A 91,551-nucleotide genomic window follows, 5' to 3' on the forward strand; every position below is an offset into this window, starting at 1 on the left:
CGGGGCAGAGAGTGACGCTTCTATCGCAGCAAAGAACCAGCACTGCTTAAGATACGCAAGCTGTTAAGAAAAGGTCTTGACTTGGAGAATAAAATATTGTTTAGAAATCAGGCCGCCGAGAATGCGAGGCCTAGCAAAGCGGTTATTTTGGCTATTGGTAGCCAAAATAACCGGTTTCCAGTGGACGTTTGGAGTCAGGTCCCAGGTCGCTGGGTACCAGACGTTGTGGTTGGTTAAAAAATGATCTAGATTTTTTTGCTATATATACCGACTGTGCTTAGCGTTTTTCGGGTGGTTGTCTCGCATGCTGAGTACTTGCCACCGAGCGTGGAGGCTGTCGGGAACTATCGGTAGAGGAGCACGGCGAGTAGTGGAATCACGGCTTTATACCATGATAACCCTGTCTGAAGGTGACCCGTCAGGTGATCCTAGGATGGGGTCTAGTTTAGTTTAAAGCCTACCGGCGGCTGCTATCGAAACAGCGGATGCCTTGTGCAATCGGCTTGGAGTAGGCCTTGCAGAGGTAGCTGGCGGCGTAAAACACCTGGGCGAAGGTCGCTGCGTCATCTCGGTGCAGACAGTATACGTAGGGCTGCCCTGTCAGCTTGTTCGTGGCGACATGGACCAGCCCTCTCATGCCATCGAGCGGCCAGCCGATCGCCCAGCTCCAGGCACGGACGCAGCGGTGATAGAGGTTGTCCAGCTCGTACCCTCCGTCGTGTGAGGGGGAGAAGCTGCCCAGCGAGCAAAAGGCGTCGTAGTTGAGCAGCAGCATCAGGTGGTAGTGGGGCTTCGGGCTGGCGTCCTGCTCTCGGGCCCACAGGTAGCGCAGTTCCGTGGTGTACTTGGTGCCGGCCGCGTCGAGCTCTTTGCGTAGGGCGTAGAAGAAATCGTTGAGGCACGCGTTATTAGTGTGCACCGGTCCCACCGGCATGGCCTGCGGAAAACGCAGGTCGAGGCGAAACGCCAAGGTGCGGTTCTGCTGAAAGGTCGTGTGCTGGAGTACCCGCAGGGTGGTCTCCAAGTAGTTCTCAATCAGTGGGCCCAGCGCATGTTGCTGCACGGGTAGTCCTCGGAACCAGTGATCGTAGTAGAAGCGCTGCTTGGGATTGTCGGGATTACGCTTAGGACGTCTCGTGATCATGGGTTTTTCCTTGGGCGTTATTCAGGACACACACGCACACTGACCTCTCCGCCTTGAAGCGGTGGGCAGTGGGTGAAGTCATTAATGAGGTATGGGCCTGTTGTCGATTGTCCCTTGGATCGGGTCAACTTCGCGAACAAGGGTGTTAGCGCTCGTAAGCAGCGCCGTGTTTGCTGGTTAATAGGGTGCCTGGGAATCGCCTCTTAATAGGGCGATCCTCTTTGATGGCTGAGCGTGCAGGTGTCATTCGCTATCAAGTGGGTATGGATATGGTTTACCTGTGTGAGTGGTCGGAGGCTATGGATGCCTCCTCCCTTGGTGCACCGCCTTTTATTCCTTATTGGTTTATTAAGCATTTTTTTATTCTTTAATTGCATATTACTATTACCGTCATATCACCTATTGAGGCTGGCACTCTATTGCCCGTAGCCATGTTGCTTTTGTGGATATATGAGTTTTTGAGCTGGAAAAAGTTATTCCATTTTTATCAGTGATCTACATGGCGAGCTTGTAAGGCTCGCATTGGCTCAGAGCATGACGTTCACCAGTAGAGTTTATTTCAGACCTATATCACTCCTGTGAGCTGAGTCCTCCCCGGGCTTGACCTAACAGCACAGGAGACCTGACATGCCCCCACCCTGCTCGCGCTGTGCCTCGCAGCGCGTCATCAATCTCGAGACTGCTCGCAAGCTGGGCACCGCTGCCGGTGCCCTGGTCGGCTCTGTGAAGGGCGCCTACACCTCGCTTTACGCCCCTGGTGGGCTGATCACCGTCTCGGCACGCTTCCCCTTGAGCCGCATCGCCTCCGCGGTGGTGGCGGCAACCTCAGGCGGTGTCGCTGGTGCGGCTGCCGCTCATCAGCTGGTGCAGCACCTCTTCCCGCCCGGTGAGGGAACGCCCTGGCTCTGCCTGGGCTGTGGCTACGCTTTCCGAGTTCTCGACTGACCCTTACCCCTTCCCGCCGGCAATCTACCGGCTTTTTTTCATCAAGGAGCAATACCCATGGCACATCTGATCGAGCAAATGGCCTACGTTGGCGACACCCCCTGGCACGGACTGGGGCAGCAGCTGTCGCGTCATCAACCCCTGGAGGTCTGGCGGCAGCAGGCTGGGATGGACTGGCACATCGAGGAATCCCCGGTGCGCTTCATCGCCGATGGCGCCGGCCATCTGGGCAGCATCCACTCCTTCCCGGAGCAGAAGGTGCTCTACCGTTCCGATACCCGGGCACCGCTGTCGGTGGTCTCTCAGCGCTACAAGGTGGTCCAGCCGGAGGAGGTGCTGGAGTTCTACCGGGATCTGACCGAGTACGCCGGCTATGAGCTGGAGACCGCCGGGGTGCTCAAGGGCGGGCGCAAGTTCTGGGCGCTGGCCCGCAGTGGCCTGGGAACGGCGCTGAAGGGGCAGGATCAGGTCAATGCCTACCTGCTGCTGGCGACCTCCTGCGACGGGTCGCTGGCCACGGTAGCCACGCCCACCTCGGTGCGGGTGGTGTGCAACAACACCCTGACCATCGCGGTGGACGGCATGAGCCAGGGGGTGAAGGTGCCGCACAGCACGGAGTTCAATCCGCAGCGGGTCAAGCAGCAGTTGGGCATTTCGGTCTCGCAGTGGGACGACTTCATGTATCGCATGAAGACCCTGGCCGAGCGCAAGGTTAGCCAGGAGGAAGTGAAGACCTACTTCCAGGCGGTGATCTGCAACGCCGAGGAACCGCTTGACGATCCTTCCAAGCTGCCCAACGTCCGCGCCCTCAATCGCGTGCAGAAGCTCTACCACGGCGAGGGGCGGGGGTCGCAGCTGTGCACGGCCCAGGGCACCGCCTGGGGGCTGCTGAACGCCATCACCGAGTACGTCGATCACGAAAAGCGGGCCCGCAGTAATGACTACCGCATGGACTCGGCCTGGTTCGGCCAGGGGGCGAGCCTCAAAGACAAGGCACTCGACTCCGCCATGGCCCTGGTGACCTGAATCTCATCAGAGATGACGTACCCTTTGCGGTCCCGTCCACCAAGCTCACTTATCCCTTTCACGGCATAGCGCCCGACCCCACCAGGTCGGGCGTTTTCGATTCTGGAGGTCTCATGCCACTTCCTCTCTCACTGGAGGCCTGCCGGGCGCTGACGCAGCTGGCGCGTCAACTGCTCGGTGCTGGCCAAAAACAAGCCCAGACCCACGTGATGGCCCAAGGCCAGGTGTTTCGCGTGGTCGTGTCACTGGAGCCGGTCCCTGCCGATCAGCTCCAGGACGTCTTCAAGCACTATCAGTAAAGGAGGTCACATGACCACACCCAGCCAAACCCCACGCAGCAAGGCCAACGGCCGGGCTCCGGCTACCCGCCAGGCTGCGGTCACCGAGGCTGTATCGGTGCCGGCGTCGCCGCTTCAGGAGAGCACCGCGATCATTCAGGTGATCGAGCGTGCCGCCCTCAATCCCGAGGTCGACATCGACAAGATGGAGCGCCTGCTGCAGATGCAGGAGCGCGTACTCGACCGCCAAGCACTGATGGCTTACAGCGCCGCCATGGCGGCCATGCAGACGGAGCTGCCGAGCATCGCCGAGCGTGGCCAGGGCAATAACGGCGCCTACGCCACCCTAGAGGATATCGTCGACACCGTCCGGCCGATCATGAAGCAGCACGGCTTCGCGGTGAGCTTCCGTATCCAGACCCAGGAGCGCGGTATCCAGGTGACCGGCGTGCTGATGCACAAGGACGGCCACCGTGAGGAGACCAGCATGCTGCTGCCGGCCGATACCAGCGGCAGCAAGAATGCCGTGCAGGCCTTCGGCTCCTCGACCAGCTATGGCAAACGCTACGTGCTGTGCGCGCTACTCAACATCACCACCCGCGGGCAGGACGACAACGGTCATGGTGCGGCGCCTCCGATAAAGGTGGTCACGCCGTTCCAGGCGAGTCAGCTCCAACATCTCCTCGCCGCCTGCCCCGTGACCACCCAGGAGTGGTTCATCGGCAAGTACGGCGATGTGGCGCAGGTGCCACGCAGCGACTTCGACAAGCTGCGTGCCTCCTTGCACAAACGCGCCGTGCCTCAGCGTCAACGCCACTGACCCACCCCAGAGCCTATTCATCCCAACCACCATCACCCAATCCATGACGCCAGCATATACCGGCGAGGGAGTGCCCTCGCCGGTATGCCGTGGTGTCTCGAAGGAGGTTCGTCATGCAGATCCTCACATTGGAACAGGGCACGCCCGAGTGGCATGCCGCCCGTCTCGGCATCGTCACCATGTCCGAGCTGAAGACCCTGCTGGTCAAGGGTAAGGGACCGGGAGGCTTCGGAGCCGGTGCCTTCAGCTACATGCATCAGCTGATCGGTGAGCGCATCACCGGGGAGCCTTCGGATGTCTTCCAGGGCAACGTCCACACCCAGCGAGGCCACGAACTGGAGCCAGTGGCCCGCGAGCTCTATCACGAGGCCACCGGCCTGCCTCGTCTGGAGCAGGTCGGCATCATCTTGAACCACGGCGTGGGCTACTCGCCGGACTGCCTGGTGGACAGCCACGGCCTGGTGGAGATCAAGACCAAGCTCCCCAAGTACCAGATCGAGCTGCTACTGGCTGATGAGCTGCCTCAAGAGCACGTGGCGCAGTGCCAGGGCGGCCTGTGGGTCAGCGAGCGGGAGTGGATCGATTTTGTAAGCTACTGGCCCGGCATGCCGCTGTTCATCAAGCGCGCCTACCGGGATGAGGTGCTGATCCGCAGCATCGCCGAGCGCGTCGAGGCGTTCTACGAGGAGCTGGAAAGTCGTATGGCCATGATCATGGCGGCCTGAAAAATACGCGAAGTGTGACAGTCTTTCCCTCTCAGTCAGCCGTTGAACGCTAAGTGAGCATAGTTCCTACCAGTGTGTTCTAAAACGACGGTCTAACGCTCGCTTGTAAGTATTCGACGCTAAGTTGCTGAGCCTATCTCGGTAATTACATTTATCTAATGAGTTTCATTGCTGGCCCGCTGGGCCAGCAATGGGGTAAAACGAAATATTTTTTTTGTAAATTGGTATAAAAACAAAAGATCTACCACTATAGATAAAATAAATTCGTTGTTACAAGCTCTGCTGATCATCATAAGAGAGAGTTAATACAGAAATTGTCATTTTTTCACGATGTCTAAAGCTTTTTTTGCTCGCTCTTTATGACTACCTTCACCAACCTTGTCAAGATTTTCAAAATCCCCTCGTAACGCCTTAAGTGCGTATCGCTCGTGATCAATTTCAGCCGATGTTCGAATGCCGCGATTGCGGAATATAACGACAGGTGGGCACCATCCTTGAATCGCATGCTGAAGAAGGAACCCAGACACTGCGAAGGGTAGAGCCAGCCAGCGTTTATTAACCAATACGCCAAGACTGATCCCAACGAGGCTAATAGTAGCAGCGTTTGCCTCGAGCGTTCGCTCTATATCCCACTCGTGGTCTAGTTCACTAAGCCGTTGATCAATCTCATTGGGGTTTTCGGAATAATAAACGATGCTTTGCATCGTCTTTTTCTGAATTTCATAATTAGCTTGCTTAGATGTATTGTTTTCAACGCGTGAAGTGGTAGATGGAAGCATAAATCCTCCTGTGGATTACTTTGGCTAATTTAAGGTTTCGCCTCAACGCCTGGAATCGGAGATGTTGGTCTTGGAAATTCACCGTGCAAAGCGTCTACGCCTGACTGTGGCTTAGCTAACGGCACAAGGTCTTGCCGTGCTCTACGCCGCTCTGCGGTATCGATATTCATATCCTCATCACGTTCCTCGATTAACCCTGGGTTCGCCTCGCCGTCGCGGTTGAACGACCATGCTAAAGATGGCTCTCCGAGAGGTAAGGAAGCTTCTGCACTGTTGGTTTGCGCAGTATCCCAAGTATGCCATGTCTTTCCATAGCTATTTATCTTGCTTTTCATAAGCTCATGTTCAGCTGCCTGGGGTAGATTAGGAGCCACCAGCTGGCCGGAGAGGATTTCGCCGTTATGGGGATGCCAATACTGTTTTTCTTCCTCTGGAAGTCTCTCGAAAAGTTCTTCAGAGATAATGTATTCAATCCCGTTTAGCTTTGCGTCGCCAGAATTTCCATCGTAGAGTGCGCATTGCAAAAAATCTTCATTTACCTGAACGCAAAAGTGGTGAGCTTCAAACTGATGCACTGGCTCCTGTTTCAACGGATGGAAACCTACCAGATAAATTTCAAGCCGCGATGGTGGCTCATCCGTCTGCATTGCACTCGCCCCAGCTTCTAATAGTCGAGCCTTCGCACCCACTGATTCGCCAGGTGCCTCTACGTTCGAGCGGGCCTCACCCTTGCCGGTACAGCCGACCAGCGTAAGCATAGACACGCCTAACGCTGAATATTGAAGCTTTCTAAAATTGATCATATACTCACCAATTTTTTGGTTATATTAAAATTCCTTCTGGTTAGCGTAGTAAATCCTTCCTGCTCTTGTGTAAAAAAGGGAAATGAAAAGATTCAATGAGTTTTTTTTCGGTAAATTCTAGGGGTATAGCAAGCCGGCATGCTTAGTTGGCTGCACACCTAATTTTATTCCTGCCTAGGTAAGCTTTGATAGATGCCTGCCCAGCGTTTCTCTATTTCCTCATATAGGTTGGGTTTGTATTCGATTCTTCTTTCGATTGGATATAATAGATTTATGTTTCTGTCGCTTGCCGTTAATAGGTCTAGGAGCTGAATATAGTCTACGGACGCTTCCTTTTCCTTTGTTACTTCCGCTAGTCGAGTTAGTGAGCTGAGCAATGCGTCTATACCTTTTCTGTCATAAGACAAAGTTGAAAATGACTGCACGTATAACCGATCATTCTCCCAAGCGACTTTGAAATTTTCATCTATTACATTGACTTGCGTTCCATTGGGGATTTTTTCAAAAAGTGCTTCGATATCCTCCGCATGCATGCGGATACAGCCACGACTTGCGCGCATGCCGATACCATCTGGACGATTGGTACCATGTATGAGATATCCCGGTAAATCGAGCAATATCGCATGGCTTCCGAGCGGGTTATCGGGGCCAGGGGGAACCACAGAAGGCGGAGGATCACCTCGTTGAGCAGCTTCTTCTCGCATTGAGCGTGGCGGATACCAGGCTGGGTTTTCAAGTCGCATAGTCGTCTGGGTAATTCCTAGCGGAGTATTGAAACCATCTCGTCCGATGCCGATCGGGTAGGTCTCGACCCAGCGCGTAGCTTCATTTTGGGTTGGCGGATAGTAGTAAAGCCGAAGTTCGGCGAGATTAATGACGATGCCTTCCTGCGGAGCATTGGGTAGGATATGCCTCGCGGGAATAATGATTTCTGCTCCTTCGCCAGGTGTCCAAAGGCTAGTGTCTGGATTTGCTGCGCGTATTTCTTCGTACCCCACACCGTGCTCTCGGGCTATGTCTAACAAAGTTATATCTTCTGTAAGAGTAACCGAATATTCCTCGCCAATGATTTGGGTCTCTTTCGCTATCTGATATTTATTGGAAGATGGCTCGCTATCATTTGCAAAAGAAACGTTGACTATCGCTAACGTTGTCAGTGTAGGGCACAATACTGCAATAGATTTTGAAAAATTATAAACACGGCGTGTGTTACGAGAGAGTAAGGACCTCATGAAGATTCCTAGAGAATAGAAAGACGCTGAGTATTCCATACGGTCCTTCCTATAGGCAAGAAAAATCGGCATGCAGGATAATTTTTTACCGATAATGTTGCGTTAATCCTAGGCTGTCATAATGGCAAAAAATGCTACAGGAGTTCACCGATGAGTAGCGAAATTCGCACAAAACTAGAGCGGCTCTGTTATTTTTTTCTGGTTCTTACGTTGTCTGCATTATTACCAATGGCAAGCGCATCCGAAGAGGGCTTTCTTCATGTGGATGACGCGTTTCAGCTAAGTATCGCTCAAGAGGGAGAGCAGATATTATTGCGCTGGGATATTGCCGATTCTTATTACCTGTATCGACACCGACTCAGCATCGAAGGAAAGCCCTCCTCAATTGTGGTGTCCGAGTTGCCGGCGGGAGAAAGCATTAATGACGAGTTCTTTGGCGATTCACAAGTTTATTACGAAAGCGTGGAAGTTCGCGTCGATCCTCAAGAGGCTGAAGAACTAGAACTGAGTTGGCAAGGGTGCGCCAAGGCGGGTCTATGCTACCCGCCACAACAACGCGTTGTAGCGGTAGGCGACTTGATGCAAAACGGCAGCTTGCCTTCGTCTTCTTTACCCAGCCGCGCGAGCACTACTGATAGAGATGAAACAGCCGAACCTGACGCGACATCCGCTATGGCCGAGGATCAACGTCTCGCTGCTTCCTTGGCAGCCGGTAATACTCTATGGATCCTGACAGCTTTCTTTGGCATGGGGCTACTGCTGACGTTCACGCCTTGCGTGCTGCCTATGGTGCCTATCCTGTCTAGTCTTATCGTCGGTGGGGGGCATCATGCCGGGCGTGGGTTGCTTTTATCTTTGGCTTTCGTACTCCCCATGGCGTTGACTTATTCCCTTCTCGGCGTGGCCGCTGCCTTAGCGGGTGCCAACCTACAGATACTTTTCCAGCATCCCGTTTTCATCAGCGTATTCGCTGTACTCTTCGTCCTCTTGGCAATGGCCATGTTTGGTTTTTTTGAAATGCAGCTTCCTGCCGTTGTGCGTCACCGGCTGGATCGATTGCAGCAGCGGCAGCAAGGGGGGCGAATGATGGGGGCGGCCATCATGGGTACGTTGTCCGCTTTGCTCGTTGGCCCATGCATGACCGCACCGCTTGCCGGGGCGCTATTGTATATCGCTGAAAACGGAAATGCGCTGCAGGGCGGGACCGCGCTGCTTTCGCTAGGGCTTGGGATGGGGACGCCCTTATTACTGGTTGGGCTGGTAGGTCCACGCCTGTTGCCCAAACCTGGCCTATGGATGGTACGAGTGAAAGCGCTGTTCGGATTCGTCCTGCTGGGTATGGCGATATGGTTCGCCGAACGGATCCTGCCAGCTTGGGTTGTCGTTGGGCTATGGGGTGCTCTGGCTATCATCATTGCCATGTCGCTTTGGCAAGTAGCTGCTACGACACAGCCAGCGGCAACATCGCTGGCGGCACGCAGCTCGGCATTAATCATCGGTATATGGGGAGCCGCATGGGTACTCGGCGCAGCGGGAGGTAGTGAAAGCCTCCGACAGCCTCTGGGCTTTCTACAGCAATCCCGGTTGGGCGATTCTACCTCCGAGACATCATTATCATTCGAAGAGATCGATACCCTCGAACGGCTTCAGGCTGCTATTCACCAAGCCAGCGCCGAAAATAGATGGACCATGGTGGATTTTACTGCTGATTGGTGCGTTTCCTGCGATGTGATTGAAGAAGAAGTGTTTCAGGACCCCAACGTTCAGCAGGTCTTGGCTGGAGTCACTCGTCTACAACCCGACGTTACGGAGAATTCGGCGAAAGATCGAGAAATCATGCAAGCCTTTGGCATTTTGGGCCCACCAACGATCATGTTTTTCGGTCCCGACGGGCAAGAGCGCCGTGCTAACCGAGTTATAGGTGAACTAAGCGCTGAAGACTTTCTTGAAAACTTGAAAAGCGCAGGGCTGACTCCCTCTATTAAAAGTGCTGCTGAAGGACGAGATGCATGAATTCAATCAATCAAAGTCTTGCTATTGGTCCAGTGGGCATGAGCTTAAACCTATTATTGCTTTTTCTTGCTGTCGCAATTGCCCTCCTAGTGGGCGGAATTATGGGACGGCGTCATCGAACTGCGATCGGTGATCAGTTGATTAACGTGCTGTTGATCGCCTTAATCGTTGCGCGAATTGTGTTCGTAGTGCGTTACTTCGAGCATTACAGTAGTCCTCTCGGCATGTTGGATATTCGCGATGGCGGGTTCGATATCCTGGGTGGACTTATTGCCGGCCTTGGCTATGTGGCGTGGCGGCTCTGGCGTTCTCCTAACCTCCGTACACCTTTACTTGGTGCTTTAACGGCAGGGGGTATTACTTGGATGCTAACGGTGGGCAGCCTTATGCTCCTCGAGGAAAAAGCTCGCCCGTTACCAAAAACGCCATTATGGACCATCGAGGGCAACCCTACTGTACTTGACGAGTTCGCCAAGCGCGAAGGCACGCCCATGGTGATTAATCTCTGGGCCACCTGGTGCCCCCCTTGTCGTCGCGAAATGCCAGTTTTGGAGGCTGCGCAGCAGGAAGAAGACGATATTGCCTTCGTTTTCGTCAATCAGGGTGAGGACAAGCAGCTTATTGAACAATTCCTGATTGCGGAATCGCTGGAGCTGGAGAACGTCATGCTCGATCCCAGCACCGCCCTCGGTGAAGAAACTGGTTCCATGGCCATGCCGACGACCTTTTTCTACGACGCCCAGGGGCAACTCGTCGATACCCATCTTGGCGAATTGTCATCAGCCACACTCAAGCGCGGACTGGAAAAGCTGCGCTGAGAAACATTACTTTAGGAGTATTGCATGTCGCTACGACTTAGTTCTTCTGTTCTAGCATTGGCGTTCGTTGGGGCTATCCCCATAGCGGTGGCAGAAGAATGGCCTGACCCCATCCAGGCCATCGCCAACCAGGGCTTGACTATACATGGTGACTTTGAAGCGCCCAGTGGCCTCACCGGGTATGCCGCAAGCTATCAGGGACAGGAGATTGCCGTATACCTGACCGAAGATGGCAAGCATGCCATCGTTGGGAATCTTGTCGATGCGGAAGGCAACAATCTGTCCCGAGAACCGCTGAGCGCAATGGTCCGTGGCCCTCAGGATGCGGAAATCTGGTCCGACCTCGAGGAGAGCCATTGGGTACTCGACGGGGATCCAGATGCGCCACGCGTCGTCTATACGATCACCGATCCCAACTGCCCCTACTGTAAACAGCTGTGGCAAGAAACTCGCCCCTGGGTAGAGGCGGGCGAAGTCCAGTTGCGACACATTCTGGTGGGCATCTTGCTCGAGGACAGTCCACAAAAAGCCTTGGCTATCCTTGAGTCCAATGATCCGGCCAGGGCGCTGCATGAGCACAACCAGGGCGACACTCCACCAGCAAAAGAACGCTTTTCCCCTGAGACAGAGCAGACCCTGTACGAAAACCACCAGTTAATGCAAGGGCTGGGGCTGCAAGCTACGCCCAGCACCTTCTACCAAGTCGAGGCAGGGATAGAAGTCATACAAGGCTTGCCGAATGATGAGCGCCTGCAAGAAATCATGGGCGGCCCCGCTCCCTGACAGGACAACAGCGTTTCCAGCTTCCCGCAGATTGCCGTAGCTATGTGGGAAGCTTGCAAAAAGGACTGTAAGCCTTCGCTACGACTTACGTCGTTTGGTAACACGGTCTTTTTGTTTATTCGGAAATGGTCTAACCTTTTATCATATTGATCTAACGGAGCGAGGCGTTATGCACATCCATGCGGAATCGCCAGGGACGCCCAAGGTCGCTGGCTTCTTTGACCCACGCACGTTCAGCGTTCAGTACGTGGTGAGCGACCCTGCCACCAGACGCTGTGCCATCATCGATCCGGTACTCGACTTCGATGAGAAATCGGGTGCTACCGCCACCTTCCATGCCGATGAGCTCTTGGCTTATGTCGATCGGCATGGGCTTGAAGTTGAGTGGATCCTCGACACGCACCCCCACGCCGATCATTTCTCAGCGGCCCGGTACCTGAAGGAAAAAACCGGGGCGCCTACTGCGATTGGCGTCTATGTCAAGGGTGTCCAGGCCTTATGGAAAGACCTATACAACTGGCCGGACTTTCCGGATGACGGACGCCAGTGGGACCACCTGTTTACCGAGGGCGACACCTTCCGTGTGGGCGAGGTAGAAGGCCGGATCATGTTCTCGCCCGGCCATACCAAGGCGTCGATCACCTATGTCATCGGCGATGCGGCTTTCGTACATGACACGCTGTTTCAGCCGGATGGCGGCACGGCCCGTGCCGATTTCCCCGGGGGCAATGCCCACAAGCTATGGGATTCCATCCAGGCCATCTTGGCACTGCCGGACAACACTCGGCTGTTTACCGGTCATGACTACATGCCCGGCGATCGCGAGCCGGAGTGGGAAAGCACGGTGCGTACCCAGCGTGAAGCCAACATTCATCTCCAAGGCTGTCCGACCGCAGATAGCTTTATTGCCATGCGCAACGAGCGTGATGCCAAGCTGCCCATGCCGAAACTGATTCTGCACGCCTTGCAGGTCAATATTCGGGGCGGTGCCCTGCCAGAGCCAGAGGAGAACGGGCGTCGCTACCTGAAGATTCCCCTCGATGCTTTACCGGGGGCCGCCTGGGGTGAGGCGCGCTCCTGAAGTGACAAGGAGGTAACCCATGGACATCAAGCCGCTCGATAATCGTCTTTACGTGACGGCACAACCTCGATTCGACGAACTCGAACAGCTCGCCGAGCAAGGCTTTCGTACGATCGTCTCCAACCGTCCTCGCGGCGAGAGCGATGACCAGCCGGACTTTGACGCCATGAAAACTAAAGCAGAGTCATTGGGCATGGCCTGGCACGAGATCCCCGTCAAGCCCGGTGAGTACGCACAGGCGGATATCGATGCCTTTGCCGATGTGTTGCATACTTCAAAGGCACCCGTGCTCGGCTTCTGCCGTACCGGCAAGCGCGTCTCTCATTTGTGGGCGTTATCGCTTGCCCCGCGGCGTCCAGTTTCCGAGCTTATCGCATCGGCCAATGCGGCTGGCTATGATCTGGAGCCCTTGCGCGGCAGACTTGAACAACAAGCCAAACAGGCAAAGGGCGATTCTGCGTCGTGAGCGTGCCATGGCTCGCCTGAAACGTTATCTGCCCATACTCCAATGGTTGCCCGGCTATGGGCGCGATACGCTGGCCAACGATTTGTTAGCAGCGGTGATTGTGACCGTCATGCTGATCCCACAGTCGCTGGCATACGCCATGCTGGCGGGTCTCCCCCCCGAGGTGGGGCTGTATGCCAGCATCGCTCCGCTGTTCGCTTATGCACTCTTCGGGACCAGCCGCACCCTAGCCGTAGGGCCGGTGGCTGTGGTTTCACTGATGACAGCGGCGGCTATCGGTCGTGTCGCCCCGCAGGGGTCGCCGGAATACTTGGGAGCTGCGCTGGTACTGGCGCTGATGTCTGGCCTTATTCTTACCCTTATGGGTGTGGCGCGGCTGGGCTTTCTGGCTAACTTTCTCAGCCATCCGGTCATTTCCGGATTCATTACTGCATCTGGGTTGATCATTGCTGCCAGCCAACTGAAACATTTGCTGGGTATCGAGGCGTCGGGCCACAATCTGATCGAAGTATCGGGCGGCCTGGTCGAAAGCTTACGACTGACCCACTGGCCTACGCTGCTCATCGGTATTGGTGCCCTGGCATTTCTCTATGCTTCGCGTCGCTGGATGGAGCCGGGGTTACGCCGTCTGGGGCTGCCAGCGGGCAGTGCCGATATGGTGGTGCGCGCCGCGCCGATTCTCGCCGTGGCGGTCACCACACTAGCGTCTTGGGGCCTGGAGCTTGGCGAACGTGGCGTGGCGGTCGTGGGTGAGGTTCCGGCGGGCCTGCCACCGCTGAACCTGCCGAGTCTCGATATGACGCTGTGGCGCGAGCTGTTCGTGGCGGCACTGCTGATCAGTGTGGTTGGCTTCGTCGAATCGGTGTCGGTGGGCCAGACACTGGCCGCCAAGCGGCGCCAGCGCATCGACCCAGATCAGGAACTGGTGGGGCTCGGGGCGTCAAACATCTCGGCCTCGTTTACCGGTGGCATGCCGGTCACCGGCGGCTTCGCCCGCTCGGTGGTCAACTTCGACGCTGGTGCCGAAACCCCCGCCGCCGGGGCTTTTACCGCGGTAGGGATCGCCATCGCCGCTCTGCTTCTTACACCATTGATCGCTTATCTACCCATTGCCACCTTGGCGGCGACCATCATCGTGGCGGTACTGTCACTGGTCGATTTTTCCGCCATACGTCGTACCTGGGCCTATTCACGCTCTGATGCGACGGCCATGCTCATGACCATGATCGTCACCCTGGGACAAGGTGTGGAGAGCGGCATCCTGGCCGGTGTGGGGCTATCCCTGGCCCTGCATCTCTACAACACCAGCCGCCCTCATAGCGCGGTGGTGGGCCGGCTACCAGGTACCGAACACTTTCGCAACGTGAAGCGTCATCGAGTCGAGACGGATTCGCGTCTGGCCATCCTTAGGGTCGATGAAAGCCTCTACTTCGCCAACTCGCGCTACCTTGAGGATTTGGTCATGTCGTTGGCGTCACGCGAGCCGGGGCTTGCCCACATCGTGCTGGCGTGCCAGGCGGTCAACACGATCGATGCTTCGGCGCTCGAGAGTCTTGAGGCGATCAACACCCGCTTGCGGGATGCAGGGGTCAAGCTACACCTGGCCGAGGTCAAAGGACCGGTGATGGATCGCCTGAAGCATACTGACTTCTGCCGCGAGCTGACCGGGCGTGTGTTTCTCAGTACCTTCGATGCCTGGCGTTATTTGCGCGGCGAATCGCAACACCTTGGACAACCCTGCGGTGGGACGGAGTTGGCCAACGCAGGAAATCCGGACTGATTGAAGCTTAAAATGTAGGGAGGTTACGCGTGGACTGGACATCAAATTTGCAGGGTCTGTTTGGCGGCATACTCATCGGCATTTCTGCCACTTGGTTGATGGCTACCCTAGGGCGTGTAACAGGAATCAGTGGCATTGCCGGTACGTTAGTGACAGCGCGCCCCAAGGGCGACAGCGCCTGGCGGGCCGCGTTCTTGGCTGGCCTGGTTACCAGTCCTATCCTACTCGTTCTGGCTGGGGGCGACCTAGGAAACGTTGTGAATGAGCCAAACGAAATTATCGGCGATCCTGCCGGTGGTGTGCTGTCGATGTTAATTGCAGGTTTACTGGTCGGCGTCGGGACGGGGCTCGGCAGTGGTTGTACCAGTGGCCATGGTGTATGCGGCTTGGCACGCTTATCGCCGCGCTCAATGGCGGCTACCGGCACGTTCCTGCTTAGCGCTGTGGTGACGGTTTATGTCGCTCGCCACATCGTGGGAGGTGGGGCATGAAAGCTCTGATGGGCTATCTTGCAGGTCTCATGTTCGGCCTGGGACTCGCCATCTCGGGCATGACCGATCCGGCACGTGTCCTAGGTTTCCTGGATATCGCCGGCGAATGGGATCCTACGTTGATCTTCGTGCTGGGCGGGGCCGTTGTCACTACCTTCATCGGCTATCGGCTAGTGCTTCGTCGGAGCAGCCCCCTTTTCGGCGACGCGTTTCAGTTACCCACAAAGCGTGAACTCGATGGTCGTCTGCTCGGTGGCGCCACGCTATTCGGCATCGGCTGGGGGCTTTCGGGCTACTGTCCGGGACCTGCCATCGCCTCGATTGCAGGGCTGACAGCCCCTCTCGCCGCCATGCTCTTGGCAATGATTGGTGGCTGGTGGCTTGCCAGACGCGTCTAGCTGATTACCACCGCTCTCCGTACAGGATCAATCATGCACGTGCTACTTATCGAGGATGATACCCTCGTCGCGTCCGGCATTCAGGCAGGTCTCGAAGCTTATGACTTTGTGGTAGATGCCTTCGCCACGCTGGCTGAGGCTCGCATGGCCATGAAAGATGTCGCTAGCGACATCGCGATACTTGACCTCAGCTTGCCCGATGGCGACGGGTTAACTTTGCTCAAGACATGGCGAGCTGAAAAGCGCAATATCCCCGTACTCATTCTGACGGCTCGAGATGCCGTTCCGGATCGTGTGGCAGGGTTAACGGCTGGTGCGGACGATTATCTGACCAAGCCGTTTGATCTCGACGAACTCGTTGCGCGGTTGCACGCCCTGTTGCGCCGGTCGTCGGGACGCTCCAGTTCCTTGATTGAGCACGGTTCCTTAAGCCTGGATCCACTTTCGCGGTGCGTCACGGTCGCAGATGAAGTTATTCCTTTATCGCGTCGGGAATTGATGTTGCTAGAGACATTTCTTCAATCACCTCGCAGCGTGTTAACGGCTGACCAGATCAAGGATCGCCTGTACGGCATGAGCGATGAACTCGAGAGCAATGCGCTGAACGTTCATATCCATAACTTGCGCCGTAAATTAGGCAGTGGAGTCGTCGAAACGGTACGTGGGCTTGGGTATCGCCTGGGCAAGCCAGACGCCATTGATCCACCAAGGTGAGCTGAAGCGAAAAACGATGAGCTTACGCACTCGCCTACTTCTCACCCTTGGGCTGACGTTAACCCTGCTTTGGGGACTTGCAGCCACCTGGCTGTTGCGCGACCTACATACCCAAGTGGAGTTGACGCTGGATAAGCGTCTCGCCCAATCGGCACGCATGGTGGCCGGCCTGATGGAACAATTACCCCCAGAAGTGTGGGGTCGCATCGATCATGACGCGTTGACGATACCTCCAATTGAAGGCTTAGCGTGTCAGATTCACTCACCACGCGGTGAAGTCATTGCCCGCTCTCACGCCGAAATGGACGATATTCTCGCCCCTGGCGAGCAGGGTTACACCTACCGCAAGGAAGCCGGAACGACGTGGAGAGTATATACCTACGAACGAAACGGCATGATCATTACCACCGCTGACCGCATGGATGAGCGCGACATTCTTCTACGCGATGTCATTAAGGTAGCGGTAGTCCCGTTTCTCACAGCCTTAGTGGGCAGTATGGGAGCGCTATGGCTGGGCGTGCTGCGCGGCCTGAAACCACTTGGCCGTTTGCGTAATACGTTGGCCAGGCGTCATCCTGAGGCACTGACAACCGTAAGCTTGGAGGGAGCGCCTAGCGAACTACGGCCTTTGATCCTGACACTCAACAGTCTTTTGCTCAGAGTCCATAAGGCTATGGTGCGTGAGCAGCGTTTCACCAGTGACGCGGCCCATGAACTCCGCACGCCCTTAACGGCCATCAAGACGCATCTTCAAGTCGCCAGGCGGGTCGAAGGAGAAGCGGCTGAGCGCGCCTTGAGCTATGCCGAGGAAGGGGTGGCTCGCATGGTACGCATCTTGGAGCAGCTCCTGTTGTTGGCACGTGTCGAGGGGCGGACTGCGTTTGAGGACGGTGAAGCTTGCACCTTGGAGGATGTCATTTCGTTGGCGATACAGGATGCTGCAACGCATGCTGAGACGAATCGAATCGATTTCAGCCCCGTCTTTTCTTCCGCCGAACTGGAAATGCCTCGAGAGTTGGCGGTTGCTGCACTGCGTAACCTTATCGATAACGCCTTGCGCCACGGCGATTTAACCGAGCCAGTCAAAGTGACCGTAGAACTGCAGACACACCCATCCAGGTCATGGGCCACCCTAAAGGTGAGCAACTACGGCGCAGTGTTGAATGACGAGACGCTGGCAAACCTGACCGAGCGTTTTTGGCGCTCTAGCCGTGATGGTGGAAGTGGTCTGGGGCTAGCGATTGTCGCTGCCATTGCCGAGCGTTTTGAGGGAGCTCTGCATTTTAAAAGGCCCGTTCGGGGAGGTTTAGAGGCGAGCCTGATCTTGCCGGTGCGCCCACTTTCGGTAACCGTCCGGTAAATACACCTCAGCGTATCCGTCCGGTAAACACACGTTCCGCGGAAGGCCCTGGCCAGCCACATTAGGTGCCCATCTATTAATAAGTGGGCACCTATCATGACCACCCCAAGCACCGATCGTGAGATTCGCCGACGTCGACGCTAAGCTCCCGAGTTCAAGGCCAAGATCGTGGCAGCTTGCCTGCAGGACGATGTTTCGACTGCCCAGGTCGCACTGCAGCATGGACTCAACGCCAACCTTGTCCAGACCTGAATCCGCAAGGCCAAGCGCCAGAACCAGTTACCAGCCGTGCCTGGCGTCGTGCCCCTGCCGGTGCCGCCAGTAGCGAGCGACCTGCCAGCGGTAAACGGCTGGCGATTACCCCTTGCGTCTGATCACTCGCGAGAGAGTGGTGCCTGAGCGCTTACTTTTGAAAGGCTACCATAAGTCGATCCTAGTCCCTTAATTCGTAAGCGGCCGGCCATCACCCTTTGCGAGTGATCAGTCGACCGGATTCCAGTGCTGCGGCAGGAGTTCGTGGATCTGGCTGGCTTTATGCGTCGGCAGCCGAGCCAGCACATCTTTCAGATAGGCATGCGGTTCATGGCCGTTCAGCTTGGCGGACTGGATCAGGCTCATGATGTTGGCGGCGCGCTGGCCGCTGCGCAGTGAGCCGGCAAATAGCCAGTTGCTGCGCCCCAACGCCCAAGGGCGAATCAGGTTCTCGACCCGATTATTGTCAATGGGCAACCCGCCGTCGTCGAGGTAGCGCGTGAGTGCCGCCCAGCTTTTCAGGCTGTAGTCCAGCGCCTTGGCCGTCGCCGAGCCGTTGGGCACCTTTTCTCGGTGAGCCAACATCCATCGGTGTAGCACGTCGGCGATAGGCCTCGCCCGGGTGTCGCGTAGCCGTTGGCGTTCTTCACCGCTCAGCGGCTGGGCGTCGCGCTCCACCTGGTAGAGTTGGCCGATGAGCTCGATGGCCTGCTCGGCAATCTGGCTCTTGCCGGCCACGTGCAGGTCGACGAATTCGCGCCGGGCATGGGCCATGCAGCCGATCTCAGTGACGCCATTGGCGAAGCTCTGCTTGTAGCCGCCGTAATCATCACAGATCAGCTTGCCTTGCCAGTCGCCGAGGAAGTCGCGGGCATGCTGGCCGCCGCGTCCGGGCGCGAAGTCGTAGATCACCGTCTTCAGTTCGGCGTAGGGTGTGGTGGCATAGGCCCAAAGGTAGGCCGTGTGGGTCTTTTACTTGCCCGGATCCAGCATCGGCACTGGCGTTTCATCGGCATGCAGTATCGGTTCGGTGAGCAGGGTCTCGCGCAGGGCATCGATCAGCGGCTGCAATCGCACCCCGCAGATGCCGATCCATTCCGCCAGGGTGGAGCGCGGTATCTCCACGCCAGCGCGGGCAAAGATATGTGCCTGGCGGTAGAGCGGCTGATGGTCGGCATACTTGGCGATCATTACCTGAGCCAGTAATCCCGAGGCGGGGATGCCTTTGTCGATCACCTGGGCCGGCATCGGTGCCTGAGTCAGCGTCTCGCAGTGATCGCAGACCCACTTGCCGCGGATATGACGCTCGACGGTAAACACGCCCGGCGTGTAGTCGAGTTTTTCGCTGATCTCTTCTCCGATGCGGCGCCGCTGGCAGCCGCACGCGCAATGCTCGCTCTCGGGTTCGTGCCGGATCTCGACGCGCGGCAGATTGTCGGGCAAGGGCTGACGTTTGGGCTTTTGCTTGGTGACGGGCGGCGTCGCCGGGGTCGCGAGTGCTGCCAGCTCGGCCTCGATGGCAGCAATGCCGGCATCCACCACCTCGTCCAGCAGACTGATCTGCAAGACGTTGAGCTGTTCGCTGCGCTTGCCGAAGGCATGGCGCTTGAGCAGCGCCAGTTCGTAGGTCAGCTTCTGGTTGACCTGCTCGCTGTGACGCAGCGCCTGATCCTTTTCCTCGACCTGCGCCATCAGCATTGCCGCCAAGTGGCGGAGCTGATCGGGTGAGAGCTGAGACAGGTTGGACGACATATTCATCCGGCGATGATGCCAGTCCGCCGGCCGCAAGGGGATGTGCGGATCATCGAATGGCCAGGGCTCGCCTTGCCGAGGCATTCGCCGCGAGGCTTACAGCACCGAAATGGCCCCTGCCGGGCCGATGCGCTGCCAGGGCAGGCCCTGGACCAGTGCCGTCACTTGCTCAGATGACAGCTCCACCCGGTCGCCGTGCCAGTTGCCGGCCCAGTGGAACTTGCCTTGGTTGAGGCGGCGAGCACACAGCCAGACCCCCAGACCATCGTGGATCAGCACTTTCATGCGGTTGCCGCGCCGGTTGGCGAACAGGCAGGCGCAGTGCGGCCGGGCGGTGCCGAATACCTTCACCACCCGGGCCAGCGCCGTGTCGGGGCCGGCGCGCATGTCCAACGGCTCGGTGGCCAGCCAGATCTCGTCGATACGGATCACGACAGCCAATCCCGAAGCAGCGCCCGACAACCCTGCGCATTGGACACCGGCCACTCGATGGCCACTGTGCCTTTGGCACTTGGTAGTAACAGCCGAATATGCTCGGCTTCCCGATGCCGGGCCGTCGCCGACGTTACGGTGCTTGCCATCGGCACCGGGACAAATGCCGGGGTATCACTCACCGGCTCCGACCGCCGAGCCTCACGGATCCACTTATGGACCAGATTGGCGTTCAGGGCATGCTCCAACGCGATGCCAGCCACTGAGGCGCCGGGGTGCTGGCACGCTTCGACGATCCTGGCCTTGAACTCGGCTGTAAAGCGGCGGCGCTTTCGAGGTGCCTCCAGTACGCTTAACTCACTCAGGGTAGGTGCCCACTAAGCAATAGGTGGACACCTACCGTCATCGAAGTCGGGGCTCAGCGGAAGGTGTGTTCACCGGCCGCATACCTTAATTCTCACTTAACGTCAGGCTGATAGCTTATTCCGTCAACGACTTAATCGCAGATTGATTGCTTCATCGGCCCCGCTGTCTCATGTGAAGGCTCAGGAGGAATTTTCGTGCCGCGTACGCGGCGCGGCGCACTTGTTATTCTTGAGTGCGCAGTATGCCGTGCCTGTTACGGGGGCCTACACCAATGATGTATGGAGTAAGCCAACAACATGATAAATATAGGGCTGCTACTCGCGCTCAGCTTCCTCGCCTCCTTATGCGCGCTCGGATTTCTTATTTGGGCAATCGCCAATCGCCAGTTCACACTCAGCCAGGGCGATGCAACAAGCATTTTCGAACCTGGTGAGGTGGGTGTGCCAGACGATTCAACCGCATTCCCGGGACAGAAAGAAGCTACGGCCCACCGCTTCGACGCTATCCGCGCCAAGATCGATGAGCCGGGCCGCAAGGTGGTGACGTTGATGGTAATGGTCGCGGCGTTGTCGCTGTTGGTCGGCTCGGCCTTCGGCCTGATCGCCTCGCTCAAGCTGCACCTGCCCGACCTACTGGTGGAGTCGGCGGCCATGACTTTTGGCCGGGTGCGCACCATGCACCTGAATCTTGTCGCTTTTGGCTGGTTATCGGTGGCCGGTATCGCTGTGGCATTGTGGGTGCTACCACGTATCTTTCACACTCCGTTGCGCCGTCCTGGTCTGGCCTACTTCGGTGCCTGCGTGTGGACAATAGGAACGGTGCTGGGCGTGATCGCCATCGGCAGCGGTTGGACCGAGGGCTTGGAGTGGCTCGAGATTCCTTGGCAGATCAGCCTACTGTTGGCTTTCGGGGGCGGTTGTATGGCCTTCTCACTACTCAATACTGCGCTGCGCCGTGAGTCGCATCACATCTATGTCACTGGCTGGTATCTGTTGGCCGGTCTATGCTGGTTCCCTATTCTATTCTTCATTGCCAAAATCCCTGGTCTGCACTCGGGCGTCCAACAGGCCACCATGAATTGGTGGTTTGCCCATAACGTGTTGGGCCTTTGGTTGACACCGTTGGGCGTGGGCGCTGCCTATTATTTAATTCCCAAGATCATCGGCAAGCCTGTGTACTCTTACAGCCTATCGCTGCTGGGTTTTTGGGGGCTGGCGCTCTTCTATAGCCAGGTGGGCATACATCACTTGATCGGCGGTCCGGTCCCCACTTGGGTAGTGACGCTCTCGGTTGTTCACAGCGTGATGATGTTCATCCCTGTGATTGCCGTAGCTATCAACCAGCACGGCACAGTGCTGCGCAACATGTGGGCGTTCAAACAGTCGATAGCGCTGCGTTTCGTTTCAATCGGAGCGCTGATGTATACCCTGGCCTCCTTCCAAGGTTCCATTGAGGCATTGCGCTCAGTTAACTCGGTCACACACTTCACCCACTACACCGTCGGCCATGCTCATTTAGGGGCATACGGCTTTACGACTATGGTTATGTTCGGCGCCTTCTATTACATGCTGCCATTACTAACCAAGCGCGAATGGCCATGGCCGCGGCTATTGAGCCTGCATTTCTGGCTAGTGGTGGGCGGCTTCGCGGTGTACTTTTTCGCCGTTTCCATCGGCGGTTGGCTGCAGGGGTTGGGGTTGCTGGAAGTGGGGCGTCCCTTTGGGGACATTACCCGCATGCTCATGCCGTACCTGGAAGCCCGCTCGCTCGGCGGCGCCTTGATGACGCTGGGTCACTTTGTTTTCGTCATCCATATCGTCGCTTTGCTGCTAGGAAAGGGCATGGTCACCGACACGGAGCAGAAAGCTGCGGTTCATGATACGGCCGTTGCAGCCCAGCAAGCTGCTATCGTGGAGAGGGTATGACATGAATCGCGTTCTCCCTCTCAGTGTTGGTGCCGTCGCCATCCTGGCGTCTGCGACGTTGATGTTGGTCATCGTGCCGGGCATTCAGATCCATCAACAGCAAGCGTCTGAAGAGCTCGAACCTTACACGGAGCAAGAACTGGCCGGGCGGGAGCAGTACATCAGCCTGGGCTGCGTGTATTGCCACACTCAGCAGCCGCGCTCACCCGAACAAACACTGGCCGACGCCGCTCAGGGTTGGGGGCGTGCCTCGGTCGCGGCTGACTACGTCTACGACAAGCCGCATCAGCTGGGCACCATGCGCACCGGACCGGACCTGCTCAACGTTGGCGCTCGCCTCCCCAGCATCGAGTGGCATCTGACTCACCTCTACCAGCCACGTGCGATTTTCGACTGGAGCATCATGCCGGCTTATCCCTTCTTGTTTGAACTCAAGGAGGAGGCTGTTGCAGATGACGTCGTTGTGAAACTGCCTTCTGAGTATCGCCCAGAGGGCAAGGTCGTTGTGGCTACCCAGGAGGCACTGGATCTCTCAGCTTATCTGATCAGCCTTAAACGCACCTATCCAGTGGAAGGTGCACTCAGCGGCATGCGCGACCAGGGTTACTCGTCGACGGAGGCCAAGTAATGAAACGGCGCGATACTTCCGACAACCATGTTTCTCGTGTCGACCCGCAGTTTGATCCCTGGGAGCCGAACCGGCCGATACCGCTGTTTGTCATCGCCTTGGTCATTGCTCTGGCCATCTGGGGAGCACTCACTTACCTCAGCGAGGTGGGCCAACACGAAGCCACTGGCCCAGCTACAGTCCAGCAGGGCGAGCCCTCCGCTTCGCCGGGAGCTGTTGCTGCAACTGGGTTGGATAACGCGCGGCCTGAAATTCTGGACCTGGCGTTTACCGGTAAGGACAACATGTGGAGCTGTGCATCCTGCCACGGTAAATCCGGCGAAGGCAGCTCCTCAACGCCAAGGTTGTCCGGCCAGCTTGGCGACTATCTTTATAAGCAACTATTGGACTTCCGCAGCGGTGCCCGCGCAAACGCGCATATGAAGCTTGTAGCGCAGGCGTTGACGCAGGAGGAGATGCGGGAGCTTGCCGATTACTACGCGCAGATCCGTCTACCTTCGCAAGTGCGGCCGCAGTTGGGAGGTGATCTGGAGCGTGGGCGTCAGCTGGTACAAAGCGGCGACTGGAAACGGGACGTGCCGGCCTGCCTACAGTGCCATGGCGATAGTGGCCAGGGCGTGCAGCCTCATTTTCCATCTCTAGCTGGGCAACAGCCTGAGTACCTGTTCACTCAGCTAGCCCAGTGGCATACCGGCGTGCGAGGAAACTCACCTCAGCGGCTGATGGATCGGATCTCCCAAGCCATGACTCCTGAGGATATGCGGGATGTGGCTGATTACCTAGCAACTTTGCCCTTGGTTGAGCCGGCACAGGCGCGGTGAGTCGTGTCAGGCAATACGGAGTAACCCGATGAGTAAGACCGTGAATGACCCGCAGCGCTCTCCACGCTCTATCATTATTGGCCTGAGGCGGATGCTCAAGGCGGCCGCCCTCGGCTTAATTCTGTTCGCCTTCGGCACCTTGTTGTATCAGAGTGGTTTGGTGGAAAAGGCCTACAACGCATTAGGGAAGCAGTCGGATACAGCGCAGGGATCCTCCACACGCGATGCAATGGAAAGTCGCCAAGCAATGCAGGCGGAGCGGGAGGCATGGCTGGCGAATGTGACCGCCGAGCCGCCGCAGGTGCCCACAGGGCCGGACGGCTATTTTGTCCCGCCCGAGGAGGATGAGCTCCCTGAGGGCCCCTTCGGTGAGTCAGTCCGCCGCGGCCACGACATCTTCGTGAATACTCCCCGATATGCTGCTCAGTACTCCGGCAATAGCCAATCTTGCGTAAATTGCCACTTGGACGCCGGACGTAAGGAAAATTCGGCCCCACTGTGGGGGGCGTACACAAAGTACCCAATGTATCGTGGCAAGAACGGGATGGTTAATACTTATCAGGAACGCATCAAGGGCTGCTTTACTTTCTCTATGAATGCCCAGGCTTCCGCAGCGGGAGGGCCGCCCCCTCTCGGCGACCAAGTCTACCTAGACCTCGAAGCTTACGCATATTGGCTTGCGAGTGGTGCGCCCACCGGCCAGACGCTGCCGGGCGCCGGCTACCCCAATGTCGCCAAGACCGAACTCGGCTACGATTACGAGCGCGGCGCCGATGTGTTTGTAGAAAATTGTGCTCTTTGCCATGGCGAGGATGGGCAAGGGCGGCATGAAGACGATGGCAGCGTGCGGTTTCCGCCGCTGTGGGGGCCGGAAGCCTACAACTGGGGCGCCGGTATGGCTCGCATCGATACAGCGGCATCATTTATCAAGTACAACATGCCATTGGGCCAAGGCCAGACGCTGACCGATCAGGAAGCTTGGGATGTGGCTGCTTACATAAACAGTTTCGAGAGACCCAAGGATCCACGCCAGACAGGTACGCTGGAGGAAGCGCGGCAGACTTACCACGAGAATGAACAGAGCTACTACGGTAAGGAAGTACGCGGCAGCATCTTAGGTCTTGGTGTCAGCCGCGAGCAGACGGCCGCACAAGGGGGCTGAACCCATGTCATCCATGGCAGCTAATGCTCGCGAGCTGGACCTGGAAAGCGCGCGGCGCGCTCGGCGGCTGGTGGTTTCCATCGAAGGCATGTGGTGCGCCGGCTGTGCTATGGCGGTCGAGCGGGTGATCGCCCGCATCCCCGGGGTGAGTTTTGCTAGCACCAGCTTCGCAGGCGGTAGCGCGCTGGTGCGTTGGGACAACGAGGAGTTTGACCCGGCACTTATCATCGAGCGTGTGGCTAAGCTCGGCTACCGGGTCGCGCCGCTGATCGAGGCCGACGAGATGGAGCGGCGCATCGACATGCAGGCCCGGGCGGTCTGGCTGCGCCTGTCGGTTGCGCTGTTCTTCGGCATGTGGAGCATGCTCGGCACGCTGATTCTCTACCTGGAGCCGATGGTGGCTGTCTCTATCACCGGCTACTGGCTCGGCCTGGGTGCGGTGGTAGCGGCCGTGCCGGTGATCACTTACGCGGCTTGGCCATTTTATCGCATGGGCTGGCGCACCCTGCGCGCCGGCCTGCCGGGTATGGATGCGCTGATCTCCCTAGGCGTGCTTGCGGCGAGCGCGCTCTCGTTCTGGCAGTTGCTGCAGGGACGGGCGGAAGTCTACATCGACACTGCCACCATGCTGGTCACCTTCCTGCTTATCGGACGCCTCATCGAATTATATGCCCGCCGTCGTAGTTCCGCTGCGGTCAACGCCCTGCGCCAAGCGGTACCGGAGACCGCAGCACTACTGCGTGCCGACGGGAGGAGCGAGGAAGTGCGGGTCAGTGAGATCCGGCCCGGTGATCTGGTAATGGTGCGGGCGGGCGAGCGCATCGGCGTTGATGGCCGCGTGGTCGAAGGTGATAGTGACATCGATCGCGCTCTGGTGAGCGGCGAGGCGCTGCCGGTGGCGGTGAGCCCCGGCGCGAAGATAGAGGCCGGCTGCGTCAATCTCTCCAGCAAGTTATTGATCGAGGTCGGTGCTTCCTACGGCGAGCGCTTCATCGACCGCATTGGCCTGCGCATGCTCGAGCTCTCGGGAGCCAAGAGCCAGGTTGCCATATTGGCGGAGCGCTTCGCCCGCTGGCTGGTGCCGGTAGCGCTGAGCATATCCGCGCTGGCTTTCGTATATGGATACTTTGCGAGCGGCTCCTACGACGAGGCAGCGCTGCGGGCGCTTTCCGTGCTGGTGGCCGCCTGTCCCTGCGCCGTAGGGCTGGCCTTGCCGCTGGCTTATGCCACTTCCACTCAGTTCGCCGCGCATCAGGGCATGTTGTTCCGCGATCCGGGGTCGATGGAGGCGCTGGCCGGGGCACGAAGCGTCTTGTTCGACAAGACCGGAACCCTCACTAGCGGCGAGCTGGAGCTGGTCGAGGTAGTCGGCAGCGAGCGACGGCAATTGCTTCTTTGGGCGGCACAAGCCGAAGCTGGAATCGCCCATCCCATCGCTCGCGCCATCGAGGTGGCGGCGCGGCGCGAAGGGGTATCGAGCGAGCGTGGCAAGGGTGAACCGCGGCGCTTCGGTCAGGGATCGAGCTGGCATGACTTGGACAGTGGTGTCACGACGCGGGTGGGCGCCGCCGCTTGGCTGGCTGGGCAGGGGATAGTGGTTCCGTCCCTGGTGCAACCGCTGCCCGCGGGTGCGACACGGGTAGAAATAGCCCGTGATGCTCAATGGGTGGGAGCACTGATTCTGCGCGACCGTCTGCTCCCAGATGCGATCATGGCCGTGTCGACGCTAGAGCGGGAGGGATTGACGGTCAACCTGGTCACCGGCGATCGCCACGAGACGGCCGTAGCTGTGGCCGCAGCGGTCGGGCTGGCCCCGGCCCAAGTGCGGGCAGGTTGCTTGCCGGAGGACAAGGTAACGGCGCTTGAAACCGCTACGGAACCCGCAATATTCGTCGGTGATGGTTTCAATGACTCCCTGGCGCTGGCGGCAGCTGATTGCGGTATTGCGGTCCAAGGCGCGGCGGCACCGGCGCTGGCCAGTGCCGGCGTGGTCATTACCCAAGGCGGGCTAGCGGGAGTAGTAGGCGCCTGGCGACAATCCCGTCGCACACTGCGCGTTGTACGCCAGAACCTAGGTTTATCGGTAGTTTACAATGTAGGCGTGTTGGGCTTCGCCGCCAGCGGTGCGATTCCGCCGTCAGCAGCAGCAGTGGCCATGCTCTTGAGCAGCCTGAGCGTAGTGGCAAATTCGGCGCGACTGGCGCGACCTGTACATTGAGTGAAAGCTGGCATGCTAAAGATTACCAGAGACGGCTGGTTGCGGACTGCGTGCATCAAGCGTGAGCAATGTATGCCATAGGTACGCTTAAGATATTATCCGTAAAAGAACTTTTACATTTTGCAGGTGCGGCCCACAATGAAATGGCCCACATAATTCCTTAGTATAAGGGAAGCGCAGTTCCGGTGTTAGAGATCGTCCAAGGTAGACTGCCGCAACGTGGTCGCAGTTTGGTCGCAGATAGTAGCGAATCCCCGTGTTGTGTGTAACCAGTGTAAAACTTCAAGCTATTGATTTAACGACAAAAGCCCGTAGCAAGCGCGGCCTGTATTTGGCAAAAAACGGATTCGAAATCCGCCGCACTCATATACTTGTCGGTTCATATCCGACCGCGAGCTCTCCCATCAGGGCACGGCCAGAACAATACATGCTGGTTCCCCTGCCGACAGAGAAGGCCAGCCAGCTCGAAGAGCTTCTGCCTCAGTAATGGAGAATCGGACGGCTATTTATCTGCCAGGGGAGATGGATTTGCCTACTACTGGTTTACGAATCGGTACGCGGCTAAGGTGGTTATTTTTCGTGGCTAGTTTTTGCAGTAGTTTACACAATGTTTTCTTTTCATTTTCACTTAGTGGAAAAAGCAATTCTTCTTGAGCGTTCGCCACGGCAGGTTCGGCGGAACGACGAAGACGCCTGCCTTCTTCAGTCAGAGAAACCTGCTTAGAGCGCAAATCCGCTTGACTGCGTTGCCGGGTCAATAAGCCGCGTTCCTCTAGCTTTTTAACTACAACGGCTACTGTGTTACGGTCTAGGGCGGTGTGGCTTCCCAAAGTAATTTGGTCAACTGGACCCAGCTCTTCCAATGCGGCTAGTGTAACATATTGTAGCTGGGTCAGGTTATGTTCCTCGCATTGGCGTAAGAAAATTGCCACGCTTATTTGATGGCAACGCCTCAGCAGGTTTCCTGGCATTGTGTTGGCTTGTGATAAGGGATGGCTAGCCATGGCATTTTTTCTCTATGTTGGACATATTCCGTGGCCAATGCGACACGGTTTACGTGATGTAATATATCTTGATAGAAATGGAAAAAATTGCATAGTGGTATGCGAAAATTGACGGCTTAGAGTTATTCTACATCGATCATGAAACGTTCAAAAAATGTAGCTAGTTCGTCATGAGCCTGCAGGGGCAAGACATGAGCAATATGCTGGTCAGGCCTCACGATCACCAGACAGCCGCTCTCCCGGTCGACTCCGCGCAAGTCGAAAATGTCTTGTTCGTACTTAAGATCGGGGCAGAACACCTTTTCATAATCATGGAGGCCGTAGCGTCCCTTGCGAGGCCAGAGCATCTGAGGGAAGGCATCCAGAGAGAGCTCGCGGAATCCCTGTTGGCAAATGGCGCGCAGGTCGAACACCGAGTCGATGTCGTCGCATGCAGGTGTGAACCTACGCACCGGTGAGTCGGGTGATTCACTCAAAAACTGGCACAGCCGACTGAGGCCTGACTCCGGCGCGGTGGGGTCGCTGGCCGCCGCGAATGCGAACAGTCGCCAGCGACCATCTGCTGTCACTGTGTGACCTAGATGCATGGGCTTGGCATCCGCCAGCCGCACAACAGGTGCAGAATGGAAACGAGTGCCAATTTCAAGACCGCTTGCTAGGTGCTGGTGGGTCGGTTCGGCGGAGATCAGTGAAGGTGAGTACTGAATGGCTGTGCCGGCGGTGAAGCGCCCCTGTTTGATGAAGTATTTTTGAAACTCTTTGGGGTCCACACCGTCACCCTTGTCCTCTGGAGAGCCCTTGGGTGGGGCACTGAACATCTTGGCGAATTCTCGATCGAAGTCGATCAGCTCCTTGGCCACGGTCTGGCGCTCGGTGGTATAGGTGTGCAAGATCTCCGGTGTGCATTTTCCTTGTAGCACCGAAGCCAGTTTCCACCCTAGATTGAAGGTGTCGCGCATGGAGACGTTCATGCCCTGGCCCGCTTTTGGACTATGGGTGTGACAGGCGTCTCCAGCGATAAAGACATGCGGGAATCGCTTGTCAGCTTCCTCGGCAGGCACATCGTCGAACTTGTCGCAGAGGCGCTGACCGATCTCGTATACTGACCACCAAGCGATTTCCTTCACGTCTAAGGTATAAGGGTGCAGGATGCGCTGCGCCGCGGCCACCAGCTGGTCGGTGGTGATGTTGCGGCTGGCGACGCGCTCGTATTCATTGAGTTTATCTAATTCGATGTAAAAACGCGTCAGGTAGCCGCCTTCCCGCGGTATGATCAGGACGTTTCCTGCATTGGCGGAGTGTATCGCCGCCTTCATGCGGATGTCTGGGAAGTCGGTGACTGCCAGCACATCCATCACGCCCCAGGCCTGGTTGGCGGAATCGCCCTGCAGGGAGCGTCCCAGGGACTTGCGCACCGCGCTGCGTGCGCCGTCGCAGCCCACCACATAACGAGCCCTCACGTTTTCCACCTCGCCCTCATGAGCAGGGTCGATCCGCTCTAGTGTAACAGTTATCGGGTAGTCCTCAGCGTGTAGGGTGGCCGCCTCCGATTTGATGGGGTCGATCGACACATCAATTACGCGGCGGGAGTAGTCGGGTTCCAACTGGGTAGGAGATTTACGCATCAGCTCCAGATAGAAGTCGTGTACCCGGGCCTGGTTGAGTACTGTGTGAGGGAATTCGGAGAGACCGTCCTCGGTGTCCTGGGTACGGCCATGGCGCATGATGTTCTTGCGGTTTGCCTCATCCGGCTTCCAGAATACTGTCTCGTTGATCCAGCAGGCTTCATTGAGAACCTTATCGACGAAGCCGAAGGCATTAAACATCTCCATGGTGCGGCAGGCGATGCCATCGGCCTGGCCGAGCTTCAGCGGGCCGTCCTTTTGCTCGACGATGCGCGTCCTGATATCGGGGAACGCCGATAGTTGGGCCGCCAAGGTCAGACCAGCCGGACCGCAGCCGACGATCAGCACATCGACTTCATCGGGCAGGGTGTAGGTATTTTTAAGCTCACCGGCAGGCGCGTGGACGGTCGGGTCGCCAGTCTGGACTCCGTTGAGATGAAATTGCATAGAGGCCTCGACGGGTTTCGGAAAAATTAATCACTATTGTGCTTAATACATTATAACTTTGTCCGCTATTCGCAATACGACTTTTTGCTACTACCAGCTCAGCGGACCGCCCTGCTAGGCATCAGGGCTAGCCCAGGCATATTCGACCTTCGTCGATTTTGCTATCGCTCTTCGTCATCAAGATTGGAGTGCCGGATGGCGATCCGACAGGTATACGTCTGTTGTGAAAGGGCATTGAGGACTTTCGCAATACAGAGGGGGGCACCAAGGTATTGGGGGGATGTGCCCTCATCGGCCGTCGCTGGTGCTGGGGCGTAACGAGGAGTGCGGCCTGCGCTGCCTGTACCATGGTTGAAAGATGGTCGTCGAGGGCAATGTCCTCAAGATGGCCTCCGAGCCGACGTAATCGAAGCTGAACGAGCAGTGGCAAGCAAAAGATCTATCCGGCCTTAATAAGGCGTCGGGTGTCGTGTGGGTGCTTCATGGGCCGAACCGAGGAAAAGCCGGAGTTCACGTCCTCCGGTGTCGCTGGCGTCATAGTTATCGAGTTCTTGGCCACTGCAACAAAAGGCTAGGTCCACTAAACGCCATGGAGTCGGTCAAGCACGGGCCTCATTACGTGCATACAGCGATGCCACCGCTGGCCAAAGGCTGGTCTCATCCTTCGGATGTTCAACTTCGCGAGCAATATCCGCTCGCTTGGCAACTGCTGCGTCGTCGACGAGGCGAGTCTGACCAAAGTGACAGATTAACTCACTGCGGTCGCTTATCGCGAGGGCTTGGCGATCGGTGCGCCTGTCGAGTATGGCGAGAAGGCTTACGTGCATCAGATCCCAGGCGGCGTGATCTTCAACCTGCGGTACTAGCTGCAGAAAGTCGGCATGAAACATTGCCTGGCTGAAACCTCGGGGAGTGGCCCGCATTCGTGCCGAGTTTGGTTAACCGATCAAGGTTACTCCCCTGTCATAGTTCGTTGAGAGATGACAGCTCTGTCATGTGAGTCTAATAATTTTCCCTTCACCTCATAGCGCCATTAAATCGTGCAGCCGTGCTCCGAAAGGTTGGCTTAGGCAAGCGATGTGCAGCTTGGCGGAGGCGGGGCACGTCAGTTTTTAGAGTGCCGATACACCCAGTATGCGACTTTAGTCTGTTTGACATGGCCGCTTGAGGCGCTATGGTTAGACATTGAAGTTAGATATCTAAGTATATCGGCGAGAGCTGTTCGTGTAGCTCCCTAACCCTTGGAGACCGTGCTTATGCTGACACAAGAAGAGAACGACTTGCTGTGCCGTGTTGAAGGTCATGCCCCTATGGGGCAAATCATGCGTCGTCACTGGCTGCCCGCTTGCCTATCCGAGGAAGTCGAGGAGCCAGACGGTGATCCGATACGGGTTCGACTGCTCGGTGAGGATCTGGTGGCCTTTCGCGATACCGAAGGGCGCGTGGGAGTACTAGACGAGATGTGCCCTCATCGGCGTGCGTCGCTGGTGCTAGGGCGTAACGAGGAGTGCGGTCTGCGCTGCCTGTATCATGGCTGGAAGATGGACGTCGAGGGCAATGTCCTCGAGATGGCGTCCGAGCCGCCGGAATCGAAGCTGACCGAGAAGGTCAAGCACAAGGCGTACCCCACCCACGAGGCGGCCGGTTTTGTTTGGGTTTACATGGGGCCACCCGAGGAGCAGCCGGAGTTTATGCCGCCTGTGTTTCAGCCGACGCCGGAAACCAAGGTATCCATCTCCAAAGTGATTGTCGATTGCAATTGGGCCCAGATCCTCGAGGGCGCCATCGACTCGGCACACTCCTCGAGCCTGCATTCCACCGACATGGTGCCGGCCCGTAAGGATGGCGCCGAGGCGACCGACAAGCTCTGGCTGCGTCCATCCACGGACAAGGCACCGCGTCTTCAGGTGCAGCCCACGCCGTTCGGTTTTCGCTATGCCGCGATACGTCGTCCGATCAAAGATGCAAAGACGCATGATTACGTGCGCACCACATTGTTCATCGCGCCCTACACCGTGCAGATTCCACCGAACAACCTCTACGATATCGCGATCCTGCACGTGCCCATCGACGACACGCATACTGCGTTCCACTTCATCGCCTGGGGCGACGCGAGCACTACGCCTGATACCGAGTCCTGGCGTAAGTTCCTCGGCACGCAGATCGGCATCGATGTGGACAAGCATTATCGAAAGTTCCGCACCCGTGAAAACAACTATTGGCAGGATCGCCGAATCATGCAACTTGGTACAAGTTTCACCGGGATCAAGGGCATTCCCAACCAGGACATTGCGATGTGGGAAACCATGGGGCCGATTGCCGATCGTACGCACGATCGTCTCGGTGCGAGTGACTTGGCGATAGTCGAATTCCGTCGCCAGATGGTGCAGGCCGCCAAGACTATACAGCAAGGAGGGCCAGCTATTGGCACCAAGGAGCCGCGGATTCCGCATTACAAGCTCCAGTCCTTCCAGGGCATCGTCCCTAAAGAAGAGGATTGGCGTCAATTGGGTACCGCTCCGGAAGAGGCAGAGCTGTATGACAGCGAGCCGCACCACTCCTGACGATAGGAAATCGATACGCTGAGCCAAGGAGCAACCCATTCATGTTGCTGAGCATCCCGACTCACAGATAACAAAGCAGGAGCCCTGATGAACAAATTGGAACTTTCGGTTGCCGTCGGCAATTACGACCGCGTGAGGCCATTGATCGATGGAGAGGTGCAGATCGATGGCGTGGATCCTGTGTTCCTGCTGCATGACCCGGAGGAGATCTTCTTTCGCGCCTTCCGGCATGCCGATTTCGATATCACGGAACTCTCGCTGAGTAGCTACACTGTGAAAACAGCGGAGGGTAATTGTCCCTATATCGGGGTGCCGGTCTTTCCCTCTCGCGCCTTTCGGCATACCTCCATTTACATTCGGACCGATCGCAGCATCGAATCGCCAGCTGACCTGCGGGGTAAGCGTATTGGTGTTCCCGAATATCAATTGACCGCCAATGTCTGGGCCCGCTTGTTCCTCGAGGAGGACCATAGCCTCCAGCCCCGAGATGTGACTTGGTTGCGTGGCGGTTACGAGGAACCAGGCCGGGTCGAGAAGATCAACCTCAATCTCCCCGAAGGAGTCCGAGTGGAAAACATTCCGGAAGGGGAAACGCTATCCGGCATGCTGGCCTCCGGCGAGTTGGATGCAGTAATGGGGCCGCGAGCTCCGTCCTGTTTCATGCAGGGGCATCCCCATGTGGGTTACCTCTACCGTGATCCTCAAATGGCAGCCTCGGACTGGTATCGGCGAACCGGTATCTTCCCCATCATGCATCTGCTGGGCATTCGCAAGACGCTTGTAGAGCGCCATCCCTGGCTACCGTTCTCCGTTTACAAGGCTTTCGAGCAATCCAAGGCTAAGGCACTGGCGAAGCTCAGTGACACCTCGGCAACCAAGGTGACACTTCCATTCGTCGAGGACCAGCTTCAGGCCGCCCGGCGTCTGATGGGTGAGGATTTCTGGTCCTATGGCTTTGCTCCCAACCGACAAACCCTGGAGCGATTTCTCGAGCAACACCATGCGGAAGGGCTGTCCCGACGGCTCGTGAAGCCGGAGGAACTGTTCCATCCCGCTACGCTGGAAAGCTTCAAGATCTGACTACCCTTGGGAAGGATGTATGTATCTGTCGCACAGCGACACCTTTACAACAACAAACGAAGCCCCGCAGAACCAATGACGACGCCAGTACAAAAGGTGAATAAATGAAAATCTCAATCAAGAAGTCCGTGATGACCATGGCCCTTGTCGTTCCTGGATTGATGATGAATGTCGCATCGGCCCAAGAGTACAATCTTACGGTGGCCGGCGCTTCGCCAGGAGGGCTGTGGTCACTGCTCGGCGCCGGCCTGGACAGTGCCCTGAAAGCAGAATATCCCGGTTCGACCGTGACCTATCAGACCTCAGGGGGCGGCATCGCCAATGTGGCTGTGTTGCAACGCGGTGATGCTAGCTTGGGAATTGTAGAGGATGCCGTGCTGCAGCTGGCTCGCGATGGGGAAGACCCTTTCCGCGAAGCTGTCAATGATGATATCCGGGTACTCTCTTATCTCTACACTTGGGCGCCGATGCAGGCCGTAATAAGGGAAGAGTTTGCCGAAAAGCATGGTATCTCAAGCTTTGAGGATATTGCCAAGGTTAAGCCGCCGATCACCATTGCCATTAATAAACGCGGTAATATTGCATCGAGTGTTGCTGAAGCCATGTTGGAGGCCATCGGCGCAGGACCCGATGAAATCAAGAGCTGGGGAGGCGACATCATCTATGCCGCTTCCAGCGAGCAGTCTGGCCTGATTCAGGACCGTCGCATCGACATGTTCCTGAACAGTCTGTTCGTGGGACAGAGTTCGATCATGCAGGCGGCGTCTAGTGTCGATGTGAAACTGTTGCCCTTGTCCGAGGACATTATACAGGAGGTCGCGGAGAAGACGGGAACCAACGCCTTCACGATTCCTGGGGGAGCCTACGACTGGGCGCCGGACGAAACGCCAACCGTGTCAATCAGCGCTACCCTGGCTGTGCGGAGCGATATGGACGAAGCTATGGCCTATAACCTCACCAAGTCGCTTTACGAAAACTATGTAAAGATCTCCGGCGTTCATCCAGCTATGGAAAGCTTGACTCCGGAAATCATGGCGGATGTCGAGGTTGTGCCCTACCACGATGGCGCCGAGCGTTACCTTAAGGAAGTCGGCCTCCGCTAATCGGGAAAAGAGCATTTCTGCTCAGAGGTTTGTCAATGAATCAGTTCTTCTCGATTGTAATGGGTACCGGCGCCAAGCGAACTCTCACGGGCAAGCTGGGAATGGCAGTGCATGGATGCGCTGCCCTCGTGGCGCTGGCTGTCATCTATACGACGACGATCGTGTATGTGGATCTATATGCCATGATGGTCGTTTTCCTTTCCGCCATGCTGGCCTTACTGTTCCTTAACGTGAGCGCTGGGCCAAAGGGGCGTCAGGACCGCCCCAGCGTGTTCGACTGGTGTCTTGTCGTGGCGAGTCTCGTCGTTGGTCTCTATTTTCTCGTGGAAAGTCAGCGGATCGTTGAGCGCATCACCTTGCTGTTCCCACTTGAGACATTTGACTTGCTGGCCGCCAGCGTGCTCCTAGTACTGACCATCGAGGCGACGAGACGTACGGTCGGCTTTGGCCTGACTAGCGTCGTCCTGGTCTTTGTCGTCTATAACCTATGGGGGCACGACTTACCGGGAGCACTTGGTTTCCGGGAGGTCAGCTACAATCACTTTCTCGATATCATGATGTTTACCTCGGACGGTCTGTTCGGGGTGCCACTTCGCGTCGCGGCGACCTATGCCTTCCTGTTTGTGATGTTCGGAACTTTCCTGTCCAAGGCGGGGGGGGCCGAGTTCTTCTATAATCTGGCATCCGCTGTTGCTGGCCGTAGAACCGGGGGGCCGGCCAAGATTGCCGTCATTTCCTCGGCACTTTACGGTACCATGTCGGGGAGCCCAACCTCGGACGTCGTCACGACGGGCTCCGTTACTATCCCGATCATGCAGCGCCTCGGATATAGTAAGCCACTATCGGGTAGCGTAGAAGTGGCTGCTTCTACCGGTGGAAGTCTGCTGCCCCCGGTCATGGGGTCCGCAGCTTTCATCATGGCGGAGTATACGGGCATCGAGTATCGCGATATCGCCATTGCCGGTATCATTCCCGCTCTGCTCTATTTCCTGTGCGTATACGCGCAGGTGCATCTCCGCTCCCAGAAGCTGGGACTGAGTGGATTGTCAAAGGAGGAAACCCCACCGCTGAAGGGGACTCTCAAGAACGGCGGCCTGTTCATCCTCCCGCTGGTCGCGTTGTCGGTGGCTCTGTTGATGGGGTATTCCCCGACATTTGTCGCGGCGCTTGCTACTGCGGTGGTGTTGATCGTCTCGGCGGTCCGTAGTTCGACCCGGATGGGACCTAAGGCAATTTGGGATGCCTTGGCCGTCACTACGCTACGCATGGTCTCCGTCGTGGCGGCCTGCGCAGCGGCGGGGCTGGTGATCGGAGGGATCTCCATGACGGGCCTGGGCGGCAAGTTTGCCGATCTCGTCTACCTGCTGGCTGGAGATACTGCCTTTCTGGCACTGATCATCTCCGCCATACTAGCGATCATCCTGGGCATGGGCATGCCGACTCCCTCGGCCTTCATCCTGGCGGCCGTGCTAGTGGGACCCACCTTGCTGGGCTTGGACTTCAGCGTCCTCCAGACCAACATGTTTATCCTTTACTTCGCCGTGCTCTCGGCCATGACCCCCCCGGTGGCGGTGGCCGCCTTCGCCGCTTCGGCCATCGCAGACGCCAAGCCCCTAGAGATTGCCACCGGGGCCGTGAGGTTGGCCATTACGGCTTTCATCGTGCCCTTTGCCTTCGTGTATGGTGAGGGACTGCTGATGGTTGGTGATTGGACAGAGATTGCTATGAGCTGTATCACCGCAGTAATCGGTGTACTACTGCTGAGTATCGCAGTGGAAGGGTACTGGCGCGGGCAGTTTAGTACAATGCCGAGGCTTGGCTTCGGGCTGGCAGGGTTGCTGTTCATTGCCCCGAGTTGGTGGGCGGTGGCACTGGCTTTGGTGTGTCTCAGCTTGGCAATAGCCGCCACGCCTCATTTGCGCTTGCAAAGTAAAGGCGCAAGCATGAGTTGAATTATTTTACTTCATAGCTTCATGGAGGCAGGGTAGCAAGGTGTTCCCTGTCTCTGTTTTTTCCTGGTTTCTGCGAGGTCAAGGTGGCCAGTTCGCAATCCATACCTATCTTGCTTTCTCTGGCTTCATCACTGATGTTCGCTAGCACATTTGTTCTCATCAAGATGGCTGGTCAAGCATCATCATCTCTAGTTGCCCTATGGGTTACCCTCACTACAAACGTGGGCTTTCTCTGGGCATGGAGTATGTTCAGGGAGAATGGTAGTGTCTCGCCTTCAGGGGAGTGGCAGTATTTTGTGCTCGCTGGTATTTTTGCGCCTTTGCTTGGGCGGCTGTTTCAGTTCCAGGGCATGGCCAAGTTGGGCGCTAATATCACCACGCCTATTACTTTGACACATCCGATTTTTACGGTGCTGCTGGCAGTCATTTTTTTGGGTGAAAGTCTTGGTGGCGGGGCTCTTTTCGGCGTTTTTCTGGTGCTGGCTGGAAGTATACTTCTTGGCTTGCAGAGCGGACAGGGATCGACGGAATGTGCTGGCGCTCCGAAGCAATTTCTGTTGTTGCCATTGGCAGCATCACTGGCTTACGGTGTGTCAGTTGTATTTAGAAAGGTAGGCATCGATATGGGGTCGGACGCAGTCACTGCAGCAGCGGTAACGACCTCAACTTCCTGGTTGCTATTCGCTCTATATCTGGTGGCTTACAGGCCTTCAGGTGTATTCAGGTGTAAGTCCCAAGAGCTTATGAAATTTGTAGCCGCAGGCGTGTTTTCGAGCCTTGGTCCTGTGTTTCTATATATGGCACTACAAGTGGGTAGGGTTTCCGTTGTAGCCCCCTTGGCATCGACGACCCCTTTTTTTGTGTTGCTTGTTACAGGGCTATTCATGCGAAACGATGAGGTCTTCAATAGATGGGTTGTTCTCGGCACCATTTTTACCGTTTTGGGTGTTGCTCTGATTGTGTCATTTGGGATATCTTAAAAAACCAATTTCATAGGTGGATGTAATTCATGTATAGGGTGGGAAAGAAAAGTCTTAAAGTTGACATGCAAAGGAATGTTGCTTTTGCATTGAGTGAGGATATTGGAAGCGGTGATATCACATCTGAATTAGTGCCAGGTGATTGCATTGGCAAGGCTGTAGTTACAGCAAAGGAAAAAGCTGTGGTTTGTGGTGCTGGCTGGGTTGAAGAGGTTTTCTTTCAAATTGATCCTAAGGTAAAAGTTGACTGGTGCGTCACGGATGGTGATCGGGTAGAGGTTGGTCAAGAGATTTGTCATATTGCTGGAAATGCAAGATCACTTTTGACAGGGGAAAGAACGGCACTCAATTACCTGCAGACTCTCTCGGGTACTGCAACTCGTAGCCGTTTCTTTTGCAAATTGATTGAAGGGACTTCTGCTAAGCTTCTAGATACCAGGAAGACGCTACCAGGATTACGTTTGGCTCAGAAATATGCGGTATGTTGCGGAGGCTGCCATAGTCATCGCATGGGCTTGTACGATGCATTTCTTATCAAGGAGAATCATATTTCAGCTTGTGGGGGTATCGCGATGGCGATAGAACAAGCGAAGCGTCTGGCGCCCGAGAGGCCTATCGAAGTGGAAGTCGAAGACCTAGAGGAATTCAAGCAAGCACTTGAGGCGAGGCCCGACACTATCATGTTGGACAACTTCTGTGTTGAGGATATACGCACGGCAGTCAGTTTAGCAGCAGGAGGCGTGACGCTCGAGGCCTCAGGAGGCGTGACCGAGGCCACCTTGATCGAAATCGCAAGGACAGGGGTCGATTACATCTCCCTTGGCACCCTTACCAAGGACCTCAAGGCGATCGATCTGTCGATGCGTCTATCGATGTGAAAGGGCGAGAGGCCAACAGGACTGCCGACGTCACTCGAATATCAAGCATGGTGTCGGCAGTTGGGGATATTTTCGATGTACCAAGGCCTCAAACTCTTCCAAGGTGGGTTTGCGCCTGGCGTGCTCGCATTTTCCATAGTTGCCAGGGCCTTTCCACCTGCCCCTCGGTCGCCTCCCTGGCTGCGTTGGCCTCCTCGGGTGTCAGATATTCGATGGGGCCAAGTCGCAGTGCATCAGCTTGAAGCCGTGCATTCACCTCAACATAGATGGCTCGATAGACTGCTTGCTTCAAGGTTGGCCCGGTGACCGTTGCGCCATGCCCGCGCATCAGCACGACATTGTCGTTTCCTAGGGAGTCGGCAAGTGAAGCCCCCAGCGCACGATCCCGGATCAGCAGGTCAGTCGCCGTGCCAGCCTTATCCCGGATCTCGAAGATTGGCGCACCTGCACCCAGAAAGCCGCTCATGTGGCACATTGGCCGCAAGGGAGTCGACTTGACAGCGCTGAAGGGGACGACGGAAGGCGAGTGACTATGCACAACCGCCATGACATCCGGTCGTGCACGGTAGATCTCTCCATGAATGAAGCGCTCAAGATAGACAGGTCGGTCGTCGGCATCGATAGGGGCACCATCAAGATCGAATGTCAGAATATCGTCCAACGTGACGAGCCCGGGGGCCATGTTGCGCGCCAGCATAAACCGTTCGGTATTTTCTGGGTGTCGGATACTGACATGTCCGAAGGCATCGAGTACGCCTTCATTGAAGAGGATATGATTGGCATCCACCAAGTCCCCCAATAGTTCTTCTTTTGTTTGTGAGGTCGTGACGGAGGTCGGATTATTGGTATTCATAGCTATTCCATAGGGTGGTGAGTCGGTGATGGTGGTCAGGAACTATTTGTTATCCTCGGCCAAGTTGCTAATAATCTTGAGCAAGGTGCGCCGTGTCACTCGGAGGTCTTCACATTCGACACCCTGCACGGCAATATCATTGACTTCCTCAGCTAGGGGAATCAGGAATTTCTTAAGATTACGCCCTTTTTCCGTAAGATAGATATGAATGTTCTTGCGGTTACCATTGAGTTGTCGACGTACGATCAGCCCTTTGGCCTCCATTGCTTTCAGGGCGGTAAAGGTCGTGGGCTCCATCAGTCCAGCCTGTTCACTGAGCTCGCGTTGCGTCAATCCTTCCGTTACCCAGAGGATGCGTAGGAACGACCAGTGACCGAAGCTTACCGAGTGCTCCGTCAAGCGTATTTGTAGGCTCTTTGTCAGAACTCGGCCAGCATCGCGTATCAAGTGTGCCAGGCGATCGTCCGGCACATCCTCTTGCCAATGACGAAGAACCGTTTGCGTTTCCCGATTGTCGGTATGGGGCATTGTGATGTTCTCCAAGAAAGCAATACTGCCCTACTCCAACACATCATTATAACACACCACTTCAGTCATGCCTGCTGGTAAGATAGTGTGATTTCATGGCCATCTCGTGCGGATTCCAGCAGTGCCAAACAGACTTCCATCGTGGCCATGCCCCATTCACCGGTGTGAATGGGGTCGCGGTCATGGCGTATGGCGCCTATCAGTTCATCTAGGACTTCACGTCTCGGGATCTTCGGTGACGGTATAGTTTCCAGATAGCGTCGAGTATGGGCATAGACCTGTACCCCTTGCGGTACGGGGCGAAGGTCGGCGCCATCGCAGGAAACGAGGATGAAGCCGAAATGATTGTGTGCCGAGTCTTGTGTTTGGCTATTGGCCAGGGACAGGCCGGCGCCATAGGTGCGGGTATTCTTGAGAGCGGCCTCCTCTTCAGGACCGTGAATCTTCGCCAGCTTCGCCCTGGCGGTGCCGTACTGGCCGGGATCTCGGGCCTGGCCTAGTTCGCCTGACCATCCGCAGAATTCATCGCTATCGAAATGCGCGAATCCGCTGTAGGTCATGTTGGCAAAGACACCATTGTTGAAGGTGAGTAGCGCACTATAGGCGCCTTCCGTGGGACGTGCTGGATCCCAGCTTCCTGTGGCGGCCCGTACGCTTTTGACGTGCCCCCCGCCGAGCAGGCGCACGATATCGACCTGATGAGCAGCTTGGCTGAATACAACACCGCCACCCTGCGAGGTATCCAGCTCTTCCAGACGGCGGGGACGGTAGAGAAAGTCGGTGTAATTAAGTGCGCTGATCATGCGCACCGCGCCGAAGTCTTTGCTGTCTATCATCTCGCGAGTTCGAAGATAGGGCGCATCAAAGCTATGACTGTGCCCGACGACCAGCCAGCATCCGGCACGACGCATGGCATCGATCATGTTCTGGCAATCCTCAATGGAGAGAGCCATTGGCTTCTCGACCAGGACATGCTTGCCATGTGCCGCCGCCAGTTCGACATGCTCGCGATGAAATTGGTGAGGAGTGGCGACATAAACCGCTTCAACATCGGGGTCGGCGCACAGGTCGGCGACCTCGGCATAGGTTCTCGCGCTAAAATCGGTTCTAAACTGCCGGCGAGCCTCCTCTCGTGGATCGGCCGCAGCCACTAAGCGAATACCTGGATGGGCCGCGAGGGTAGGCAAGAGCAGCATGAAGCCACGCCCTAGACCGGCAACGCCGAGTTTCAAGCGAGGTACTGGCATCTGAGCACTCCGTGGTGATGCAATGGATTATTCCGCTAGATCGATTACCAGTTCCTTCGAATAGGCGCGCGAGACACAAACCATGATGTGATCCTGTCGCTCGGCTTCTGACAAAACCAGGTCACGGTGCTCCGCCTCACCTTCCAACAGCCGTGTTCGACAGGAGCCGCAGGTACCACTCTCGCAGGAATAGGGCACATGATGTCCGTTTACTCTCAACGCCTCGAGGATCGATACGCCTGCCGGTACCGGAATCGCCTCTCCGGTCTTGTGGAGGCGTACGGTGAAAGGTGTATCCTCTGCTGTGCTGGCCGACTGGCTCCCGCCGAAGTCCTCGAAGTGCACACTGGAGGGAGTCCAGTGTCCGGTCATGTCGCGAACCGCTTCCATTAGTCCCCGAGGCCCACAACAGTAGATGTGGGCCCCCTTTGGCTGCTCGAGGATCGGCCACAGGTCATAGGAATTGTCGGGATCGCCATGGTCATGATGGATCACCACCTTGCCTCGATACTCGGGGGCGCTGAGCTCCTCGAGAAATGCGGTTTGAGACGGCTCACGCGTTAAGTAATAGAGCTTGAAGGGTTTGCCCCCCGTTGCCTGCAGATGATGAACCATCGAGAGAATCGGTGTGATGCCGATTCCGCCGGCGATAAATATGTAGCGAGCAGGGTTGCCTGTCAGTTCGAAGTCGTTGTGCGGCGCCGATACCTTTAGGCGATCGCCTACCTGGGAATCGTCAATCAGGCTCCTCGACCCGCCGCTGCCATCCTCCTCGCGCTTGACCGCAATGACATACCGATCTTGCTCGCCGGGATCGTTACACAGAGAGTAATGTCTCACTTGCCCGCGGGGAGTCTCGACGCACACATGAGCGCCGGGTGTGAATTCTGGTAGCTCATTGCCATCGGGATCAATGAGTTCAATGCGGTAGATGCCATCTGCGATCGTGTCCAGTGCGGTGACGAGCAGTTCGATCATGGGAAGTTCATCGGAGGGGCTAGCCATAGGATACCCACCTTTCTTGTCGAGTGACTGAATATACTTCTATATCTAAGTATTTTTCCGATAGTAATGCAAGGCAAGATGATGCGACTTTAGTCGCATGGGTTGGATGGCGCCTGCTACGTTCGGCATGCTGCCAACCTCCTAAATATATTGGTCACAAAGGTGTAGAGGCGAGGAGGCAGAGTCCTCTGGTTATGGGCTACCTATCAAATGCAAACAAAATAGATTGAAGGACCGAAACCCACGAATGAGAATGGAATTCTGTCAAACTGACAGAAAAGGAACACTTCGGGCTTGGGTCTCGCCGATTTCTCATTGTAGAAAAAATGACTTAAGTCAAAAAAAAGTTCAAATGTCACCCTGTAATGGTTAGATATAAAAGGATTGTGTGTTACGTTTTTTATGGAAACATCTACGCGGAGTGAAATGCATGATGAACATCTCTATCGAATATTTGGTGGCTGGGATGCATAGGGTTTCGGATTTTTTCTATAAACACTCATTGCCGAAAGTAGTTCTTGATATGCAGGGTGGGTCTACCGAAGCCTATCGGAAAATGATTCAAGATGCCGGCTTCAGTTTTGAAGCTAATTTTGAGCGAGAGATCGTGAGGCAACTTAATAATGGGGGCCGCTTGGGTATGATGCCCGCCGAAATGCTTTTTCCGGTGATGATGAGCCGGTTTGGGGTGGCGATAAAGGACTTTATTGACACCGATCCATCCCAGCTTGAAGCCTTGGAGGCAGCTTGCAACCACTGTCCTGTAGTTGGTGATTGCTGGAAGGCCATGCGCTCAGGAGCCTCGGCGGCGGAGGCACGAAATTTTTGCGCTAGCGCAGATATTTTTGAAAGTTATAGTAATGATAAAGTGAATATATAGTCAAAGAGGCGTGTGCATGAAGAGAGTACCTGACCTTCCCCCTGGTTTAGGTCTGCTACCAATGTGAGAAACCGCTGCTTCATACGCACTGCTCAGCGTACGCTATCGGTGGCAAGTAGCCCAGCGAGCTGTGCGGTCTGACATGGTTGTAGTGGATTCTCCATTGTGTGATTTCGTGTCGTGCATCCGCCAGGCTCAAGAACCAGTGCTGATTGAGACAGCCGTCTCGGAACATGCCGTTGAAGCTCTCGATGAACGCATTCTGCGTCGGCTTGCCCGGCTGGATGAACGCCAGCGTCACCTTCCGCTCGCGCGCCCAGAAGAACATTGCCTTGCTGGTCAACTCCGGCCCGTTATCGCAGACAATCGAGGCAGGCAGTGAGCGCCGCTGCGCAATCTCGTCCAGGAACCGGGCCAGCCGGCGGCCGGAAATGGACGTGTCTGTCAGTTGCCCGACACACTCTCGGCTGAAGTCGTCCACGATGTTCAGCACACGAAAGCGACGCCCCGAGGCCAACTGGTCCGACACGAAGTCCATCGACCAGCGCTGGTTGGGCCGGTCCGGCAGTGGCATCGGTGTCCTTGGCCGGATCAGCCGCTTGCGCCGCCGGGTCCGAACTTGAAGGCCATGCTCGCAGTACAGCCGGTAGGTCCGCTTGCGATTGATCACCAAGCCTTCCTGACGCAACAGTGCATGCAGCAGCAAGTAGCCGTAGCGGGGATAGCAGGTCGCCAAGGCTTGCAGGCGTGCCCGAAGCGGCTCATCGTCACGCGGTATGGCCTGGTATCGAGCCACTGATCTGGCCAGGCCCAGCAATCGGCAGGCACCTCGCTGGCTGAGCCAGCCGCCTGCCACCAGGTGCTTCACCGCACGCCGCTTCGCTTCGGGCGTCACCACTTTCCCGAGACGATCTCCTTCAGCGCGGCATTGTCGAGGGCACTTTCCGCCATCAGCTTCTTCAGCCGGGTCGCAAATCGTAGCGAATCCACGTGTTGTCTGTAACCTGTGTAAAATTTCAACCTATTGTTTATCGACAAAAGCCCGTGGCAAGCGCGGCCTGTGGTTGTCGAAATAAGATTTCAAAATCCGCGGTGCCCTAGCTACAGCACTTCCAGTGCGCGTCAGTATGGAACCGGTGCCTTGCTAGGCCAAACCCAGAGATAAAAGGAAAGGGCCCTAAGGGGTTAATGGAATGGTTGGAACAAGGGGAAGGGGCTTACCCCGAAATGAGAACATGGATTGAGAGTGGAGCCCCAAAGGGCAGAAAGGGAAAGGGCTGCTCCAGTTTCTCGACTCTCTGTCGCTTCTCTCAGCTCTAACCGTTGAGTTCAGAGCGCTCGGCACGGCGCGCACTCTGGTCCCTCTTGGCCTCTTTAGCGCATCCGGATGATCTCTTGCGGGTTTTTCGATCACGCCTCAGGATAGTGGGCTGACATACTCATCGCACCGAGCCGTACCAGACCGACAGGACGCCCCATGAGCCACACCCCCCCACTGTTACGCGAGCTGATCCTCAGTAACGTGCCTGATGATGGCAGCTCCATCGGCAACGCCAGCCTGTTCAATACCTTGATGGAGCAGGCGGGGGAGATTCCCAAGGAAGCCTACGAGCAGACAAGGGATGACCTGGTGGACAAGGGCCTACTTGGCAAAGGCAAGGGGCGTGGCGGCTCAGTATTCCTCCGTGTGCCGCCACAGGGAGCGGCAGGCACTCTCACGACTATGGGTGAGAAAGACGTGGATGCTGATGAGGAAGCACCGGATCTCACCCTTCAGATGCAGGAGGCGCCTACGGATCTGCTGACGAACCAGCAGCAGGCCAAGCCCAAGGACCCAGCCAAGCCGCGTCAAAAAAGGCCCGACCAGGCGCAGGTGCTCTCCTACCGCTATGACGAGAAGCGCAAGAACAACCCCCACGTAGGCATGGTGGATACCGCCAGCGATGGGGTGGAGGAGAAGACTACTTGGGCCTATGACCCGCACCTTGATCCCGAGCTGCAGTTCGATGCCTCCGCCAACCGTGCCCAGGTCGAGGCGCTGATCGACGACGCCCTGGCCTCCGGTGACCAGGTGCAGATGAAGGCCGCGCTCGAAGAGCTCAAGCGGCTGCAGTCGCCCTACCTGCAGTGGACCGGCAAGGCCGAGCGCACCAGCTTCGAAGTGGATACCGTCTCCCTGCATGTTCACGAGCGCATCGACCCCGCCACCATCCTCGGCGAGGTGCAGCAACGTATGAAAGCGGGCAAGAAGGGTGGCAGCGCCTTCCAGCCCGATATGTTCCATGCACCCTTCGAGAACCTGCCGCTGCGCGAGGCCATCGACTTTTACAAGCACGAGCGCGACTGGGCCAACCGCCTGATCGCCGGCGACTCGCTGCTGGTGATGAACTCGATGCTGCAAAAGGAAGGCATGGCCGGGCAGGTACAGATGATCTACATCGACCCACCCTACGGCATCAAGTACGGCTCCAACTTCCAGCCGTTCACGAACAAGCGGGACGTGAAGGATCGCAAGGACGAGGACCTGACCCAGGAACCGGAGATGATCAAGGCCTTCCGGGATACCTGGGAGCTGGGCATCCACTCCTATCTCACCTATCTACGTGATCGACTGCTGTTGGCCAGGGAGCTACTTTGCGATAGCGGTTCGGTCTTTGTGCAGATCTCCGATGAGAACCTGCATCATGTAAGAGAAATCTGTGACGAAATTTTTGGGAGTGATAATTTTTGCTCAGTCATTAATTTCAAAAAGACGTCTGCTGTTAGTAGTCCAAATGCGAAGGTTAATATCCTTGGCACCGTCACTGATTATTTGGTTTGGTATGCGAAAGATATTGGCAGCGTAAAATACAATCAGCTTTATTTTGAGAAGAACCAAAGTAGTGACACGTCGGGTGTCTATCAGTGGGGCGAAGATGGTTTTGGCGTGAGGAGACGTTTATCACCGGAAGAAAGGAGTGGTGATAACCACAAGGTTTTCAGGGTTGACAACATCACCTCTTCAGGATGGAGTGATAACTTATCAAAGCCAATTGCTTTCAAGGGGGCAATGCTTGTCACTGCTGAAAATAGGCACTGGGCCACTCACCCTGAAGGAATGCGAAAGCTCGGCTTGGCTAACAGGTTGTCTATTGCAGGGCGGAGCCTTGGTTATATAAGGTACATGCTTGATTTTCCTGTTTATCCAATTGTGAATGCTTGGTCAGACACGGGGACAGGGAGCTTTACTGATGACAAAACATATGTAGTCCAGACAGGTGTAAAAACACTTGAACGCTGCCTTCTAATGACCACCGATCCAGGCGACCTGGTACTGGATCCCACATGCGGCTCCGGCACCACCGCCTATGTCGCTGAGAAATGGGGCCGGCGCTGGGTCACCTGTGATACTTCCCGGGTGGCAGTCACCCTGGCCAAGCAGCGCCTGATGACCGCCAGCTACGACTACTACGAGCTGAAGTATCCCAAGGAGGGGTTGGGCGGTGGTTTTATCTACAGAACGGTGCCGCACATTACATTGAAGTCGATCGCCAACAACTCCGAGATCGATAAACTCTATGAACAGTATCATCCTGCCATCGAAGAGGCATTGGGCTGGCTTAACCGCGAGCTGCAACAACACTTTGCACCGCCTTTCACCGTGACTGAGGGCGGCCGCAAGGGCGACAAGGTCGATTTCACAGCGCCGGATCGCAAGACAGTAACCCTACCCAGTGGTGAGGAGGTGGCCGCGAATGCCTTGCTCGAATGGGAAGTTCCCTTCGACTGGCCCGAAGACTGGCCTGGTGAGGCCATACATGCCTTCGAAGACTTCCATAAGCAGCGCATCCGAATGCAGCAGCGCATGGACGAAAGTATCGCCAACCATGCTGGCCAAGAGGTGCTCTACGACCAGCCCGAGGTGAGCCGCGACAAGCTGCGCATCACCGGCCCCTTTACCGTGGAGGCCGTACCCTTCGCCACTGTGTTGGGCCTGGATGAAGCCCAACAGCCCAAGGTGGCCGACGTCGCCGTGGCTCGCTCCGGGGCTACCTCACGCCATGCCCAGTGGCGCGAGGAACTGCTCAAGGCAGGCATCCGCGGCAAGGGGGGCCAGCATCTCAAGTTGATGGATCTGGAGACCCTACCTGGCGCCAAGTATCTGCATGCTGTGGGTACGGTGGCCGAGACGGGAGAACGAGTTGCCGTCAGCTTCGGCCCCGAATACGCTGCCCTGGAGCAGCGCCAGGTGGAGATCGCCAAAAAAGAGGCCGGCGACCTCTTCCCGCTGCCCAAGCTGCTGGTGTTCTGTGCCTTCACGTTCGACCCGGAGGCCGCCAAGGATATCGACAGCATCAAGGGCATCCAGGCACTCAAGGTGCAGATGAACACCGATCTCCTCACCGAAGACCTCAAGAAGAACGCACGCAGCAACGAATCCTTCTGGCTAATGGGCCAGCCGGATGTCGAGGTTCATGAGCTGAAGGACGGCAAGTTGCAGGTCGAGGTGCACGGCTTCGACTACTTCGATACCAAGAGCGGCGAGCTCAAGTCCGGTGGCAAGCGCGACATCGCCGTATGGGAGCTGGATACCGATTACGACGACCGCTCCCTCTATCCACGCCAGGTGTTCTTCCCTATGGCCGGCAAGAAAGACGGCTGGTACAAGCTCAAGAAGGATATCCGCGCCGAACTCAACGAGGAGCTGCTGGACAAGTATCACGGCACCAAGTCGCTTCCCTTCGAGCTCGGCGACAACCGCTGCATCGCGGTGAAGATTGTCGATAACCGCGGCATCGAATCGCTGAAAGTCGTTCGGCTGGACTGACCCCATGACACAGCACACCAGCCTCTTCGAGGTGCTGGCTCGCCATGAGGGGGTCGATATCGAATACAAGGCGGCCCGGGGCGGGCTGCCCAAGAGCCTGTGGGAGACCTACAGCGCCTTCGCCAACACCGCGGGGGGAACGATCTACCTCGGGGTGAAGGAGGGCGACGAGGGTCCAACCACAGCCGGTCTCAGCGAAGCTGATGTGGACAAGCTGCACGGTGAGTTCTGGGTCACGCTCAACAACCCCCAGAAAGTCAGCGCGAACATCCTCCAGGAGCACCACGTCAGCGTCGAGACCTACCAGGGCGACGCCATCCTGGTGATCGAGGTGCCCCGCGCCACGCGCAGCGAGCGGCCAGTCTATATCGGCGTCGACCCCTTCAAGGGCACCTATCGCCGCAATCACGAGGGAGACTTCCGGTGCAACGAGGCAGAAGTGCAGCGCATGTTTGTCGATCGCCTCGAACAGCAGCCGGCTGACAGCCGCATCCTCTCACACTTCAGCTTCGATGATCTCGATCCTGCTTCGCTCCAGCAGTACCGCAACCGGGTGGTCTCGCGGGTGCCCGATCACCCCTGGCTGACGGAGAACGACCTCGGTCTGCTGAGCAAGCTGGGCGGGTGGCGCAGGGATCGCCGCAGCGGGGAGGAGGGGCTGACCCTGGCCGGGCTGCTGATGTTCGGCAAGACCGAAGCCATTCAGGACACCGCTGCCCTGCCGGGCTTCCAGCTCGACTACCGTGAGCGCCTGGCCGAAGACGACGACACTCGCTGGAGCGACCGCATCCACATCGATGGAACCTGGGTTGCCAACCTCTTCCAGTTCTACCAGCGTATCGCCCAGAAGCTCGGCTATGACCCGGCCCTCAAGGTCCCCTTCCGGCCGGATCGCCGCGCCCAGAGCGATGCTCACGAAGCGCTGAAGGAGGCTTTGGTCAACGCTCTGATCCATGCCGACCATTCCGGCCAAGGGGGCATCGTCGGCGAGCGCTTCAAGGACCGCTTCGAATTCTCCAACCCCGGCACCCTGCTGCTCTCCCAGGAGCAGTTGATGACGGGGGGCGTCAGCGAGTGCCGTAACAAGTCGCTGCAGCTGATGTTCCAGCTACTGGGCGTGGGCGACAAGGCGGGCTCCGGCCTCGACAAGATACGGCGCAGCTGGCACGCCCACCTGTGGCAGCCGCCCAGTCTGAAGGAAACCCTGCGCCCTGATCGGGTCATCCTCACCCTGCCGCTTATCAACGTGATGCCCGAGGACGTTATGGTACGCCTGCAGCAACGCTTCGGGCAGACCTTCCAAGAGCTCTCTCCCGACGAGGCGCAGACATTGGTCATCGCCGCCCTGGAACAGCAGATCACCAACCGTCGCCTGCAGGAGATGCTGACCCTGCATCGGGTCGATATCACCCAGATGCTCAGCGGCTTGGTGGAGAAGGGCATGCTGGTGCCTCATGGGCGTAGCCGCGGTGCCTATTACACCCTGCCGGCGTCGCTCGCCGCGCCCACTGACCTGAGGGAGGAGAGCAGCCCCCCACAAGCCGACACTATGTTCCCTCATAGTGAGCGGAGCTCCCCCCACAAGGGTGTTATCCTCCCGCATAGCGAAGTGAGCTCTCCCCGCAGCGGTGCCGGTGAGCACGTACCGGGGTGGGATGCACTACAGTGCATCGCAGCCCCGGTCGCTGCTGCCAAACGCACTCAGCCGGAGACGATGCAGGCGACGCTACTCAAACTCTGCCAAGGCCGCTTCCTCACGCTGCGTCAGCTTTCCGACCTGCTCCAGCGCTCGCCCAAGAACATCGGTGAGCGGCATGTGGCCGCGCTGGTGAAGGCGGGCAAGCTCGAGCTGCGCTACCCCAATGTGCCGAACCACCGGCAGCAGGGCTATCGCACGGTAGAAGGAGTTACCGAATGACGACCCAATCACTGATCATCAACTCGCCCTACGATGCCCCCTCGGCCTACTGGGAGCGCGACGGCAAGCAGATGACCCTCAAGCAGGGGCGTCGCCCGGCGGCCTACGAGATCTTCGATACCCGCAACAACACCCAGCGAACCGAGCCCTTGGAGCAGGTCAACCGCATCCGTCAGCGCGTCGATGAGTGGCGGGCGGATGGCTACCCCGGCGTCACCAGCGTCACCCGCCAGCTACTCGAGCACTGGCACGCCCGGGGCGATTGGGATCCCGACGCCTGTCGCTGGGAAGGTGGGCCCCGCCAGTACCCGTTCTACTTCTGCCAGCTCGAAGCCATCGAGACCCTGATTTGGTGGCTGGAAGCCCAGGAACAGTACCGCCAGGGCATCTTCCTCAGCGGCGATGGCGGCCCTTGGGAACGTATCTGCAACAAGATGGCGACCGGTTCCGGCAAGACGTCGGTAATGTCGCTGATGATCACATGGCAAACCCTGAACGCCATCCACTACCCTAAGGATCGCCGCTACTCTAAGGCGGTGCTGATCGTCACCCCAGGCCTCACGGTGAAGAGTCGCCTGCAGGTGCTCAAGCCAGGCCACCCCCAGAACGTCTATGACGAGTTTAACCTCTGCCCCAACGAGGCCATGCGACAGCAGCTCAACCGCGTCGAGCTCGTCATCGAGAACTGGCATACCCTGATGCCGCTAAAAGAGCCGACCCGCTCCGTGGTCAAGAAGGGCAAGGAGAGCGACGAGGCCTTCACCCGCCGGATCCTGGGGGTGCTGGCTAATGAACGCGACTTGATCGTGATCAACGACGAGGCCCACCACGCCTACCGCAAACCGGCCGAGGCCAAGATCAGCAAGAAGCAGGCCGAGGAGTTGGGTATCGACCTGGACGAGGCCACTCGCTGGATCGAGGGGTTGGACCGCATCCACAAGACCCGTCGCATTCGGCGCTGCTTCGATCTCTCCGCTACGCCCTTCGCCCCCACCGGCAAGAGCAACACCGAGTCCGGTCTGTTCGAGTGGATCGTCTCAGACTTCGGCCTCAACGACGCCATCGAGGCCGGGCTGGTCAAGACCCCACGGGTGGTGGTGCGCGACGACGCCTTGGCCAACGCCAAGACCTACGCCAGCAAGCTCTATCACCTTTACCGCGAGGATGAGGTAAAGGAGAATCTGAATCGCAGGGCCGAACCTACGGCACCCTTGCCTGATCTAGTACAGAAGGCTTATGCCCTGCTGGCCTACGACTGGAAAGAAACCAAGCAGCAGTGGGAGGAGGCTGGCCACACTATCCCCCCGGTGATGCTCACTGTCTGTAACCGCACCGAAACCGCGGCGCGAATCGAGCACTTCTTCAACGGTGGCGATTGCCTGATCCATGAGACCCAAGCCCCGGATGCCACCCTGCGGGTGGACTCCAAGGTACTCGAGAAGGCCGAGCAGGGGGAAACCAGCAACAGCAAGGACAAGCAGTACGCTGCCCGGCTGGAGGCCCTGATCGAAGCCGCCGGACTACCGGCCGACAAAGAGGCCGACCTGCTAGCCATGAAACAGGAGGAGCAACTGCGTGCCCTGGTCGATACTGTCGGCAAGCGCGGCCAGCCAGGGCAATACCTGCAGAACGTCATCTCGGTGGCCATGCTCTCCGAGGGCTGGGACGCAGCCAACGTCACCCACATCATGGGGCTACGCGCTTTCACCAGTCAGCTGCTGTGCGAACAGGTAATTGGCCGCGGCCTGCGTCGCGTCTCCCATGATATGGACGCCGATCGCAAGTTTCTCCCCGAGTATGTCAATGTCTTCGGGGTGCCACTCTCCATTTTTCAAGACGCCAGCGAAGGCGGCGAGGCACCGCCGCCGCCGAAGCCCAGCGTGCGCATCGAGGTGGAGCCCGGTCGCAACCACCTGGAAATCCGCTGGCCCAACGTCGACCGCATCGACACCGTGCTCAAGCCGGAGCTGGTGATTGACTGGAAGAGTGTGCCGACGCTGACCCTCGACCCGACCCAGACTCCGCTCAATGCGGATATTGCTCCCTCGCTGACCGGCTCTCCCAACCTGGCTATGGCCACCGATATCGATCTGGAGCGAGCGGTGGACGATTTCCGGCTGCAGAATCTGATCTTCCGGGCGGCCCGCAAGCTCTACCTGCAGAACCAGGCAGCCTTCGGAGGCCACAAACAGTACCTCGCCGTTCAGTTGATACGGCTGGTCGAACAGTTTCTGGGGAGCCGAAAGCTGGATATCCCCAGCTTGTGGCATCAGGACCCGGTCAGGCGCCGCCTGCTCTTCGCCCTGAACATGGACACTGTGGTTCACCACGTGAATCGCCACGTCAGCGAACAGAACGTAGAGCGTCAGGAGCTGATCTTCGACGAGCACCAGCCCATCGGCGCCACGTCCTACATGCGCTCTTGGCTCACCACCAAGCCCTGCGCCCCGACCAAGCGCTCCCAGATCAGTCACGTCGTCTACGACAGCACTTGGGAGAAGATGGTCGCTGACATCTGCGAGGAGCATCCAGAGATTACTGCCTGGGCCAAGAACGACCACCTCGGCTTCAGGGTGCGTTACCTGTGGCGGGGCTCATCGCGTAATTTCTTACCCGATTACCTAATCCGACTCGCCAATGGCAAGACCTTAGTGCTTGAGGTGAAGGGCCAGGACAGCCAGCAAAATGCTGAGAAGCGTTCCGCCATGGAGACCTGGGTAAAGGCTGTCAACGACCAGGGCGGTTTCGGCCAGTGGTCCTACGATACTGTCTTCGAACCCTCCCAAACCAGGGATGTCATCGAGCAGCATTGCTGAAAAGTAGAAAGCCGGCTGTAGAAATAAGTCGGCTGCCATTTAAGTATTTAATTAAAATTAATTGCGTGGCCGGGCCGGTAAACTAGGCAGAAACCGGCCCGGTGACGATGCGGGTTAAATTAATTAATAACGCTCTACTTTGGTGGTTACTACGCACACTGACGGACCTTGAGGGAGTGACGTTTTGATGTATTCATAGCTCCATCCCCTCAAGGTATAGAGCCTCCGAGAATCCCAGTACGGTTCACGGCTTGAGATAGTTTTTTCAGTCGAGGAGGGCTCGCAGCTACCCGACAGTTGACGTCTCTCGCCGCATTCGCCGGTTGAACGATACCGCATCGGTCCAGCCGCACATATGGCAAGCCACCACACGAACACTTCCGGTCTCCGGAACTCGGAACGTCTGCCACTGCTGATCGCGACTTAGCTCAGCATTGCCGCAGCTGCAGCACAGAGTGTGTGAACCGAGCGTTGAAAAGCGGTAGTGGATTGAGCGGTGAGCCATGTCCGTGGCCTTCTAACTGGGTCAGATGGGTACCGCAAATTTGGGCTTCACACCGCCCGCTTCCAGCATCTCTTTCGTCAATCTTTTGATGGCCCAGGAGCGCGCCTCGCGCCATGCCTGCTCTTCTGCCAAATCAGGGGCAAGTGGCGGCAACGTATGGGTGGATAGTGTGCCTTGCTTGTCGTGCCAGCGGGCTATGACCAGCCAATGCCGACTACTGCTATCTCTCAATAGCGTAAGTTCCACGTCGATGCCGGCTTCCGTGAAGGTCTCCTGCCTCATCGCTCCATTCTCCGGTTGCTTCTGAGATACAAAAGCTTACTCGGGTTCGTGGCTCGGCACTGTAAGCCCACGCTCATAGTTACGTGAGAGATTGCTTACAAAGGTTGCAGTGATTGACCATAGAGACTTCGAGTTGGGGCCCTTAACCTGCGGCTTGCTATGACTCCTCTTCATGGCAACTTGAAGCGAGGAAGTAGGATGCCACGGATGGCTTCGCTTACACTCGCTTCATGTGTGGACGATTCTCTCAGTTCAGCGCTTACCCTCGGCTCGCCAAGCGGCTACGCGTCGCGATGGAGGCCGGCGCTCCGGCGCCGCGCTACAACATCCCGCCGGGCACCTGGATCAGCGGGTTTCGGAAGGTGGCGCATGATGCCCCGCCCGAGCAGCTCGAGCTGTGGTGGGGCTACCGCCCAAAGTGGGCGAAGGGCAAGGCGGCGCAGCCAATCAATGCCCGGGCCGAAACGGTTGCCACCAGTGGCTACTTCAAGCATGCCTTCGCCCGCGCTCGTTGCATTGTGCCCGCCGATGGCTGGTTCGAGTGGCTGGCTACCGAGACCGGCAAGCAACCGCACTACATTACCCGCTGCGATCGCGAGCCGATCGCGTTCGCCGGCATCTACGCCGAGAGGGTGGATGGCTCGCTGGGCTGTGCGATCCTGACCGAGCCTGCCCGGGGTACCGCTGCCGAGGTGCATGACCGTATGCCGCTGATCCTCGATGACGCGAGCCTTGGGCCATGGCTCGATCCCGACCTGACGGATCGGGAGACGATTCGCCATGTAGTGCGTCACCTGGATGCGTCGCTGATCGAACATTGGGCGGTGAGCCGGGAGGTGAACCGGCCCGGTAATGATGGGGAAGCTGGACTGATCAATCCGGCCTAGTGAGTTGTCGAGATTTCTACAAAAAGAAGCGAACTCTTACAGAATTTCATAACGTGGATTAACACGGTTTTCACTCAGGGCTACTACCTTGGTGAGTAACGGGCTAGGGAGAGCCCTACAGGGAAGGCCGAGCGACGGAACACTCTGAACCATGGATGTTTGGGCAGGAAGCCCGAAGTTGGATGGATAAGGATGCGTTGATCGGAAGCCCGGCCCCCCTTGGCCGGGCTTTTTTTTCGGCAGGCTGAGTTGGCGAAATGGCCCCCTACGGCAGGTTTCTTTATCCCGAAGCGAGAGACGCTATGGTTACGCGTTCTCTAGTTCTCTATGGGTTCGCCAAAATATCGCGTCTCATCGCGCCTGCCCTGGCGGCTGCCAGGGCTCTTTATTTGGCTCGAGCGATCGGCAGCTCGTCCCATCTTGTTGAATACCGCTGGGTCAGATTCGCGCAACGCAGATGCCATGCCGCCCCAGGGCTCGGGGTGCCCAATTTAACAGTCCCGCGGCCCATCCGGCTGTTCAGTTCATCCATCACGCCCATCAGCTTCGCGCTGCGCTGCCTGTCGGCATCGCTCTGGGGCGTATCCAGCAGTGATAGCTGCTGCCGGCTGGCGTCGACGAGGTCGAGCAACATTACACCGCCTTTTTGGTAGAGGTAACCCTTACGGTAGATCCGCTGTAGTGCGTGGCCGGCGGCGTGGAGAATCTCTCGACTATCATCAGTGGGTCGCGACAGCTCAACCACAGCGCTGGGCGTATACTGCGGCAGATCCTGCCTGAACGGGTTGGTCTTGAGGAACACCAGCACGGCGCGGGCCAGGCTGCCCTGGCTGCGTAGCTTCTCGGCGCCGCGCTGGCCGTGCTGTCGCATGGCTTCGCGGATCTCGCCTATGTCGTCGGTCAGCTTGCCGAAGCTGCGGCTGGTCATGATGCGCTGCCGGGGCTCATGAAAGTCGTTCATCTCGATGCAGGAGATACCGCGCAGCTCCAGAGCGGTGCGCTCCAAGGTGACCGAGAAACTCCGTCGGATCCGTTTCGGGTCGGCCTGGGCGAGGTCCCAGCCGGTGCGGATGCCGATAACGGCAAGGCGCTCCACCAGCCGCTGGCCAACGCCCCAGAGATCGCCTAGCTCGAAGCGCTGGAGTAGCGCTTTGGTTTCGGCGGTACCGGCCTGGAGCACACACACGCCGCGATAGGCAGGGATCTTTTTTGCTGCTCTGTTCGCAAATTTGGCGAGTGTTCGGGTTGGTGCAACACCGACGCAGACCGGAATGCCGGTGTACTGACGGACGCGGTCATGGAGCTGCCGGGCATGCTCGAGCATCTGGTCGGAGGTAAAGCCACCGAAGCGGACGAACATTTCGTCGATGGAGTAGGGTTCGACGCCGGGGGAGAACTCCTCGAGCACCGACTGTACTCGGGCGGACATGTCGCCGTAGAGCTCGTAGTTGCTCGAGAGGAGGTGGATCTGTCCGCGGCGAACCTGATGCTGTAGCTCGAATGCCGGCGTGCCCATTGTGATGCCTAGGGCCTTCAGCTCAGTGGAGAGCGCAATAACACATCCATCGTTATTCGACATCACCCCAACAGGGCGGCCCCTCAGCCGCGGCTGGAATGCCCTTTCGCAGCTGACGTAAAAACTGTTGCAATCCACCAAGCCGATCATACGGCGTACTCATGAATGACCGACCTGACAACGCCCCACACCTGGCAATCCAGATCGACGAGCGGGATGGGGGCATAACGTGGATTGCCGGAACAGAGGCAGGGCACGTCGCCGCGCAGCTCATAGCGCTTCACCGTGATCTCGCCGTCGACCATTGCGACGATGATGTGGCCGGGCCTCGGGTCGATGGAACGATCGACCACCAGAGTATCGCCCTCATTGATGCCCAGCTTGACCATGCTGTCGCCTGTCACCGTGAGGAAGAACGTGGCGGAGGGGCGCTTCACGAGCCTCTCGTTGAGATCGAGCACGCGCCCCTCGTAGTCCTGCGCCGGTGAGGGGAAGCCCGAGAGCCCTGCACGACCGAGGACAAGGGGGTAAGGAAGCGCGAGCGATGGTGGCTCGGGATGAGCCGGAATGAGGTTTGCCAGTGTCATGTTGAGTCCCTTTGCGCAGCTGTCTTTTTATACAGTATTCTCGATATCATCGCTTCCAGGCAACAGGCAAACGCTAATGAAAATTAGCCGCTGGGCAACCTTCAGAGAAAAGTGAGACGGGGCAGGGGGATGCGAATGAACTATCTAAGTCCGCTATGCGCGGGGGGCACGAGCAATTGAAGGATACGGTCTGAGGCAGTTTCCGCCGAGCTGCTACTTGGTGGAGGTGAGCGAAGAGACCGGGGTGAATAGGCCGATCAAGGAGGGGATGTGCTGATAGTGGACGAAGCGAAGCTAGTGAACCATGCCACCTGGTGGTAGCCGGGCTGGACGGCGAGCAGCGACCGTTCCACACGCACCGTATCGGTGGAGCGTACCAGCTGCTGCCGATGGCAGGGCCATGGAATTCAGTAATCGCACGAGAGAGCGATCTGCGCAGGGTGATGGTCAGCCAGGCGCGGCGATACGCTTATGAAGAGAAAATGTCTTACAGCCAAGTGAGACATTTGCCATATCGCTACCACTGAGCGATTGGTAGGTTGAGCGTGACGCCTCGTGATGCGATCGATTCGCCGCGGTCGCCAAGGATGAAGAGAGGTGTCATACAAAAGCCTCGTTCAGGATGAGCGGGGCTTTTCTACGGGCTACTATAGCTCGCTTACGGAACCGAACTCCGGCACATAGCCGCATTCGCCATAAGCCGGCCTTGATACCGGTTCTTCCTGTATCGGGGCAGAGAGTTTGTTTGCTCTGCCTCCCCGGCACGTGAAAAAGAAACCTTCGTTTTCTTTGCGGACTTTCAAGACAATGGACAGCACATGTGAGGCTCAGCGTTCGTAGGCAGCCTACTAAGTCATCTTTGGCAGAGTTTTCATACTGACCAAGCCAGCACCTCCGTGGCAGTCTGGTGCGGTCAGGAGATGAAGGACAAGGAAAGGTACGTCACGGAAGTCGTATCAGTCACCCCAACGGGATGGGCCCGGCCGCATGGCCGGGTCTCCTTTTGGAATGCAAGACATGTAGTGCAATCCAGCCTTGTCCGGACAGAGTGCCCCCGATCGGCTTAGCGTCATGCTTTGATGAGCCGCACACCGTAGTCTGCTGGATTGACTACGCCTTCGAGCTTTCCGATTTGAGAGAAGTCGCCTGCACTCAAGACATAATCGATATTCGTGTCTTTGAACGATAGATTCTTGACGACGTTTACCTTGATAGGCATTCCTTTGGCATCGATATCCATGATCCAGGCTAGGAAGCCACCCGAGAACTTCGCCAGACTGCCGATCGGATAGAGGCCGTAGTGTTGGATGTACTCGACGAGTACCGTCTTGTCGTAAGCGCCGGCAGCGTCATTCACCCAGCGGTAGGCATCGAGCGGTGATCGAGGAGGAATCCCGTTGCGTTCATGGGTGAGTTTATTCACCGCCTTGAGTACCGAAGCCAGCTTCGCCACTTCTGAAAGCTGATCACCTCGTCTGCCAGCTGGGTAGCCGGATCCATCGAGCCGTTCGTTGGCATTTTCAAACACATCGCGACAGGTCGGGCTCGGCATCCAGCCAAGTGTTTGTAATTTCTTCCGGAGCGCCCCCACATGACCTTTCAAAATTTCTTTCTGGTGGGGCTTCATGTGCACCTTGAGCGATGGAAGCTCTTGGCTGACCAATAGCGGTTTGCCCATGGTATGTAGCAGAGCGCCCAAGACAGCTTCACGTACCTGGGGCGAGTGGGGGTCACGTAGCAGCAACATGTCGGCTAATTGTCCGGCAACCTGAACGGCATGACGCACCCAGTCCGGCTCGTCGCGCAGAAATGCCAGCGCGTAGAGGAACCCCTTGCGGTCCTGGCCTACCAGGTACAGCAACGTGTCTGCACAATCATACAGCGCCTCTTCTGGTAAAAAGTCACGCGTTTTCATGTACATAAGCCCAACCTGAAGCTGATGAGCCACTTCCATGACACCGCGCTGCATGGGGGTTTGATGAGCGCGCTTCTGGCGCTCCTGCTCTTCGCGCTGCAGGATTTTTGTCTCCTTGGCTCCAGGAATGAACAGTGGGGAGTGGCTGGACACCTTGTCGTTGACGCCTGATCGATAGGCAGCCTCGCGCTCCGCTTCCGACACGTAATGGAACAGGGCTTCCGTCTGAGTCGCTGACAGGTTGATGAATTGTAGACCCACGGCGGCGTAGCCATGGTTACCAAATGGGCGCATATGGCGAACGCTGGCTTCGGCGAAGAAACTCTCTCCGTTGGGGAACTCCAAGGTGACCCCGGGTACGATCTGTTCCACGCTAATAGCGATGCTATCGGCAAGCGCGATATCCACCATGCAGCCCCCGACGGAGAGGTTCCGCAACCGTCCCGGGATGCTGAGCTCATGGAGATACACCTCAACGCTAACGCGCGCCTGCATCCCCAAGATAAAGGGGATGCGAACCGCCCCGCGACTCTCCTTCACGAAGACCGACTCCGGCAGCTGACACTCCAGGCGATAGGTCGTGCTATCCGTCTTCAGGACTTTCACCGGCACGTTGCTGAGAGTGAACACCTCGCGCTCGCTGATCTCAGGGACCTTGAGCGCTTCGATATCAAAGCTCAAGCAGCCATCGCTGATATAGTGGTCCATGTCGGCGCCGCCGTACTCCGCCTCCAGCACCAGGTGGCCTGCCTCCAGATCCAGCTCCGTGACCTCCGCTGGCAGGGCATAGCGCGCATATTTCGAATACACCGATAGCTCATGCCGGTGTTGAAGCAATGACCGAACCACGTGAGCGGAGGGGTTTCCAGAGCGAGGAGTAACCATGGTGTTTCCTGCTGTCGTCAGGGGGAGTGTCAGTAAATTCCGTTTAAATAATCTTAAAGTGTAGACAAATTCGGGAGAATCTCCTTCTTGCGTGGCATGAGTCCTTAGCTCTACACCCTGGAGTGCTAGGAAGAAGGATGGTCAACTTCTCAGCCATCCGACCTAGAGCCACTTGGTAGACCGGGCTGTGCAAGGTAAAGTGTACTTAACTAGCTGACAAAATTCTTTAGGAACGCTGATGCTTGTCAACCGTGTCGGCCTACTTTGCCTCCTGATGCTAGCGGCCGGCCTGTTCCTTGTTGGGCTCCTCCCCCAGAGCGCGCTGGGAAACCTGCACCCCGACCGGAGCGAAGATATCGTCTTCGCGGGCTCTGCCACTTATGCGCCCTTCCAATGGCTCGACGCCCAAGGGCAGGCCAAGGGGTTTGTTATCGACCTGCAGGACGCCATGGCACAGCGGGGTGGGGTAGCGGCGGAGCATCGGCTGACGGCATGGGAGCTGGCCTTGCAGGCTGTCGAGAGCGGTGAAGCCGACGCGGTCGCTCTCTTCGCTTCGGAGCGCCGTAGCCAGCAGTATGATTTTTCAAATCCATTTTACCATCAGTTCCACAGCATATTTTCTCATACCGAGGGGGTGCGCTTCAGCAACCTGGATGCCCTGAGAGGGAAAACTGTCGCTGTCACAACGGCTGGCTATGCACAGGAGCAACTGGCAGAAGAGCATCCCGATATCCGTCTGCAGCCGGTGAAGAGCGAGCGGGCCTGCATCCTGGCGGTACATACCAGGGAAGCCGATGCCTGTATAGAGTCTACGCTCAGCGCCAAACGCCTTGCCGCCGATTACGATGTGGGGAGTACCAGTTCGCCTTTCTGGCCGCGCCCCTACGTCTTCGCCGTGCGCAAGGGCAACAGCGATCTTCTGGAGTGGCTGAACTTTCAACTCGCGGCCACGCAGTCCGACGGTACCTATTTCGCCATTTATCAGAAGTGGCTCCCCGAGCTGGAGTGGCGTAAACCGACCATAGCCGATCATCTGAATACCTTGGCCTGGATCATCGCGCCGATACTGCTGTTGGCCCTGCTCGGACTGATTGGCGCCTGGGTCCTGAAGCGTCAGGTGGCCCGGAAAACTCGTCAGTTGACCGCGGAGTTGCGGTCCCGCCGCCGCCTGGAGAAACAGCTGCGTGACCAAGCGGAGTATGATGCAGCGACCGGCCTGCCCAGCCGGCAAGCCTTTATCGACGACCTGGAACGTAGGCTAAGTGGAGCACCCGACTGGTCGCCTACCTTGGTCTTCCTGCGGCTGCAGAGCCTGGATTCGGTCACTAGCACCTTTGGCCGCATCGGTCACGAGAAACTGATCAAGGACTTTGGTTACCATGTGGAGCACTTGGGCTTCCCTCTGGTATCCCATCTCGGCACAGGCACCTTTGCTCTCACCACTCCGCAGGAGCTATCCCCGGAAGAAACCATGACTCGACTGACTACCTCCTTCTATATCGAAGGGCTCTATGTCGATCCGGGGGTCGTAATGGGCATCAGCATCGGACGTGCCGACAATGATGACAAGGACTCCGCCTCCACTCACGCCGAAGAGCTGCTACGCCGCGCAGTCACGGCCTTTGCCTCGGCACACGCCAAGGGCAACACTTGGTGTGTTTATACGCCTCAGTTACAGCCCGATCCTCGAGATCTGATCCTGCTGCACGATTTTCGCCAGCATGGCACCCGCGACATGCGTCTGGTCTATCAGCCAAAGCTGGATCTAGCCAGCGGCCGCATTCGTGAGGCCGAGGCGCTGATCCGCTGGGAACACCCGCGGCTGGGTTTCATATCGCCGGGTCACTTTATCCCTCTCCTGGAAAAGGCCGGTGTGATCACCCGCCTCACCCGTTGGGTTATCGATGAAGCCATCGAGGAACTGGCTCGCTGCCGCACACGGGACTCCGACTTTGGCATCAGCGTCAATATAGCCGCTCACGATCTATCCGATGGGGCCGGCCTTGTGGATTTCCTGCTCGACAAAAGGTCGAAAAGCAGTCTACAGGGCTTACAGCTGGAGATTACCGAGACCGGGGTGATCCAAGACCACGATCACACCCAGAGGGTCATTGCCACGTTGCGGGAAATCAATATCGGCTGTGCCGTCGACGATTTCGGTACCGGCTATGCTTCTCTCTCCTACCTGAGTCGATTCCCCATAGAAGAGGTCAAGCTGGACCGCAGTTTTATTCGCAATATGCGTGAAAACCGGCGCGATTATGCCATCGTCGCATCCACGATTGAGCTGGCTCACACCTTAGGTCTCAAGGTGACCGCAGAAGGCATCGAGGATCAAGCCACCCTGAAGGCACTGGCCGAGCTGGGTTGCGATACTGCACAAGGTTATGTGATATCGCATCCCATCGCAGCGGAGGAAGTGTATCGGATGATGGATAAGCATTACCTAGAGTGGACTTAGAGCCGACTCGGCGAGTAGTCTCGTTGTGTGGTTGTATAAGGCCACTCGACTTCCGCGTAGTGATCGATCCGACATGGCTCATGTTTCGCACATAACACCGAATTCTATACGTAGAAATTTACACGCAATTTCTTTACGGCAAGCCACTCTTCCAGGACTCCCTTGGAGGGCGCTCAGCGGCCGAAAAGCGACCATAATGCATACAGCCGCTATCGGCCAGAAGCGGTCTGTAAGTGAGATCTGATATAACGCTCCGCTTGAGCTGCCGAAGGGGGTGCAGCAAGAATGTGGGTGTTCTTTTCTTTCTTCTTAATTGTTATGTGGCTAGTATGCAATACCTCCATGGTGTGAGCACGTGCCCCTGCCCCGAGAGCTAGAATACGTGCCATCCTTACAAATTGAACCATGCCTAGGACATATTTCCCTGACACGCATTTCTTGAATACTCTTCACACCAGTGCAGTATTGAACATTGCGAGGAGTTACATTACAACCATTAACCGTATAACCAGCATCTAACATAGCCTCTTTTGAATCGAATATTTCATCACCAAAGCTCTCCATCACTCTTCTATGTTCAGTTACGTTAGGAGCTGTAACGTCCGACTGATATCCGACTGCGAATTTGCTACCGTTAAACAGGTAGTCCTCCTTATAACACCCGGAACTCGCACACCCGCTTGCCATAACAGAAAAAAATATAACTACCACCCACTTATAATGACTCATGTGCTCGTTCGTTTTTATATAACGTCCGCGTTAAGCGCGCGAGGTACGAGTGTCGCATTTGACGCGTCTGTTAAGGGGTTTCTCGAAGATGATCCAAGTATGGGCTGCACAAATTAATGAACGTAGATTTCCAACCGTCAGGCAAATCAACAAATGCATCTCCCCAATTATTCTGTATATGTAGATGGGCTTTATACGGCTTTTCACTACTCGGAGCGTCATAACCCAACAAGTCTTCAATGCACTCTTCAATCATAACCCTTCGGTCATTTCCAGTTAGAGCCAATATTGGGGCATTCATCGCTTCTGCGCGCTCTGTTCCTGCGTCGCGGTCGTGCATGAAAATGTAGTTCACATCTAGAGCATTCAAATATTTTGCGATTGATATAAGTACTGCCTTTCCTCTAGCCCTTAGAAATTCACAGTTTCCTATAACTTTTGCCTTATCCTCATGAGACAGCCTTTTGATGGTCTCGCGCACGACGACTTCTTCTGTATCACCTTCGACAAACACACACTTTTTCGAGAAGAACATTCTTGATATATGGTCGTCAACTTTTAAGAGCATTTTTAAGTTTTGCTTTTCATCTCCGGCGAGCGTAACGAAGGCCTCTTCTAGATTGAAAGAATTTGCTGTCGAAAAACCGTCTTCTGTGAAACTAAACTTCGTGAGACTCATGCTCTTTTCTGATCCAAGATCAACCATATAAGGCGAATGAGTAGTCGCTATTATCTGACAATTTGGACCGGCCAAGTCATACAATGAGTCCCGCATTTGGCTTGCAGCCGAAGGGTGCAAATATATTTCAGGTTCCTCAAAACAGAATATGGTTGCCCGAGGGCTATCAGTGTTTCTATTTATAAAATCTTGCACAAATCTTAGCAACTGGAATGCTGTTGCCCTGATCATTCCATGCCCCTGATAGTCAACGGAAGTTTTGACATTACTCTCCATTTCCACTTTAAACTGGGGCTTGATAGATTTATCTGGTACGTCAAGCGTCGCGCTAACATGTACAGACGAATCAGGGAAAAGGGTGTCTACCATTCCATTAAGGTCGCGAATTAGCTGCCCAAAATCCGTTTCTTCATCGTTTGGATTAAGCTCGGAAGCTAGAGCATTAAGAAAAGTCTGTGCTTGAGCGTAATTTTCGGAGTTGCTTCTAACAGTATCAAATAGTCCCCCCAGCAGGTTAAACAATGCTCCACCAGAACTAGTCAGCTCTGAAATACACGATTCTGCTGGTATTACTACGATAATAGGAAGCTTGGATAACACGTTGCCGGGGATGCCGCCTGGATTCTCTACCCAAGTAGGTTCTTCGTCCACTTGAACATCCCAGCATTCTGGTAAATCTAATAGCTTTTGCTTTGTTGCTGCAGTAGTTAGGCTTTTCTCAAAATTAGCTTCACCAAAATGATTTTTTAGAAATGCTTCCGAGTAATGCTCTCCTACAAGGTCCGATACTTTTCTGCAATCAGCATACATGGGACTTCTTGTTCTCGGATATTCCTTCATGAATATCTTCGGCTTGCTTTGATTAAGAGACCAAGCTTTCTTATAAACAATAGAATTGCCCGTCTCTCCTTCAAGTTGATCTTGAGAGGATAACACTCGGCCTTTAAATCCCAGCCAGTCATTAGCTTCATTCGGTAAGTTTTGATATTCCGCTATAATTTCAACGTCTTCTTCGTAGGTATAACTCTCTTCGTCTTCGTTATACTCTTTTGAATAGTCCTCCCTATCCAAATTCGAATTTTTGTGGAAATGTTCCAGCGCGGAAAATACGCTAGATTTTCCAGCGTTGTTCGGACCGATAAGAAAAGTGGTATCTCTAAATTTGATGTGACAATTCTTGAGTTTTCTAAAATTTTTTATTTGTAGCTCATGAAGTCTCATTAAAAATCCTTATTTGGTTCTTGTGCACACAGCCCCTTAACGCCAGCGTAACGGGCCGGCCTGGAGCGCCAGCGGAAATCCGGTCCCGTTGACGCTATGGCAAGACAATGCCTGCTTACACCCGATACTTAATCCGGTTTTCCCTTCTCTGGTGTATTTCCTCGAGCCTCCCTTGGCGCTCATGCTTATAGTCAAAGTGGGAATCGATTAAAGCGATGTAGCCATTAGCATGGAATGCCCATTCATTCTGCTCATCTAGGGAATCTACGAGCAGGTCACCTGTAAAAGAAGGACCGATAGTTTCAAAGGTCAAAGCAACAACGATACTACATACCTCGTTGACCTCAGAAACGATATCTTTAAGCATATCAATGGTTTCCATGCCTAAAGATATGCCCTGTTCCCTCAAGCGTAGTTTTTCATCGATTCTTCTTTTGGTCAGATGAACATAGTTGGAAGCCCTAACCCAAGCCGAACGAACACTAGTTGCAAAATTATTCTTTTGTTCGCCGAACAACCGAAGGGGAAGTTCAAAAACGTGGTCAACGTTGCTTTTATTTACTTTTTTTCCCCTATAAAAAGCAACTCTTTCATCAAAAGAATCTTTTGCTCGAATTTCATCGACATAGGCAAAGTTGACAGCCACTTCTAACATGTACCGTAGTTCTCGGCGTGCAGGGTTCAATGCTCCATTTTCGACCGCCAACTGTGCTGTCAAAGCCGCCTCAACTATGTCGTCAAAGTGCCGTGGCAGTAGATATTTTTCTCCAAAATCATGCCATCTTGACGCTGCAAACTCGCATAGCCTAAGCGTATGAATAAGATCTCTAACCGTTTGTCTCAAAAAGCCAAGTTCTGATTGATATTCTTCGGATGCTCTTAGCTTTTCATGCTCAGCTGATTTCTTCTCTACCTCTTGCATCGAATTCTTCAGAGCTTCCAATAATGGGTTATCTGAGTCGCCTTCCTTCATGGCTCCCTTCTTTTTGTCTAACAGTGATTAGACTGCACGCTCCGGTATTGAATGAACGCGCACGCGCGCTCAACAAATGTTATACCGCATGTCGCCTGCCTCCTAAACCGCTGAAAATACAATAAATTAAGTATAGCTCGGCTGCATAACACCGATCACCGCGCATGCTGCCTTTGCCGGCATGGCCGCTTAAGGTCGATATCTGCGGGGCCGATGGATCTGTACCTGCCCCGGTACGGCATATTCGCCCAGAGAGCACGCTACCGCCCGGCGGTACCCATTGGACCGCCTCCCTTTGATGTTACGGTCTGCTCCAGTCGCAAGGTGGCGACAGTGACAGCTCGCCTGGACACATCCCGTAACCCCCAGGCTACTCAAAATTGCTTAGTTCTGCCTAATCGAATTTTGGCGTTATATGTTTCACGGCAGTGCTTCTCCTCACACATCGCGCTCGTGAGGGGCGGTGGGAACAGCGCGTTAGCTGACAAAGCAGCTCCGCTTGCTCCCCCTTGACACCCTGCTGGCCTTCGCTAGCATGGAAGATGCAATGCGCTGTCGATGACAGTCCGGTGGTCTCGACCGGCACCAACCGAGACGCCCTGCTCAACTCCCCGCGCATCCTGCAAGGGAGTGCCGCTAAGCGGTCGGATGCAACCCTGCTACATACCTACGCCTCCGGGCGTCATCAAGCCGACCCACCATGGGATTCACCTCCCATGTGGGATTGGTGTTTCTCATGGATTCGTTGTTCCTATCCAAGGGAGAAACACCATGACCACTCAGAATGCCTCCACAGGCTTCTTCGACCTCCACATTACTGGTCTGGGCTACCTCAACCGAATCCGTGAGGTAACCCCGAAGCGCGGCAAAGCGTTTTGGGCTTGCGATATCGCAGCTCTGACTGGTGCAGCGGATGATGTCAGTTACACTCGCTTCGACTGCCGTGTTAGCGGCCGTCAAGCGGAAAAGCTGGTCAAGCGCTGCGAGCAGGCCGTCAACATGGATAAAAAAGTCCTGATCGGTTTCAGGCTCGGCGATCTATGGACGGATACGTTTGTATACCAGAAGGGGAAACGACAGGGTGAAACAGGCGTCAGCTTGAAAGCTCGTCTGCTGTTCGTCAGCTGGATCAAAATCAACGGCGACATGGTGTATCAGGAACCGCGTCGTGATGATGACCAGCAAGAGCAATATGAACAGATGGCTGCAACAGAGGACGCGGCGCCTCTTCAGCCGGATCCGGTGCCGACGCAACCCAATGGGTACGCGGCGGCTCACGCTGGTGGGTCTGCTGGCTCGTTCGAATCGCCCGCAGCCGGTTCCTTCTAGTCTGACATACCAACCACTGACCTGTCGGGGGCGACAGCTCCCTCGGCGGGCGGTGTCTTCCTGGTTCGAGGCTCTAAAAACCTGAACTGACAACCACCGCCTCGCGAAAGCGGGGTTTTGTCGACCAATAGGCCGCTGGGCCTTGCTCAACCATCCATGGGAGCACCGTTCCCATGGGGATGGTGTTTCCTGTGGATTCGTTTGTTCAATCCTCAAGGAGAAACACCATGCCTACCTTCGACATGACAATGCTGGCAGAGCAGCCTGGCTTCACAGGCCCGATCCGAGTAAGTGAGGGCCTGATCTGCGATAGCATGTTTGCCACTCAGACTTGCATCGACGCTTTCGGCGTCAGACCTGTGGAACGACTAGAGCTACTGCTCAAGGATGTAGCGACCCAACTTGCGCAGTACCCAGCGGGTACTCAGGCGGTCAGGTTGACCCACTATCGTGTACCGCCCAGCGGGTGCGAAAATGAGCCCCTTGCCCTTGAGCTCGAGGCCATCGTTATCCAAGACGATCATGAGCACGGGGGTTACCTTCTTCTTGCCCAGATCGACGAGCTGAACCACATGGCGGTGTTGTCCGCCGCAGCGTAATTCACCCTACCACTCACCCTGACCGGGATCACACTCCCGGTAGGGGTGTGGTTTCGGTCATGTCCATGAGGATCTGGTCATGACTTCCATCCAAGCGGTTGCTACCTCCTCGGCATCTTCTCGCTACACCTCTCAGCCGGTCTCCCGGCATGGCCTGCAACTTTTCGTGCTCGATGACGCCGGCAATTACCAGGCAGCTCCAGATGAATGCGTCATCAAAGCCGCCCGGTCGGTGGTGGAACGCACGGTCTCCCGGGGCGTGAAGCTCTGCACCCCCGACCGAGTCCGAGAGTTCTTGTGGGTCAAGTTGGCTGGTTACGACCACGAGGTATTCGGTGCCATCTTCCTGGATTGTCAGCACAGGGTGATTGAGTATAACGAGCTGTTCCACGGCACTCTGGACTCAGCCTCGGTCTACCCCCGCGAAGTGGTAAAGACGGCGTTGCAGCATAATGCCGGCGCGGTGATCTTCACCCACAATCATCCCAGCGGGCAGCCCGACCCCAGTGAGGCAGACCGACGCATCACCCATCGCCTAAAAGAGGCGCTGGGTCTGATCGAAGTGCGCGTACTCGATCACATCGTGGTCGGTGGCACGGAATCCGTGTCCTTCGCAGAGCGGGGCTATCTCTGATTGTCCCCCGGATCTACCAAACCCACGTCTGAAGGCTTGTCGTATAACCATCTCCACCTCCATTGGGAGGAGGAGATGGTTACTGACATACCGAGTAATTTTGTAAGGAGACCCGACAAACTTTTGCCTCTGAAGGGTAGGGACGAATTGACAGCAAGAATGAGCACCGAAATCCCGCCGAACGCCATTAACATTTTCCCTTCTCAGCATCGCCAACCCTCGTCAGATTGAGCCAAGTACCCACTGTCGAGAGCCCTCAATGCTCAAGCGCCTGCTGAAACAGAAGAAATATGCCGACACTACAGCTTTTCCACATGAACGGGGATGGTGGGTGCCGCTGAAGGGGACGGAGCTGCTCGACACACCGTATCGGCAGCAGATCCTCAAGTCGCTGTGGGATCTCACCTCGCTGACACAGCCGGTATTCGATGACTTTGTGAGTCTTCCACTGAAGCGCTACGCGGAGCTGGTACAACTGCTACCCGCCTCGGAGAACCACCACCACGCCTATGCCGGAGGCATGCTCGACCACGCGCTTGAGACCGTCAGCTTTGCTCTGAGGCTGCGGCGACAGCATCTGCTACCACCAGGGGGCACTCCCGAAGAACAGGCGTCCGTAGGAGAGCTCTGGACGATCGCGGTGGTCTACGCAGCCCTGCTGCACGACATTGCGAAGGTCTTGGTCGACATTGAAATTATCCTCCAGGACGGGCGCGTCTGGCGGCTGTGGCAGGGGATAATCCCCACGCCTTATCGGGTGCAGTACCGTCAGGGCCGTGATTATCAGCTTCATCAGGTAAGTAACGGCCTGCTGTGTCAGCAGCTTCTGGACAGCAGGGGGCTGGATTGGCTGAATTCAGATCCCGCTGTGTTCGGGCAGTTCATGTACACAATAACAGGGCACTCACACGAGTCAGGCATCATCGGCGAGATCGTCTCACAGGCGGATCGGGCGAGTGTGGCCAGCTCCTTGGGTGGCAATCCTGCTAGAGCGCTCGAGGCCCCCGTCGAGTCGCTGCAACGCAAGCTGGTCGATGCCCTCCGGTTCCTGGTCAAAGAGCGACTCCCCTTGAATTCGCCCCGAGCCCCGGCATACCTGACTGCGGATGGGCTGTGGATCGTCGCGCCCAGCGTTCCCAATCAGCTCAAAGCCTATCTGCTTCAGCATGGCGTAGGTGGAGTACCTTCGAACACCGCCCGTATGTATGACGAAATGCAGGCCCACGGGTTGATAGTAGAGACAGGAGATGGCAACGCGGTGTGGAAGGCGGACGTCCAGATAGGGGAGTGGCAGGCTTCCTTAAGTTTTCTCAAGCTGGCTCCTTCGGTGATCTGGGGAGCCGGAGAGGAGAGGCCGCCGTTGCTCGCTGGCACCTTGCGTGTCACGGGAGCGGAATCGACTAAGGAGACAGGCGGTATGGAGGTAGAACATGAGACGGCGCCACCAGTTGCGCCTCGCTCTACCGTGCCCACCGTTAATCGGCTTCATGAGCAGGAATTCGAGCCTCAGGACGTGGGGCGGGAGAAAGCGGACACTGAGACGACGGCCAGCGCACTGGATCTCGAGGATATCGTGTCGCTGATCACTGACAAAGATTGTAGCGATAATCGGACAGACAGCGTAGGAAACGATGGGCATGCTATCCCCTCGGCTAATTTAGAAGCTGTCGAGCGAGAGGGGCGTGGCGAGACGGATGACCTTGGCCAAGCGTTCTTGCATTGGCTGAACTCGGGCCTGGCATCGAAGAGGATCATCGTAAATGATGCTAAAGCGGCAGTCCATGTCGTCGAAGGGACATATTTCCTGGTGAGCCCAGGGATATTTCGGCGCTTCTGTAATGAAACTTTTGGCTCTGATTCGAAGTGGGAAAAAGTGCAGAGGCGTTTCCAAAAGCTGGGGCTGCATCAGAGAACGGCAAGCAATACGAATATCTTCAAGGTTTCCGTGCAAGGGCCCAACAGGAAGGGGAGCGTGCTCAAGGGTTACTTGTTGAAGTCCGAATCCAGCATGAAGCCCCATGCCCGAGACAACGTCTATCTCTCTCTCATCAAGGATGAGGCAGAGCAAGATGCGTAACTGTACCTTCGATGAAGTGTTGCAAGAGATGTTTATCGAACGATGGCTAGCGCCCAAAAGCCAGTCATCATACCTGGGGCCGGTAAGTTATTTTCAGCGCTACATCGGTGATCACGTGCTTCCCTCGGAAGTCAAACGAGCTGATGTCATGGCATGGCGTGCCGCAATCGTCCAGTCCGGGCGCAACCCCTCGGGCATCGCGGAGACCAGTTGGAACAATTACGCCAGACACCTGAAAAGCGTCTACCGTTTTGGCATATCGCATGAGCTGATACCACTAAACAAATCGCCTTTCGAAGGGGTGTTCCTGCGAGAGAAGAAAAAAGGACGCAAAACGCTGAAAGACACGGATATCGTCTTTGCAAGGGAGACGCTCGAGCTCTGCCGGCGGTACGAGGTGGTGAAAGGGGAGCCAGCTCCGATCCACCCGGCCTGGTTCTGGCAAGTGGTCCTCGAAACCTTCTACCATACCGGGATTCGCCTGAACCAACTGCTGAGCATCAAGCCGGTCGATGTCCACCTGAAGAAGCGCCGCCTGACGGCATCGGCCGAAGGGGCCAAGAACCGGATCGAAGCCACCCTGCCCATCACCGACGCGCTGTATCCCCACCTCTCCACCTTGATGACCGCCGCCCATGCGATGGGCTTTCGTCGCTCGGATCAGTTGTTCAATGTCAACCGCTTCAGCGAACGGCATAGCCGCGACACCATGGACATCTGGCAGGTCGAGGGTTTCTTCCGTCGCCTATCCAAATTCTGCGGCAGTCGAGTGACGCCCCATCGCTTTCGCCATTCGCTGGCCACGGACCTGATGCGCAGTCCGGAGCGGGACCTCTACCTGACCCAGCAGATCTGTGGTCATACCGACATTCGCTCAACGCTGGAGTACGTGGCCCCCGACTTGAATGCCCTGCGGCGGTATCTGGAGCAGAGACACGCCACTCGCGCCTGACCGATAGGGGAGGGAGCTTCCGTCGGCCAGGATATACCCCCCCCCTCCCTTGACAAGGGCAAGCCAATCTACTGGAATTGCAGGGCAACCTGGTGATTCAGCGAATTGATTTGTCATTGTTCTGCGACCAGCCACTTCAGGTATTTCAAGAGGTTATGGCCTTTGCGCGTTACACCGATGTGGCAACTGACTTGTAATCAGTAGGTCCCGGGTTCGACTCCTGGTGCCGGCACCATCCAGAACCTGGCTTGGCATTCGGGAAATCAGCGATGTGCAGCTATCAAAACCGCCTCGATGGGCGGTTTTTTTCGTTCATGCGTAACAGCATGCGTAACCACTCGGCTTGGCCTAATCCCTGCCTGCGGGCGGCATCAGTGGCACGCCCGTGTCGTCGGTCATCATCGCATCGGAGCGATGGCCGCTGGCCCGGAGCGGGAGCCACCACGACAGCGCGGGCGGCGCGCCGTCATGGCTGATGCGCGCGGCTCATCAGAAACAGGGCGCCCGCCAGCGCCAGCACCGACAACGCCAGGTAGATGGCCTCCAGCGGTGTCTGGAAACGGATGTCGACGACGGCGCGGAAGAACTCGATGATGACCGCGAGGATGACGACGCGGGCGATCTTGTCCTTGAGCTGGTCGAAGGACTGGACGTTGAACGGGTGTCCCGGCGCGTGTTCCTCGGCCAGCTCGATGGGAGAAACGAACAGCCGGTAGACGCCGAGCCCGAAGATCAGCAGCACGATCGCCACCAGATAGATGTCGATGGCCATGACCACGCTGGGGACGACAGTGTCGTGAATGTCCGGGCCGCCCCCGACGAGGTAGTAACCGGCGGTGGCCAGCACCAGCTTCAAGATATCCATGGTGCCGATGATGAACAGCGCCAGGGCGGCGGCCAGGCTGGGAATGACGGCCAGCAGCACGAGGTAGCGGCTGCTCCACAGCCAGCGTTCGAAGCGCCGCTCCCAGCGGCCTTGACCAGGCGTGGGCGGTTCCGGTGTCGACGGCATGCGGGTCTCCTGGCGATGGAAACTGGAGTGACGAGCGCTCGCCGCTCCTCGATGCCGCTAATGTAGCAAGCCGAGCCGGGCCGATGCCATGGGAAAAGCCGGCCCACGCCAAGCTCTTGAAAGCGCAGCCCACCGCCACCACATCATCGCTGCAAGGCCCTGTTGGGCCTCCCACCGCGGCGCTACGCCGTTGCACGAGTTGGGGCTGAAACTGATCACGGATACACAGGAGGTGATTGGATGACAGTGCAGACTTCGTCCAACCGTAAGCTGAAGCAGGCAACCGATTACGCCGGTAGCGACACCCTGACCTCTCAGGTCGACAGCGTGCTCGAACGCGTTCGCGATGCCTATCCCACCCGGCTGGCCGAGCCGCTCGACACCCTGTGGCTGGAGCGACAGGAGGAGGTGGTGCGTGGCCGTGCCGACGAGGGGCCGCTGAGTCAGGCGCAGCTCGACGAGTTCGAGCGCAAGGGCTTCCTGTTCGAGCCAAATTTCATCGCCGGGGAGGAGCTCGACGAACTGCGCCGCGAACTGAGCGCGCTGCTCAATCGCGACGACTTCCGCGGCCGCGACTTCAGCATCACCGAACCCGACAGCCAGGAGATCCGCTCGCTGTTCGCGGTGCACTACCTGTCCGAGCGCTTCGCCGCTCTGGCACGCGACGAGCGCCTGGTGGGGCGAGTGCGCCAGATCCTCGGCGGCGACGCCTACGTGCATCAGTCGCGCATCAACTACAAGCCGGGCTTCGAAGGCAAGGGCTTCAGCTGGCACTCCGACTTCGAGACCTGGCACGCCGAGGACGGCATGCCGGCCATGCATGCGGTCAGCGCCTCGATCGTGCTGACCGACAACCATGAGTTCAATGGCCCGCTGATGCTGATTCCCGGCTCACACAAGGTCTTCGTGCCGTGCCTGGGCAAGACGCCCGACGACCACCATCGCCAGTCGCTCAAGCGACAGGAGTTCGGGGTGCCGGGCCGTGAGGCGCTGCGCGAGCTGGTCGCCCGCCACGGCATCGAGGCGCCGAAGGGGGCGGCAGGCGGCCTGTTGCTGTTCGACTGCAATACACTGCACGGCTCCAACGCCAACATGTCGCCGGACCCGCGCAGCAATGTCTTCTTCGTCTACAACCGGCGCGACAACGCCTGCGTCGAGCCATTCGCCGCGCGTCGCCGGCGGCCGAGCTTCCTGGCGCATTCGCCGGACGAACCCTGGACCCCGGAGGACTGACCCCTCGAGGGGCGTCGCGAATGGATGGAACGGAGCGCATGGTGCGGTAGACTGTTAGGCTTGCCGTCGAGATGCGGCACGCATAACGAGAAGGAGAAGACCCGCCATGCGCTTTGTCCCCCGCTTCACCGATGGTCAGGCGTTTTCCCATCCGCTGGGCAAGATCGTCTGCGTCGGCCGCAACTACGCCGACCACGCCAAGGAGCTGAACAACCCGATACCCAGCGAGCCGCTGCTGTTCATCAAGCCTGCCACCAGCGCGGCCAGCTTCGATGCGCCCATCGAGGCGCCGTTTGCACGCGGCGAGGTTCACTTCGAGGCCGAGCTGGCGCTGCTGATCGGCGAGCGGCTGACCCACGCCACCGCGGACGAGGCCGAGCGGGCCGTCGTCGGCATCGGCCTGGCGCTCGACCTGACCCTGCGCGACGTCCAGGCTCGCCTCAAGGAGAAGGGCCAGCCCTGGGAAGTGGCCAAGGCTTTCGACGGTGCCTGCCCGCTGACCGACTTCCTGCCGTTGAGTCGCGTCCCGAACTGGAACGCGCTGACCTTCGAGCTGGAGATCGACGGCGAGCTGCGCCAGCACGGCGAGGGCGCCGACATGCTGTTCCCGGTCCCCACCCTGGTGGCCGAGATGAGCCGCCATTTCACCCTCGAGCCCGGCGACGTGGTGCTGACCGGCACGCCGGCGGGCGTCGGCGAACTGCCGCGCGGCGCCAACCTGCGCCTGACCCTGACCGGCGGGCTGGAGGTCAGTGGTCGAGTGGCGGAGTAGCCGCCCGGCTGATCGCCAGCTCAATACACGAGAAACGCCCCCTCGGCCTGTCAGGTCGAGGGGGCGTTCGCTTTGCGGCGGGTGGCGGATCACTCCAGGTAGGTATAGCCCTGCAGGCCGGCCGAGAGATCGTCGAGGAAGTGCGCCTGCTGTTCGGCAGACAGGCCGCTGTCGGCCAGTTGTCCGGCGAGCCGGTCACGCAGCACCTTGGCGTCGAAGTTGACGTAGGCCAGCACGTCGGAGACGCGGTCGCCCTGCTGCGCGTGGCTGAGCACCCAGTCGCCGTTTTCGTCCAGCGCGGCATCGACGGAATCGGTGTCGCCGAACAGGTTGTGCAGGTCGCCGAGGATTTCCTGATAGGCGCCGACCAGGAAGAAGCCCAGCAGGCGCTCCTCGTCCTCGCGCCACTCCGGCAGCGGCAGGGTGGTCTCCACGCCCTGGCCGTCGACGTAGCCGTCGATGCGGCCATCGCTGTCGCAGGTGATGTCCTGGATCACGCCGCGGCGGGTGGGTTCGCGGTTGAGCCCGGTGAGCGGCAGGACGGGGAAGATCTGGTCGATGCCCCAGACGTCGGGTACCGACTGGAACAGCGAGAAGTTGACGAACAGCTTGTCGGCGAGCTTCTCGGCGAGCTCGTCGACGATCTCGCGATGGGCGCGGTTGCGGCTGTCGAGGCGCTCGCGCAGCCGCGCGCAGGCGGCGAAGTAGACGCCCTCCGCCTCGGCGCGCACGGTGATGTCGGCCAGTCCCATGAGGAAGCGATCGTGCATCTCGCTCATCGCCTGCAGCAGGTCGTGCCACGCCTCGACCAGCTCGCGCGGCTCCACCGCGTTGCCCAGCAGGTCGTGTACGCGCCACAGCTCGTCGAGCTGGGGATCGTCCTCGGCCAGGCGCTCGGGCGCCCGGTCGTTGACCCGCTCCTCGCCGATCACGTTGGCGATCAGCACGGCGTGGTGCGCGGTGAGGGCCCGGCCCGACTCGCTGATCAGGTGCGGGTGAGGGATCTCCGCCTCGTTGCAGGCCTGGGCGAAGGCGCTGACAACGTTGCGGGCGTATTCGCGCATTGAGTAGTTGATCGAGCAGAAGCTGCGCGAGCGGGTCCCCTCGTAGTCGATGCCCAGCCCGCCGCCGACGTCGACGGTATCGATCGGCGCGCCCAGCGCCAGCAGGCTCTGGTAGAAGCGCGCGCACTCGCGCAGGCCGACCTGGATATCGCGGATGTTGGCGATCTGCGAGCCCAGGTGGAAGTGCACCAGCTGCAGGCTGGCCAGCGAGCCGGCCTCGCGCAGGCGCTCCACCACGGCCAGCATCTGTCCCGCGGTCAAGCCGAACTTGGACTTCTCGCCGCCGGTATCCTGCCACTTGCCCATGCCCACCGAGGCCAGGCGCGCGCGCAGGCCGATGCGCGGCGTGACGCCCAGGCTCTCGGCCTCCTCCAGGATCAGCGGCAGTTCGGAGAACTTCTCCACCACCAGGTAGACCCGATGGCCGAGCTTCTCGCCCATCAGTGCCAGGCGGATATACTCGCGATCCTTGTAGCCGTTGCACACGATCAGCGACGGTCCGTCGGCGGAGAGCGCCAGCACGGCCAGCAGCTCCGGCTTGCTGCCGGCCTCGAGGCCGACACGGCCGTGGCCGCGCTCGCGGGTGGCGAGGATCTCCTCGACCACGCGGCGCTGCTGGTTGACCTTGATCGGGTAGACGGCGGTGTAGCCACCGACGTACTCCTCCTCGTTCATGGCCAGGTCGAAGGCCTCGCACAGCTGTTCGACGCGGTCGTGGAGAATGTCGCTGAAGCGCACCAGCACCGGCAGGCGCAGGCCGGCCTCGCGCAGCTGGTCCACCAGCGGCGCCAGCGGCAAGGCGGGGCCCTCGGTTTCACTGCCGAGTGGGCGCACCAGGGCGTGGCCGCTGTCGTCGACGTCGAAATAGCCGCTGCCCCACTGGTCGATGTTCCAGGTACGGCGCGCACGCTGGGCGGGACCGGAGGCAGCTCCCATGGATAGGCTCATGTGTTGCTCGCTTCGGGCAGGGGCAGAGCGCCTAGTTTCAGGCGTGCCGTGAGGATGGTATGGAACTGCGCCGGGTCGTGCGGCGTCAGGTCGTGGGCCGGCGGGTCCACGTAGACCACCAGCAGCCGCGACAACCAGTAGCGCAGGGCGGTCATGCGCAGCATCGTCGGCCACACCTCGCGCTCGGCCGAGGTCAGCGGTCGGCGGGCCTGGTAGGCGCGCAGGATGGCATCGTGGCGATCGCGATCCAGGCGCCCCTCGGGGCCAGACGCCCAGTCGTTGATGACGATGGCCAGGTCGAACAGCAGGTCACCGGTACAGCCGTTGTAGAAATCGATCAGGCCACCGAGGCGATCGCCCTCGAACAGCGTATTGTCGCGAAACAGGTCTCCGTGCAGCGCACCGTGGGGCAGCTCCGGCGCGGCACCGAATACCCCCTGGTAGAGCTCCACCTCGTCCTTCATCAGGGCCTGGTCCTCGGGCGAGAGATAGCCCAGCACCTTGTGGTGCATGGCCACCAGCCAGTTGAGGTCGCGCGGGTTGGGACGGTGGCCGGGAAAATGCTGGGAGACCACGTGCATGCGCCCCAGTGCGTCGCCCAGCGCCTGGCACTGCGCCAGGTTGGGCGCCATGGGATGACGGCCGGGCAGCCGCGGGAACAGCAGCGAAGGCTTGCCGGCCAGGCTGTGCAGGGCGATACCCTCGCGGTCGTGCACCGGCCCCGGCACCGGCAGACGATGCTCGTCGAGGTAGTCGAGCAGGTCGACGAAGAACGGCAGCTCCTCGTGCTCGCCCTGTTCGAACAGGGTCAGCACCAGCTCGCGGCGGTCGGTGGTGACGAAGAAGGTGGTGTTCTCGGTGCCGCCGGCGACTCCCTCCAGGGAGACCAGGCTGCCGACGTCGAAACGCCTGAGGAACTCCGCGACCTGTGCGTCGCTCAACGGGGTGAATACGGCCATGTGTCTCTCGCCCAGGTTGCCAAGCCGCCTATTGTAGCGACTTGGCACTGCGATGCACGTCCGCAGGACACGTTCCGGCACCCACCCGCCATCGAGCCCGTGGCAACGGCTAGAAGCGCATCAGGACCCATTCGGGGATGGCGATCCTGTCGCCCTCCTGGCGCTCGAAGTTGCCGTCGCCGTCATGGTCGACCAGGAAGTAGCTGGGCCCTCGGCGCGGACGGATCTCGATGGCGTAGAGCTGGCCGTTGACGCGGTACTCGCGAATGGTGCGGTCCTCCTCCTGGCGGATGGTGATGTCGGGCTCGACATCGGCAGAGGATTGGGCCAGGGCAGGCGCGGCGGCCACCAGGCCGAGGGACAGCAGTGTTACAGCGAGGAAACGGCAAGAAACTGTCATGGGGACCTCCGAGTACCGTTTGCAGCGTTCGCTGCCACCGAGTGGCTGCTTGCAGTGTAAGACGTTGGACAGCGCGATCCCATCGATGTCGGCAAAAGCGGTGCGCAATGCGTATCATGGCTGATCAGGATCATGAAAACCTTCCAGACGCCGAAACACCCCCAGACCCAAGGGATGCCGATACATGGCCGACACGCCCATCGTTCTCGTCGACGGTTCGTCCTACCTCTACCGTGCCTTCCACGCCCTGCCGCCGCTGACCACCTCCAACGGTCAGCCTACCGGCGCCATCAAGGGCGTGCTCAACATGCTCAAGCGGCTGATCAAGGACTACCCGGACAGCCCCATGGCGGTGGTCTTCGACGCCAAGGGCAAGACCTTTCGCGATGCGCTGTTCGAGCAGTACAAGGCCCAGCGGCCGCCGATGCCCGACGACCTGCGCAGCCAGGTGGAGCCGCTCTATGCCTGTGTCCGCGCGCTGGGCCTGCCGCTGCTGTGCGTCGAGGGGGTCGAGGCCGACGACGTCATCGGTACCCTGGCCCGGCTCGCCACCGAGGCCGGCCGCGACGCGGTGATCTCCACCGGCGACAAGGACATGGCGCAGCTGGTCAATGAGCACATCACGCTGGTCAACACCATGAAGGACGAGACCCTCGACGTGGAAGGGGTCAAGGCCAAGTTTGGCCTGCCGCCGGAGCTGATCATCGACTTCCTCGCGCTGATGGGCGACAAGGTCGACAACATCCCCGGGGTGCCGGGGGTGGGCGAGAAGACGGCACTGGGGCTGTTGCAGGGCATGGGCGGGGGGCTCGACACCATCTACGCCGACCTGGATCGCGTCGCCAGCCTCGACTTCCGCGGCGCCAAGACGCTGCCAAGGAAGCTCGAGGAGCACCGCGACATGGCCTATCTCTCCTACCAGCTGGCCACCATCAAGACCGACTGCGAGCTGCCGGTGGGACTCGATGACCTCGACATCGCCCACCCCGACCGCGAGGCGCTCAAGCGTCTCTATACCGAGCTCGAGTTCAAGGCCTGGCTCTCCGAACTGCTGGCGGGCAAGGACGAGGGCGTCGACGACGTCGAGCGGGGCGCCGGGGTCGCGGGCACCGCCGCGGCGGGCAACCTCGACCCCGAGGCGCCGCCGGCCAGCGTGGCGGCCTGCCGGAACCACCTGATCCTGACCCAGGCCGAGCTCGACGCCTGGCTGGCCCGGCTGGAGGCCTGCGAGGCCTTCTGCTTCGACCTCGAGACCAACAGCCTCAACTACATGGAGGCCGAGATCGTCGGCGTGGGGCTGGCGCTCGAGCCCGGCGAGGCGGCCTACGTGCCGCTCGCTCACGACTACCTCGACGTGCCCGACCAGCTCGACCGGGCCAGCGTGCTGGCGTCGCTCAAGCCGTTGCTGGAGGACCCCTGCCGGGGCAAGATCGGCCAGAACCTCAAGTACGACATCTCGGTGCTGGCCAACTACGACATCCAGGTGCGCGGGCCGCTCACCGATACCATGCTCGAATCCTACGTGCTCAACTCCACCGCCACGCGCCACGACATGGATTCGCTGGCGCTGAAGTACCTGGGCCAGAAGACGGTGAGCTTCGAGGAGATCGCCGGCAAGGGTGCCAAGCAGCTCACCTTCAACCAGATCGATCTCGAACAGGCCGTGCCCTACGCCTGCGAGGACGTCGACGTCACCCTGCGCCTGCACTGCGAATTGCGTCCGCGCATCGAGGCGGAGGGACGCCTGGCCGAGGTGCTGGATACCATCGAGCGGCCGCTGATCCCGGTGCTGTCGCGCATGGAGCGCACCGGCGTCGCGCTCGACGCCGCGCGCCTGCACGCCCAGAGCCAGGAGCTGGAGGCGCGCATTACCGAGCTCGAGGCCCGCGCCTTCGAGCTGGCCGGGCGCGAGTTCAACCTCGGCTCGCCCAAGCAGCTGGGCGAGATCCTGTTCGAGGAGCAGAAGATCCCGGTGATCAAGAAGACGCCCAAGGGTGCGCCTTCCACCGCCGAGGCGGTGCTCGAGGAGCTGGCCCTCGACTACCCGCTGCCCAAGGTGATCATGGAGCACCGGGGGCTGGCCAAGCTCAAGTCGACCTACACCGACAAGCTGCCGCGGCTGGTCAACCAGCGCACCGGGCGGCTGCACACCAGCTATCACCAGGCGGTGGCCGCCACCGGCCGGCTCTCCTCCTCCGACCCCAACCTGCAGAACATCCCCATCCGCACCGAGGAGGGGCGCAAGATCCGCCAGGCCTTCATTGCCCGGCCCGGCTATCGCATCGTTGCCGCCGACTACTCGCAGATCGAACTGCGCATCATGGCCCACCTCTCCGGGGACGCAGGGCTGCTCTCGGCCTTCGCCGAGGGGCGCGACATCCACACCGCCACCGCCGCCGAGGTCTTCGGCGTGCCGCTGGAGCAGGTCTCGGGCGAGCAGCGGCGCAGCGCCAAGGCGATCAACTTCGGGCTGATCTACGGCATGAGCGCCTGGGGCCTGTCGAAGCAGCTGCATATCGATCGCGGCCAGGCGCAGACCTACATCGACCGCTACTTCGACCGCTACCCGGGGGTGGCCCGCTACATGGAGCGCATCCGCGCCCAGGCCGCCGAGGACGGTTTCGTCGAGACCGTGTACGGCCGCCGGCTCTACCTGCCCGAAATTCGTGCCCAGAACCACGCCCGGCGCCAGGCCGCCGAGCGCACCGCGATCAACGCGCCGATGCAGGGCACCGCGGCGGATATCATCAAGCGCGCCATGATCGGGGTCGACGGCTGGCTGCAGGGTAGCGGCTTCGACGCCTGCATGGTGATGCAGGTCCACGACGAGCTGGTGTTTGAGGTCGGCGAGAACCAGGTGGACGAGTTCATCGGCGAGGTGAAGTCGCGCATGCAGGCCGCCGCCGAGCTCAGCGTGCCATTGATCGTCGAGGCCGAGTCGGGCGCCAACTGGGACGAGGCGCACTAGGGGCTCTAGAGGGGGAGCATCAAGATGACGCCGGACACCAGCGCAAACAGCAGCACGCCCTGGCGCAGGCGCCTGGCGTCGATGCGATGGTGTGTCATGCGGCTGGCCACGCTGCCGAGAATCAACGGTGGCAACAGGCAAAGCGCCCAGAGCAACTGGTCGAGATGAAACTTGCCCGCTGCGGCCAGAATGATCAGCGAGATGATCTCGCCGACCAGGAAGCAGCAGGCAATGGTCGAGCGCAGTTCCGGCCCGGGGCGATGCTGGTAGAGCAGCGCCAGGGGCGGGCCGCCGACACCGGTGGCGGTCTCGGTGATGCCGGTGATGACGCCGACGGTGGCGCAAGCATTGCGTTGTGGTCGGAACACCGGGGCGAACAGGGCGGCGAGCACGGCGATGACCGTCGAGGCGCCGACCACCTGATTGAGACCGTCGGCGCTCAGGATGACCAGAATCCACAGGCCGAGGAAGGTGCCGGGCAGGCGACCCAGGCTGATCCAGCCGACGCCCTGCCAGTCGATGGCCTCGCGCTCGCGCAGTCCGACATAAAGATTGAGCGGCAACATCAGGATCAGCAGTGCGATTGGCAGCAGGTCCGGGCGCAGGAAGCCCAGCACCGGGGCGACGATCAGCGCGAAGCCGATACCGATCGCACCCTGTATGAAGGCGGCGATGCCGGTAGCGGCGGCAATGATGACGAAGACGGTGATCTCGTTCATGACGGGCGAGTCGTCCCCGCGGTCAGCTCGGCATCGTTTTCCCGAGCCCCGTTGACCGTTGCCCGGTGCGCCGATGACGGCGGGTGCACCCGATAGATCGGTGCGCGTTCCACTGCGGCGCCGGCTACCTCACGCACCTCACGCAGCAGCGCGCGGGCATCCCAGTCCACCGGCCAGCCCTGCCACAGGCGCAGCCGGCCGTTGGTGAACACGGCGTCTATCTGGTCGCGATTGGCGTAGCGCACCAGCTCCCACGGACGATCCCAGGACGGCGTCATTTCCGGCACGTCGAGATCGACCAGCAGGAAGTCGGCGGCCAGGCCCGCAGCGACCTCGCCGGTCGTTGCCTTGAGTCCCGCTGCATCGGCACTGGCACGGGTGGCGTGTTCGAGCCACAGCCAGCCACCGCCGCAGGACGAATCGCCGGTCGCCAGGCCGACGGTCAGGCGCTGGCTGGTCTCGGCGGCATCCATCAGGCGGAAGGCGTCGCTGCGCGTGCCGTCGGTGCCCAGGCCGAAGCGGATGCCCAGCGCGGCCATCTGCAGCGCCGGCGCCACGGCGTTGCCCTTCCACGAGCTGGCTACCGGATTGAAGGCCACCGCGGTATCGGTATCGCGCAGCAGGTTGAGTTCCGTTGGCGTGACCAGGGTGGCGTGGGCGATCAGCGTCTGCGGTCCCAGCGCGCCCACCGCGTGCAGGTGCTCCAAGGGACGCTGGCGGCGAGCGACCAGCGAACGCTCCACCGCCTGGAGATGCTCGTTGACATGGGTCTGGAAGATGGTGCCGGCCTCGGCGCAGAGCGAGGCGGCGGCATGCAGCATGGCGTCGCTGGCCACCTCGGGAATCGACACCGCCAGCGAGGGTTCGATCAACGCGTGCCCCGCCCAGCGGGACAGATGCCGCTCGGCGTCGCGCCGGATAGTGGCGCCGTTCACGGAGCCATCCTGGCCGCCCTTATCGTTGCAGATGAAGCCCAGCACGCAGCGCAAGCCGGTCTCCTCGGCGGCCTGGGCGATACTGCCGATCTCCGCCAAGGCGCGGGTGCCGGCATCCACGGTGGTGGTGAAGCCGCCGCGCAGCGCCTCCAGCGCGGCGAGCTTGGCCGAGAGGTAAAGCGTCTGCTCGTCGAGGCTGGCCTCGAGCGGAACCCAGATCCGCTTGAAGATCTCGGAGGGCTCGCCGAACACCAGCGACTTGCCCAGCGACTGGGTCAGGTGATGGTGGGTGTCGATGAAGCCGGGCATCAGCAACTTGCCGGGAAGCTCGATCGGGGTCAACTCGGGGTGACGGGCGAGCAAGGCGGCACGCTCGCCGACCTCGGTGAACTTGCCGTTCGCGACGAGAACCGCTTGGCCCTTGGCGCAGCCGCTCCCGAGCAGTACCTCCTCGGGGAGCAGCAGGAGGGTATCGGCATCGAAAATCCCGGGGTAAAGCTTCCCCTGGCCCACGGTGTCGCGGGCCTGCGATTGGGTGTGCATGAGGTTCCCTTTTTACTGGCTCTTGACGTGTTCGCTGGCGAGGTCGGCCTGCTTGGCCGCTGAAGCCGGGGTGCGAGAATGTCCCAGGTGATGGAAAAGGATGTTGACCAGCACTGCCGTCAGCGTGCCCATGGCCAGGCCATTGCCCAGGACGATCTGCAGGTGCTGCGGGAAGGCGCTGTAGAAGCCGGGCACGACGATGGGCATCAGGCCCATGGCCAGCGCCGCCGCCAGCGTGAACATGTTGCCGTTCTGGTTGAAGTCGACCCGACGCAGGATGTTGATACCCATGACGCCGATGATGGCAAAGACGATCACCGCGGTCCCGGCCACCACGGCGGTGGGAATGGCATAGGCCAGCCGCCCCAGGGGTGCGCACAGGGCCAGCAGCACCAGCATGGCGCCGGCGGCAATGGTCACGTAGCGGGAGCGCACGCCGGTGGCGCGGATGATGCCAATGTTCTCGCCGCTGGTGATGATCAAAGAAGTACCGAAGCAGCCGCCGAACAGCGAACCCAGGGCGTCGGCACGGATGTTGCGCGGCACGATGGCTTTATGGTCGCCCTTGCGCTCGACGATCTCGGCGGTGGCGAGTGTCTGGCCCGTTGCCTCGGTCATCGATACCACGGAAAAGATGATCAGTGGCAGCGAAGCGAACAGGTCGAACTTCGGCATGCCGAAGGGAAACGGCTGGGGGAGTGCCACGACTGGCCCCTCCAGCACGCCCGAAAAGGACATCGCGCCCGTGGCCACGGCCACCGCGGCGCCGGCCAGCAGGCCCAGCATCACGGCGATGCGCTGCCACATGCCGCTGAAGCAGCGGGCGAACACCACGGTACAGGCGATGGTGACCAGGGCCAGGCCGATGTTGCCCATGGCAGCGAACTCAGGGGATTCAGGACGGCCGGTGATCAAGCCGCCAAAGATGCGTATCAGGTTGACGGCCACCAGCAGCAGCATGGTGCCGATCACGATGGGTGGAAAGAATCTCAGCACCCGGGTAAAGAAGGGCAGGGCCAGGAAGTAGAAGAGGCCCGTCAGGATGACGGCGCCGGTGGCCGTCTGCAGGTCGGTGGCCTGGGCGATGGCCAGGAAGATCACCAGCGGGGCGCCTCCCGGTACCTGAACGAAGGGCAGGCGAGCACCGAAACCGGATACCCCCACCGACTGCAGGATGCCGGCCAGGCCACAGGCCAGGAAGATGGCGCTCATCAGACCAACGGTGACGTTGTCCGGCAGCTCCAGGGTATGACCGATCAGGAAGGCGGCGGTAATGGGGGCTGCCGCCATCACCAGTACGTGCTGTAAGCCGTAGAGCAGCATGGTGCCCAACGGCAAGCGCTCATCGACGGGTTCGAGTGCCGCATCGGGTGGTTTGGGCGTGGTGTTCATCACGGATCCTCTTGTTGTTGTGGCGGGCCCCGGGAGGGCTGAGGCAGAGAGACGACTGGGCGCCCTGGAATCACCCTAGCGGGGCTGCTCTGTTCTGGTCCATAATAAAATTTCGTGATAACCGTTGCCGAAAAGGCAACGATCAGGTGAGGAGAGAGGCATGCATCTGCTGCTGCCTGGATTACGCTACTTCGAAGAGGTGGCACGACAGGGGTCGCTGCGGAAGGCTGCCGAGCGGTTGCACGTGGCGGCGTCGGCGATCAATCGGCAGGTCCTCAAGCTGGAAGATGAACTTGGGGTTCCACTTTTCGAGCGCCTGCCCCGCGGGTTGCGGCTCTCGCCGGCAGGCGAGCTGATGCTTCATCAGATTCGCCAATGGCAGCGTGACGAGCGACGCTTGCAGGAGTATCTCGGCGAGATTCGCGGTACCGGTTGCGCAGAGGTACGTATCGCCAGCGTGGAGTCACTGACGGACCAGCTACTGCCCCAGGTACTGGCTGCCTTCAATGAGCGCTTCCCGCAGGTGCGCTTCAAGCTGATGACCGGCATGACCGATGCCATCCTCGAGCAGGTGGTCACCGGGGACGCCGATATCGGGCTGTGCATCAATCCCCCTGTCACGCCCAAGGTACGCTTCATCGAGCAGGTTGGGCTGGAGTTCGGGGCCGTGCTGGCGCCGAGTCATCCATTGGCCGACCGCGAGGCGTTGTGGTTAAGGGAATGCCTGGCCTATCCGGCACTGTTGCCCAGTTCCGAGATGTTTCATGGCTCGACCCTTCAGCAAGTCTTGGCCAGGGCCGATCTTGAGCCGGAGCCCGTCGCCGCAGGGAACCGGATCCTGACCCTCAAGTCGCTGGCACGCGCTGGGCTTGGCGTCGCCTTCCTCAATCGACTCGACATCGCCCGCGAGCTCGCCCATGGCGAGCTGATGTTCAAGCCGTTGTTCGATCGGCATATCGCCAAGGCGCACCTGACCCTTTGCGCCCACAGTGATCGTGCCCTGCCCATGGCCACCTCCATTCTGGCGGAACGGCTGCGCGTGGCGATGCTGTCCATCGAGCCTGGGCAGTCTGATTGATCGCTTGGCCCGGTCTGCCGCAATAGCCTCGGCAGCAGGTGGTGAACTGACGAGCCACTAGCCGATGCCGGCCCCTCAAACGCAAACGCCCGCGGCCATGGCCGCGGGCGTTCGCTCATGCCGGGTAAGGCTTACCGCCAGCCGACGCGATCGAAGATCCGGATCGCCTCCGGGTTGTTCTCGCCCAGGATGCTGACGTTGAGGTCATCCTTCTTGAACTCGCCCCAGGACTCGAGGGTCTCGCTCATCTTCACGCCCTCGACCACGGGGAATTCGTAGTTGCCGGCGGCGAAGATCTCCTGGGCCTCGTCGGAAGCCAGGAACTCGAGGAAGCGAACCGCATTCTCGCGGTTGGGCGCGCCTTCGACCACGCCGGCGCCGCCGACGTTGACGTGAATGCCGCGGTCGTCCTGGTTGGGGAACAGGATGCCGACCTTCTCGGCGGCCTCACGATCCGCGGCCTCCTCGGACTCGAGCAGGCGAACGTAGTAGTAATGGTTGGCCACGGCCAGGTCGCACTCGCCGGCCGCCACGGCCTTGATCTGGTCGGTATCGCCGCCTTCGGGGTCGCGCGCCATGTTATCGACGATCCCCTGGGCCCACTCCTCGGCGCCTTCCGCACCGTGATGATCGATGATGGAGGCCAGCAGCGACTGGTTGTAGATGTTGTTGGAGGAGCGGATGCACACCTCGCCCTCCCAGCGCGAATCGGTCAGGTCCTCGTAGGAGGTGATCTCGCTGGGGTCGACGTTCTCGGGATTGTAGAAGATCGCCCGCACGCGCTGGCTGAAGCCGAACCACTTGCCCTCGGGGTGACGCATGGCCTCCGGCAGCCGCTCGCTGAGCTCGTCCGATTCGACGCTCTGGAAGATGCCGTCCTGCTCGGCGCGCCACAGGCGGCCGGCGTCGACGGTGATCATGACGTCGGCGGGGCTGGCCACGCCCTCGCGCTGGATGCGCTCGATCAGCTGGTCGGAGTCGCCCTCCAGCAGGTTGACCTTGATTCCGGTCTGCTCGGTGAAGGCCTGGTAGAGCTTCTCGTCGGAATCGTAGTGGCGGGCCGAGTAGAGGTTGACCTCATCGGCGGTCGCGGTGGAGGCCAGCGCGGAGCCCGCCAGCACGGCGGCGAGGGGAGCGACGAGACGATGACGTTGGGTCATGATGGTTGCACCTCGAGAGCCTGACAGAACAGGTGTGTTGTTGAAGTAATGATAATACGTTGCATTACGTTGAACGCTATTGAAGCGTTTTGCGAAGAAGCCGTCAAGCCTGTCGCAGGAGTCCCCCGGGCTCGCTGCGCCGAGGAGCTGACAGAACGCAAGGGAACGCGAAAAAATTGGCAAATGCGAGTAGATTCCAAACGTATTTGCTGGACATTTCGGGTAGGATGAGATCTGCCATTTCCCCTTGGACCCTGTCGCCTGTTCTATGACTAGCCAATCGAAGCCAATGGAAGTCGGACACGCTCCCTACCTGCAGGCCACCGCGTTGAGCATGGAGGGGGTGCATCACAGTTTCGGCAGCCAGGCCGCCGTGCGAGGCGTCGACCTGGAGGTGGCGCCCGGTGAGGTCGTCTGCCTGCTGGGGCCGTCTGGCTGCGGCAAGACCACGCTGCTGCGCATCGCGGCGGGGCTCGAGGTGCTGCAGCAGGGGCGCGTGAGCCTCAACGGCGGCGAGATCGCCGTGCCCAGGGGGCGCCACGTGCCGCCGGAAAAGCGCAATGTCGGCCTGGCCTTCCAGGAGTCGGCGCTGTTTCCCCATCTCACCGTGATCGAGAACGTCACCTTTGGCCTGAAGGGAGAGCCGCCGCGGCAGCGCCGCGAGCGAGCGCTGACCCTGCTCGAGCAACTGGGCATGGCCGCCTTTGCCGAATCCTACCCGCACATGCTCTCCGGCGGGCAGCAGCAGCGCGTGGCGCTGGCGCGTGCCCTGGCGCCGGCGCCGCAGCTGATGCTGCTCGACGAGCCCTTCTCCAGCCTCGATGCCCGCCTGCGCGACCGCATCCGCGACGATACCCTGCACGTGCTGAAGAAGGTCGGCGCCGCGACCCTGCTGGTGACCCACGACCCCGAGGAGGCCATGTTCATGGCCGATCGCATCGCCCTGATGCGCGACGGTCGCATCGTGCAGGTGGGTACACCACGGGAGCTCTACTGCGCGCCCTGCGATCCCTTCGTCGTCGCGTTCTTCGGCGAGGTCAACGAGCTCTCGGGCGAGGTGCATGGCGGTCGCGTGCAGACCCCGGTGGGGCCGGTGGAAGCCGGCTGGCTGCCCGAGGGGAGCCAGGCGCTGGTGATGATCCGCCCCGAGGCGCTACGCATCACCGAGCATTTCGAGCCGGCGCCGGAGCATCGCCACAGCCACGTGGTGATGGCCAAGCTGCTGGGGCGCAGCAGCCTGCTGCACATCTGCGCCCACGGCGAGGACGGCAGCGAGGCCCACCTGCATGCCCGGGTACCCGGCGTGTTCCTGCCAGCCGAGGGGCAGCGGGTGGACATCCATCTCGACCTGTCGCAGGTCTTCGTCTTCCCCTCAGCGGCTGCCTGAGCCGGGACGCGAGCGGCGCATGGCCATGCTCAGCAGGACCACCGGAACGATGCCGACGGCGACGATGGCCAGTGACGCCGTCGACGCCTCGGCGAGGCGCTCGTCCGAGGCCAGGCCGTAGGCCCTGACGGCCAGGGTGTCGAAATTGAAGGGGCGCAGGATGATGGTCGCCGGCAGCTCCTTCATGACGTCGACGAAGACCAGGATGCCCGCGGCGATCAGGCTGCCACGCATGATCGGGGTGTGCACCCGCTTGAGCGTACCGGCCGGCGTCTGGCCCAGGGTGCGCGAGGCGGCATCCATGCTCGGCGTCACCTTGCCCAGGCTGGCCTCCACGGTATTGAACGACACCGCCAGGAAGCGCACCACGTACGCATACACCAGGATGAAGGCCGAGCCGCTGAAGACCAGCCCGACGATCTTGCCGTAGTGGGCGTGCAGCCAGCTGTTCAGACTGTTGTCGAGCCAGGCGAAGGGAATCAGGATGCCCACCGCGATCACCGAGCCGGGAATCGCATAGCCCATCGAGGCGACCCGCGTGGCGAGGCGCGTCAGCGGGCTGTCGTGCAGGCGTACGCCGTAGCTCAGGATGACGGCCAGGCCGACCGCGATCGCCGAGGCGACGGCGGCCAGCATCAGGCTGTTCCAGGCGAAGTCGAGGAAGCGGGTGCCGAACAGCGCATCGCCCTTGGTGATGGCCATCTGGCCCAGCAGGCCGCTGGGAATCACGAAACCGATCAGCACCGGCAGGGCGCAGGCCGTGAGGGCCGCTGCGGCGCGCCAGCCGCGCAGGCGATACTCGGGCAGCTGCTGGTAACGGTTGGTGGTGTGGAAGTACTGGCGCTTGCCTCGCGACCAGCGCTCCAGCAGCACCAGCGCGATGACGAACAGCAGCAGGCAGGCGGCGAGCTGGGCGGCGGCGACCTGCTCGCCGAGGCCGAACCAGGTGCGATAGATGCCGGTGGTGAAGGTGTCGACGCCGAAGAACTGCACCGCGCCGAACTCATTGAGGGTCTCCATCAGCACCAGCGAGACGCCGCCGACGATGGCCGGGCGTGCCAGGGGCACGGCCACGGTGGCGAACAGGTTCCACGGGCCGCGTCCCAGCGTCCGCCCGACGTCGAGCACGCAGACCGACTGTTCGAGGAAGGCCGCCCGGGCGAGCAGGTAGACGTAGGGGTAGAGCACCAGGGTGATCAGCGTGGCGGCGCCGCCCAGCGAGCGGATGTCGGGGAAGAAGTAGTCGCCGTGGCCCCAGCCGAAGAGCTCGCGCAGCCAGCTCTGCAAGGGGCCGGCATACTGCAGGAAGTCGGTGTAGGCATAGGCGATCACGTAGGTGGGCACGGCCAGGGGCAGCAGCAGGGCCCACTCGAAGAGTCGCCGCCCCGGGAAGCGGCACATCACCACCAGCCAGGCGGTGCCGGTGCCGATCACCATGCTGCCGAGCCCCACCGTGACGGCGAGATAGAAGGTGTTGCCCAGGTAGCGCCCCAGCACCGTGCTGGCCAGATGCTGCCAGACGCCCTGCGTCGGCATCACGATATGCGCCAGCACCACGACGACCGGCAGTGCCACGACGAGCGCCACGCTCAGGATCAGCAGGGTCCAGGGGTTGAGGCGGCGAGACAGGGAGGCAAGGCCGGTGGTCGCGGATCGGAACAAGCGGGAACTCCTTCACTGGCCGGCGCGGCAGCGCAGCAATGCGAGGCGGTAACGGCCGGAAATGATACCAGTTGGCGCATGCGGCTGCAGCTTGCGCCAGCTGACCGGCATCAAGGAAAGGCGCCCGTATCGTGCGATACGGGCGCCTGGGCCGAGGGGACGGGGCGGGCTAGTAGCCCAGCATGAGCGACGGCAGGCCGGTGACCAGCACCGGGAAGAAGGCCATCAGCACGCAGGCCAGCACGATCAGTGCGCAGAACGGGATCACCGCGCGGTACAGGTCGAGCGTCTCGACGCCCGGCGGCGCCACGCCCTTGAGGTAGAACAGCGCGTAGCCGAACGGCGGCGTGAGGAAGGAGGTCTGCAGCACCACCGCCACCATCACCACGAACCACAGCACGTCGACGCCCATGTCGGCGACGATCGGCAGCATGATCGGGAAGCTCAGCAGCACGATGCCGGTCCAGTCGAGGAACATCCCCAGCACGAAGACCAGGAACAGCATCAGGACCAGCGCGCCGATGGTGCCGCCGGGCATCGCCATGACCACCTCGCTGATCACCTCCATGCCGCCGCCGCGCGAGAATACCCCGGTGAAGGCGGTGGCCCCCACCAGCACCAGCATCACCATGGTGGTGGTCTTGCTGGCGTCGATCAGGGTGCGGTAGCAGGTCGAGGCCTTGCGGTCGCCGAAGATCAGGAACAGCACGAAGGCGATGGCCACGCCGATGGCGGACGCCTCGGTGGCCGTGGCGATGCCCAGGAACAGCGAGCCGAGCACGCCCAGGATCAGCGCCATCGGTGGCAGCACGTACTTGGCCAGCATGGCCAGCAGCTGCCCGGTGGAGACGTCGGCGCGCTCCTCGGGCGGTACCGGCGGGCCGTAGCTCGGCTTGAAGTAGCACACCACCAGAACGTAGAGCGCGTACATCACGCCGAGCATCACCCCGGGCACCAGCGCCCCGGCGAACAGTGCGCCCACCGAGACCGGTGAGTAGCTGGCCATCAGGATCAGCATGATGCTGGGCGGGATCAGGATGCCGAGGCAGCCGCTGGCCATGATCACCCCGGTGCTGAGCTCCTTGTTGTAGGAGTACTTGAGCATCGGCACCAGCGCGATCATGCCCATCACCGCGATGGAGGCGCCGACGATGCCGGTGGTGGCGGCGAGCAGCACCGAGACGATGACCACGGTCAGCGCCAGGCCGCCGCGCAGATTGGCCAGCAGCAGGCGCATCGACTCGAACATCTTCTCGGTGACACCCGAGTCGTTGAGGAAGCGTGCCATCAGCACGAACAGCGGGATGGCAACCAGGACGTAGTTGTCCATGGAGTTGCCGTAGATGTTGTTGATGATGGTGCCGAGCACCTTGATGCCGGGGCCGAGCAGGGCCCCCATCACGGCGACACCGCCGAGCACGAAGGCCAGCGGATGGCCCATGAACAGGCCGACCAGCAGGCCGCCGAACATGAACAGGGTGAGCATTTCGGGGCTCATGCGGCCTCCTTTCCGGTCAGGGCCCGCAGCGCGCGGATCACGATGGCGATGGCCTGCAGCAGCAGCAGCACCGCGGCGATCACGATCACTGCCTTCACCGGGTAGACGGGGATCGAGACCATGCCGTAGGTGGTCTCGCCGCGGCTGAAGGAGCGCGAGAAGAAGCTCCAGCCGTAGGTCAGCAGCATCCAGATGAAGGGCACGAAGAAGATCAGGTAGCCGACGAGGTCGAGCACGGCCTGCTTGCGGCGGGTGAGCAGGCGCTTGAGCACGTCGACCTCGACGTGGGCGTGATGGCGCAGGCCGTAGGCGGCCATCAGCATGAAGTGGGCGCCGAACAGCATCTTGGTGACGTCGAAGGCCCAGTCGCTGGGGCGGCCGGCGAGAAAGCGCATGCCCACGTCATAGATCACGATCAGGGTGATCACCGCGAGCAGCGGGGCGATCAGGCGTCCGAACCCTTCGTTGAGGGCGTCGATGGCCCTGGCAATGGCATTCATGGCAAGGATCTCGGCATCGGGCGGTGAGAACGGCGAGCGGCGCAGGATGCGCCGTCGCTCAGGCGGGACGGGCCCCGCGGGGCCCGCCCGGTACCGCCATTACTGGTTCATGCAGGACTCGAGCTCCTCCAGCGAGGGCAGGTTGTCCATGGTGCGGCTCATGTTGTAGGGCACCGAGATGTCGCGCCAGG

The 91,551-nt window shown here is 58.8% G+C and carries 72 protein-coding genes and 2 pseudogenes; 42 read left to right on the forward strand and 32 right to left on the reverse strand.

Annotated features, from left to right (window positions below; translation table 11 throughout):
- Positions 1–457: 457 nt before the first annotated feature.
- On the reverse strand, positions 458–1,144 hold the full coding sequence (locus tag DIS04_RS14655; protein ID WP_111414534.1) for a YagK/YfjJ domain-containing protein: 687 nt from the start codon (positions 1,142–1,144) through the stop codon (positions 458–460).
- 627 nt (positions 1,145–1,771) lie between these two features.
- Here DIS04_RS14655 and DIS04_RS14660 point away from each other — a divergent pair.
- The 5 genes from DIS04_RS14660 (at position 1,772) to DIS04_RS14680 (ending at position 4,938) form a co-directional block, all read left to right on the forward strand.
- Entirely contained in the window at positions 1,772–2,089 is a 318-nt protein-coding gene (locus tag DIS04_RS14660; protein WP_111414535.1) for a hypothetical protein, read from the forward strand.
- 57 nt (positions 2,090–2,146) lie between these two features.
- On the forward strand, positions 2,147–3,115 hold the full coding sequence (locus tag DIS04_RS14665; RefSeq protein WP_111414536.1) for a DUF932 domain-containing protein: 969 nt from the start codon (positions 2,147–2,149) through the stop codon (positions 3,113–3,115).
- A 113-nt stretch (positions 3,116–3,228) separates the two neighbouring features.
- A complete protein-coding gene (locus tag DIS04_RS14670; protein WP_111414537.1) occupies positions 3,229–3,414 on the forward strand; it encodes a hypothetical protein in 186 nt (61 codons plus the stop codon).
- 10 nt (positions 3,415–3,424) lie between these two features.
- A complete protein-coding gene (locus DIS04_RS14675; RefSeq protein ID WP_111414538.1) occupies positions 3,425–4,213 on the forward strand; it encodes an ERF family protein in 789 nt (262 codons plus the stop codon).
- Between the two features lie 113 nt (positions 4,214–4,326).
- Positions 4,327–4,938, forward strand: coding sequence for a lambda exonuclease family protein (locus tag DIS04_RS14680; protein WP_111414539.1), 612 nt, complete (start codon positions 4,327–4,329; stop codon positions 4,936–4,938).
- A gap of 317 nt (positions 4,939–5,255) precedes the next feature.
- Here the strand turns inward: DIS04_RS14680 and DIS04_RS14685 are convergent, their stop codons facing one another.
- The 3 genes from DIS04_RS14685 to DIS04_RS14695 form a co-directional block, all read right to left on the reverse strand.
- Positions 5,256–5,717: a DUF2892 domain-containing protein gene (locus DIS04_RS14685; protein ID WP_111414540.1), complete on the reverse strand. Its 462-nt coding sequence runs from the start codon at positions 5,715–5,717 to the stop codon at positions 5,256–5,258.
- 29 nt (positions 5,718–5,746) lie between these two features.
- Entirely contained in the window at positions 5,747–6,520 is a 774-nt protein-coding gene (locus DIS04_RS14690; protein WP_245904576.1) for an OBAP family protein, read from the reverse strand.
- A gap of 164 nt (positions 6,521–6,684) precedes the next feature.
- Positions 6,685–7,752, reverse strand: coding sequence for a L,D-transpeptidase family protein (locus DIS04_RS14695; protein ID WP_111414604.1), 1,068 nt, complete (start codon positions 7,750–7,752; stop codon positions 6,685–6,687).
- A 150-nt stretch (positions 7,753–7,902) separates the two neighbouring features.
- Between DIS04_RS14695 and dsbD the strand changes: the two genes are divergently transcribed.
- The 10 genes from dsbD (at position 7,903) to DIS04_RS14745 (ending at position 17,656) form a co-directional block, all read left to right on the forward strand.
- Positions 7,903–9,765, forward strand: coding sequence for a protein-disulfide reductase DsbD (gene dsbD / locus DIS04_RS14700; protein ID WP_111414541.1), 1,863 nt, complete (start codon positions 7,903–7,905; stop codon positions 9,763–9,765).
- The gene (locus DIS04_RS14705; protein WP_111414542.1) at positions 9,762–10,583 is read left to right on the forward strand and encodes a TlpA disulfide reductase family protein; all 822 of its coding nucleotides are present in this window, start codon (positions 9,762–9,764) and stop codon (positions 10,581–10,583) included. The genes dsbD and DIS04_RS14705 overlap by 4 nt, the downstream gene beginning before the upstream one ends.
- A gap of 24 nt (positions 10,584–10,607) precedes the next feature.
- A complete protein-coding gene (gene dsbG, locus DIS04_RS14710) occupies positions 10,608–11,366 on the forward strand; it encodes a thiol:disulfide interchange protein DsbG (RefSeq protein WP_111414543.1) in 759 nt (252 codons plus the stop codon).
- 169 nt (positions 11,367–11,535) lie between these two features.
- On the forward strand, positions 11,536–12,447 hold the full coding sequence (locus DIS04_RS14715; protein ID WP_111414544.1) for an MBL fold metallo-hydrolase: 912 nt from the start codon (positions 11,536–11,538) through the stop codon (positions 12,445–12,447).
- Between the two features lie 19 nt (positions 12,448–12,466).
- The gene (locus tag DIS04_RS14720; RefSeq protein ID WP_111414545.1) at positions 12,467–12,913 is read left to right on the forward strand and encodes a protein tyrosine phosphatase family protein; all 447 of its coding nucleotides are present in this window, start codon (positions 12,467–12,469) and stop codon (positions 12,911–12,913) included.
- Positions 12,914–12,920: 7 nt separating this feature from the next.
- The gene (locus DIS04_RS14725) at positions 12,921–14,693 is read left to right on the forward strand and encodes a SulP family inorganic anion transporter (RefSeq protein WP_111414546.1); all 1,773 of its coding nucleotides are present in this window, start codon (positions 12,921–12,923) and stop codon (positions 14,691–14,693) included.
- A 29-nt stretch (positions 14,694–14,722) separates the two neighbouring features.
- Positions 14,723–15,184, forward strand: coding sequence for a YeeE/YedE family protein (locus DIS04_RS14730; protein ID WP_111414547.1), 462 nt, complete (start codon positions 14,723–14,725; stop codon positions 15,182–15,184).
- A complete protein-coding gene (locus DIS04_RS14735; protein WP_111414548.1) occupies positions 15,181–15,582 on the forward strand; it encodes a DUF6691 family protein in 402 nt (133 codons plus the stop codon). Before DIS04_RS14730 ends, DIS04_RS14735 begins: the two co-directional genes overlap by 4 nt.
- A 33-nt stretch (positions 15,583–15,615) precedes the next feature.
- On the forward strand, positions 15,616–16,296 hold the full coding sequence (locus DIS04_RS14740) for a response regulator transcription factor (RefSeq protein WP_111414549.1): 681 nt from the start codon (positions 15,616–15,618) through the stop codon (positions 16,294–16,296).
- Positions 16,297–16,312: 16 nt separating this feature from the next.
- Positions 16,313–17,656, forward strand: a complete 1,344-nt coding sequence (locus DIS04_RS14745; protein WP_111414550.1) for an ATP-binding protein — start codon at positions 16,313–16,315, stop codon at positions 17,654–17,656.
- A 480-nt stretch (positions 17,657–18,136) separates the two neighbouring features.
- On the opposite strand, the pseudogene tnpC reads toward DIS04_RS14745, so the two are convergent.
- The 3 genes and pseudogenes from tnpC to tnpA all read right to left on the reverse strand — a co-directional run bounded on the left by tnpC (position 18,137) and on the right by tnpA (position 20,457).
- Positions 18,137–19,666 (reverse strand): annotated as a pseudogene (gene tnpC, locus DIS04_RS14750) (IS66 family transposase).
- Between the two features lie 90 nt (positions 19,667–19,756).
- Entirely contained in the window at positions 19,757–20,092 is a 336-nt protein-coding gene (gene tnpB / locus DIS04_RS14755; RefSeq protein WP_162623087.1) for an IS66 family insertion sequence element accessory protein TnpB, read from the reverse strand.
- Positions 20,089–20,457: an IS66-like element accessory protein TnpA gene (gene tnpA / locus DIS04_RS20965; RefSeq protein ID WP_162623094.1), complete on the reverse strand. Its 369-nt coding sequence runs from the start codon at positions 20,455–20,457 to the stop codon at positions 20,089–20,091. Before tnpA ends, tnpB begins: the two co-directional genes overlap by 4 nt.
- 297 nt (positions 20,458–20,754) lie before the next feature.
- On the opposite strand from tnpA, the gene DIS04_RS14765 reads away from it, so the two are divergent.
- From DIS04_RS14765 to DIS04_RS14785, 5 genes are read left to right on the forward strand one after another with little or no spacing between them, the layout of a single operon-like run.
- Positions 20,755–22,383, forward strand: a complete 1,629-nt coding sequence (locus DIS04_RS14765) for a cbb3-type cytochrome c oxidase subunit I (protein WP_179951281.1) — start codon at positions 20,755–20,757, stop codon at positions 22,381–22,383.
- A gap of 1 nt (position 22,384) precedes the next feature.
- Complete coding sequence (locus DIS04_RS14770) at positions 22,385–23,011, forward strand: cbb3-type cytochrome c oxidase subunit II (protein WP_111414552.1); 627 nt, start codon at positions 22,385–22,387, stop codon at positions 23,009–23,011.
- Positions 23,011–23,832 carry a c-type cytochrome gene (locus DIS04_RS14775; protein WP_111414553.1) on the forward strand — a complete coding sequence of 274 codons (822 nt, stop codon included), beginning with the start codon at positions 23,011–23,013 and terminating at the stop codon, positions 23,830–23,832. The genes DIS04_RS14770 and DIS04_RS14775 overlap by 1 nt, the downstream gene beginning before the upstream one ends.
- Before the next feature lie 28 nt (positions 23,833–23,860).
- On the forward strand, positions 23,861–24,994 hold the full coding sequence (locus DIS04_RS14780; protein WP_111414554.1) for a c-type cytochrome: 1,134 nt from the start codon (positions 23,861–23,863) through the stop codon (positions 24,992–24,994).
- A 4-nt stretch (positions 24,995–24,998) separates the two neighbouring features.
- Complete coding sequence (locus DIS04_RS14785; protein WP_162623088.1) at positions 24,999–27,212, forward strand: heavy metal translocating P-type ATPase; 2,214 nt, start codon at positions 24,999–25,001, stop codon at positions 27,210–27,212.
- Between the two features lie 506 nt (positions 27,213–27,718).
- Here DIS04_RS14785 and DIS04_RS14790 read toward each other — a convergent pair.
- The 3 genes from DIS04_RS14790 to DIS04_RS20510 form a co-directional block, all read right to left on the reverse strand.
- Positions 27,719–28,216: a MarR family winged helix-turn-helix transcriptional regulator gene (locus tag DIS04_RS14790; protein ID WP_111414556.1), complete on the reverse strand. Its 498-nt coding sequence runs from the start codon at positions 28,214–28,216 to the stop codon at positions 27,719–27,721.
- 122 nt (positions 28,217–28,338) lie between these two features.
- The gene (locus DIS04_RS14795; RefSeq protein WP_111414557.1) at positions 28,339–30,288 is read right to left on the reverse strand and encodes an FAD-binding monooxygenase; all 1,950 of its coding nucleotides are present in this window, start codon (positions 30,286–30,288) and stop codon (positions 28,339–28,341) included.
- 599 nt (positions 30,289–30,887) lie between these two features.
- Positions 30,888–31,178 (reverse strand): hypothetical protein, encoded by a 291-nt coding sequence (locus DIS04_RS20510; RefSeq protein WP_162623089.1) that lies wholly within the window; start codon positions 31,176–31,178, stop codon positions 30,888–30,890.
- 366 nt (positions 31,179–31,544) lie between these two features.
- Between DIS04_RS20510 and DIS04_RS14800 the strand changes: the two genes are divergently transcribed.
- From DIS04_RS14800 to nadC, 6 genes are all read left to right on the forward strand, one after another.
- Positions 31,545–32,852: a Rieske 2Fe-2S domain-containing protein gene (locus DIS04_RS14800; protein ID WP_111414558.1), complete on the forward strand. Its 1,308-nt coding sequence runs from the start codon at positions 31,545–31,547 to the stop codon at positions 32,850–32,852.
- Positions 32,853–32,939: 87 nt separating this feature from the next.
- Complete coding sequence (locus tag DIS04_RS14805) at positions 32,940–33,932, forward strand: ABC transporter substrate-binding protein (protein ID WP_111414559.1); 993 nt, start codon at positions 32,940–32,942, stop codon at positions 33,930–33,932.
- A 104-nt stretch (positions 33,933–34,036) separates the two neighbouring features.
- A complete protein-coding gene (locus DIS04_RS14810) occupies positions 34,037–35,035 on the forward strand; it encodes a TAXI family TRAP transporter solute-binding subunit (RefSeq protein WP_111414560.1) in 999 nt (332 codons plus the stop codon).
- Between the two features lie 35 nt (positions 35,036–35,070).
- On the forward strand, positions 35,071–36,987 hold the full coding sequence (locus tag DIS04_RS14815) for a TRAP transporter permease (RefSeq protein WP_111414561.1): 1,917 nt from the start codon (positions 35,071–35,073) through the stop codon (positions 36,985–36,987).
- Positions 36,988–37,070: 83 nt separating this feature from the next.
- Complete coding sequence (locus DIS04_RS14820; RefSeq protein WP_111414562.1) at positions 37,071–37,967, forward strand: DMT family transporter; 897 nt, start codon at positions 37,071–37,073, stop codon at positions 37,965–37,967.
- Positions 37,968–37,996: 29 nt separating this feature from the next.
- Positions 37,997–38,845 carry a carboxylating nicotinate-nucleotide diphosphorylase gene (nadC, locus tag DIS04_RS14825; protein ID WP_111414563.1) on the forward strand — a complete coding sequence of 283 codons (849 nt, stop codon included), beginning with the start codon at positions 37,997–37,999 and terminating at the stop codon, positions 38,843–38,845.
- Between the two features lie 88 nt (positions 38,846–38,933).
- Here nadC and DIS04_RS14830 read toward each other — a convergent pair whose 3' ends face one another.
- The 4 genes from DIS04_RS14830 to DIS04_RS14845 form a co-directional block, all read right to left on the reverse strand.
- Positions 38,934–39,698, reverse strand: a complete 765-nt coding sequence (locus DIS04_RS14830) for a class II aldolase/adducin family protein (protein ID WP_111414564.1) — start codon at positions 39,696–39,698, stop codon at positions 38,934–38,936.
- Between the two features lie 42 nt (positions 39,699–39,740).
- On the reverse strand, positions 39,741–40,226 hold the full coding sequence (locus DIS04_RS14835) for a MarR family winged helix-turn-helix transcriptional regulator (protein ID WP_111414565.1): 486 nt from the start codon (positions 40,224–40,226) through the stop codon (positions 39,741–39,743).
- A gap of 65 nt (positions 40,227–40,291) precedes the next feature.
- The gene (locus tag DIS04_RS14840) at positions 40,292–41,473 is read right to left on the reverse strand and encodes a Gfo/Idh/MocA family oxidoreductase (protein WP_111414566.1); all 1,182 of its coding nucleotides are present in this window, start codon (positions 41,471–41,473) and stop codon (positions 40,292–40,294) included.
- A gap of 27 nt (positions 41,474–41,500) precedes the next feature.
- Complete coding sequence (locus DIS04_RS14845; RefSeq protein WP_245904577.1) at positions 41,501–42,451, reverse strand: PDR/VanB family oxidoreductase; 951 nt, start codon at positions 42,449–42,451, stop codon at positions 41,501–41,503.
- 457 nt (positions 42,452–42,908) lie between these two features.
- Here DIS04_RS14845 and DIS04_RS20515 point away from each other — a divergent pair, with 457 nt between their 5' ends.
- The gene (locus DIS04_RS20515; RefSeq protein ID WP_162623090.1) at positions 42,909–43,358 is read left to right on the forward strand and encodes a hypothetical protein; all 450 of its coding nucleotides are present in this window, start codon (positions 42,909–42,911) and stop codon (positions 43,356–43,358) included.
- 79 nt (positions 43,359–43,437) lie between these two features.
- Here DIS04_RS20515 and DIS04_RS14850 read toward each other — a convergent pair.
- Positions 43,438–44,327: pseudogene (locus DIS04_RS14850) on the reverse strand (IS3 family transposase); the annotation flags it as partial.
- Positions 44,328–44,835: 508 nt separating this feature from the next.
- Here DIS04_RS14850 and DIS04_RS14855 point away from each other — a divergent pair.
- Genes DIS04_RS14855 through DIS04_RS14865 form a run of 3 tightly spaced genes read left to right on the forward strand, consistent with a single transcriptional unit; the run spans position 44,836 to position 52,899 of the window.
- Positions 44,836–48,165 (forward strand): site-specific DNA-methyltransferase, encoded by a 3,330-nt coding sequence (locus DIS04_RS14855; protein WP_111414569.1) that lies wholly within the window; start codon positions 44,836–44,838, stop codon positions 48,163–48,165.
- 4 nt (positions 48,166–48,169) lie between these two features.
- Positions 48,170–50,083: an ATP-binding protein gene (locus tag DIS04_RS14860; protein WP_111414570.1), complete on the forward strand. Its 1,914-nt coding sequence runs from the start codon at positions 48,170–48,172 to the stop codon at positions 50,081–50,083.
- Positions 50,080–52,899 carry a BPTD_3080 family restriction endonuclease gene (locus DIS04_RS14865; RefSeq protein WP_111414571.1) on the forward strand — a complete coding sequence of 940 codons (2,820 nt, stop codon included), beginning with the start codon at positions 50,080–50,082 and terminating at the stop codon, positions 52,897–52,899. The genes DIS04_RS14860 and DIS04_RS14865 overlap by 4 nt, the downstream gene beginning before the upstream one ends.
- 526 nt (positions 52,900–53,425) lie before the next feature.
- Here the strand turns inward: DIS04_RS14865 and DIS04_RS14870 are convergent.
- Complete coding sequence (locus tag DIS04_RS14870) at positions 53,426–53,686, reverse strand: hypothetical protein (RefSeq protein WP_111414572.1); 261 nt, start codon at positions 53,684–53,686, stop codon at positions 53,426–53,428.
- Between the two features lie 230 nt (positions 53,687–53,916).
- Here DIS04_RS14870 and DIS04_RS14875 point away from each other — a divergent pair, with 230 nt between their 5' ends.
- A complete protein-coding gene (locus DIS04_RS14875; protein ID WP_111414573.1) occupies positions 53,917–54,573 on the forward strand; it encodes an SOS response-associated peptidase in 657 nt (218 codons plus the stop codon).
- Positions 54,574–54,958: 385 nt separating this feature from the next.
- Here the strand turns inward: DIS04_RS14875 and DIS04_RS14880 are convergent, their stop codons facing one another.
- The 3 genes from DIS04_RS14880 to DIS04_RS14890 form a co-directional block, all read right to left on the reverse strand.
- Positions 54,959–56,239: a Y-family DNA polymerase gene (locus DIS04_RS14880; protein ID WP_111414574.1), complete on the reverse strand. Its 1,281-nt coding sequence runs from the start codon at positions 56,237–56,239 to the stop codon at positions 54,959–54,961.
- Positions 56,236–56,676, reverse strand: a complete 441-nt coding sequence (locus DIS04_RS14885; RefSeq protein WP_111414575.1) for a LexA family protein — start codon at positions 56,674–56,676, stop codon at positions 56,236–56,238. The genes DIS04_RS14880 and DIS04_RS14885 overlap by 4 nt, the downstream gene beginning before the upstream one ends.
- 1,069 nt (positions 56,677–57,745) lie before the next feature.
- Positions 57,746–59,401 (reverse strand): PilZ domain-containing protein, encoded by a 1,656-nt coding sequence (locus DIS04_RS14890; protein ID WP_340148174.1) that lies wholly within the window; start codon positions 59,399–59,401, stop codon positions 57,746–57,748.
- Positions 59,402–59,714: 313 nt separating this feature from the next.
- On the opposite strand from DIS04_RS14890, the gene DIS04_RS14895 reads away from it, so the two are divergent.
- A complete protein-coding gene (locus DIS04_RS14895) occupies positions 59,715–61,937 on the forward strand; it encodes a putative bifunctional diguanylate cyclase/phosphodiesterase (protein WP_111414577.1) in 2,223 nt (740 codons plus the stop codon).
- 799 nt (positions 61,938–62,736) lie between these two features.
- On the opposite strand, the gene DIS04_RS14905 is transcribed toward DIS04_RS14895, so the two are convergent.
- A complete protein-coding gene (locus tag DIS04_RS14905) occupies positions 62,737–64,566 on the reverse strand; it encodes an ATP-dependent nuclease (RefSeq protein WP_111414579.1) in 1,830 nt (609 codons plus the stop codon).
- 115 nt (positions 64,567–64,681) lie between these two features.
- Entirely contained in the window at positions 64,682–65,539 is an 858-nt protein-coding gene (locus tag DIS04_RS20520) for a hypothetical protein (RefSeq protein WP_162623092.1), read from the reverse strand.
- Positions 65,540–66,310: 771 nt separating this feature from the next.
- Between DIS04_RS20520 and DIS04_RS14915 the strand changes: the two genes are divergently transcribed.
- The 5 genes from DIS04_RS14915 (at position 66,311) to DIS04_RS14935 (ending at position 71,130) form a co-directional block, all read left to right on the forward strand.
- Positions 66,311–66,868, forward strand: coding sequence for an STY4534 family ICE replication protein (locus DIS04_RS14915; protein WP_111414581.1), 558 nt, complete (start codon positions 66,311–66,313; stop codon positions 66,866–66,868).
- 227 nt (positions 66,869–67,095) lie between these two features.
- Positions 67,096–67,467: a hypothetical protein gene (locus DIS04_RS14920; protein WP_111414582.1), complete on the forward strand. Its 372-nt coding sequence runs from the start codon at positions 67,096–67,098 to the stop codon at positions 67,465–67,467.
- 79 nt (positions 67,468–67,546) lie between these two features.
- Entirely contained in the window at positions 67,547–68,101 is a 555-nt protein-coding gene (locus DIS04_RS14925; RefSeq protein WP_111414583.1) for a JAB domain-containing protein, read from the forward strand.
- 259 nt (positions 68,102–68,360) lie between these two features.
- Complete coding sequence (gene mobH / locus DIS04_RS14930; RefSeq protein ID WP_111414584.1) at positions 68,361–70,178, forward strand: MobH family relaxase; 1,818 nt, start codon at positions 68,361–68,363, stop codon at positions 70,176–70,178.
- Positions 70,171–71,130 (forward strand): tyrosine-type recombinase/integrase, encoded by a 960-nt coding sequence (locus tag DIS04_RS14935; RefSeq protein WP_162623093.1) that lies wholly within the window; start codon positions 70,171–70,173, stop codon positions 71,128–71,130. Before mobH ends, DIS04_RS14935 begins: the two co-directional genes overlap by 8 nt.
- Positions 71,131–71,596: 466 nt before the next feature.
- Here the strand turns inward: DIS04_RS14935 and DIS04_RS14945 are convergent, their stop codons facing one another.
- On the reverse strand, positions 71,597–72,142 hold the full coding sequence (locus DIS04_RS14945; protein ID WP_111414585.1) for a YqhA family protein: 546 nt from the start codon (positions 72,140–72,142) through the stop codon (positions 71,597–71,599).
- Between the two features lie 240 nt (positions 72,143–72,382).
- Between DIS04_RS14945 and thpD the strand changes: the two genes are divergently transcribed.
- Positions 72,383–73,375: an ectoine hydroxylase gene (gene thpD, locus DIS04_RS14950; RefSeq protein WP_111414586.1), complete on the forward strand. Its 993-nt coding sequence runs from the start codon at positions 72,383–72,385 to the stop codon at positions 73,373–73,375.
- 106 nt (positions 73,376–73,481) lie between these two features.
- Complete coding sequence (locus tag DIS04_RS14955) at positions 73,482–74,147, forward strand: fumarylacetoacetate hydrolase family protein (protein ID WP_111414587.1); 666 nt, start codon at positions 73,482–73,484, stop codon at positions 74,145–74,147.
- An 89-nt stretch (positions 74,148–74,236) separates the two neighbouring features.
- Here DIS04_RS14955 and speA read toward each other — a convergent pair whose 3' ends face one another.
- From speA to DIS04_RS14970, 3 genes are all read right to left on the reverse strand, one after another.
- A complete protein-coding gene (speA, locus tag DIS04_RS14960) occupies positions 74,237–76,159 on the reverse strand; it encodes a biosynthetic arginine decarboxylase (RefSeq protein ID WP_111414588.1) in 1,923 nt (640 codons plus the stop codon).
- Positions 76,156–77,118: a homoserine kinase gene (locus DIS04_RS14965; protein ID WP_111414589.1), complete on the reverse strand. Its 963-nt coding sequence runs from the start codon at positions 77,116–77,118 to the stop codon at positions 76,156–76,158. Before DIS04_RS14965 ends, speA begins: the two co-directional genes overlap by 4 nt.
- Positions 77,119–77,227: 109 nt before the next feature.
- Complete coding sequence (locus DIS04_RS14970) at positions 77,228–77,518, reverse strand: DUF2782 domain-containing protein (protein WP_111414608.1); 291 nt, start codon at positions 77,516–77,518, stop codon at positions 77,228–77,230.
- Positions 77,519–77,702: 184 nt separating this feature from the next.
- Between DIS04_RS14970 and polA the strand changes: the two genes are divergently transcribed.
- Complete coding sequence (gene polA, locus DIS04_RS14975; RefSeq protein ID WP_111414590.1) at positions 77,703–80,486, forward strand: DNA polymerase I; 2,784 nt, start codon at positions 77,703–77,705, stop codon at positions 80,484–80,486.
- Between the two features lie 5 nt (positions 80,487–80,491).
- Here polA and DIS04_RS14980 read toward each other — a convergent pair whose 3' ends face one another.
- The 3 genes from DIS04_RS14980 to DIS04_RS14990 are packed head-to-tail and all read right to left on the reverse strand — an operon-like array spanning position 80,492 to position 84,075.
- Positions 80,492–81,205 (reverse strand): sulfite exporter TauE/SafE family protein, encoded by a 714-nt coding sequence (locus DIS04_RS14980; RefSeq protein WP_111414591.1) that lies wholly within the window; start codon positions 81,203–81,205, stop codon positions 80,492–80,494.
- Positions 81,202–82,683 (reverse strand): amidohydrolase family protein, encoded by a 1,482-nt coding sequence (locus DIS04_RS14985; RefSeq protein WP_111414592.1) that lies wholly within the window; start codon positions 82,681–82,683, stop codon positions 81,202–81,204. Before DIS04_RS14985 ends, DIS04_RS14980 begins: the two co-directional genes overlap by 4 nt.
- 12 nt (positions 82,684–82,695) lie before the next feature.
- Positions 82,696–84,075, reverse strand: coding sequence for a uracil-xanthine permease family protein (locus tag DIS04_RS14990; protein ID WP_111414593.1), 1,380 nt, complete (start codon positions 84,073–84,075; stop codon positions 82,696–82,698).
- 160 nt (positions 84,076–84,235) lie between these two features.
- Between DIS04_RS14990 and DIS04_RS14995 the strand changes: the two genes are divergently transcribed.
- Positions 84,236–85,153 carry a LysR family transcriptional regulator gene (locus DIS04_RS14995; protein ID WP_111414594.1) on the forward strand — a complete coding sequence of 306 codons (918 nt, stop codon included), beginning with the start codon at positions 84,236–84,238 and terminating at the stop codon, positions 85,151–85,153.
- Positions 85,154–85,284: 131 nt separating this feature from the next.
- Here DIS04_RS14995 and DIS04_RS15000 read toward each other — a convergent pair whose 3' ends face one another.
- Positions 85,285–86,313 (reverse strand): Fe(3+) ABC transporter substrate-binding protein, encoded by a 1,029-nt coding sequence (locus DIS04_RS15000; protein WP_111414595.1) that lies wholly within the window; start codon positions 86,311–86,313, stop codon positions 85,285–85,287.
- 289 nt (positions 86,314–86,602) lie between these two features.
- On the opposite strand from DIS04_RS15000, the gene DIS04_RS15005 reads away from it, so the two are divergent.
- Complete coding sequence (locus DIS04_RS15005) at positions 86,603–87,700, forward strand: ABC transporter ATP-binding protein (protein ID WP_422668072.1); 1,098 nt, start codon at positions 86,603–86,605, stop codon at positions 87,698–87,700.
- Here the strand turns inward: DIS04_RS15005 and DIS04_RS15010 are convergent.
- The 3 genes from DIS04_RS15010 to DIS04_RS15020 all read right to left on the reverse strand — a co-directional run bounded on the left by DIS04_RS15010 (position 87,686) and on the right by DIS04_RS15020 (position 91,360).
- Positions 87,686–89,362: an ABC transporter permease gene (locus DIS04_RS15010; protein WP_111414597.1), complete on the reverse strand. Its 1,677-nt coding sequence runs from the start codon at positions 89,360–89,362 to the stop codon at positions 87,686–87,688. The two genes, DIS04_RS15005 and DIS04_RS15010, sit on opposite strands and share 15 nt — an antisense overlap.
- 169 nt (positions 89,363–89,531) lie before the next feature.
- A complete protein-coding gene (locus DIS04_RS15015; protein WP_111414598.1) occupies positions 89,532–90,860 on the reverse strand; it encodes a TRAP transporter large permease in 1,329 nt (442 codons plus the stop codon).
- The gene (locus DIS04_RS15020) at positions 90,857–91,360 is read right to left on the reverse strand and encodes a TRAP transporter small permease subunit (RefSeq protein ID WP_111414599.1); all 504 of its coding nucleotides are present in this window, start codon (positions 91,358–91,360) and stop codon (positions 90,857–90,859) included. Before DIS04_RS15020 ends, DIS04_RS15015 begins: the two co-directional genes overlap by 4 nt.
- Positions 91,361–91,551 lie beyond the last annotated feature (191 nt).

It is taken from the genome of Billgrantia lactosivorans (assembly GCF_003254665.1).
Taxonomy (GTDB): domain Bacteria; phylum Pseudomonadota; class Gammaproteobacteria; order Pseudomonadales; family Halomonadaceae; genus Halomonas; species Halomonas lactosivorans.

Excerpts from the sequence above, each read along its gene's own strand:
- DIS04_RS14705 (WP_111414542.1), top strand. The coding sequence starts at position 9,762 with ATGAATTCAATCAATCAAAGTCTTGCTATTGGTCCAGTGGGCATGAGC.
- nadC (WP_111414563.1), top strand. The coding sequence starts at position 37,997 with ATGTATAGGGTGGGAAAGAAAAGTCTTAAAGTTGACATGCAAAGGAAT.
- DIS04_RS14835 (WP_111414565.1), bottom strand. The coding sequence starts at position 40,226 with ATGCCCCATACCGACAATCGGGAAACGCAAACGGTTCTTCGTCATTGG.
- DIS04_RS14765 (WP_179951281.1), top strand. The coding sequence starts at position 20,755 with ATGATAAATATAGGGCTGCTACTCGCGCTCAGCTTCCTCGCCTCCTTA.
- DIS04_RS14660 (WP_111414535.1), top strand. The coding sequence starts at position 1,772 with ATGCCCCCACCCTGCTCGCGCTGTGCCTCGCAGCGCGTCATCAATCTC.
- DIS04_RS14955 (WP_111414587.1), top strand. The coding sequence starts at position 73,482 with ATGCGCTTTGTCCCCCGCTTCACCGATGGTCAGGCGTTTTCCCATCCG.
- DIS04_RS14770 (WP_111414552.1), top strand. The coding sequence starts at position 22,385 with ATGAATCGCGTTCTCCCTCTCAGTGTTGGTGCCGTCGCCATCCTGGCG.
- DIS04_RS14720 (WP_111414545.1), top strand. The coding sequence starts at position 12,467 with ATGGACATCAAGCCGCTCGATAATCGTCTTTACGTGACGGCACAACCT.
- thpD (WP_111414586.1), top strand. The coding sequence starts at position 72,383 with ATGACAGTGCAGACTTCGTCCAACCGTAAGCTGAAGCAGGCAACCGAT.
- DIS04_RS14995 (WP_111414594.1), top strand. The coding sequence starts at position 84,236 with ATGCATCTGCTGCTGCCTGGATTACGCTACTTCGAAGAGGTGGCACGA.
- DIS04_RS14655 (WP_111414534.1), bottom strand. The coding sequence starts at position 1,144 with ATGATCACGAGACGTCCTAAGCGTAATCCCGACAATCCCAAGCAGCGC.
- DIS04_RS14800 (WP_111414558.1), top strand. The coding sequence starts at position 31,545 with ATGCTGACACAAGAAGAGAACGACTTGCTGTGCCGTGTTGAAGGTCAT.
- DIS04_RS14845 (WP_245904577.1), bottom strand. The coding sequence starts at position 42,451 with ATGATCGAACTGCTCGTCACCGCACTGGACACGATCGCAGATGGCATC.
- DIS04_RS15000 (WP_111414595.1), bottom strand. The coding sequence starts at position 86,313 with ATGACCCAACGTCATCGTCTCGTCGCTCCCCTCGCCGCCGTGCTGGCG.
- DIS04_RS14670 (WP_111414537.1), top strand. The coding sequence starts at position 3,229 with ATGCCACTTCCTCTCTCACTGGAGGCCTGCCGGGCGCTGACGCAGCTG.
- DIS04_RS14725 (WP_111414546.1), top strand. The coding sequence starts at position 12,921 with ATGGCTCGCCTGAAACGTTATCTGCCCATACTCCAATGGTTGCCCGGC.
- DIS04_RS14895 (WP_111414577.1), top strand. The coding sequence starts at position 59,715 with ATGCTTGTCAACCGTGTCGGCCTACTTTGCCTCCTGATGCTAGCGGCC.
- DIS04_RS14680 (WP_111414539.1), top strand. The coding sequence starts at position 4,327 with ATGCAGATCCTCACATTGGAACAGGGCACGCCCGAGTGGCATGCCGCC.
- DIS04_RS14840 (WP_111414566.1), bottom strand. The coding sequence starts at position 41,473 with ATGCCAGTACCTCGCTTGAAACTCGGCGTTGCCGGTCTAGGGCGTGGC.
- polA (WP_111414590.1), top strand. The coding sequence starts at position 77,703 with ATGGCCGACACGCCCATCGTTCTCGTCGACGGTTCGTCCTACCTCTAC.
- DIS04_RS14855 (WP_111414569.1), top strand. The coding sequence starts at position 44,836 with ATGAGCCACACCCCCCCACTGTTACGCGAGCTGATCCTCAGTAACGTG.
- DIS04_RS14875 (WP_111414573.1), top strand. The coding sequence starts at position 53,917 with ATGTGTGGACGATTCTCTCAGTTCAGCGCTTACCCTCGGCTCGCCAAG.
- DIS04_RS14970 (WP_111414608.1), bottom strand. The coding sequence starts at position 77,518 with ATGACAGTTTCTTGCCGTTTCCTCGCTGTAACACTGCTGTCCCTCGGC.
- DIS04_RS14740 (WP_111414549.1), top strand. The coding sequence starts at position 15,616 with ATGCACGTGCTACTTATCGAGGATGATACCCTCGTCGCGTCCGGCATT.
- DIS04_RS14815 (WP_111414561.1), top strand. The coding sequence starts at position 35,071 with ATGAATCAGTTCTTCTCGATTGTAATGGGTACCGGCGCCAAGCGAACT.
- DIS04_RS14865 (WP_111414571.1), top strand. The coding sequence starts at position 50,080 with ATGACGACCCAATCACTGATCATCAACTCGCCCTACGATGCCCCCTCG.
- speA (WP_111414588.1), bottom strand. The coding sequence starts at position 76,159 with ATGAGCCTATCCATGGGAGCTGCCTCCGGTCCCGCCCAGCGTGCGCGC.
- DIS04_RS14690 (WP_245904576.1), bottom strand. The coding sequence starts at position 6,520 with ATGATCAATTTTAGAAAGCTTCAATATTCAGCGTTAGGCGTGTCTATG.
- DIS04_RS14775 (WP_111414553.1), top strand. The coding sequence starts at position 23,011 with ATGAAACGGCGCGATACTTCCGACAACCATGTTTCTCGTGTCGACCCG.
- DIS04_RS20510 (WP_162623089.1), bottom strand. The coding sequence starts at position 31,178 with ATGTTTCATGCCGACTTTCTGCAGCTAGTACCGCAGGTTGAAGATCAC.
- DIS04_RS14880 (WP_111414574.1), bottom strand. The coding sequence starts at position 56,239 with ATGATCGGCTTGGTGGATTGCAACAGTTTTTACGTCAGCTGCGAAAGG.
- DIS04_RS14685 (WP_111414540.1), bottom strand. The coding sequence starts at position 5,717 with ATGCTTCCATCTACCACTTCACGCGTTGAAAACAATACATCTAAGCAA.
- DIS04_RS14925 (WP_111414583.1), top strand. The coding sequence starts at position 67,547 with ATGACTTCCATCCAAGCGGTTGCTACCTCCTCGGCATCTTCTCGCTAC.
- DIS04_RS14985 (WP_111414592.1), bottom strand. The coding sequence starts at position 82,683 with ATGCACACCCAATCGCAGGCCCGCGACACCGTGGGCCAGGGGAAGCTT.
- DIS04_RS14980 (WP_111414591.1), bottom strand. The coding sequence starts at position 81,205 with ATGAACGAGATCACCGTCTTCGTCATCATTGCCGCCGCTACCGGCATC.
- DIS04_RS14810 (WP_111414560.1), top strand. The coding sequence starts at position 34,037 with ATGAAAATCTCAATCAAGAAGTCCGTGATGACCATGGCCCTTGTCGTT.
- DIS04_RS14665 (WP_111414536.1), top strand. The coding sequence starts at position 2,147 with ATGGCACATCTGATCGAGCAAATGGCCTACGTTGGCGACACCCCCTGG.
- DIS04_RS14715 (WP_111414544.1), top strand. The coding sequence starts at position 11,536 with ATGCACATCCATGCGGAATCGCCAGGGACGCCCAAGGTCGCTGGCTTC.
- DIS04_RS14830 (WP_111414564.1), bottom strand. The coding sequence starts at position 39,698 with ATGAATACCAATAATCCGACCTCCGTCACGACCTCACAAACAAAAGAA.
- DIS04_RS14935 (WP_162623093.1), top strand. The coding sequence starts at position 70,171 with ATGCGTAACTGTACCTTCGATGAAGTGTTGCAAGAGATGTTTATCGAA.
- DIS04_RS14920 (WP_111414582.1), top strand. The coding sequence starts at position 67,096 with ATGCCTACCTTCGACATGACAATGCTGGCAGAGCAGCCTGGCTTCACA.
- DIS04_RS14780 (WP_111414554.1), top strand. The coding sequence starts at position 23,861 with ATGAGTAAGACCGTGAATGACCCGCAGCGCTCTCCACGCTCTATCATT.
- DIS04_RS14870 (WP_111414572.1), bottom strand. The coding sequence starts at position 53,686 with ATGAGGCAGGAGACCTTCACGGAAGCCGGCATCGACGTGGAACTTACG.
- DIS04_RS14675 (WP_111414538.1), top strand. The coding sequence starts at position 3,425 with ATGACCACACCCAGCCAAACCCCACGCAGCAAGGCCAACGGCCGGGCT.
- DIS04_RS14735 (WP_111414548.1), top strand. The coding sequence starts at position 15,181 with ATGAAAGCTCTGATGGGCTATCTTGCAGGTCTCATGTTCGGCCTGGGA.
- DIS04_RS14795 (WP_111414557.1), bottom strand. The coding sequence starts at position 30,288 with ATGCAATTTCATCTCAACGGAGTCCAGACTGGCGACCCGACCGTCCAC.
- DIS04_RS14745 (WP_111414550.1), top strand. The coding sequence starts at position 16,313 with ATGAGCTTACGCACTCGCCTACTTCTCACCCTTGGGCTGACGTTAACC.
- DIS04_RS14915 (WP_111414581.1), top strand. The coding sequence starts at position 66,311 with ATGACCACTCAGAATGCCTCCACAGGCTTCTTCGACCTCCACATTACT.
- DIS04_RS20515 (WP_162623090.1), top strand. The coding sequence starts at position 42,909 with ATGATGAACATCTCTATCGAATATTTGGTGGCTGGGATGCATAGGGTT.
- DIS04_RS14945 (WP_111414585.1), bottom strand. The coding sequence starts at position 72,142 with ATGCCGTCGACACCGGAACCGCCCACGCCTGGTCAAGGCCGCTGGGAG.
- DIS04_RS14965 (WP_111414589.1), bottom strand. The coding sequence starts at position 77,118 with ATGGCCGTATTCACCCCGTTGAGCGACGCACAGGTCGCGGAGTTCCTC.
- DIS04_RS14860 (WP_111414570.1), top strand. The coding sequence starts at position 48,170 with ATGACACAGCACACCAGCCTCTTCGAGGTGCTGGCTCGCCATGAGGGG.
- DIS04_RS14885 (WP_111414575.1), bottom strand. The coding sequence starts at position 56,676 with ATGACACTGGCAAACCTCATTCCGGCTCATCCCGAGCCACCATCGCTC.
- DIS04_RS14905 (WP_111414579.1), bottom strand. The coding sequence starts at position 64,566 with ATGAGACTTCATGAGCTACAAATAAAAAATTTTAGAAAACTCAAGAAT.
- DIS04_RS15005 (WP_422668072.1), top strand. The coding sequence starts at position 86,603 with ATGGAAGTCGGACACGCTCCCTACCTGCAGGCCACCGCGTTGAGCATG.
- dsbG (WP_111414543.1), top strand. The coding sequence starts at position 10,608 with ATGTCGCTACGACTTAGTTCTTCTGTTCTAGCATTGGCGTTCGTTGGG.
- DIS04_RS14785 (WP_162623088.1), top strand. The coding sequence starts at position 24,999 with ATGTCATCCATGGCAGCTAATGCTCGCGAGCTGGACCTGGAAAGCGCG.
- DIS04_RS15020 (WP_111414599.1), bottom strand. The coding sequence starts at position 91,360 with ATGAATGCCATTGCCAGGGCCATCGACGCCCTCAACGAAGGGTTCGGA.
- dsbD (WP_111414541.1), top strand. The coding sequence starts at position 7,903 with ATGAGTAGCGAAATTCGCACAAAACTAGAGCGGCTCTGTTATTTTTTT.
- mobH (WP_111414584.1), top strand. The coding sequence starts at position 68,361 with ATGCTCAAGCGCCTGCTGAAACAGAAGAAATATGCCGACACTACAGCT.
- DIS04_RS15015 (WP_111414598.1), bottom strand. The coding sequence starts at position 90,860 with ATGAGCCCCGAAATGCTCACCCTGTTCATGTTCGGCGGCCTGCTGGTC.
- DIS04_RS14790 (WP_111414556.1), bottom strand. The coding sequence starts at position 28,216 with ATGGCTAGCCATCCCTTATCACAAGCCAACACAATGCCAGGAAACCTG.
- DIS04_RS20520 (WP_162623092.1), bottom strand. The coding sequence starts at position 65,539 with ATGAAGGAAGGCGACTCAGATAACCCATTATTGGAAGCTCTGAAGAAT.
- DIS04_RS14805 (WP_111414559.1), top strand. The coding sequence starts at position 32,940 with ATGAACAAATTGGAACTTTCGGTTGCCGTCGGCAATTACGACCGCGTG.
- DIS04_RS14695 (WP_111414604.1), bottom strand. The coding sequence starts at position 7,752 with ATGAGGTCCTTACTCTCTCGTAACACACGCCGTGTTTATAATTTTTCA.
- DIS04_RS14990 (WP_111414593.1), bottom strand. The coding sequence starts at position 84,075 with ATGAACACCACGCCCAAACCACCCGATGCGGCACTCGAACCCGTCGAT.